We start from the raw sequence: 107,613 nt of genomic DNA, 5'->3' as shown, positions 1-107,613 counted from the left end.
CAGATCGCGATGCGCCTGCTAGGGCGCGGCTGGTAACAGAGCCTTATAGGCGCACATGAAAAACCTCCGGCTATGCCGGAGGATATTTATTGTCTTAAGCCGCTTATTTAATTGCGCGAATTATTTGGCCAAAATGTGAGGGTAGTCATAAGCCGAGGTCAATGAGAGACAATTTAGGTTCACCAGGAATTATCTTGCCGCTTTCCGATGCCGTATACTCACCTCATAAACACAAAGTAACAATTCGTTACCGCCATTACGCCCCCGGTGAGAAAAAGGATGACACTCCTCACGGCGGGCAGAAAATGCACATTGAGGAAGCGATTATGGAAAAGAAACATATCTATCTGTTCTGTTCTGCGGGCATGTCCACATCACTGCTGGTGACCAAAATGCGCGCGCAGGCTGAGAAATACGAAGTGCCGGTGGTTATTGAAGCCTTCCCTGAAACCCTCGCGGGAGAAAAAGGCGAACAGGCTGACGTGATATTACTCGGACCACAAATTGCGTATATGCTGCCGGAAATTCAGCGTCTGCTGCCCAATAAGCCGGTAGAAGTTATTGATTCAACGTTGTATGGCAAGATCGATGGTTTAGGTGTACTTAAAGCCGCTGTTGCAGCAATTAAGAAAGCATCAGCGCAGTAACTTTTGATTTATTTTAATTTTCCCGTCAAAGAGTAATTTCACACACAATCGCCGCAATATTTGATTGCGGCCTTTAAGGGTATTTTCTATGAGTAAAGTTATTAGCTCTCTTGAAAAGGTACTCCTTCCTTTTGCTGTCAAAATAGGAAAGCAGCCGCACATTAATGCGATTAAAAACGGTTTTATTAAACTGATGCCGTTGACCCTCGCAGGGGCCATGTTTGTTTTAATAAATAACGTTTTTCTGAGTTTTGGCGAAGGCTCGTTTTTCTATTCTATGGGCATTCGGTTAGACGCTTCCACCATTGAGACCCTGAATGGTTTTAAAGCCATCGGCGGCAACGTGTACAACGGTACGTTGGGCATTATGTCGCTGATGGCGCCTTTTTTCATTGGTATGGCGCTGGCTGAAGAACGCAAAGTTGACCCACTGGCGGCGGGCTTATTATCCGTTGCCGCCTTTATGACCGTCACCCCTTACAGCGTCGGCGAAGCTTACGCGGTAGGTGCCAACTGGTTAGGCGGGCAAAATATCATATCGGGCATGGTGATTGGCCTGATCGTGGCGGAAATGTTTACCTTCGTCATTCGTCGTAACTGGGTGATTACCCTGCCGGATAGCGTGCCGACCTCGGTGTCACGCTCCTTCTCGGCGCTGATCCCCGGCTTCCTGATCCTGACCGTATTTGGCGTTATCTCCTGGGTTCTGGCGAATCATGGCAGCAACTTCCACCAGATTATCCTCGACTCTATCTCCAAGCCGCTGGCATCCATGGGCAGCGTGGTGGGCTGGGCGTACGTCATCTTTAACTCACTGCTGTGGTTCTTCGGGGTACACGGTTCACTGGCACTTACCGCGCTGGACAACGGCATCATGACCCCGTGGGCGCTGGAAAACATCGCCCTGTACCAGCAGTACGGCTCTGTCGACGCGGCGATCGCTGCCGGGAAAGAGTTCCACTTCTGGGCCAAGCCGATGCTGGACTCCTACATCCTGTTGGGCGGTTCCGGTGCAACGTTAGGTCTGATTATCGCTATCTTTATCGGTTCACGCCGCGCTGACCATCGTCAGGTTGCGAAACTGGCACTGCCATCAGGCATCTTCCAGATTAACGAACCGATTCTGTTTGGTCTGCCGATCATCATGAACCCGGTGATGTTCATCCCGTTCGTGCTTATCCAACCGATTCTGGCCGCTATCACGCTGCTGGCGTACTCGATGGGCATTATCCCACCGGTCACCAACCTGGCTCCGTGGACCATGCCGACCGGTCTGGGCGCATTCTTCAACAGTAACGGTAGCGTGGCGGCGCTGTGTGTCGCGCTGTTCAACCTCGGGGTCTCGGTGCTGGTCTACCTGCCATTCGTGGCGGTCTCCAACAAAGCACAGGCTGTTATCGAGCAGGAAGAGAGCGAAGAAGATATCGCTAACGCACTGAAATTCTGATGTAACGCGGTGCGGGAGGCGACTCCCGTACCGCCAGACGTAAAGAGGGAAAGAGTATGTTCGATCTGGAAAATATCGTGGCAGATGAGGTTGCAGAAAACGACCTCGAAGAAGTGGTGATGGGGCTGATTATTAACTCCGGACAGGCGCGTAGCCTGGCGTACACCGCGCTGAAACAGGCGAAGCAGGGTGACTTCGTCACTGCCAAAGCCACCATGGAACAATCCCGCGTGGCGCTGAGCGAAGCGCATCGCGTGCAGACGCAGCTCATCGAAAGCGATGAGGGTGAAGGCAAAATGAAGGTCAGCCTGGTGCTGGTTCATGCTCAGGATCATCTTATGACCTCAATGCTGGCCCGCGAACTGGTTGCCGAATTGATTGAGCTTCACGAGAAGGTACAATAACGGGCAGATACCACCATGAGGCAACCAAAGATGACGACCCTGGAAATCAGTACCGCGCTTGAACAACAGCTGTTTAACGGGAAAAATTTTCACGTCTTCATCTACAACAAAACGGAAAGCATCAGCGGATTACATCAGCATGACTACTACGAGTTTACCCTCGTACTGACCGGGCGCTATTACCAGGAAATCAATGGCAAACGGGTGATGCTGGAGCGCGGGGATTTTGTCTTTATCCCGATGGGGTCGTACCACCAGAGCTTTTATGAGTTTGGCGCGACCCGAATCCTGAACGTAGGCATCAGTAAGCGCTTTTTTGAGCAACACTATCAGCCGCTGCTGCCGACCTGTCTGGTGGCCTCACAGGTCTACTCGGTTAAAAGTACCTTTCTCAGCTATATAGAGTCGGTGATTGCGTCACTCAATTTCCGCGAAAATGAATTTGATGAGTTTATTGAAGTCGTCTCTTTCTATGTGATTAACCGCCTGCGTCATTTCCGTGAAGAGCAGACGCAGGATGTTATTCCGCAGTGGTTAAAAAGCACCGTCGAAGAGATGCACGATAAACATAAATTTGGTGAAGGCGCGCTGGAAAATATGGTGGCGTTATCCGGCAAATCTCAGGAATATTTGACCCGGGCAACCCAACGCTTTTACAGCAAGACGCCGATGCAGATAATTAATGACATCCGCATTAACTTCGCCATGAAACAGCTAGAAATTACCAATTATTCGGTGACCGATATTGCGTATGAATCAGGTTACAGCAGTCCGAGTCTGTTTATTAAGACCTTCAAAAAGCTGACTTCATTCACACCAAGCAATTATCGCAAACAGCTCACCGTGATTAATTAACGCTGTGCGGTTTGCCGCACGCACCCAATTCGATTAGCTATCCGCGCATAATGTGGAGCATCACTCACACGTTGTTCGCGGGTCACGAGGGAGAAAGTTATGAGCCAGAAATTAAAAGTCGTTACCATCGGCGGCGGCAGCAGCTATACCCCGGAATTACTGGAAGGCTTTATTAAGCGTTACCACGAACTGCCGGTCACCGAACTGTGGCTGGTAGACGTAGAGGGCGGTCAGGAAAAACTCGATATTATCCACGCCCTGTGCGAGCGCATGGTGCAGAAAGCGGGCGTGCCGATGACGGTGCATAAAACCCTGAACCGCCGTGAAGCGCTGAAAGATGCCAACTTCGTGACCACCCAGCTGCGTGTAGGCCAGCTGCAGGCGCGTGAAAAAGATGAACGTATTCCGCTGAGCCACGGCTATCTCGGCCAGGAAACCAACGGCGCAGGCGGCCTGTTCAAAGGCTTGCGCACCATTCCGGTTATCTTTGACATCATCAAAGACGTGGAGGAAATCTGCCCGGACGCGTGGGTGATTAACTTCACCAACCCGGCCGGGATGGTGACCGAAGCGGTGTACCGTCACACCAACTTCAAACGTTTCATCGGCGTGTGCAACATCCCAATCGGCATGAAAATGTTCATTACCGATGTGCTGAAGCTCACCGAAAAAGACGACCTGTCGATTGACCTGTTCGGCCTGAACCACATGGTCTTCATTCGCGACGTTATCGTCAACGGCGAGTCGCGCTTTGCCGAACTGCTGGACGGCGTGGCCTCCGGCAAGCTGACCGCCAACACGGTGAAAAACATCTTCGACATGCCGTTTAGCGAAGGCCTGATCCGCTCCCTGAACCTGCTGCCATGCTCGTATCTGCTGTACTACTTCAAGCAGAAAGAGATGCTGGCGATTGAAATGGGCGAGTACTACAAAGGTGGGGCTCGTGCTCAGGTGGTGCAGAAAGTTGAGAAGCAGCTGTTCGAGCTGTACAAAGACCCGGACCTCAACATCAAGCCGAAAGAGCTGGAGCAGCGCGGCGGGGCGTATTATTCAGACGCTGCCTGTGAAGTGATTAACGCTATCTACAATGACAAGCAGGCTGAGCATTACGTCAACGTGCCGCATCATGGTCACGTGGATAACATCCCGGCGGACTGGGCGGTCGAAATGACCTGTATCCTGGGTCGCGACGGCGCGAAGCCGCACCCACGCCTGACGCATTTCGATGATAAAGTGCTGGGACTGATTCATACCATCAAAGGCTTTGAAGTGGCGGCCAGCCATGCTGCGCTGAGCGGCGAGTTCAATGACGTGCTGCTGGCGCTGAACCTCAGCCCACTGATTCATTCCGACAAAGACGCAGAAGTGCTGGCCCGTGAGCTGATCCTCGCCCACGAGAAATGGCTGCCTAACTTTGCCGAAACGGTGAAAACCCTCAAGCAGTAAAAGGAGTTGCAGATGGAACGTGTGCTTATCGTGAATGCCGATGATTTTGGTCTGAGCAAAGGTCAGAACTACGGCATTATCGACGCCTGCAAAAACGGACTGGTGACCTCCACAACCGCGCTGGTGAACGGCGCGGCTATCGAACACGCGGCGCAGATGAGCCGCTGTTTGCCGGAGCTGGCGGTGGGGATGCATTTTGTCCTCACGCTCGGGATGCCGCTGTCGGCAATGCCGGGCCTGACCCGCGAAGGTAAGTTCGGAAAATGGATCTGGCAGATGGCGGAAGACGACACGCTGCCGCTGGAGGAAATTGCCCGCGAGCTGGACTGCCAGTATCACCGCTTTGTTGACCTGTTCGGCTGCGAACCGACGCACATCGACAGTCATCATCATGTGCATATGATCCCGCAGATTTTCCCGATTGTGGCGGCATTTGCCAAAGCGAAAGGGGTGCCGATGCGAATCGACCGCCAGCAGCAAAAGCTGCACGGGCTGGACGATTTGGGCGTGCGCAGCAGCGCCGGTTTTGCAGTGGAGTTTTACGGCGAGGCCATCAGTGAAGCGCTGTTCCTGCAAACCCTGGAAACCTCCGCTCAGGCAGGGGAGTCCTCGCTGGAAGTAATGTGTCACCCGGCGTTTGTCGATAATACGATTATGGGCAGCGCCTACTGTTATCCACGCCTGAAGGAACTGGATGTGCTCACATCGCCGTCGCTGAAGTATGCGGTGGCCGAGCGGGGATATCGTCTCGGGACGTTCCGCGACATATAACCGATTGAAACGTGATTTATTGGTGCCCGGCGTTCTCCCTGGGCACCGTGTTAGGGGTTAGGCCGGGCGGATGTCCCGGCATTTTTTTTCCAACGGATTAAGCCGGAATGGTCGCGATTTTCGCCTCGCGGGACCAGACGCGGTGCCCGGCCAGCAGAGTCAGGAAATCGTCCACCGATTTCTTGGTGACAGTGTCACTTTCGGCCACGCCTTCCTCACCTTTATCGCCAACGTTAATAACCGCTTTCAGCTTACGCGCATCGCCCGCCAGCAGGAGTGGTTTCAGATGCTTATAGGCTTCCAGCAGGTAGTAACGCGCATCGCCGCTTTTCTCCAGGCTGGCAATCTCCCCGCCCGGCACCGCCACGGCATCCACCGTTAACGACGGCGCCCCGGCAAAGGTGGCGCTGATGGTCAGGACCGACCCATCATCGGCGGTGAGTTCACCCATCCGGCTGTAAAGCAATTTGGCGTGAACGCCTTTGTCCTTCAGGCCTTGCAGCAGCGTCAGCAGCTGTTTCGCATCCGGTTTATCGCTCAGCAACACGCCGACCACCCGGCCTTTAACCCCGCCGTCTGGAATGGCGTACAGGCTTAGGGTTGGATCTTTTTTCAGGCCGTTCACATCGCCCGGCGCAGGCCGTTTAGCCTGTTCATCGCTCAGCGTAATACCGAGGTTTTCCCCGACCTTCTGTGCCAGCTGAATGTCGATATAGGTCAACTGATCGACCACGCGTTCGCGAATGTATGCCCTGGCGACCTTGCCGAGTTCAAAGCTGAACGCATCGACAATGTGCTGTTGTTCCACCGGGGTTTGACTCAGCCAGAACAGGCGCGGGTGGGCGTAATATTCGCCGAATGAGGGGCTACGTTCGCGAATTTTGCCGCCATCCACTCGCTCCTGATAGGACTCAAATCCGCCGTGTTTTGGCGCAGGTGGCGTTTCGCGTGGCCAGTTGTCGTTGATCGAGTTCGGCTCATAGTTGGCAGGGTTGGTATCGATATCCATCCGGTGCATGCCGTCGCGCTGGAAATTATGATACGGGCAAGTTGGACGGTTAATCGGGATCTCGTGGAAGTTCGGCCCACCGAGGCGGCTGATTTGAGTATCGGTATAGGAGAATAACCGTCCCTGCAACAGCGGATCGTTACTGAAATCGATCCCCGGCACGATATGCCCCGGATGGAACGCCACCTGTTCGTTCTCGGCAAAGAAGTTATCCGGGTTACGATTGAGCACCATTTTACCGACGCGCTGCACCGGCACCAACGCCTCCGGGATAAGCTTCGTCGGGTCGAGCAGGTCGAAATCGAACTTGAATTCATCCTCTTCCGGGATCAGCTGGAAGCCCAATTCATACTCAGGGAAGTCGCCCGCCTCGATGGCTTCCCACAGCTCACGGCGGTGGAAATCCGGATCGCGCCCGGTCAGCTTCTGCGATTCATCCCACACCATTGACGCTTTACCCGCCAGTGGCTTCCAGTGGAAACGGACAAACGTGGCTTTACCCTCGGCGTTGATCAGGCGGAAGGTGTGAATACCAAAGCCTTCCATCGTGCGGTAGCTGCGCGGCAGCCCGCGATCGGACATCGCCCACATCACGTTATGCAGCGTTTCCGGTTGCAGAGAGACATAATCCCAGAAGGTGTCATGCGCGCTGCCGCCCTGCGGAATGGCCCAGTGCGGTTCCGGTTTTACCGCATGGACGAAATCGGGGAACTTCATCGCATCCTGCAGGAAAAACACCGGGGTGTTGTTGCCGACTAAATCGAACACCCCTTCATCGGTATAAAATTTGGTGGCGAAACCGCGAATGTCACGCACGGTATCCGCCGACCCTGCGCCGCCCTGTACCGTGGAAAAACGCACGAAAACCGGGGTCGGTTTATCAGGGTGGGTCAAGAAGCTGGCTTTGGTGATATCGCTCAGATCGCTGTAAGGCTGGAAATAGCCGTGGGCGGCAGAGCCACGGGCATGCACGATACGTTCAGGAATACGCTCGTGGTCGAAATGGGTGATTTTTTCGCGCAGGATAAAGTCTTCCAGTAGCGTTGGGCCACGGCTGCCTGCGCGCAGGGAGTTCTGGTCATCGGCGATGCGCGTACCCTGATTGGTGGTGAGCGAGGCGTTTTCGCCACCTTTACGAAACGATTCCAGCGCGTCCAGTTTTTCGCTTTGGGTTTTCGGGGCTTTCAGACTACCGGGAGCAGTCGGTTCTTCCCCCGGAGCAGTAGGGTGAGGAGAGGCAAGGTGCGAGTTATCGGCGGGAGCAAGTGAGCCCAGCCCTGGCTTCGCTTCGGCCTCATCATGGACCGGTGAGTTATGATTCTTTTTAGGTTCTTGCTTCTTCGACATTGCTTTCGTCTCCTGTGGTCAGGGGTAATAAAAGGGTCGTTTTTGCGTCAAAACCCCTTAACTATAGAACATACCCCGGCAGGTCCTGACCAAACTGGGACAAATGCCTAATGCGCGTTGCCATTCCAGCGGTGATAGCACAGAGGGCGCGACGGTAGCGGTCACAATCGGCTATCATAGGAGTTTCATGACTTTTTTCCCGTTTTGGTGCTTTTCCGCTTATGAAACCGCTGCGTCAACACAACAATCGTCCCGTTATCAGCTATGTGCCACGTGTCGAACCGGCTCCGCCCGATCATGCTTCGAAAGTCGATGGCTTTCGTGACGTCTGGCTGCTGCGCGGAAAATACGTGGCGTTTGTGCTGATGGGCGATCGTTTTCAGCGTTCGCAGCCGTTTACCGGGCCAGAGTCTGCCCAGCGCTGGGCGGCACAAATGCGTCAGGAAGGGGAAGTGGAAGAGTAAAAGCGGAAGAGTAAAAGCGCTCCCTTCTGCGGTGAGAAGGGAGCCGGTCAGGCGTGCGGGATCAGCTCCACAGCGCCAGGATTGGCCAGCCGACCAGCAGCAACAGCGAGATGTAAATCACCCCGAAGATAGCCCCCAGACGCCAGTAATCTTTCGATTTCACGTAGCCACAGCCGTAGATGATCACCCCCGGCCCGGTGGCGTATGGCGTCAGGCAGCCCATGATCCCGATGGACAACACCAGCAGAATACACAGATGCTCCATCGGCACGCCCGGAATGCCTTTGCCTACCGCAAGGATAACCGGCAGCATGGTGGCCGTGTGGGCCGACAGGCTGGCAAACAGGTAGTGGGCGAAGTAGAACACCAGCACCAGCACGATAACCGTGGTGTTGGCTGAGAAGCCTTCCAGGTGCGAGCTCATGGTGTTGGCGAACCAGTCGATAAAGCCGGAGCGGGTCAGGCCGCTGGCCATCACTACCAGCGTCGCCAGGTTGACTAAGGTGTTCCACGCGCTGTTGTATTTGGTGATGTCTTTCCACGGCACCACGTGCAGCGCCAGCATCAAGGATACCGCCAGCAGGCCCACCGCCGTGGCGTCAATATACTCCCCGCCAAACACCCACAGACCGAGGCTTAACAGCACCAGGCCAATCAGGGTTTTCTCTTTCCCCGTCAGTTTGCCCATCTCTTTCAGCGCATCGCTGGCCCAGCCAGACACTTCTTCGCTGTGGGTAATTTCAGGTTTGTACAGCACGTAAGACAGCCACGGGGCGACGATCAGCAGGATAATGCCCACCGGCAGGAAGCTCAGGAACCACTGCAGCCAGCTTATCTGAATGCCCGCAATCTTGTTCACGAACTCCAGGCCAAGTACGTTGGGTGCCGCGCCGGTGACGAACATCGAGGAACTCAGGCTGGTACTGATCACCATCATCCACATCAGATACCCGCCGATGCGTTTTGACGACGGATCGTTAGGATATGATTTGAACAGCGCTGGCAGGTTTTTGATAACCGGGAATACGGTGCCGCCGGTACGCGCGGTGTTGGACGGCGTAAAGGGTGCCAGCAGGATATCAATAATCACAATGGCGTAGCCGAGCGTCAGCGTGCGCTTGCCCATGAACTTGACCATAAACAGCGCAATACGCCGACCGAGGCCGGTGACTTCATAGCCCAGGGCGAAGATAAAGGCACCAAACACCAGCCAGACAGTGGTACTGGAAAATCCTGCCAGCCCCCATTTCAGCGCCTGTTTGCCAGCATTGAAGGTGGGGTCAGCCAGTTCCTTGGCGTCGAACAGCAGATAGTCGCTACCGATGACGCAAATCGTGACTGCAATAAAGCTAATGGCGGTGGCGGGGATGGGTTCGAGGATCATCCCGACAATCATCGCCACGAACACCGCAAAGTAGTGCCAGGCCTGCGGCGGCATACCGTCCGGCACCGGGATAATCAGCATTACCGCCATCACCAACAGCGGGGCGATCAACTTCCATATATTACCTTTTGACACAGACATAACTGAAACTCCTGCAAGGATTTTTTATACGTTTCTGAGGTAAGGTGCAGCGCTAACTTCATGTAAAAAATGGGTCACGATCAGTAGGTCAGCGCTGCCGCCCGGGCTGAGATTGCGGGCAATGCAACGCTGGTCGAAGGCATGTAACTGAAACAGGTCGGCCGGGCGGCGGATGCCTCCCTGAGCGAGCAGCGTTTTAGCCTGTCGTTGTAGCCAGTTCAGGCCCTGCACGCCGCCCCGGGACGCCACGTTGGTATCGCCGTTGTGAGCCATCAGTAACAGCAGGGTGTCGAGCAGCGCCAGTTCAGGATCGATGCCCTCTGCCCGGAGTGTCTGGTAATGCGGCAGGGCGAGGTTGATAACCAACGGATAACCCGCCTCGGCCTCGCCCCGCGCCCCGGTCAGGCCCAGTTGCTGATACAACCGCTGGCCTGCGGTTTGTTTTGGGTTGTTACGTTGCAGCTCCCGGGCGGTCAGCCCCTGACAAAATGCGCTCACGGTGGAGCAGAGGGCTTCCGGAGTTACAGGCTGCTGGCGTTCGCGCAGGCGTCCCACGGCGGCGCAGAGTAACCCCAGCGAAAAAATGCTGCCTTTATGGGTGTTTACGCCCGCGGTGGCGCGGAACATATCGGCCTCGCAGCCAAGACCCAGCGGGCGCAGGCCGGGTAAAACCTCTGGCGCTGATAGCCCGGCCCGGCTCGCGCCATAGCGGATAAAACGCGGCAGCCACGGGCGGATTGCGTCGGCGCTATGGTAAAAGTCGACCAGGGCCATGTCCCGGTGTGCGCCGCTGTTAACCCGGTCAACCAGGCCCGGTTTAGGCGACAGATTTACCTCGGCGACCATTGCGCGCCAGGCGAGCCAACTGACCTGTTCAACCACCATCGGATCAGGCGTGGAGATGATCGGCTTCATGCAGCATTGCCTCCATGCGAGACAGCAGTTCGGCCAGCGGATGCGCGCGTTCTCTGGCGCAAATTCGGGCGTCGTTGTCACACAGCAGGCAACCCCGGGCCGGAAGGGCGAGTGCGGTGCGGGAAAGAATTTCCCCCTGCGGCGTAAGCACGTCGATATCCCACAAACGTCCCAGCGGGTGTTGTTGCTCCAGAGCGATAGCGGCCTGCTTCAGCGCCTGGGCCGGGGCCGCGACCGCCAGCAAACCTTCTGCCCCGGTCGCCAGACCCAGACAGGACTGACGTTGGATTTCCCACGCCGATGCCGCAAGCATCTCCCGCAGCGCCCGCAGGCCGTGATTAAAAATCCGCCGGGTCAGTTCGCTGTCTTTTACCGGGCCGGGGGCGAGAGTGGTGAACGAAATCAGCGGCAGTCCGTACTGCGCCAGCCACGTCTGCTGTCGTATCTGACGGGCATCACGGCTGGCAAGCAGTTCAGGCAGGGTAATAACGCGGTGGCTGGCACAGGTCAGATACAGCGGCATCGGTTTACTCCTTCACCTGGTGAACCACGTCAATCACCGAGCCGTCGCGATAGCGCACCACGGCAATGACCCGATCGGTAAATTCGATGGCGCGAGGTTTACCGGTCAGCGTTTCGGCTCGCTGGCGTAACCACTCTACCGACACCACGTTTAGCCCGGCCTCTTTCAGGCGATCGGCCAGTTCCGGACGCGCCGGGTTAACGGCTATCCCATGGTCGGTGACCAGAATATCGACGCTGGAGCCCGGTGTGACGCAGGTGGTGACCTGGTCAACCAGGGTCGGAATGCGGCCGCGAACCAACGGGGCGACGATTATCGACAGCGCGGCGGCGACCGCCGTATCGCAGTGGCCGCCGGATGCGCCGCGCAGCACGCCGTCGGACCCGGTGAGTACGTTGACGTTAAACCGGGTATCGATTTCCAGGGCGCTGAGCACCACCACATCGAGCCGGTCGACGGACGCCCCTTTGGAGCCCCAGTTGGCGTACTCGTTGGCGCTGATCTCAATATGATTCGGGTTCCGGGCCAGCGATCCTGCCGCCGCGCGGTCAAAACTTTGCACATCCAGCAGCTTGTGGATCAGGCCTTTTTCATGCAGGTCGACCATGGTGGAGGTAATGCCGCCCAGCGCAAACGCGGCATGGATATCGCGATGGCGCATTTTGTCTTCCAGGAAGCGGGTCACAGCCAGCGACGCGCCGCCGGTGCCGGTTTGCAGGGAAAATCCTTCTTTGAAGTAACCGGAATTAACCACCACATCGGCGGCGCTGCGGGCAATCAGCAGTTCACGCGGATTAGAGGTCATGCGGGTAGCGTCGGCCCCAATTTTGTCGGCATCGCCGACCTGGTCAATCTGCACAATCAGGTCAACCTGATCCTGCCCCAGACTGGCGGGGCTGTGCGGATAGGGCAGCAGCGCTTCGGTGAGTAGCACCACCTGGCGGGCGTGTTCGGCATCGACTTTGGCATAACCCAGCGAGCCGCAGCAGGCTTTGCCGGTATAGCCGTTGGCATTGCCGAACGGATCGCATGCTGGCACCCCGAGAAACGCCACATCGATGTTCAGCTCGCCGCTTTTCACCAACTGCACGCGCCCGCCGTGGGAGTGGATTTGTACCGGTTCGGCCAGCAGGCCGCGGGAGATTTCTTCCGCCAGCGGACCGCGCAGGCCGGAGGTATAGATTCGGCTGACCACGTTATTACGGATGTGCTCGATAAGCGGCGCATGACAGTCGCTCAGCGAACTGGAGGCCAGCGTCAGGTTTTTAAAGCCCATTCGGGCGATCACGTCCATCACCCGATTGAGCGTAAGGTCGCCGTTGCGAAACGCATGGTGGAATGAAATGGTCATCCCGTCGTGCAGCCCGGAGCGACGGATAGCCTCTTCGAGGCTGGCGCAAAGCTTTTTGTCGCGCGGCTTCTGCGTTTGCAGGTTGAGCTTGGAAACCGCGTTAAACGCCGGGCTGTGGTTTTCTGTGCGACGGTTCCAGGCGGCAACGCGTTCCTGTCGTAGAGTCTGAGTCATGATGAGTCCTTATTCTTCACGGATGCCGGAAAGGGCGGCACGGGAAAGCACCAGTCGTGCGCGTTCAATCACCGGGCTGTCGACCATTTTGCCGTTCAACGACACCACGCCCCGGCCTTCACGCGCCGAGGCTTCAGCGGCTTCAACTACCCTTTGCGCGTGATCCACTTCTTTCTGCGTCGGGGCGTAGAGGTTGTGCAGCAGGTCAATCTGGCGCGGGTTGATCAGCGATTTGCCGTCGAAACCGAGCTGTTTGATGTGCGCCGCTTCGTGCAGGAAGCCTGCGTCGTTGTTGGCATCGGAATAGACGGTATCGAACGCCTGGATCCCGGCGGAACGCGCAGCCTGTAAAAGAGAACAGCGGGCAAACAGCAGTTCGACCCCGTCGGGTGAGCGTTCGGTGCGCAGGTTGCGGACGTAGTCTTCCGCGCCCAAGGCGATACCGATTAACCGCGGGGAGGCGTGCGCAATCGCCACCGCCTGGGTGATGCCCTGTGCCGACTCGATCGCCGCCAGCAGGCCGGTACTGCCTGGCTCGCGGCCACACTCGGCTTCAATGCGTGCGATTTCGGTTTCGATGTCGATAACGTCCTGGGCGGTGTCGGTTTTTGGCAGGCGGACAATGTCCACCCCGCCGCGCACCACCGCCTCAAGATCCTGAAGTCCATACTCAGAGTCGAGGGCGTTGACCCGGACGATGGTTTCCCGGTCCTGATACAGTGGGTGTTGCAGGGCGTGATACACCAGACGCCGGGCCGAATCTTTCTCGCGCAGAATGACCGAATCTTCGAGGTCGAACATCAGCGCATCGGCAGGATAGATAAAGGCGTTGCTGACCATGGCGGCGTTTGCGCCCGGCACGAACAACATGCTGCGGCGGGTGCGGGATTTCCGTTGTTCGGCGACGGACGACATCATGAGCGTTCCTCCCACGGCAGGACCGCCACGTCACTGGCGCGTACCAGCAGCGTTTCGAGGCGGGCGCGCAGCACGCAGTCGAGCGCACCTTTATCATCAACAATCAGCTGTACGCCGTGGATCTCATGGCGGGAGAGCACCTCCAGAAGGGTGGCGCGGATGGCGTCACCAAACTGCTTCTCAACGCTGCTGTTGAGCTGCAGGTCGATGTCAGGGGTATCAATCGGTGCGATTCGCACCATCACGTCGCCCGACTCCAGAGTGCCGGCGACGGCTGCATGGGTAATTTTCATTTTTCACCTGTTACTAATGCGGATGTCTGTTGCGTGCTCGGGGTGAGCATCTGCTGCAAATAAGCCCGGGTGGCGTCGGGCACCAAAAGCGCTATCGTCGCCAGATCATTTTTCACCAGCAGTTGACGCACCCAGGAGGCGGAAATCGCCTTCCCCTGGTACTGCAGGCGCTCAATTTCCACCAACTGGACCGGCGGGGCTGAACTTGAGGTATCGGCCAGGATCTGGCGCATATCGTGGTTGTAGCCAGCGGTCACGGTGCAGAAGGGTTCGGTGCCGACGAAGCGATGGGTGATACCTAAGGCCGGGGCCAGATGCTGGCGGAAGATTTGCAGGTCGATTTCGGTGTAGCAGTGGTTAATCACGCTCTGCTCTTTAATGAAGTAGCAGGGGAAGGTGGCGCGGGAAATCAGGTATTCTGAACCACGATGCACGGTCACCCTGGGAATATCCTGTGTCCCGGCGCGGACCAGCCCAAGGCGGTCTTCGTACGGGAAACGCGAGGTGTCTTCTTTCACCAAAAAAACATGCAGCCAGTCGCACTGAGCGGCCGCCTGCTGAATCAGATACCGATGCCCACGGGTAAACGGATTGGCGTTCATCACGATGCAGCCGATTTTGTTGCCGTCCTGGCGCAGGGTGGTGAGATAACTTGCATAGCGTTGCAGACGGGTGGCGCTGTTTTCCATCAACACCATTACCCCCGGCACGCTTGCCAGGGTGTAAAAACCACACTGTTTAAACAGGGCTTCGTTCTGACTCTTGGTATAGATAAATAACTGTGTACATTGCCTTTCATAGGCGAGGTTTATTAATTCAGTGGCCAGGGTCAGCGCCAGACCTTCTCCGCGCGCGGATTCACTGATGGCGACGCACTTAATAATATTTCCGGCGATACCGCCGCAGGCGATAAGCCGGTCGTCACGGCTTACCGTAATAAAGACTTCTACCGTGGTATCAATACTCAGGTCGTTTTCGCGCAGAAATTGCGTAATGGCGGCTATTTTTTTATTTTCAGCACGCTTAACCTGAGCAAATACGGTTTGAGAAAACATGGTTCAGAACTTCCTGTTATTCACGCCGCCGGAAAGGCAACGCAACTGATGATAATTCTTTGCAAATTAATAACATTTTGGCAGTGGGTCTTCGTTATCCCTGAACCACGCGGCGAGTGTACGGGCTATTTATGCCTGCTTTTTTGACTTGTTTCACAAAGGGTTGTCTGATTTAAATAGACTTAATGGTTTTTATTTTCTTAATTAAACTTATGGGTGTTAATTGCGTGGTTTTTATTTGCTTAATTCTTTTTATTTGTGCAATTGGTAACGAATTTGGCGGTGATAACTGGACGCGGGGAAAACAAAACCATTACATTGATAGGGTGATTGTGCCAGGGAAAATGTCGACCTATGGAAGTTCCGGTATTGCATCAACAGGGGAAAGGATTCGGTTTTTTCCGCCGCCTTGCTTTCCCGCTGCGTATTTTCCTGCTGCTGTTATTGATCTCCACTTTATTGGTCGCCGCGCTCGGCCAATATCTCTCCGCCAGCTTTGAAGACTATCTCACCCGGCACGTACGCGATATGGCGATGAATCAGGCCAAAATTATCGCCTCCAATGATAGCGTGGTGGAGGGCGTTAAAAACCGCGACAGCGCCCGGCTGGCGGGGATCGCCCACAAGCTGGCCGACGGGTCTGACTTTGACTACGTGGTGATCGGCGACCGGCATTCGATTCGGCTTTATCACCCTAATCCCGCAAAAATTGGCTATCCGATGCAGTGGACCAAGCTAGGCGCGATGGAAAAAGGGGAAAGCTACTTCATCACCGGGAAAGGCTCGATTGGCATGGCGATGCGCGCCAAAACCCCGGTTTTTGACGAGCATGGCCAGGTTATCGGCGTCGTGTCGCTGGGGTATCTGGTCAGCAAAATCGACAGCTGGCGGCTTGATTTTCTGCTGCCGATGGCCGGCGTGTTCGTGCTTATCCTGATTATTTTGCTGCTGCTGTCATGGCTGTTTGCCGCGCACATCCGCCGTCAGATGATGGGCATGGAGCCGCGTCAGATTGCGCGGGTAGTCCGCCAACAGGAGGCGCTGTTCGGTTCGGTGTTTGAGGGGCTGATTGCGGTCGATCCCGAAGGGCATATCACTGCCATTAACCGCAATGCCCGCCGGATGCTCGGGCTGGCTTCGCCGGGGCGGCAGTGGCTGGGCCAACCGATTTGCGACGTGGTACAGCCTTGCACCTTTTTCACCGATAAAATTGCCGAAAAACGCCAGGATGTGATCTGCACCTTTAACGGGCTGAGCGTCATCGCCAACCGGGGCGCTATCCGTTCCGGCAATGAGATGCTCGGGGCAATCATCAGTTTTCGCAGCAAGGACGAGATAAGCACCCTGAACGCGCAACTGACGCAGATTAAACAGTATGTCGAAAGCCTCAGAGCACTGCGTCACGAACATCTGAACTGGATGTCGACCCTCAGCGGTCTGTTGCAAATGAAAGAGTACGACCGCGTGCTGGAAATGGTGAAAGGCGAGTCTCAGGCGCAACAGGAACTGATCGACAGTCTGCGCGCGTCCTTTGATGACCGCCAGGTTGCCGGGCTGCTGTTTGGCAAAGTACAACGCGCCCGCGAGCTGGGCTTAAACCTGAAAATAGTGGAGGGCAGCCAGCTGAAACAGCTTCCCGTCGGGCTGGACAGCACCGAATTTGCGGCCATTGTCGGCAACCTGCTGGATAACGCCTTTGAGGCCAGCCTGTACAATCCGCAGGGCGATAAAAACATCGAGCTGTACCTGAGCGACGAAGGGCCCGAGGTGATTATTGAAGTCGGTGACCACGGCTGCGGCGTCCCGGTCGGCCTGGGTGACGCTATTTTTGACCAGGGCGTGAGCACTAAGCGCGATGAAGCCAGTGAACACGGGATTGGTCTGTATCTGATTTCGAGCTACGTCGGGCGTTGCGGCGGGGTAATTACCCTCGAAAACAATTCCCCGTGTGGCGCTTTATTTTCCGTTTTTATTCCCAAAGTGAAATTGACCGATGCTACAACCTCTCACGATTTTGATAGTTGAAGATGAAACCCCGCTGGCCGAAATGCACGCGGAGTTTATCCGCCATTTCCACGGCTGTGGGCAGGTCTGGCTGGCCGGGAATTTAGCCCAGGCCCGCTTGATGATTGCGCGTTTCAGGCCGTCACTTATCCTGCTCGACAATTATTTGCCGGACGGGAAGGGCATCACTCTGCTGCATGAGCTAACCCAGGCGCACAATCCCTGTGGGGTGGTCTTTACCACCGCGGCAAGCGATATGGACACCGTGTCCGAGGCCGTGCGTGGCGGGGTGTTTGATTATCTGGTTAAACCGGTTTCTTACGAAAGGCTGGAGCAAACCCTGGAGCGCTATCAGCAGCGGAGGCTGATGCTGGAGACCTGCGCCAGTGCCAGCCAGCGTCAAATCGATCAGATGTTCAATGCATACGCGCGCGGGGAGCCCAAAGCTGAATTGCCCGCCGGGATTGATGCGTTGACGCTGGGGAAAGTGTTGGGCCTGTTTGCCGATAGCGCGGCGCGGCATACGGCGGAGACGGTGGCGCAGGAACTGAAGTTAAGCCGCACCACCGCAAGGCGCTATCTGGAGTTCGCCGCCGGGCAGCAGCAGATTCTGGCGGAGATTATTTACGGTAAAGTGGGTCGGCCACAGCGCATATATCGCGCCTGTAAGCTAAAAAAAAAACGGTGAGCCAGATGGCTCACCGTTGTGATGTATGGCGCAGAGGGCTGGCTTAGCGATGCGCCAGCTCGACTTCATCTTCGCTTTCCATCACCGCTTTGTCGGTTTGACGCAGCCACTGGCTGGTCAGGGTCCCGGCGGTCATTGAGCCGTTGACGTTCAGGGCGGTACGGCCCATGTCGATCAGCGGTTCAATGGAAATCAGCAGCGCAACCAGGGTCACCGGCAGGCCCATCGCAGGCAGAACGATCAGCGCTGCGAAGGTTGCACCACCGCCCACGCCCGCCACGCCTGCGGAACTCACCGTCACGATACCGACCAGAGTCGCAATCCACAGCGGATCCAGCGGGTTAATCCCAACGGTGGGAGCAACCATCACCGCCAGCATCGCCGGGTACAGACCCGCACAACCGTTTTGACCAATGGTGGCACCAAACGAAGCAGAGAAGCTGGCGATGGATTCTGGCACGCCCAGGCGACGGGTCTGCGCTTCAATATTCAGCGGAATCGACGCGGCGCTGGAACGGCTGGTGAACGCGAAGGTCAGCACTGGCCATACTTTACGGAAGTATTTCAGCGGGTTGATGCCGTTGGCGCCCAACAACAGACCGTGAACCACGAACATGATCGCCAGGCCCAGGTAAGAGGCAACCACGAACCCGCCAAGTTTGATGATGTCATGCAGGTTAGAACCCGCCACGACTTTGGTCATCAGCGCCAGTACGCCGTAAGGCGTCAACTGCATGACCAGACGAACCAGCTTCATCACCCAGCTTTGCAGGGTATCGATGGCGGTCAGCACGCGTTTGCCTTTCGGCTCGTCGTCTTTCAGCAGTTTCAGGGCAGCCACCCCGAGGAAGGCCGCGAAAATCACGATGCTGATAATTGACGTCGGGCTAGCGCCGGTCAGGTCAGCAAACGGGTTTTTCGGCACGAAGGAGAGCAGCAGCTGCGGCACGCTCAGGTCAGCCACTTTCCCGGCGTAGGTGCTCTGAATGGCATTCAGACGCGCGGTTTCGGCGGTTCCCTGAACCAGACCTTCAGCGGTAAGACCGAACAGGTTGGTAACCAGCACACCGACCAGCGCAGAAATCAGCGTGGCAAACAGCAGGGTGCCGATGGTCAGGAAGCTGATTTTACCCAGCTGTGACGCATTGTGCAGACGCGCTACCGCGCTGAGAATAGAGGCAAACACCAGCGGCATGACGATCATTTGCAGCAGCTGAACATAGCCATTGCCCACCACGTTGAACCACTGGATAGAGTCTTTCAGGACCGTACTGTCAGCACCGTAAATCAACTGCAGTGCCAGACCGAACGCCACGCCCATCGCCAGGCCGACCAGGACTTTCTTGGCCAGGCTCCAGTTTTTATGGCGAGTTTGCGCCAGAGCAAACAACAATATCGCGAACACCAGCACGTTCGCTATTAATGGAAAATTCATCCCCGTTCTCCTGATCTCTTTATTCTGTCTAAAAATAGACTGCTTTTAATGACGCAAGATTATCAGAAGTGTGAAGTGGCGCTTATATCCAAATGGAATGGTTTATGACAAAACCGCTGATACTGCTGGTTTACTGTCCGCTTTGATGATTAATAAAGCGGTCGAAGCGAAATTGCAGGGCGCTGATCAGGCTAGACGACCAACGCACCGCGCTGTTATCCGGCATCGACTGCGGCATCCACACGGCATACACGAACAGCGCCATACATAATACGCGTTCCAGTTGGTTGCCTTTACGTGGCGCGAGAATGGGCAAACGAAAGCGCCAGCGACACGGCCACAGCAGCGGCACTCCGGCGGGGGTCAACATATCGGCGAGGATATGGCTGAGATAGCCCAGCACCATGCCCTGCAATACATCGGCGGGGATAATCCAGCTCTCGGGCACTTTCAGGTAGAACAGCGTCAGACCGCCAAAAACGGCCAGAAGACTGTGGGTAAAACCGCGATGGCCGAACATCCTCGCCACGGGCTTGGCTATCCAGCTTAATCGTTGCCCGAGGAAGGATTTGGGGTGATCGATATCGGGCAGCAGGCAGGTCAATACCGCAGCGGGAACAATATGCCACCAGTCACCCTGTGCAAGAACCGGGGTCAGTTCTGCATTTTTAGCAAACACCGCACAGGCGATAGAAAAGAGCAGGTGTCCTTCCGCCGTCATGATAATACCCGTCAAACTGTCAATTCATACAGTATAGGGTTTTTATACAGTAGGCGGAAGAGGTGACGGTGTAACTGTTTGTCACTATTTTAGGTTAACAAACAGCGCACCGTGTTAACCGCGCAAATGTTCAGCGGTGAGCTGTTCCAGAGAAGAAAGCTTCACGTTTGCCAGGACGTAGCGCGGGTCGGCGAAGTTGGCGTGCTCCGGGACAACAATCGAGCGCATTCGCGCCGCTTTGCTGGCAATCATGCCGTTAACGGAATCTTCCAGCGCCACGCAGGCCAGCGGGCTAACGCCGAGTTTCGCCGCACAGTCGAGATACACCTGCGGGTGCGGTTTGCTGTACTGCAGTTTTTCCGCGGAGGCGAGGGCGTCAAACCGGTCGCGCAGGTCGAACATATCCAGCACTTTTTCCAGCATATGTAACGGGGAGGCAGAGGCCAGACCGACTTTCAGCCCCTGAGATTTGCACAGCGCAATCGCTTCGCGCACACCCGGCAGCAGAGGACGTTGTTCTTCAACCAGGGTTATCGCGCGGCTGATGATACGGGCAGTGACCTCCTCGCGGCTTGGGCCGTTCCATGGTTGCTGGGCAAACCACAGCTTTACCACCATATCAATACGCAGACCAAGCGTGTCCGGCAGCTCATTACGGCGCGAAATGTCTACGCCCAGACCGGCAACGACATCCAGTTCGGCACGATCCCACAACGGTTCGGAATCAATCAGTAAACCATCCATATCAAAGATAGCGGCAACAATTTGACGCTCGGCTGTCATAAGGCAACTCCTGTAGGGAAAAAGACCTGAGATTCGACCTCATCGTACACCATATCGCTTTTAAAGCGCAGGCGAAAAGGCGCAACTAAAGGTAGACTTACTGCGAAACAGAAAGCGCGTCTGAACAAGGGGAACCCATGACGTATCAACAAGCTGGACGCATCGCCGTACTGAAACGCATTTTGGGCTGGGTCATCTTTATCCCGGCCGTCATTTCCACCCTCATATCGGTGTTCAAATTCATGTTTGAGCACAGTGAGAAGCAGCCAGGGATCGATGCGGTTTTGCTCGACTTCTCCCATGTAATGATTGAGATGATCCGCTTCAATACGCCGTTCCTGAACTTTTTCTGGTACAACTCGCCGCAGCCAGATTTTCACCACAGCCTGAATATTGGCTTCTGGATTATCTTTGCCCTGATTTTCATCGGGCTGGCGTTGCAGGCCTCCGGGGCGCGAATGAGTCGTCAGGCTAAGTTTCTGCGCGAAGGCGTGGAGGATCAGCTGATTCTGGAGAAAGCGAAAGGGCCGGAAGGATTAAGTAAGGAACAAATCGACGCGAAAATTGTGGTTCCGCGCCACACCCTCTTTTTGCAGATTTTCAACCTGTATGTCCTGCCGGTGATTGTGATTGTGGCGGGATACTTCTTCTTTAAACTGCTCGGTTTTCTGTAATAAAAAAGCCCGGTCAAATGCATTGACCGGGCTTTTTTTACGCTTGTGGGAAGGGCCGAGGCTTTCCTTCGCTATCCACCGCCACATAGATAAACAGGGCTTCGGTCGCTTTATAACGCTGACCAATTGGCTCAGAAGAGACCTTCTTCACCCATACCTCAATGTTCACCGTGATTGAAGTGGTGCCGCGTTTGGTACAGCGGGCATAGCAACACACCACGTCACCCACCGCGACGGGACGTAAAAACGTCATGCCATCAACGCGCACCGTGACCACACGGCCCTGCGCAATTTCTTTGGCCATGATGGCACCACCGAGGTCCATCTGCGACATGATCCAGCCGCCGAAGATATCGCCATTGGCGTTGGTATCCGCTGGCATCGCCAGGGTACGCAGAACTAAATCGCCCTGCGGAACGTTACTGCTCTCGGTCATTTACTTGTCGTCCTGCGGCATGTGGCGGTAGATGTACACCCCGCTCAGCAGCGTGAAAATCAGGGTCAGGGCGGTTAAGCCGAACACTTTAAAGTTAATCCAGATGTTTTCCGGCAGCCAGAAGGCGATATAGATGTTCGCCAGGCCACAAATGATAAAGAACAGCGCCCAGGCGATATTCAGTCGCGACCATACGAACTGTGGCAAGGTCAGCTCTTTACCAAGCATCCGCTGGATCAGCGGCTTTTTCATTACCCACTGGCTGAACAGCAGTGCCCCGGCAAACAGGACATAAATAACCGTCACTTTCCATTTAATAAATTCGGAGTTATGGAAGAACAGGGTCATGCCGCCAAATACCGCGACCAGCACAAAGGTAATCAGTGCCATTTTTTCGACTTTGCGATAGCGCACCCAGCAGTAAACCAGGACGATGGCGGTGGCGATTATCAGGGCCGCGGTAGCGGTAAAGATGTCATACAGTTTGTAGAAAACAAAGAACACCACCAACGGTAAAAAATCCAAAAACTGCTTCATACATCGGTTCCGTATTTCAATAGTGGCCCGGGATCGCCGGGCCTGGGGATCAGCTACGAATAAGCATATACAGGCGGAATAAATAGATCAGCAATAAAGCGGAAATCAAATTGCTGATGCAGTTTACCACCACCGCGCCGACGTTCGGCGTGAGTACCGCGAAGTTCGGCGCGAACATCAGCAGCAGCGTTTTCGCCAGCAGCCAGCCAATCACCGCCGGTGCGACCAGACGCATGTTGCCCCACGCCAGACGCATACTGTTGCGCATTGAGGAGAAGAGCCCCATTTTGTCCTGCACCAACATGATAGGCGCGAAAGAGAGCACGATAGCCAGCAAGACGCCCGGGACCACGACCAGCATGACCCCCATCTGCACCAGGAAGGTGGTGATGAGGATCAGCAGCAGCAGTTTCGGCAGCACCGGCGCGCTGGCCCCAATCGCACGCAGAGCGCTCACGCGCTGTCCGGCGGAAATCATCTGAATCATCAGCAGTACGCCGCCCGCGAGAATGGCGTTACCAATCAGCCCGGAAAATGTCGACGCCGCCGACGCCCGCAGCAGAATTTGCTGTTGCTCCGGGGTCATGTTTTGCACCAGTTCAAACAGGCCCACGCTGCCTGCGAGGTGATCACCTTCGCTTAACAGGGCGAGCTGTTCATCGCTCGGTGAGAACGCATGGCCAAGCACCACCGTGATAAACGCACACAACAACGCAATCAACAGAACCGTAACGAACTGATTGCGAAAAAAATTACCCGTGTCACGGTAAACCGACTTAGCCGTGATAGACATGCACTCTCCTTGAGTCTGACTGGTAGTAATAAGCCGGCAATTGTAACCCACCCGACGCCAAAGTGGCAGCATCAACACCTGTATGGAAAAGCATATCTTTGTAAAGAGGCGGTAAGCCGCAGGGGCCTGTGGCGATTTTTTCGCCGTCGATCCCCCTTTTTTTGTAACAGAGAAAAGAAAGAGAATTGATGTGGATGGGGTTTATCTCTGTGGATTTGGTAACGAAAAATTAATCCAGATCAATGAATGTTAAATCTCAAGATTGAATGTGATCTGAGTTGGATCGTTTTTACTTATTTGTGGGTATATTCAGCGCGCTTATAAAACCATAACGAAGGAGTGGAAATGAAAAAGTTAGCAGTGGCAGCGCTGGTTTTGAGCAGTCTCTCTGGTGGAGCCTGGGCGCATGAAGCGGGCGAGTTCTTTATCCGTGCCGGATCGGCGACTATCCGTCCCACCGAAGGCTCTGATAACGTACTTGGGCTGGGCAGCTTTACCGTCGATAACAATACCCAGCTCGGTTTGACCTTTACCTATATGGCCACCGATAACATTGGGATCGAGTTGTTGGCTGCGTCACCGTTCCGCAGCAAAGTGGGCACGGGCCCAACAGGAACGATAGCCACGGTGAATCTGTTACCGCCGACGCTGATGGCACAGTGGTATTTCTTTGATGCCAGCAGCAAAGTGCGGCCGTACATCGGGGCCGGGATCAACTACACCACCTTCTTTAACGCCGACTTCAACGATACCGGAAAAGACGCGGGGTTATCTGACCTCAGCGCCAGCGATTCCTGGGGTGCAGCGGGGCAGGTTGGGGTGGATTACCTGATCAACCGTGACTGGCTGATTAACGCCTCGGTCTGGTATATGGACGTCGACACCGATATCAAATTTAAGGCCGGTGGCGAAAACCACACCATTAATACGCGTCTTGACCCGTGGGTGTTTATGTTCTCCGCAGGTTATCGCTTCTGATGGGATTAAGAGTGGCTGCCGGGCGGCCACTCTAATCGATTAAAAACTCTCCAATTATCTGTAATTTAAAAATAAATTCCTTACATCTGTAGCCTGTGCATTTCTCGCATCTGTTTGTGTTGTCACTAAAATGGCGCTCTCAATAAGTAGAGACAGATGCAAATCATGAAATTTAAATCCCTTTTGATTGTTTCCGCCCTGGTGATTGCCGGTTGTAGCGCCAAAGGCGATACCGCCAGCCAGCAACGTGCCACCATTCAAAAAATGCGCACCGATACCTTAACGCAGCTCTATAAGCTGCATCCGGAAGCGCGGAGCGATATTCAGCATTCAACCGGTTATGCGGTCTTCGCCAGCAACAGCAGCAAAATTTTCGTCTTTGGTTTCGGCAGCGGCTACGGCGTGGTGAAAGACCTGCGCAGCGGCAAAGATACCTACATGAAGATGGCGCAGGGCGGGGCAGGCGTCGGGGTCGGAATCAAACAGTTGAGCACGGTGATGGTGTTCCATGACAGGAATACGCTGAACAAATTCATCACTGACGGCTACGTCGTTGGCGCAGATGCCAATGCGGCGGCGAAGTATGATGATACCGGCGCAGGCACGGGGGCTTCTGCCACCGGCGTAGCAACGGATACTCAATCGCTACCGTCTAAAGTTAGCGTGTACGAGATGACCGAAAAAGGCCTCGCGGCGCAGGCGATGATCAACGGCTCTAAATACTGGCCGGATGAAGATCTGAACAAGAAATAAAAAAAGCCCGCGCAAGGCGGGCAAATAATACTGGAAGCAATGTGAGCAATGTCGTACCGAATACCTGAGTGATTTGCTCAATTATTCGGTAATGAGAAAGATAATGCTTCTCATTAAGAACTTCAACCCCTTCTTTATTGGGGAATCAACATTACCCGTAGGTGGCGGCCTTCATGTTCTGCACGAAGGCTTTTAGCTCTGCCAGCATCGCCGGGTGATCATCCAGATTCTTCTCGATAATTTTGACGATCGCCGAGCCAGATATCGCCCCCGCAGCACCGGCCCCGATGGCGGCACTTACCTGCTCCGGAGCGGAAATCCCAAAGCCCTGCAATGGTGGCGCGGCATGGTACTCGTTGAGTTTCTCAATCAGATGATGCAGCGGCAGTGCGGCGCGGTTTTCCGCCCCGGTGACACCCGCCCGCGACAGCAGATAGGTATATCCGCGGCCGTGGGACGCAATCTGGCGCAGCAGGTCGTCATCGGCATTCGGCGGGCAGATGAAAATCGGTGCGACGTTATGACGCATCGCAGCCTGACGGAACTCAGCTGATTCCTCCACCGGCACGTCAGCGACCAGCACCGAATCGACACCGACGCGCGCGCATTCCGCGTAAAACGCATCAATCCCGCGGTTGAAGACCAGGTTGGCATACATCAGCAGGCCAATCGGAATGGTCGGGTGTTTCTGACGGATCGTCGCCAGCATTTCGAAGCACTGGGTCGGCGTCACGCCAGACGCAAATGCCCGCAGGGTGGCGTTCTGAATGGTCGGGCCATCTGCCAGCGGATCGGAGAACGGAATACCCAGTTCCAGCGCGTCGGCACCGGCTTCAATCAGGGTGTCGATAATCTGCAGTGATTGTTCCGGGCCGGGATCGCCCAGCGTAACGAAGGGAACAAACGCGCCTTCCTTGCGGTTTTTCAGCTCAGCAAACAGGTTGTCATAGCGTTCCATCAGATTTCCCCTCGCGCTTTCAGAATGTCATGAACAGTGAAAATATCTTTGTCGCCGCGACCGGAGAGGTTCACCACCAGCAGCTGCTCTTTTTCCGGATTTTCGCGCATCATTTTCAGCGCGTGGGCCAGGGCGTGTGAGGATTCCAGCGCCGGGATAATCCCTTCGTGGCGGCTCAGCGCTTTGAATGCATCCAGCGCTTCGTTATCGGTGATCGACACATATTCCGCACGGCCAATGCTGTTCAGGAACGCGTGCTGTGGCCCAACGGACGGGAAGTCCAGCCCGGCGGAAATGGAATACGACTCTTCAATCTGGCCCTCATCGGTCTGCATCATCGGCGATTTCATGCCGAAGTAGATGCCTACGCGACCGTGTTTCAGCGGCGCGCCGTGCTCTCCGGTTTCAATCCCGTGTCCGGCAGGCTCCACGCCAATCAGGCCGACGGTGGTGTCATCGATGAAATCAGCAAACATACCAATGGCGTTCGAACCGCCGCCGACGCAGGCAATCACCGCGTCCGGCAGGCGTCCTTCACGTGCCTGGATTTGCACTTTGGTTTCTTCCCCGATCATGCGCTGGAATTCACGCACAATGGTCGGGAACGGATGCGGGCCTGCTGCGGTGCCGAGCATGTAGTGCGCGGTTTCATAGCTGCCAGACCAGTCGCGCAGCGCTTCGTTACAGGCATCTTTCAGGGTGGCGGATCCGCTGTGAACTGCGATCACTTCTGCCCCCATCAGACGCATACGGAATACGTTCGGCGACTGACGCTCAATATCTTTCGCACCCATGTAGATACGACATTTCAGCCCGAGCAGGGCGCACGCCAGCGCGGAGGCCACCCCGTGCTGTCCGGCACCGGTTTCAGCAATGATTTCGGTTTTGCCCATCCGTTTGGCGAGCAGCGCCTGGCCCAGCACCTGGTTAGTTTTGTGTGCCCCGCCGTGGAGTAAATCTTCACGCTTGAGGTACAGCGTGGTTTTGGTGCCTTCGGTCAGGTTTTGACACTTGGTCAGCGCCGTCGGGCGGCCAGCGTAGTTTTTGAGCAGGTCGGTAAACTGGGCCTGAAATTCAGGATCCTTCTGCGCGCTGACAAAAGCTTCTTCCAGCTGGCGCAGGGCAGGCATCAGGATTTGCGGCACGTACATGCCGCCAAATTCGCCAAAATAGGGGTTCAGTAATGTGTTCATGTCCATGTCCTTAATATGCGCGCAGCGTCTGGAAAACCGAGGCCAGTTTGCTGGCATCTTTGATACCCGGTTCAGACTCTACGCCGGAATTGAAATCGAGCCCCGCGCAGCCGCTTTTTGCCGCTTCCACGCAGTTATCAGGGGCCAGGCCGCCTGCCAGCAGGACGTTGCTTACGTCCTGACCGTGGAGCAGTGACCAGTCGAAACGTTGTCCGCTGCCGCCCTGGCCGTTATCCAGCACGTATTTGTCTACGTGGTTCAGGTTGCGGGCGGGCAGGGAATCTTTGACGCTCAGCGCCTTCCAGATTTGTACTTTCTCAGGCAGTGCCGCGCGCAGGGTGTCGATGTAGGCCTGATCTTCGCTGCCGTGCAGTTGCACCGCCGCCAGCGCCAGGCTATTAACTTTTGCCGCCACGTCGCTCACCGGGGCATCACGGAACACGCCGACATAGCTCAGGGGGGCGCTGTGGATAACGTCCTGCGCCTGCTCGTCAGTCACGAAACGCGGGGAGGAAGGCACAAAAATCAGCCCGCCATAGACGGCACCGGCTTCGAAGGCGGCCAGCGCGTCCTGGGCTCGGGTCAGCCCACAGACTTTATTTTCGCCCATCAGCACCCGGCGGACGGCGGCATTTAAATCATCGTGCGACATCAGGGCTGAACCAATCAGGAAGCCGTTGGCGAAGTGGCTCAGTTCACGCACCTGGCCGTAGGTGTTGATCCCCGACTCGCTGATCACCGTCACACCGGCGCCTAAACGCGGGGCCAGTTCGCGGGTGCGGTTGAGGTCGATGGAGAGGTCACGCAGGTCGCGGTTATTGATGCCAACGACTTTGGCTTCCAGCGCAATGGCGCGCTCCAGTTCTTCCTCATTGCTCACTTCGGTCAGCACGCCCATGCTCAGACTGTGCGCCACCGCCGAAAGCTGACGATATTCGTCATCGTCCAGTACCGACAGCATGAGCAGACAGGCATCCGCCTGATAGTGACGCGCCAGGTAAAGCTGATACGGGTCGACAATAAAGTCTTTGCACAGAATCGGCTGCGGCGCGATTTGGCTGACAATCGGCAGAAAATCAAAGCTGCCCTGGAAATACTTTTCGTCGGTCAGAACCGAAATCGCCGACGCATAGTGTTTGTAGACACCGGCAATACGCGCCGGGTCAAAATCATCGCGGATAACCCCTTTAGACGGTGACGCTTTTTTGCATTCCAGAATGAACGCGGTGCGCGCGCCTTGCAGAGCATCATAAAAATGACGGGTGCTCGGCTGAACCTCATTCTGGAAACTGGCTAACGGTTGCTGCTCTTTACGGGCTTCGACCCAGATGCGTTTATCGGCAACGATTTTGGCTAAAACGGTCTGCATTTCTTATCCTCTTGCCGCTAATGCGGTCACGCGATCGTAAGCTGCACCACTGTGCAGAACGTCAAGAACCTGCTGCACGTTGGCTTTCAAATCTTCATGCCCGTGAAGGCGCATCAGCATGGCGACGTTGGCGGAAACAGCGGCCTCGTGGGCGGCTTCACCTTTACCTTGTAGCAAGCGTGAAAGAATGTCACGGTTTTCTTCCGGGGTGCCGCCCGCCAGCTGTTCCTGATGATACGGGGTTAATCCGAAGTCCTCGGCGGTCAACTGATAGCTCTGGATCTCGCCGTCTTTAAGTTCTGCCACCACCGTTGGCGCATGCAGAGAAACTTCGTCCATTCCGCCGCTGTGAACCACTGCTGCACGCTGGTAGCCCAACACCCGCAGGGTTTCCGCAATCGGTAACACCAGCTCCGGGCTGTAGACGCCAATCAGCGCAATCGGCGGATGCGCCGGGTTGATCAACGGACCCAGGACGTTGAACAGAGTACGGGTTTTCAACTGCTGGCGTACCGGCATAGCATGACGGAAACCGGTGTGGTATTTCGGCGCGAACAGGAAGCACACGCCGAGATCGTCTAACGCTTCGCGCGATTTATCGGCGTTCATTTCCAGATTAATGCCAAAGGCGGCCAGTAAATCGGAGGAGCCGGATTTGCTTGAGACGCTGCGGTTGCCGTGCTTCGCCACTTTCAGCCCACATGCCGCCGCCACAAAGGCGCTGGCGGTGGAAATGTTGATGCTGTTGCTGCCGTCGCCACCGGTGCCAACGATATCGGCAAACGGATAGTCAGGGCGTGGGAACGGGGCAGCATTTTCCAGCAGGGCAGTAGCGGCCCCGGCAATTTCCTGCGGCTGCTCGCCTCGCACTTTCATGCTGACCAGGGCGGCAGCCAGCTGTTCCGGCTTCACTTCCCCGCGCACCACCGCGGAAAACAGCTGGTGGCTTTCCGGCTGGCTCAGGGTTTGTGCCTGATACAGTTTTTCCAGAATCGGTTGAAGGGTATTGGCTGGCTCCAGTTTCTTCTGCGCCCATTCCAGGGTTTGTTCCAGCAGGCGCGCGCCCTGGCTTGTCAGAATCGATTCCGGATGGAACTGGAAGCCCACCACGCGATCCGCGTCGTGACGCACCGCCATCACCATCCCATTGAAGCTGGCGTTGATGGTCAGCCCGGCCGGAACGTTACTCCCGACCAGGGAGTGATAGCGTGCCACCGGCAGCGGGTTACTCAGCCCGGCAAACATCGCCTGACCATCATGTTCAATACTTGATGCTTTCCCGTGCAGGATTTCGCCCGCCTGGCCGACGTAACCGCCGTAGGCTTCCACAATTGCCTGATGACCGAGGCAGATGCCGATGATCGGCAGCTTGCCGCGCATCCGGGTCAGCAGTTCCGGCATACAGCCCGCTTCGGACGGTGCACCCGGGCCGGGAGAGAGCATCAGCACCGGGTTGTCCATGGTGGCCAGACGCTCAATCAGGGTTTGCGCCGGAACATGGTTGCGGTAAATAACCACGTTATGCCCGCTGGCGCGCAGCTGGTCTGCCAGGTTGTAGGTAAAGGAGTCGATATTATCGAGCAGCAGAATGTCAGCCATCAGAAAATCTCCTTAGCGTGGTGGGCCTGAGCAATGGCGCGCAGCACCGCGCGAGCTTTATTTCGGGTTTCATCGGCTTCGGACTGCGGCACGGAGTCGAGCACCACGCCAGCACCTGCCTGGACGGTAGCAATGCCGTTTTCAACAAAAGCAGAACGGATAACAATGCAGGTATCAAGGTCGCCGTGGGCGGTGAAATAGCCCACCGCACCGCCGTAGCTGCCGCGGCGTTTGCCCTCAGCGGCGGCAATCAGCTGCATGGCCCGGACTTTCGGCGCACCGCTCAGGGTGCCCATGTTCATGCAGGCGCGGTAGGCGTGCAGCACGTCCAGATCCTGACGCAGTTCGCCGACCACGCGGGAGACCAGGTGCATCACGAACGAGTAACGGTCAACTTTAGTCAGGTCAGCCACGTAGCGGCTGCCGGGGGTGCAAATGCGGGCCAGATCGTTACGCGCTAAATCGACCAGCATCAGATGCTCGGACAGCTCTTTATGGTCGGTACGCATTTCCAGTTCGATGCGGCTGTCGAGGTCGCGGTCCAGGGAACCATCGGCACGACGACCGCGAGGGCGGGTTCCGGCGATCGGATAAATTTCAATCTGACGGTTGCTGGCATCGTATTTCAGCGAGCTTTCCGGTGAGGCACCGAACAGGCTGAAATCGTTATCCTGCATGAAGAACATGTACGGACTTGGGTTGCTCTTCTTCAGCACGTCATAGGCCGCCAGCGGCGACGGGCAGGGCAGCGAGAAGCGACGGGATGGCACCACCTGGAAGATTTCTCCGGCACGAATGGCGCGTTGCATTTTACGCACGACCGCGCCGTACTCATCGTCGCTCTGATTGATCTCGGTCTGCATCTGTTCGATTTTAGTCACCGGCAGCGGCATTGGCGGCTCGTTCAGCTGCTGGCGAACCTGCGCCACGCGCTGAGTCAGGCGCTGCTTTTCCGCTTCCAGCGGCGTAAACAGGCTGGCCTGAATCCGGGTGGTTTTGGTCTGGTGATCGATAACTAACAGCGTTTCGGCCAGATAAAAGCAGTAGTCCGGGCAGGCGGTGTCGCTTTCCAGGGCCGGTAAATCTTCGAAGCCCGCGACCAGGTCATAGGCGAACAATCCGCCGAAGAACATCGCTTCGCGCTCATCGACCGGCACGGTCACCAGCGACTGCAACAGGCGGAAGGCGTCGAATACTGACAGGGAACACAGGCGGGCGTCTTCATCGAGCAGGTTGCTCACCGCCGGGAAATGCAGAATGCGGCCATTGGGCTGACGCTGATTGTCGATGCCTGCGGGCAGGGCGCCGTCGAGTAAATCCAGCAGGGCTGCGCCGTTGTCGGACAATGCCTGAAGGGTGACGGTGTCACCTAAAGCGGTAATGCGCAGGGCGCTGTCAACCAACAGCAGGCTTTTTAAATCATCTTTACTGTCGATATCTGCCGATTCCAGCAGCAGGGTCGCCGGACGGGCACCGCACAGCTGGTGAAACAGCGCCGTCGGGTTTTCCCGATAGATGGCGTCACTGGTCAGAAGTTCGAGCGCGGGTTTCTGTGTTTGCATTTTTCGTTCTCGTTGTCTGGTATGTCGTGTTCAATAAAAAGCCCGCGCATGGCGGGCCTGGTATCTGTTTGTCTTGTGCAGACGCGTAGTTACAGCCCGGATTCAGGTTGTACGCCACCAGCCATGCAGAGTAACGGAATAATGTGTCATCGCAGATACCTCGTTGTGTGAACTTGCGTACTAGTTAACTAGTCCAGGAGGATAAAGTCAACCCCTGATTTCAGAAAATGATGCACAACGGCTATGATGGGCGCCGTCAAACCCAAATCTGATAGTGATAACTGAACACCGGAGCAATTTTGAGCGACCATCCCTACGCCGTGATTTACGACCTGCACAGCCACACCACTGCCTCTGATGGCCGTCTGACGCCGGAAGAGTTGGTGCATCGTGCGCTGGAAATGCGCGTGGGTACGTTGGCCATTACCGATCATGATACCGTCGCAGCGATCCCCGCCGCCCGGGCTGAGATCGCCCGTGCCGGATTGCCGCTCGACCTGATTACCGGGGTGGAAATCTCCACCGTCTGGGAAAATCACGATATCCACATCGTCGGCCTGAATATTGATATCGACCATCCGGCAATGACCGAATTTTTGGCCGCGCAAACCGAGCGTCGCCAGCAGCGCGCCAAACTGATTGCCGAGCGTCTGGAAAAAGCGCAGATCCCGGGGGCGTGGGAAGGTGCGCTGGCACTGGCCGACGGCGCGGCGGTGACCCGAGGACACTTCGCCCGTTTTCTGGTGGAATCAGGCAGAGCGAGCAACTTTAACGATGTCTTTAAAAAGTATCTCGCTCGCGGTAAAACCGGTTACGTTCCGCCACAGTGGTGTACAATAGATCAAGCTATTGATGTGATTCATCATTCTGGCGGTAAGGCGGTAATTGCCCATCCGGGGCGTTACAACCTGTCTGCCAAGTGGCTGAAAAGATTGTTGGCCTTCTTCAGTGAATGTGGCGGCGATGCAATGGAAGTCGCCCAGTGCCAACAGGCTCCCCACGAGCGTGCGCAGCTTGCCGCTTATGCGAACCAGTACGGACTACTGGCGTCCCAGGGCTCTGATTTTCATCAGCCCTGTCCGTGGATTGAACTCGGACGTAAGCTGTGGCTCCCTGCGGGGGTGGAGGGCGTGTGGCAAAGCTGGGAACAGCCCCAAGATAAACGAGAGGAAGTATGAGTCAGTTTTTTTATGTTCACCCGGAAAACCCGCAGCAGCGTCTGATTAATCAGGCGGTAGAAATCGTGCGTAAGGGCGGCGTTATCGTCTATCCCACCGATTCCGGTTATGCACTCGGCTGCAAAATTGAAGACAAGGGCGCGATGGAGCGAATTTGCCGCATTCGCCATCTGCCAGACGGGCATAACTTTACCCTGATGTGCCGCGACCTGTCGGAACTGTCGACCTACGCCTATGTTGATAACGTGGCGTTTCGTCTGATCAAGAACAACACCCCTGGCAACTACACTTTTATCCTGAAAGGGACCAAAGAAGTGCCGCGCCGTCTGTTGCAGGAAAAGCGTAAAACCATCGGGATGCGCGTGCCGTCGAACCCGATTGCGCAGATGCTGCTCGAAGCGCTGGGCGAGCCGATGCTGTCGACCTCATTGATGCTGCCGGGCAGTGACTTTACCGAGTCCGATCCGGAAGAGATCAAAGACCGTCTGGAGAAGCAGGTGGACCTGATCATCCACGGCGGCTATCTCGGTCAGCAGCCGACCACGGTGATTGATATCACCGAAGATGCACCGGTCGTGCTGCGTGAAGGCGTTGGTGATGTGAAGCCGTTCCTGTAAATCGCCGGGAATGGCGGCTCTCGCCATTCCCCACGTCTTCACTCAGGGATGCAGTTTCAGCCCCTTGATCACCTTATCGACCGCCTTTTTAGGGCCGCGAATCGCCAGCCCGACCAGGTTCAGGTTATTGGCATCTTCTGCCAGAAACACCTCCCGATTGGCCGCATCGTGGCCCGTGGCAAACATCGCTTCCACATAAGGCGTCAGCGTCAATTCACGCTCCAGCCCTTTGCCATGCGCTTTTTGCAGCGCCGCCAGGTCAGCTTCAAATATCAGCATTGGCTCTCCGGCCAGTTTGCCATACTGGCGACCCAGGCTATCGACGTAGGGCTTACCTATAATTTCAGGCGCACCCGACGTTATGCCAGTGGCGAGAAAGGCCACCACGTTCAGACGCTGCCACGGGGCTAAATCATTGCGCACGATCAGTGCGTTTTTAGTATCAAAAATCACAGGTGTTCTCCAGTCATGTTGCAGGGGAACAGCATCGGAGAGTGGCGTTTTTTAATATAGAACGTTTGTGCACTGGCGCTGATAGGCCGCCGGAGAGAGGCGATAGGCGCGTTGGAACCAGCGTCCCATATGGCTTTGGTCAGAAAATCCAACCAGCAGAGCAACCTGCGCCGGATCCTGACCTTTGGCCAGTAGCATCCGCGCGGTACGTAAGCGCAGGCGCACCAGCCAGGCATGAGGGCTCAGGCCGAACGTCTTCTTGAACTGACGGCTGAGGCGAAAGCGATCGAGTCCTGCCCAGGCGGCAAGTTCGTCCAGCCCAATGTCGCTCCCCATCCGGTCATGCAGATAATCCCGCACCTGATACATCTGACGCTGAGAGTCACTCAGGGTGGACGTCGGCGCAGGGCGGATATGTCGGGAAAGTAGCGACAGCAGATGGTCGAGACTCTGATCCCGGGCGAGCTTGCCTTCCTGATGATGGATAGCAAAGACGCTTTGCCCAATGGCATGGGTGAGTCGGTCATCGTCCGTCAGCGTAGTGCGAAAGGCTGATTCCAGGCCCGAAATATCGCCCAACCCACGCGCGTCCATCATTACGGAAAGCCAGCGCTGCGGGATGTACAGCATCGAATAAGTAAAGCCCTGTGCATCCGGAGCATGCCCGTCATGGACCGCACCTGGCTCAATCAAAATCGCGCGGCCCGGGGTGCTGGTGTGCAGCGCCCGGTGGCAGTGAAAGCGCTGTAAGCCCTGATGCGTGACACCTATCAGCACTTCGTCATGATCATGCGGATCGTAGGCATGGCCTTTAAAGTGGGCGCAGACGCTCTCTATTCCGGTTTCGGCATCGTGTTGAAGGGTCAGCCAGCTGTCAGGATGCGGTCTTTCATCGGCGTCTTTCATTGAGCAGTTCCGAAAAAAACGAGACAAACATTATTAGCATGAATATTTACCAGGTAAAGTTCCTCTCGTTTAAGGTGGGTTGAAGCTTAACGAGATGAATCATTTACCCTAAAATTCATGTAAGATGTGCGGTCACATGGCGCTGCATTGGTTGAAAAGTGTTCAATTGCAGCCGGGAATGAGTTCTGTCAATGCGTTAAGAGTTGTCTAACGAGTTGATTTTGCATGTATACCAGACGCCTGGGAAGGCGACACCTAAAGGATGCTCGATGAGCGAGAAATTACAGAAAGTGCTGGCCCGCGCCGGCCACGGCTCCCGCCGTGAAATCGAAACTATGATTCAGGCAGGTCGCGTCAGCGTTGATGGCAAAGTCGCCACGCTGGGCGATCGTGTTGAAGTTATCCCCGGGCTTAAAATTCGTATCGACGGACACCTGATTTCCGTTAAAGAGTCCGTGGAACAGATTTGTCGCGTGCTGGCGTATTACAAGCCAGAAGGCGAATTGTGTACCCGCAGCGACCCGGAAGGGCGTCCGACGGTATTTGACCGTCTGCCTAAACTGCGCGGGGCGCGCTGGATTGCCGTAGGGCGTCTGGACGTGAACACCTGCGGTCTGTTGCTGTTTACCACCGACGGTGAGCTGGCGAATCGTCTGATGCACCCGAGCCGTGAAGTTGAGCGTGAATACGCCGTGCGCGTGTTTGGTGAAGTCGACGACAACAAAGTCCGTCAGCTGTCGCGTGGCGTGCAGCTGGAAGATGGCCCGGCGGCGTTCAAAACCATCAAATTTACCGGTGGGGAAGGCATTAACCAGTGGTACAACGTGACCCTGACCGAAGGGCGTAACCGCGAAGTGCGTCGTCTGTGGGAAGCGGTTGGCGTGCAGGTGAGCCGTCTGATCCGTGTCCGCTACGGCGATATCCCCCTGCCGAAAGGCCTGCCACGCGGCGGTTACACCGAACTGGATTTGGCCCAGACCAACTACCTGCGTGAACTGGTAGAGCTGAAGCCGGAAACCGAATCAAAAGTGGCGGTGGAGAAAGATCGTCGTCGCATGAAGGCGAACCAGATCCGCCGCGCGGTGAAACGCCACACTCAGGTGGGCGCTAAACCCGCCAAGCCGAAGGGCGGTGGCAGCGCGCGCCGCTCCAGCAGCCGTAACAACGGCAGCGGTTCGTAATACGAAAAGGCCCCTCGGGGCCTTTTTTAATAGTCGATACCCAGTTGGGCTTTAATGCCCGCATCAAAGGCGTGCTTCACCGGGCGCAGTTCGCTCACCGTATCCGCCATCTCCAGAATATCCCGATGACAGCCGCGACCAGTGATGATCACCGTCTGGTGTGCCGGGCGCGCACGCAGCGCGGTTAGCACCACTTCCAGCGGTAAATAGTCGTAGGCCACCATATAGGTCAGCTCGTCGAGGATAACCATATCCAGCGTGTCGTCCGCCATCATGCGCTTCGCATGTTGCCAGACCGACAGACAGGCGGCGGTATCGCCTTCTTTATCCTGCGTATTCCATGTAAATCCGGTGGCCATCACCTGAAATTCGACGCCGTGCGGCTCCAGCAGGTTGCGCTCGCCGTTAGGCCATTCGCCTTTGATAAACTGGATGACCCCGACTTTCTTACCGTGACCGACGGCGCGCGTGGCTGTGCCAAACGCCGCGGTGGTTTTTCCTTTACCGTTTCCGGTGAGCACCAGCAGAATGCCGCGCTCCTCCTGGGCCTCGGCCACGCGGGCGTCTACTTTCTCTTTCAGTCGCTGCTGGCGTTCCTGATGACGGGAGTCACTCATTGCGAAATTCCTGGTTTACGGCCCGGCTGGGCATCAAAGGTGGTCCCGGTTTTGCGACGGCTGTCGTCGCCCATCAGCCACAGATACAGCGGCATGATATCGGCAGGGGTTTTCAGTTTCTGCGGATCTTCCGTCGGGAACGCGCTGGCGCGCATCCCGGTGCGGGTGCCGCCTGGGTTAATGCAGTTGACCCGCAGCTGGCCCTGATACTCTTCCGCCAGTACCTGCATCATGCCCTCGGTGGCGAATTTTGACACCGCATAGGCGCCCCAGTTGGCACGCCCTTGCTGTCCCACGCTGGAGGAGGTGAAGACCAGCGAGCCGGAATCAGACTTGAGTAATAAAGGAAGAAGTGCCTGGGTGAGCATGAACGTCCCGTTGACGTTGACCTGCATCACATCCTGCCAGACATCAATTTTTTGCTGATCCATTGGCACAACATCCCCTAACAGCCCGGCGTTATGCAGCACGCCATCGAGACGTGGATAATGAATGCTGATTTTCTGCGCCAACTGCTGACATGCCTCTGGCGTACAGGTGAGTAAATCGAGAATAAACCACTGCGACGCAATGCCGCCTTCCTGTTGGATCTGCTGGGCGACGGCCCGCAGTTTGTCTTCGTTGCGGCCGACAAGGATGACGCTCGCGCCATAGCGGGCGTAGGTCAGGGCGGCTTCGCGTCCGATACCATCACTTGCCCCTGTGACCAGAATGATGCGGTTTTGTAGCAAATCACGCTGTGGTTGATAATGCACGGCCTGTCTCCTGTAGCGCTTCGTTGCGCCACGTTACTGTTCTGTTTCTGTTTGTTCGCTTTTCGGCTTTATGCCCTAAACGGCGAGGTATTTCAATCAGCCAGGCGGAAAGCCTGTTCAGAATTAACATTTTGCAATCATTTCATTGACGGAGAAAATACGGGAAGCGTGCTCGCAGCGTACAATTCAGGCGGGAGACGCACCGTTTGGGCTGTTGTACACTGTGTGCGATAACCGAGTGATTCTTTTCAAGGTGGAAGCGTGGAACTACTTTCTCAATATGGGTTGTTTTTGGCGAAAATCGCCACGATTGTGGTCGCGATTGCGGTGGTTGCTACGCTTATCGTGAATCTTACCCGACGTAAGCGGCAGCGCGGAGAGCTGCGGATCACCAATCTCAGTGAACAATATAAAGAGATGCAGGACGACATGAGCGTGGCGCTGCTGGATGGCCCGCAACAAAAACTCTGGCACAAAGCGCAGAAGAAAAAGCACAAGCTTGAAGCAAAAAATGCCAAAGCCAATGCGAAGAAGGGGGTGACAGCGCCAGGTGATAAACCGAAAGTCTGGGTGCTGGATTTCAAAGGCAGTATGGACGCCCATGAGGTGACTGCGCTGCGTGAAGAAGTGACGGCGGTGCTGGCGGTGATTAAGCCGCAGGATCAGGTGGTGCTGCGTCTGGAAAGCCCTGGCGGCGTGGTACACGGCTACGGTCTGGCGGCGTCGCAGCTCCAGCGCCTGCGCGATAAAAATATCCCGCTGACCATCGCGGTCGATAAAGTCGCGGCCAGCGGCGGCTACATGATGGCCTGCGTCGGCAATCGAATTGTCTCCGCACCCTTTGCGATTATCGGTTCGATAGGCGTAGTGGCGCAAATCCCAAACTTTAACCGATTCCTGAAAAACAAGGACATCGACATCGAGCTGCACACTGCGGGGCAATATAAGCGCACCTTGACGCTGCTCGGTGAGAATACCGAAGAAGGGCGGCAGAAATTCCGCGAAGACCTCAACGAGACGCATCATCTGTTTAAGGACTTTGTGCATCAAATGCGTCCGCAACTGGACATTGAACAGGTGGCGACCGGCGAACATTGGTACGGACAGCAGGCGCAGGAAAAAGGACTGGTCGATGAGATCGGCACCAGTGACGATCTGCTGCTGGGGCTGATGGATGGTCACGAGGTGCTGAACGTACGTTATCTGCAACGCAAGAAACTGATGGACCGTTTTACCGGTAGCGCCGCCGAAAGCGCTGACCATTTGCTGATGCGCTGGTGGCAGCGTGGGCAAAAACCAATGATGTAAACGAAATGCGAGGCCGAAGCCTCGCATTTTTTTAATCTACCAGGTGGTATTTTTCTGACAGCTGGTGAGCGAGATATTTGAACATATTGAATACCGCCGTGCTTTTTGCCGTCGGTAAACCTTGCTCATCGAGATAGAATTCGCCGCTGAAGACCAGCACGCCGTTACGCTGTGTGACGTCGGTGGCCTCGATACCTTTCATGGTGTCGTCGTGGTCACGAATCAGGCGGTTGGCTTCTGCCAGTAGGGACTGCTTGTCAATTGGTTGGGATGGTTCTTGCATCTCTGACTCCTCTAAAACACTGCCAATAGTCTACGCCGCGTGTGCCGTACGGGCAAATTTTCCCTGTGAAAGACAAGGACATCGCGCAGGGCCGTCTGCTGGCAGGAATTGCTTTTGCATGCTAATAAAGTTGCGTAACGGATTTTATCAGGTACAGTGTGACGCTTTCGCAATCTGGCAACAGATTTGCTTGACATTCGACCGAAAATTCTTCGTGCTATACCACCTGGCAGGAAAAGGCCAGCAAACTCAATCCTCTGACTCAGGCTTCTGGGGCCAGGCCAGAGAAGGGGTTGATATCCATTGACGCCGCCACAAGATTTAGGCACGTCGCCAGTGGAAGGTGAATTCAAGTGCGATATATGCGCCGCATCCTTTTGGGATGGGTGTGTATTCCTGGAAGAATCAAATTAGGTAAAGGTGAATATGGGTAAAGCTCTCGTTATCGTTGAGTCCCCGGCAAAAGCCAAAACGATCAATAAGTATCTGGGTAATGACTACGTGGTTAAATCCAGCGTGGGTCATATCCGCGATCTGCCGACAAGTGGCTCAGCAAGCAAAAAGAGCGCTGACTCTACCGCCGCCAAACCGGCCAAAAAGCCGAAAAAAGATGAGCGCGGCGCGCTGGTCAACCGCATGGGCGTGGATCCGTGGCACGACTGGGCTGCCCAGTATGAAGTGCTGCCAGGAAAAGAAAAGGTTGTCGCTGAACTCAAACAGTTAGCCGAAAAAGCTGACCACATCTATCTCGCAACCGACCTTGACCGCGAAGGGGAAGCCATTGCATGGCACCTGCGGGAAGTGATAGGCGGTGATGACTCGCGCTATAGCCGCGTGGTGTTTAACGAGATAACCAAGAATGCGATTCGTCAGGCGTTTGACACGCCGGGCGAACTGAACATTGACCGTGTTAACGCTCAGCAGGCGCGTCGCTTTGTCGATCGCGTGGTGGGTTACATGGTTTCTCCGCTGCTGTGGAAAAAAATCGCCCGTGGCCTGTCTGCGGGACGCGTGCAGTCGGTTGCGGTGCGTCTGGTGGTCGAGCGTGAGCGTGAAATTAAAGCGTTCGTCCCGGAAGAGTTCTGGGAAATTGACGCCAATACCTCCACGCCGTCAGGTGAGGCGCTGCCGCTCGAAGTCAGCCATCATAATGACAAGCCGTTCCGTCCGGTTACCCGCGACGAAACCATGGCGGCCGTTAGCCTGCTTGAAAAAGCACGCTACACCGTGCTTGAGCGTGAAGATAAGCCAACCAGCAGCAAGCCCGGCGCGCCGTTCATTACCTCCACGCTGCAACAGGCGGCAAGTACCCGTCTCGGTTACGGCGTGAAGAAAACCATGATGATGGCTCAGCGTCTGTATGAAGCGGGTTACATCACCTATATGCGTACTGACTCTACCAACCTGAGTCAGGACGCGGTGAACATGGTTCGCGACTACATTGGCGATAACTTCGGCAAGAAATATCTGCCGGAAAACGCCAATCAGTACACCAGCAAAGAGAACTCTCAGGAAGCGCACGAAGCGATTCGTCCTTCTGATGTCGCGGTGCTGGCGGAGTCGCTGAAAGATATGGAAGCCGACGCGCAGAAGCTGTATCAGCTGATTTGGCGTCAGTTTGTGGCCTGTCAGATGACACCTGCGCAGTACGATTCCACCACGCTGACCGTTGGCGCGGGTGATTTCAAACTGAAAGCGCGTGGCCGTACCCTGCGTTTCGACGGCTGGACGAAAGTCATGCCTGCGTTGCGCAAAGGGGATGAAGACCGCACCCTGCCACCGGTGAAAAAAGGCGAAGAGCTGTCACTGGTTGAGCTGCTTCCGGCGCAACACTTTACCAAGCCGCCAGCGCGTTTCAGCGAAGCGTCATTGGTTAAAGAACTGGAAAAACGTGGTATTGGTCGTCCGTCTACTTATGCGTCGATCATTTCGACCATTCAGGATCGCGGCTATGTTCGTTCGGAAAACCGTCGTTTCTACGCCGAGAAAATGGGCGAAATCGTTACCGATCGTCTGGAAGCCAACTTCCGCGAGCTGATGAACTACGACTTCACCGCGCAGATGGAGAGCAGCCTTGACCAGGTCGCGAATCATCAGGCCGAGTGGAAACAGGTACTGAACGATTTCTTCGGCGACTTTACCCGTCAGCTGGAAACCGCTGAGAAGGATCCGGAAGAAGGCGGGATGCAGCCTAACTCGATGATCCTCACCAGCATCGACTGCCCGACCTGTGGTCGTAAGATGGGCATTCGTACTGCCAGCACCGGCGTATTCCTGGGCTGTTCCGGCTATGCGTTACCGCCGAAAGAGCGTTGCAAAACCACCATTAACCTGGTGCCGGAAAACGAAGTGCTGAACGTGCTCGAAGGCGATGATGCGGAAACCAACGCGCTGCGTGCTAAGCGCCGTTGTGCCAAGTGTGGCACCGCGATGGACAGCTATCTTATCGATCCGAAGCGCAAGCTGCATGTCTGCGGTAATAACCCGACCTGCGACGGCTACGAAATCGAAGAAGGTGAGTTCCGTATCAAGGGGTATGACGGCCCTATCGTTGAGTGTGAGAAGTGTGGTTCTGAAATGCACCTGAAAATGGGGCGTTTTGGTAAGTACATGGCGTGCACCAACGACGACTGTAAAAATACCCGTAAGATCCTGCGTAACGGTGAAGTCGCGCCGCCGAAAGAAGATCCGGTTCCGCTGCCAGAACTGCCGTGTGAGAAATCAGACGCGTACTTCGTTCTGCGTGACGGGGCGGCAGGGGTGTTCCTCGCCGCCAATACCTTCCCGAAATCGCGTGAGACCCGAGCGCCGCTGGTGGAAGAGTTGTACCGCTTCCGCGATCGCCTGCCGGAAAAACTGCGCTATTTGGCGGATGCCCCGCAGGAAGACCCGCAGGGCAACAAGACCATGGTGCGTTTCAGCCGTAAAACCAAGCAGCAGTACGTGGCTTCGGAAAAAGACGGTAAAGCGACCGGCTGGTCTGCCTTCTTCATCGACGGTAAGTGGCAAGAAGTCGCAAAAAAATAACGTTTTTTTGCACCACTGAATCATCCTCTAAGGGCCGCTCTGCGGCCCTTTTGTTTAGGGGAAATCACCTGCGTTATTATTTTTTCATCCCATCTATACACATCCGGTATAAATGATATAGTGGTTATAGTTAACCTATTTCTTATTATTAAATCGTATTAGGCATCAGTGCCATACGCATATCGGATACCGGTCATGAAACTACAGCAACTCCGTTATATCGTTGAGGTTGTGAACCATAACCTCAATGTCTCCTCGACTGCTGAAGGGCTATATACCTCTCAGCCGGGCATCAGTAAACAGGTTCGCATGCTCGAGGATGAGTTGGGTATTCAGATCTTCGCCCGCAGCGGAAAACACCTGACGCAGGTTACGCCCGCCGGACAGGAAATTATCCGTATTGCGCGGGAAGTGCTGTCCAAAGTGGATGCGATTAAGTCGGTAGCAGGGGAGCACACCTGGCCTGACAAAGGTTCGCTGTACGTTGCCACCACTCACACGCAGGCCCGATACGCGCTGCCAGGCGTTATCAAAGGGTTTATCGAGCGTTATCCGCGCGTCTCACTGCATATGCACCAGGGTTCGCCGACGCAAATCGCAGAGGCGGTCTCCAAAGGGAATGCGGATTTTGCTATCGCCACCGAAGCGCTGCATCTTTACGATGACCTGGTGATGCTGCCGTGCTACCACTGGAACCGCTCGATTGTGGTGACGCCGGATCACCCTCTGGCAGGGAAAGGATCAGTCACTATTGAAGAACTGGCACAGTATCCGCTGGTAACGTATACCTTTGGCTTTACCGGCCGCTCCGAACTGGATACCGCCTTCAACCGTGCAGGGCTGACGCCGCGGATCGTATTCACCGCCACTGATGCCGACGTGATTAAAACCTACGTCCGGCTGGGCTTAGGCGTGGGTGTGATTGCCAGCATGGCGGTTGATCCCATTTCCGACCCGGACCTGATTAAGCTCGAAGCAGGGGATATCTTCAGCCACAGTACCACCAAAATCGGGTTCCGCCGTAGCACCTTCCTGCGCAGCTATATGTATGATTTCATTCAGCGCTTTGCCCCGCATCTGACCCGTGATGTGGTGGATACCGCCGTGGCGTTGCGTTCTAATGAAGATATCGAAGAGATGTTTAAAGATATCAAATTGCCCGAGAAATAGTTTCCTGGGTCATTAATAGTGATATCCCCCAGCCGGGGGATATCGTGAAATAGATCACTTAACGTAAATTAAAATCTCCCTCATTTGCATTTACTGCCTTTCTGGTCGCCACTCCCCACGTTCTTTTTCGCCTGACTATCCTGTTAAATGCCGACAAAAGTAGAAACTATTTTGCTGCTACGCAAATTTTACTCGTCAATTATTTATTTGCCGTCAAAGATTGAAGATTCAACGGGTCAGGATTCGTAAAATCGCTGGATTTTTGGCGCTTTTTTAATTAGGATTTATCTCAATGGTGATTAATCGTACCGATTGTTCGGTGCAATACTGATAAGTGATACCGATTGTATGAGGTTAGCAATGCCTTCAGGACGTGAAGAACCGCAGAAGGAAGCTGAGCTGAAACGTAAAGCCTGGCTGGCGGTATTCCTGGGCTCCGCGCTGTTTTGGGTAGTGGTTGCAGTGCTCATCTGGAAATATTGGGGTTAAAAATGGTTGTTTCTGGTCAAAGTGTGTCCGTGAAGCCTACATGTCAGTCAAATGACAAACCACAGAGCCGCAAAAAGCCGACGGCGACCGTTCCCGCATCCTGGAAACTGACAACGCAGCAGCAGGATTTTATTGATTCCTTTGCTGATGCTGATAATAAAAAACGTTAATTCATCCCTTTGATTGTTTCTGTGAGTTGTTGGTACTTTCCGTTTTGTACTCGTTAATAAATACACCACAGCAATAAGAGCGCTGCCTGAATGGGCAGTAAAAATGAGTAACTATTTGGTGTTATATTATGAATACGAACCGTAGCACGAAATACTGGGCCTGGATGGGGGCGTTTTCACTCTCAGTCCTTTTCTGGTGCCAGCTGGTCTTGATGCTCATCAAATAATCCTCTGACAAACCCGACGCTTACGTCGGGTTTTCCTTTTTTACCTGCCCCGTTTATCGTCCATTTAGCAATTCGGGTTGTTATCAAAGCGTTACGTTGAGGTTGTGTTATCTTTATAGACAGACCCTGAGGAGTTTCAGGGCTCGCAATCCCTGTCATAAAGGAGGAGCTATGTCGTCAACCCTACGAGAAGCCAGTAAGGACACGCTACAGGCCAAGGCCAAAACGTATCACTATTATAGCCTGCCGCTGGCCGCCAAAACCCTTGGCGATCTTACCCGTTTGCCTAAATCACTCAAAGTCCTGCTCGAAAACCTGCTGCGCTGGCAGGACGGTGATTCCGTTACTGAAGAAGATATTCACGCCCTGGCCGGGTGGCTGAAAAATGCCCATGCTGACCGTGAAATAGCCTATCGTCCGGCCCGTGTGCTGATGCAGGATTTCACCGGCGTGCCCGCAGTGGTTGATCTCGCGGCGATGCGTGAGGCGGTGAAACGCCTCGGCGGCGATACCGCAAAGGTCAATCCGCTCTCGCCCGTGGACCTGGTGATTGACCACTCGGTGACCGTCGATCACTTTGGTGATGACGACGCGTTTGGTGAAAACGTGCGCCTTGAAATGGAGCGTAACCACGAACGCTATGCATTTTTGCGCTGGGGGCAACAGGCGTTCAGCCGCTTTAGCGTCGTGCCGCCGGGTACCGGTATTTGCCACCAGGTCAACCTGGAATATCTTGGTAAAGCGGTGTGGAGTGAACTGCAAAATGGCGAATGGATTGCCTATCCGGACACCTTAGTCGGCACCGACTCCCATACCACGATGATCAACGGCCTCGGGGTGCTCGGTTGGGGCGTCGGCGGGATTGAAGCGGAAGCGGCGATGCTCGGCCAGCCAGTTTCAATGCTTATCCCGGACGTGGTCGGTTTTAAACTGACCGGCAAACTACGCGAAGGGATCACCGCCACTGACCTGGTATTGACCGTCACCCAGATGTTGCGAAAGCACGGCGTGGTCGGAAAATTTGTCGAATTCTACGGCGACGGACTCGACACGCTGCCGCTGGCAGACCGGGCCACCATCGCCAATATGGCACCGGAATACGGTGCAACCTGCGGCTTCTTCCCGATCGATGGCGTGACGCTGGAATACATGCGCCTCAGTGGACGCAGTGAAGATCAAATCGAGCTGGTGGAGACCTACGCCAAAGCCCAGGGGATGTGGCGCAATACCGGCGATGAACCGGTGTTTACCAGCACCCTTGAACTGGACATGGACGAGGTTGAGGCCAGTCTGGCCGGGCCAAAACGTCCGCAGGACCGCGTGGCGCTGGGCGATGTGCCGAAAGCCTTTGCCCAGAGTTCCGAACTGGAACTCAATACCGCGCAAAAAGACCGTAATCCAGTCGACTATACGTTGAACGGGCATCAGTATCAGTTGCCCGACGGGGCCGTGGTTATCGCGGCGATCACCTCCTGTACCAACACTTCAAACCCAAGCGTATTGATGGCCGCCGGTTTGCTGGCGAAAAAAGCCGTTAAGCTGGGGCTGGTTCGCCAACCGTGGGTAAAAGCCTCGCTAGCGCCAGGATCGAAAGTGGTGTCGGATTATCTGGCTCACGCTAAGCTGACGCCGTATCTCGATGAACTGGGGTTTAATCTGGTGGGGTACGGCTGTACCACCTGTATCGGTAACTCGGGTCCACTGCCAGACCCGATTGAAACGGCGATTAAAAAAGGCGACTTGACCGTAGGGGCGGTGCTCTCCGGCAACCGTAACTTCGAAGGTCGTATTCATCCGCTGGTAAAAACCAACTGGCTGGCCTCGCCGCCGCTGGTGGTGGCCTACGCGCTGGCGGGCAATATGAATATTAATCTGCTCACCGATCCACTGGGACACGACCAAAAGGGCGACCCGGTGTATTTGAAAGATATCTGGCCGAGCGGGAAAGAGATTGCTCGCGCGGTAGAAGAAGTCTCTACCGAAATGTTCCGCAAAGAGTATGCCGAAGTATTTGAAGGCACGCCGGAGTGGAAAGCCATTAAGGTCGACAAATCAGATACCTACGGTTGGCAGCAGGATTCCACTTACATCCGTCTGTCACCGTTCTTCGACGACATGGGCGTAGAGCCGGATCCGGTGGAAGATATTCGCGGGGCGCGTATTCTGGCGATGCTTGGGGATTCAGTTACCACCGACCATATCTCTCCGGCGGGCAATATCAAAGCAGACAGCCCGGCGGGGCGCTATTTGCAAAACCACGGCGTTGAGCGTCGCGATTTCAACTCCTACGGTTCACGACGCGGTAACCATGAAGTCATGATGCGCGGGACTTTTGCCAACATCCGTATCCGCAATGAAATGGTGCCGGGCGTGGAAGGCGGCATGACGCGCCATCTGCCGGGATCAGAGGTCATTTCGATTTACGATGCGGCCATGCGTTACCAGGAGCAGGGCACGCCGCTGGCGGTGATCGCCGGGAAAGAGTACGGTTCCGGCTCGAGCCGTGACTGGGCCGCGAAAGGCCCACGTCTGTTGGGCGTGCGGGTGGTTATTTCCGAATCGTTCGAGCGTATTCACCGTTCGAACCTGATCGGAATGGGCATTTTACCGCTGGAGTTCCCGCAGGGCACCACGCGTAACACGCTGGGGCTGACGGGCGAAGAGCAGATAGACATTACCGATTTGCAAAGCCTGAAACCAGGGGCTAGCGTGCCGGTGACCCTGACGCGCGCTGACGGTAAAAAGGTCGTGATTGAGTGTCGTTGCCGTATTGATACCGCCACCGAACTGACTTACTACCAGAATGACGGCATCCTGCACTATGTGATTCGCAATATGCTTCGTTAATGCAAAAATCCGGGCCTACAGACCTAACTGTAGGCCCGGTAAACACAGTGCCACCGGGCACCATCGCTCAGAACATCACCGGTAATCCCAACCCGCGTTTGACTGCCACGAGCGTTTCCTGCGTGCGCTGATGCGCCTTTTCACTGCCTTGCTTCAGCAATCCCATCAGCATCTCTTTATCGGCGATATACCGCTGACGACGTTCGCGCACAGGGGCCAGCAGAGTTTGCAGGCAATCCTCCAGCTCGTTTTTGCACTGTCGGTCGCCGAGGCCGCCTTGCTGATAGTGCGCTTTCATCTCCGCGACTTTATCGCTGTCGGGATGGAACGCATCGAGATACGTGAATACGACGTTGCCTTCAATCTTACCTGGGTCGCTAATCCGCAGATGGTCCGGATCGGTGTACATCGCGCTGACCGCCCGATGAATGTCCTCTTCACTGGCGGAAAGCGTTAACGTATTGCCCAGTGATTTCGACATTTTGGCCGCACCGTCAATGCCCGGCAGGCGGCTGGTGGCGCTCAGCAGCGCTTTGCAATGGCGCAGCACCGGCGCATCCAGCAGGCTGTTCATCTTATGCACAATCTCATTGGTTTGCTCAATCATGGGTAGCTGATCGTCGCCGACCGGCACCAGATCGGCTCCAAACGCGGTAATGTCTGCCGCCTGACTGATCGGATAGACCAGGAAACCGGTGGGCAGCGAGCGGGAGAAGCCTTTCTGCTGGATCTCATTTTTTACCGTGGGATTACGTTCCACCCGCGAGACGGTAACGATGTTCATATACAGCATGGTCAATTCCGCCAGCGCGGGCAGGGCCGATTGCAGGCAGATAGTGGTACGCAGCGGATCAATTCCCACCGCCAGATAATCGGCCATCACTTCTAGCACGTTACGGGCGATTTTTTCCGGCTGCGAGCCGTTATCGGTCAGGCCCTGTAAATCGGCGATCAGAATGTACTGTGGGTGTATGGCCTGTAGTTCGACGCGCTGGCGCAAAGAGCCCGCGTAATGGCCAAGATGCAGCTGCCCGGTAGGACGGTCGCCGGTCAAAATAACGTGCTGTGTAGAGAGTGAGTGTGTCATCAGAAGCTCCTGTATGTGGCCCCGGAGACGGTTCTGTTGACAGAGTGGACGCCTTCCGGCGGCCTGAGAGTAAAAAAGAGTAGGGGATATCAGGCTGCCTTGATTAAGGCTGCCACCAACGCAAAGTGAGGGAGACGTGAATGCTGTTCATGGTTTGACAATAACGTAAATTAGCATCAGACACAATGCAGTGCGGCGCCCGCAGGCACCGCGCCGGATTTAGTTGCCGAGCAGATGACCCATCTTCGCGGCTTTGGTATCAAGATAGTGTTCGTTTTTCGGGTTGCGGCCAACAATCAGCGGCACGCGTTCAACGATGTTGATCCCGGCTTCGGTCAGGATCTCGACTTTTTTCGGGTTGTTGGTCAGCAGACGCACTTCATCAACGCCCAGCAGCTTGAACATATCTGCACACAGGGTGAAATCACGCTCGTCCGCCGCGAAGCCCAGTTGATGGTTCGCTTCGACGGTGTCGTACCCTTGATCCTGCAGCGCATAGGCGCGGATTTTATTCAGCAGGCCAATATTACGACCCTCCTGACGGTGATACATCAGGATCCCGCGACCCTCTTCGGCGATGTGTGTCAGCGCCGCTTCCAGCTGGAAACCGCAGTCACAGCGTAAGCTGAACAGGGCATCACCGGTCAAACATTCAGAATGCACGCGCGCCAGGACGGGCGTTTTTCCGGATATATCGCCGAACACCAGGGCGACGTGATCCTGCCCGGTTGCCAGTTCTTCAAAGCCCACCATCAGGAAGTCGCCCCAGGGGGTTGGCAGTTTGGCTTCTGCCACACGTTTAAGCTGCATGTGATTCTCCAGATTATATCGGCATATTCGTGCCTTCTGTTTCCGACTATTTTGCCACAACGCTCAGGCTTCACCTAATGGCTGACGGCTGTCTGCTGCTTAAGCGCACAATTCGACCTCTTTTCACGAAGTTTCGTTTTTCAGTTATGATTGTGATGTTTAAGGAAAAAGGAGAGACCATGCTTTCTATCGCCAGACGAACCACGGCAGGGGCCGCGGCGTTACTCATCATGCCGGTTGCGGTATGGATTTCCGGCTGGACGTGGCAGCCGGGGAACAACGCCTGGTGGCTGAAAGTGTTGTACTGGGTAACCGAAACCGTGACCCAGCCTTGGGGCATCATTACGCATGTCATTCTCTGCGCGTGGTTTTTGTGGTGCCTTCGTTTCCGCCTGCGTGCAGCGTTAACCCTGTTTGCAATCCTCGCTGGGGCCATCCTCATCGGCCAGGGGGCGAAATCCTGGGTTAAAGACCGGGTGCAGGAGCCAAGACCGTTTGTCATCTGGCTGGAAAAAACGCAACAGGTGCCGGTGGAGGAGTTCTACACTTTAAAGCGTAAGGACCGTGCGCATTTGGTGAAACACCAACTGGCGGACCGGAATGATTTACCGCTGTTTTTACGTCAACACTGGCAAAAAGAGACCGGATTCGCGTTTCCGTCGGGCCACACCATGTTTGCAGCAAGTTGGGCGCTGCTGGGAGTAGGTCTATTGTGGCCGCGCCGTCGCACCGTCACCATTGTTGTGCTGTTGGTTTGGGCGACGGCGGTGATGGGCAGTCGACTGCTCCTGGGGATGCACTGGCCGCGCGATCTGGTGGTCGCTACCCTGATGTCCTGGCTGTTAGTCACGCTCGCAACCTGGCTTGCCCAGAAGCTTTGTGGTCCATTGACGCCTCCGGGTGAAGAAGCAAGGGAAATCCGAAACCGCGAGTCAGAAGAGTGACGAAGGTTGATTTAGGGCATTTCTGCCCACAAATCCTTAGCTGGCAGCACGCTTGCCAGTTTCGCCGTTGCGGCGAAGATGGTACTTTATAGGGCTGGAAGCGAAAGACTGTACACGATTTATTCACATAAACCACATAACGGGAAGTAATGTGAAATATTTACTCATTTTCCTACTGGTGCTGGCGATTTTCGTTATCTCCGTCACCCTTGGCGCGCAAAACGATCAGCAGGTCACCTTCAACTATTTGCTGGCGCAAGGGGAGTTTCGGATCTCCACCCTGTTAGCGGTGCTGTTTGCTGCGGGCTTTGCCATCGGCTGGCTGATTTGCGGCATGTTCTGGCTGCGTAACCGCGTTTCGTTGATGCGTGCTGAACGCAAAATTAAACGCCTTGAGCAACAGCTTGCTCCGGCGACACCTGCCTCGTCTGCGCCGGTCGTTCCGGCTGTGAAGGAATAACTTTCTATGCTGGAGTTGTTGTTTCTGCTTTTACCTGTTGCCGCCGCTTACGGCTGGTATATGGGCCGCAGAAGTGCACAACAGTCCAAACAGGACGATGCGAACCGCCTCTCCCGTGACTATGTCGCGGGCGTTAACTTTCTGCTTAGCAATCAGCAAGACAAAGCGGTCGACTTGTTCCTCGACATGCTTAAAGAGGACACTGGCACCGTCGAAGCGCACCTGACACTCGGCAACCTGTTCCGCTCTCGGGGTGAAGTTGATCGCGCTATCCGCATTCACCAGACCTTAATGGAAAGCGCATCGTTAACCTACGATCAACGCCTGCTGGCCGTGCAGCAACTGGGCCGTGACTACATGGCCGCGGGCTTGTATGACCGAGCGGAAGACATGTTCAACCAGTTGGTGGATGAAACCGAATTCCGCGTTAGCGCCCTCCAGCAGCTGTTGCAGATTTATCAGGCGACCAGTGACTGGCAGAAAGCCATCGAGGTGGCAGAACGCCTTGTGAAACTCGGCAAAGAAAAACACCGTCCTGAAATAGCCCATTTCTGGTGCGAACTGGCCCTGCAGCAGATGGGCAACGATGACATGGATAAAGCCATGTCGTTCCTGAAAAAGGGCGCGGCTGCCGATCGTAACAGCGCGCGAGTGTCGATAATGATTGGCCGGGTGCTGATGGCCAAAGGCGAATATGCCAAAGCGGTAGAATCGCTGCAAAAAGTCATCGATCAGGACCGGGAGCTGGTCAGCGAAACCCTGGAAATGCTGCAAACCTGTTACCAGCAGCTCGGTAAAGATGAGGAGTGGGAACACTTCCTGCGCCGCGCGGTGGAAGAAAACACCGGAGCAAGCGCCGAGCTGATGCTGGCTCAAATTATGGAACAGCGTGAAGGCGCCGATACCGCACAAACCTACGTCACGCGCCAGCTACAACGTCACCCGACCATGCGCGTGTTCCACAAACTGATGGACTACCACCTCAATGAAGCGGAAGCCGGGCGCGCGAAAGATAGCCTGATGGTACTGCGTGACATGGTTGGTGAGCAGGTCCGCAGCAAACCGCGCTACCGTTGCCAGAAATGTGGCTTCACGGCGTACACCCTCTACTGGCACTGCCCATCCTGCCGGGCCTGGTCCACGGTCAAGCCTATCCGCGGCCTCGACGGCCAGTAATTTTTAAAAAACGCCTTCATTAGTTACAACATACTTATCATTTTTTACACCTCATCTGTGGCATCGTGCCCGTCTATGTCTGGCAGGTGATAACGGGCTAATCCAGCCTGTCAATTTCAGCACTTCACAGGTAGAATGCACGCCGTTTACCGCTTTTTCGCCGGTTGCGGCCCACAACAAGAAGGTCTGGTCATGACGTCTGAATCCCGTATTGTTACTTCCTCTCCCGTAGTCGTTGCCCTTGATTATGATAATCGCGATAAAGCCTTAGCCTTTGTCGACAGAATCGACCCGCGCGACTGCCGTCTGAAAGTCGGGAAAGAGATGTTCACCCTTTTTGGGCCGCAGTTGGTTCGTGATCTGCAACAGCGCGGGTTCGATATCTTCCTTGATCTGAAATTCCACGACATTCCGAACACCACGGCACATGCGGTCGCCGCTGCGGCCGATTTGGGCGTGTGGATGGTCAACGTTCATGCCTCTGGTGGGGCACGGATGATGACGGCGGCCCGTGAAGCGCTGCTGCCCTTTGGCAAAGATGCACCGCTGCTGATTGCGGTCACCGTGCTGACCAGCATGGAAGCCAGTGATTTACAGGATTTAGGCATTACCCTTTCTCCGGCCGATCACGCGGCGAAACTGGCAGCGTTAACCCAGCGTTGCGGTCTGGACGGGGTAGTCTGTTCCGCACAGGAAGCGGTGCGCTTCAAGCAGGAACTGGGGCAGGCGTTTAAACTGGTTACACCAGGCATTCGACCGGCGGGAAGTGATGCTGGCGATCAGCGCCGGATTATGACCCCGGAACAGGCGCAGGCGGCGGGCGTTGATTACATGGTTATTGGGCGTCCGGTGACCCAATCTGCCGATCCGGCACACACCCTGCGTCAGATTAACGCGTCTCTCACGAAGGAGGCCTAATGAACGATTCTAACAGCCGTCTGGTGTATTCCACCGACAGCGGCCGTATTGACGAGCCGAAAGCCGCCGTTGAGCGCCCTAAAGGCGACGGCATTGTGCGTATTCAGCGTCAGACCAGTGGCCGTAAAGGTAAGGGTGTGTGTCTGGTGACTGGCATTGATTTGGATGATACCGAACTGGCCAAAATTGCTGCCGAACTGAAGAAAAAATGTGGCTGTGGTGGGGCAGTGAAAGATGGCGTGATTGAAATTCAGGGAGATAAACGCGACCTGATTAAATCGCTGCTGGAAGCTAAAGGTATGAAGGTCAAACTGGCCGGTGGTTAACCGTTGAGAAATAGACCTCAATAAAAGGGCCACGCAATTGCGTGGCCCTGTTTTTTTATCGTGCGTAAGTCAGACCTGAATATTATTTTCTTTATCGTTTCCCGTCAGGGAATTATTTACCAACCTGGTGGCCAATAATACCACCGACTGCTGCACCGCCGAGAGTACCTAAGGTACTACCGTCCGTCAGCACTGCACCGCCAATCGCACCTGCACCGGCCCCGAGAGCGGTATTACGGTCGCGTTTAGACCAGTTTGAACATGCGCTAAGGGACATGATCAGGGTTGCAGCCAATACGGCGGCAGTCATTTTTTTGCTCATTGAAGTCATACAGTTCTCTCCTGAATAATATCTCCACGAAAGTGCCTACATTCAGTTTAGTCCCTAATGGGAAACAGTGTGGCATTCATGGAACAGGTTGCGCAGGGGTTACTTAAATCACGCAAGTGATAGTCACTTCCTGTTATATCGCTAACATTAATTTTACGTTGTTGGGGGAGAACAGGGAGGTAAAAAGTCTTAATTGGCGCGTCAGAACAGTCTTAGATGTGACGGGATGTTGAAGAGTGAAACAGATTAACGCGTGATAAAAGGTGTTAAAAAAATCACCCCCGCAGGCGGGGGCAACGTTTAAGGACGTTTGACGATGTTTACTGTGAGGCCAGAACGCTCCAGCTGTTGCTGCTGTTCGGCTGCCAGCCCGTCATCGGTGATGACCCGATTAAACTTGCTCGTCAGGCCCAGCGGATAAGGATGAACCGCGCCAAATTTCGAGCTATCGCTCAGGACGATGGCTTCACAGCCTTTGTCCAGCACCGCGCTCACGACATCAGCACGCATCATATCGCGCCCGGTAAACCCGGTGTCGCTCTGCCATCCATCCACACCGATAAATGCTTTACTGAAATGCACCTGCTGGATGTACTGGCGGGTTAACGGCCCGACCATACTTTCGCTTTTCTTCTGATAGATGCCGCCCAGCAGAATGACTTCCCCCGGCGTCTCTTTCAGCAAATGGGCGATGTAGCTGCTGACGGTAATAATGGTTATGCCTGGCTGTTCCGAGAGCGCCCGCGCGAGAAGGGCGTTGCTGCTGCCGTTTTCGATAAACACCGTTTCGCCAGGGCTAACCAGACCGGCCGCATAGGCAGCAAGTTCACGCTTGAGCGAGAAATTGTTCATCATGCGCGTTTCGACGTCTTCGCTGTCCAGCGGCACGGCGAAACCGTGGGTGCGGCGCAGATAGCTTTGTTTTTCCAGCAGATTCAGATCCTGACGAATTGTCACTTCTGAAACCCCGGTCATCAGGGCGAGATCGGCAACGCTCATGCGGCCTTTGTCGATCACCATTTGTAAAATAGATTGTTGTCGGGCGTTCATATCACGATCGCTGCTTTATTAAATTTCCCAGGGAGATTTCGGCTGAGCAGAATTCTGTTCCTGCTCGCCGGACGCCTGAGCCAACAGCTCTGCCTTCAGAATTTCCAGATTGTTAATCGCAGAGTGATAGTCACCCGCTACCAGAATATCCAGCACGGTATCAACACGTTGAGCTAACTGGCGCGCATCGAGGTTTGACATAGGCCTTCCTGAGAGAAAAGTAAGAAAAATCAATGATGCAAAAAATGGCGGCAAAAGAGAAGCGGAAAATGGTTTGCTGGAAAAACACATAACATAAAATTATTAATTGCCGTTACTACATTTCCGCGACAAATGGGCTGGATTAGTCTGAGGAGGCGCGCAACGCGCTTTTTTCTATGAGGAATAGATTATGACTGTGATTAATCAGCCTACCTGTAAACTGTTTACCGATCCTGAACGATTCTCGCAGCTCTCTGCTTTCTACGAGGAGGAGCGACGCACCGTCTGGATGATGCTGCGTGCCCAGCCGCGCCCGTGCTTCAACCATGTGCTGATTGAAGAAATCATGAACCTGTCTTGGCTGGTAAAGCAGCAGGGGTTTGTCGTGGATTTCTGGGTCACCGGATCGCTGGTCACGGGGATCTACAACACGGGCGGCGATCTGGGCTTTTTTGTGGAATGCATTCGCAACGGGCGGCGGGAAGCGCTTCGCGCCTATGCTCGTGCCTGCGTTGATTGCGTCCATGCGGCGTCGAGGGCGTTTGACACCGGGGCTATCAGCATAGCGATGGTTGAGGGCAGTGCGCTGGGCGGCGGCTTTGAGGCGGCGCTGGCACACCACTTCATCCTTGCCCAGCGCGATGCGAGAATGGGATTCCCGGAAATAGCGTTCAATCTCTTCCCCGGAATGGGGGCCTACTCGCTGGTCAGTCGTCGATCGGGCATGAAACTTGCCGAACAGCTGATTTACCGGGGCGAGGCACACACCGCGGAATGGCACGAGCAGCGTGGCCTGGTGGACGTGTTGTTTGAACCGGGCGACAGCTACGTGGCAACGCGTACCTTTATTGACACGTTGCAGCCGAAGCTCAACGGCGTGCGTGCCATGCTGCGGGCGCGTCAGCGGGTGTTAACCCTGCCGAGAAGCGAGCTGATGGACATCACCGAGGATTGGGTGGATGCCGCATTCTGCCTACAGGAGAAAGACATTGCCTATATGGAACGTCTGGTCATGTTACAGAATCGGCATACGCAGGTTGCGCTGCGTAAAGCCAGTTAACGCAGCTTGCGGGACTGACGCCGTTTAAGCCAGCGCTCGAAAACGGCAGCGGGCATCGGCTTGGCAAATAAAAATCCCTGCCGTTCGTTGACGCCATTCTTAGTAAGAAAGGCGTCTTCTTTTGCGCTCTCCACCCCTTCGGCAATCACCTGCAAGTTCAACGCCTGCGCCACCGCCACAATCGCGCGGACCAGCGATTGCGAGACCGACTGTTTATGTACGTCGCGGACGAACACCTGATCGAGCTTGATAGCATCAATCGGGAAACGCGCCAGTTGTGAAAGGGAAGAGTAGCCGGTGCCGAAATCGTCCAGATGCACCTGGGCGCCGAGGGCGCTGAACTGCTGAATCACCGAATGCGCCAGCTCTTCATTCTCAATCAGACAGCTTTCCGTCAGCTCCACATCGATAGGGCAATACTCAAACTTGAGGTCCCGCAGCGCCTGCTTAAGGTCACTGAAGATGGTTTGATCTGCTAACTGGCGGGCCGAGACGTTCACCGCCACACGCAGGTTAATCCCTTTGTCGCGCCACAACGCCACCTGACGCACCACGTCGAGCATTACCCAGCGACCGAGCGGTACAATCAACCCGGATTCTTCGGCGTAGGAGATAAAATCACCCGGCGGGATCAGGCCGCGCTCGGGCGATTCCCAACGCACCAGGGCTTCCAGGCTGCGCACTTCCCCGCGCCAGGTGATTTTCGGCTGGTAATGGATAACTAACTGATTGTTATCCAGCGCCTTACGTAGGTTGGTGTCGAGCCACAGATATTCAAACACCCGCTGGTTCATCTCTGGCGAGAACACGCAGAATTTGCCGCGACCGCCTTCTTTAGCGGTATACATCGCGGTGTCAGCATTACGGATCAGGCTTTCGCGATCGTTGCCGTGCTGAGGTGCGAGGGAAATGCCGAGGGAACAGCCGCTGTAGACCTCAATCAGCCCAATACGGAACGGGTCACGCAAACGGGTCAGGATCCGGGATGACATCGCCTCCAGGCTACCCTGGGAGGTATCGGTTGCCAAAACGATGAACTCATCGCCACCGAGGCGCGCCAGGGTCTGGCCTTCTTCCAGACAGCTTAAAATCGATAAGGCGACCGATTGCAGCAGCTGATCGCCAAACATATGCCCGTAGGCATCGTTCACTTTTTTGAAGTTATCTAGGTCGAGGTACACGATGCCGACCTGATTATCCTCGCGGGTGGTAATCGCGTCGCTGATCATGTCGTTGATGGCGTTGCGATTGGGCAGACCCGTGATGGTGTCGGTATTCGCCAGCACCCGCAGGCGTTCCTGCGCGCGGCGCTCCTCGGTAATATCCGTCCCGGAGCAGATTAAATAGATTTCATTTTTGCCGCTGCCGCTGTGCACGAACTTATTGCGGAACAAAAACAGGCGCTGGCCTTTGCGGGTTTTAACCCAGCGTTCGACTTCATACGAACTGCCATTTTTAAAAAAACCGCTGATATTGCGCCGGGAAGCGGCGGCTTCGGCCGGGCTCATGAATAACTTAAAAACGTTCTGCCCGATGACCTCTTGCTCTTTCATCCCGGTATATTCTTCGCTCAGACGATTAAAGCGCTGAATATTGCCGTGACGGTCGAGAATAACGATGACTGAATTGGCTTCGGAAACCACCTGCTCGGCGAAGGATAGACCCTGGACTAAATCCCGGGCAACGGACCCGGTGTCATCCCAGGCGGAGGCGCTGCCAGCCCATTGCGACTTATTGATTTTACGGCCCACCAGATGCACCGGCACGGTGTTACCGTAAAGATTCAGACTCAGCGTCAGGCTGGAGGTGATCACCGTCATATCGCGAATGCTGTCTGCCTGTTCTGCGCTTAGCGCCACAACCTGGCTCGTTTCGGTCTCCTCGCTGGCAGCCAGATGCAGCGCGTTGCTGTCACCCGATAGTCGCCAATAGGGACTGGTGGTCCCCAGATACCGAAAAAGCAGGTTCTGCTCCATTTCCTCAGCCATGTCTTCTCCCAAACACCTTCAGCGCAAACATTGATAAAAGTCGGCACAGCCAGATTATTGTTTTAAGCGGTAATCCACCACTTTATTGTGATCGCTTTTGTTGGAATGTGGGGGGAAACAGGAAAAAAATTGTGGGGGATATCGCAAGTAGGGAGAAGAAAAGGGCGGCCAGCTAATGGTTAGCCGCCCTTAAGTGTTATGCCTGGAACGGACGCGCGATAACGCTGCGGGTTTCCATGCGCACTTCGGCGATAGTAACGTCAATCACCTCAGTGACTTTGTACACGGTTTCGCCTTTGATTTGCACGGTGCCATTTTCCTGGCTGCAGACCATTTCATCACGTACGGCGTGCAGGAACGGCGCCGGAATAAACGCCACCGCACCATTTTCAACCAGCCGCACGCGCATACCGCCCCGGCTAATATCAATGATTTCTGCCGCGAAACGGGTATCGGTGCCCGCTTTGTCGCTCAGGAAGCGCGCATACAACCAGTCGGCGACGTCGCGTTCTGCCATGCGGTTCAGACGACGGCGCTCTGCCATCTGGATCGTGGCATCATCCTGCGGACGTGCCGGGGTTTCACCTTTGATGATCGCTTTCAGCAGACGGTGGTTCACCATGTCGCCGTATTTACGAATAGGCGAGGTCCAGGTGGCGTACGCGTCAAGACCCAGGCCGAAGTGCGGGCCCGGTTCGGTGCTGATTTCAGCGAAGGACTGGAAGCGACGAATACGGCTATCGAGGAAGCCGGTTGGCATCGCATCGAGCTCGCGGCGCAGCTTGCAGAAGCCTTCCAGAGTCAGCACTTCCTGAGGATCGACGTGCACATCGTGGGTCTTCATCAGTTCGGAGAGCTGTTCGGTTTTCGCCGGATCAAAGCCGGTATGCACGTTATAGATGCCGAAGCCGAGCTTATCGCGCAGCACGCGGGCCGCACAGATGTTAGCGGCGATCATCGACTCTTCAACGATGCGGTTGGCGATACGGCGAGGTTCAGCGACGATATTCAGCACTTCGCCTTTCTCACCCAGCACGAAGCGGTAGTCAGGGCGATCTTTGAACACCAGGGCGTGGTTGTGACGCCACTCTCCGCGCAGACCGCAAATGCGTTCCAGCAGCTTAATTTGGCCAGCAATCGCGTCATTCTGCGGCTGCCAGTTGCCGTTGCCTTCCAGCCAGTCGGATACATCGTCGTAGGCCAGTTTGGCTTTCGATTCGATGGTTGCAGCGAAAAATTCGATATTGTCTTCGATGGTGCCATCGGCGGCGATGACCATGCGACAGGCGAGCACTGGACGCACTTCATTGGCGCGCAGCGAGCACAGGTCGTCAGACAGTTCACGCGGCAGCATTGGAATGTTGAAGCCCGGCAGATAGTTGGTGAACGCGCGGATTTTTGCGGCGTTATCCAGCTTGCTGCCTTCGCTGATCCACGCGGTCGGGTCAGCGATAGCGACGGTCAGTTGCAGTTTGCCGTCTTCGGCTTCCTCGGCAAAAAGCGCATCGTCCATATCTTCGGTGCTGGCACTGTCGATGGTGACGAAGTTCAGCGCGGTCAGGTCGCGACGTTCCAGACCTTCATCCAGCATCTCGGTTGCGGCGCCATCCGGGGCCACTTTTTCGAGATTATGGCGCGCCAGCGTCACCCACCACGGCACGAAATGATCGTCGCCGAAGGTAATGAAGTGGGTGAGTTCGGCGTAGAAACTGCGGTCGCCTTTCAGCGGATGACGGCGCATTTCTGCCACAGCCCAGTCACCCTCTTTAAAATCGTGTTCCAGACTGCGCACAGGGCGGCACTGGATGGCATCCCTGAGCAGGGGATGATCCGGCACAATCGACAGACGATCGTCCTTCTTCTGCACACGGCCAACAAAACGCGTCAGGAACGGCTCGACCAGTTCTTCTGGCTCGGCGCTTTCTTTTCCTTTGTCGCTATGGATGGTGGCGACGATACGATCGCCATGCATCACTTTTTTCATCTGAGGAGGGGAGATGAAATAGCTTTTCTGGGCATCGACTTCGAGAAAACCAAAGCCTTTTTCGGTGCCTTTGACTACCCCTTCAGCGCGAGGGGTCTGGGAATGAAGTTGCTGTTTAAGCTGCGCAAGCAGCGGGTTGTCCTGAAGCATAATTATGTATTTTCGTGGCCTAAAGAGCGGCTGACAGTTTTACGCGAATATGCCTGTCGCAGCAAGCGAACTTTAAGGCATTTACGCATCAGCACAGACCGCGCCAAGGCCGATTTTCAGGCGGTTGAGCCAGCCACAAATGCCACTCCATGCCAGCAGCGCAAAGGCCTGTTCGCCTGAAAGTCCCTGCTCTGTTAGGGGGGTAAATTGCGCGGCGCTGAAGCGGTCCGGGGCGCGGGTCATTAACTGAGTTGCCTGTATCAGTGCCGAGAGGCGCGGCTTATCGGTACTCCAGCGCTGTAACGCGCGCTCGCCCTCAAGGGCCGCCGCTTTCAGTTCGGCATCAGAAATGTTCTGCTGAAAACAGCTCACGCTACCGTTGATGCGGGCGGTGAGGAGCGAGACGAATGATGCGAGGGTTGAGTCGACCGGCAAGGAGTACAGCAGTGCGTGTTGCCGCTCCAGCAACGCATCATCCCACACCAGCAGCGGGGCAAGACTGTCTAACGGTGGCTGAGCCAGACATCGGGCGAGGGCGTCCGTCTGCTCCACGCTGGCATGACGGATGTCCACCGCGTCCAGACCGGGCTGCCATTCCCCGGCGGGTGCGGTGAACAATGCGGGTGGCGCATCGTCCTGCATCGGCATTCCGGGGATCCATCGCACCGGGAACCCTTGCAGCGCTTGTCCGGCGGCAATCACCCGTGCCTGATAGCTGATGAAACCGACGATTTGGGTGATCAGCACAATATCGGGCGTGGTCAGGCCCACGGCATCCAGCTGCTGACGCGACTGGGCGCAAATAACCGATGGCGAACTCGCCAGCTGACGGGCGTACTGCGTGATTTGCGCTAACCGATGATTGCTCTCGCGGGACGAATCCGGACCGGGCAGCGGGGCCAGGCGAGCTGCGTAGTGATTACATAACCGCTGCACGCCAAAAACCTGCGCCACGGTGAGGGCGGAGCTCAGGCGTTCGTAAGCGCTGAAGGTATTCAGGCGCGTGACGGCGACGTTATCGGGGAAAAGGTGTTCAGCAATCTGGCGGGAAACCTCAAGCCAGGGCTGACTTTGAGTTGCGACGTGCGTGGGCAGCGTCAGATCCAGTAAAAATCGGTCTGTATGGTGGGCCGCTTCCGGAACCAGCGGCAATACATCAGCAGTCTGGTTTCTCGCTTGCGTTTCATGATACCAATGGCTTTTGCCGTGAGCGCGGCTTTGCTCCATGGGAGTTCCTTCAGGACGTCGTATCGTTTATGGATAGCTATCCTGACGTAAGGCGGGAGCAGGTAAAAATATTGAAGCGTGATAACAAATAACAGAGTGGAATAACGGCGGGATTTCCGCCCCGCGAGCGCAGGGCGGAAAAAGAACTTATTTCAGTTCCAGTTCGTTCATTGCGGCGATGCTGAAACCACCGTCAACGTGAACGACTTCACCGGAGATACCGGCAGACAGGTCAGAACACAGGAACGCTGCGCTGTTACCGACGTCTTCGATAGTCACGGTACGACGAATCGGGGTTACCGCTTCGCAGTGAGCCAGCATCTTACGGAAATCTTTGATGCCAGACGCGGCCAGGGTGCGGATAGGACCTGCGGAGATACCGTTGACACGCACGCCTTCTGGACCCATTGCGTTCGCCATGTAGCGCACGTTAGCTTCCAGGGACGCTTTCGCCAGACCCATGACGTTGTAGTTTGGAATCGCACGCTCAGCGCCCAGGTAGGACAGGGTCAGCAGCGCAGAACCCGGGTTCAGCATTTCACGGCAGGCTTTCGCCATTGCCACGAAGCTGTAGGAACTGATGTCGTGCGCGATTTTGAAGCCTTCACGGGTTACCGCGTTAACGTAGTCGCCGTCCAGCTGATCGCCAGGTGCGAAGCCGATGGAGTGTACGAAGCCGTCAAATTTCGGCCATACTTTTCCCAGTTCGGTGAACAGGGCATCGATGCTTTCGTCCTGAGCAACGTCACATTCCAGAACAATGCTGGAACCCAGGTTCGCGGCAAACTCTTCAACACGGCCTTTCAGCTTGTCGTTCTGGTAGGTGAAGGCCAGCTCAGCGCCTTCACGGTGCATAGCTTGTGCGATACCGTAGGCGATGGACAGTTTGCTGGCAACGCCAGTTACCAGAATGCGCTTACCGGAAAGAAAACCCATAGCTTTTAATCCTTATGTCATTGTTGTAGCGGCTGCATCAATTATAGGCAGGCCGTCGTTAAACGTCGCGATTCTAGCATAGAGTCGCGCAGAGCGTTAATCCGACCACTTAGGTCAGCTTCTAGCGGTCTTTGCGCCACGCATCGGCGGTCAAGGCTTCGCCAAAATGCCCGGCGATTAAGCGTCGGGTCAGCTCGTGGAGCGGGGAGGAGAGCACGTCGGCGGTGCTACCGCGTTCGACGACTTCTCCCTGATGCATCACCAGCAGCTGATCGCTAATGTGCTTCATCATCCCCAAATGTTGGGTTACGTAGATATACGAAATTCCCTGTTTTTCCTGCAATTCAAGCATCAGGTTAATCAGCTGCGAACGCATCGACATATCCAGCGAGGCCAGCGCTTCGTCACAGATAATCACCTTTGGGCGCAGGATCAGCGCGCGGGCGAGGCCCAGACGCTGCTTCTGACCCGGTGCCAGCATGTGCGGATAATAGCTGACGTGATTCGGTAGCAAACCGACCAAGCGCAGGGTGTCGATAATCTGTTTTCGCCGCGACTCTGCATCCAAATCGGTGTTCAGTCGCAGCGGGAAATCGAGGATTTGCGAGATACGCTGACGCGGATTAAGCGAGGTTGACGGATCCTGGAAAATCATGCGAATACGCTGGCTGCGGAACGAATAGTCGCCGAACTCCAGCGGATGATCGTCAATCAGTAGTTCCCCGGTCGTCGGTTCAATCATCCCCGCCAGCATTTTGGCCAGCGTCGATTTACCGGAGCCGTTCTCGCCGATAATCGCCAGGGTCTGACGTTCACGTAGAGTGAAACTCAACGGCTTCACTGCCTCTACCGTCTGACGATGGAACAATCCGGTACGATAGCGAAAGGTCTTACTCAGATTGCGAACTTCGAGCAGGGTCTCGACCATTTCACTCTTTCTCCATGTTCAGCGGGAAATGACAGGCAAACAAATGGTTCTTCGGCCCTGTCAGCCGCGGTCTTTCAATGCATTTACGCTGGGCATAAGGACAGCGCGGACCAAGACGGCAGCCAATCGGCAGCGACTCCAGCAGCGGGATGGCCCCAGGCATGGTGTTCAGACGGCTTTTATGCGGCATCGAGCGGCCAAAGTCCGGCATCGCGCGGATCAGCGCCTGGGTATACGGATGATGCGGAGTACTTACCAGATCTTCGCTCGGGGCGCTTTCTACCGTCTGCCCGCAGTACATCACGTTTATTTTGTCGGCCCAATGACTGAGCATTTGCAGGTCATGGCTGATCAACAAAATGGTGGTGTTGTTGTTCTGATTCAGACGCGTCAACAGGCGGAATATCTGCGCTTGCGTCGTTGGTTCCATGGCGTTGGTCGGTTCATCGGCGATCAGCAAACGGGGCTGGTTCGCCAGCGCGATAGCAATCATCACCTTCTGACACTCGCCGTCGGTCAGCTCATACGGGAAGCTGCGCATTGCGTCTTTATGATCTTTAATGCCCACGCGGTGCAGCAGTTCGATTGCGCGGCGTTTGCGCCAACCCATCCGCTGCCACCAGCGGCCCTTGAAGGTCCAGCCGGGGATGTTCTGCATCAGTTGACGACCCACGCGTTCGGACGGATCGAGACACGACTGCGGTTCCTGGAAAATCATCGACACGTTGTGGCCGACCAGTTTACGGCGTTCCCGGTTAGAAAGGCGCAGCAGGTCGATATCGTCAAAGCGCATACGGTCTGCGGTGACGCGCCAGTTGTCTTTGGTCACGCCGCAAATCGCTTTGGCAATCAGGCTTTTACCCGAGCCGGATTCTCCGACCAGACCACGGATTTCCCCTTCGGCGAGGGTCATGCTGACCCGGTCAACCGCTTTCACCCAGCCTTCGCTGGTAAGAAACTCGATGGTCAAATTACGGATATCAAGTAACGGCATTATTGCACCCCCGCATTAATGGCTCGGCGGATGCCGTCGCCCAGCAGGTTAACCAGCAGCACGCTTATCATGATCGCCGCACCCGGCAGCATTACGGTCCACGGCGCCACATAAATAAGTTCCAGCGCATCACCCAGCATCGCGCCCCATTCCGGGGAAGGGAGCTGTGCGCCAAGGTCGAGGAAACCGAGGGCGGCGATATCCAGGATAGCCATCGACAGCGCGCGGGTGATTTCCGTCACCAGCCCGGCGGCGATATTCGGCAGCACCGCATACCACAAAATATTGAGGGTGGTTGCGCCATCGAGACGCGCCGCGACCACGTAATCTTTTTCCAGTTCGTCATGCACCATGCTGTAGACCGAACGTACCATGCGCGGCAGCAGCGCCAGCCAGACCGCGAACATGGCGTGCAGCAGGTGCGGGCCGGAAAAGGCGACCACGATAATCGCCAGCAGCAGGGACGGGATCGACAACAGGGTATCGAGGATATGGTTCAGCACCGCCGAACGCAGGCCACGGGTCGAGCCGGCAAACGCGCCGAGCACCAGGCCAAAAAGTGTGGCACCCAGAGTGACGACAAACGCGCCCCCGACGGTCGGGGCCGCGCCGCTGAGCAGACGGCTCAATACGTCACGCCCGAGGTCATCGGTGCCGAGGAAGAACGACACCTCGCCATAGCGCGACCATGAAGGCGGCAGCAGCTGGTAACCCAGGAACTGCTGATCGAGACCATAAGGCGCAAACCATGCGCCGAAAATGCACAGCAGCGCCAGCCCGGCACAGCCGTACAGGCCAATCATGGCGGTGGTATCACCATAGAATTTGCGCCACACGGTGCGCAGCACACCGGGCGGGCGCTTTTCCAGATAGACGCTATCGTAAGGCATACCATTCCTTATGTTTCAGCGGGTTAGCCATAGCACCCAAAATGTCAGAAAGCACGTTCACAATAATCACTAACGCGCCAATCACCATGACGCCGGCTGAAATGGCCGCGTAGTCCTGCTGGCGAATGGCGTTGATCATCCAGCGCCCGAGGCCCGGCCAGCTAAATACCATTTCGGTGATCATCGCCAGAGTCAGCATGGTGGAGAACTGCAGGCCGAGGCGCGGGATTACCGGCGGCAGGGCGTTATGCAGCACATGGCGACGTAAAATCGTCAGCCGCGACACCCCACGGGTGGCTGCCGCTTTCACATAGTTGGTGTCGTATACGTCAATGGTGCTGAGACGCATCAGACGGATCACTTCGGTGGTGGGGGCGACAGCCAGGGTCAGCACCGGCAACACCATATGGCGCAGGGCACTCATGATCATCTCATCGCGCCACGGCGAATCGGACAACCAGGCGTCGATCAGCGCAAAACCGGTGACGTTTTTCACTTCATACAGCAGGTCAAAGCGCCCCGAAACCGGCAGCCAGCCGAGCGTCAGCGAGAAGAACAGCGTCAGGAGCAGCGCCAGCCAGAACACCGGAATCGAGAAGCCCAGCAGGGCGAGGGCGCTGATGACATTATCCTGCCATTTGTTGCGCATAATGCCCGCCAGCATCCCGACCGGGATCCCCACCAGCAGTGCAAAACCAAACGCCAGAACGCACAGTTCCATGGTTGCCGGGAACACCTCTTTCAGCTGATCGGAAATCAGCTGACCATTGATGCTCGACACGCCGAAATCCCAGTGCAGGAAGCCTTCAAACCAGAACAGCCAGGCGTTCCAAAGGGACGCGCCTTGGAGCGGGGCGTGTGGCGTAAAATAGCTCAGGCTAAAGCTGACAAAGGTCAGCAGGAACAGGGTCACCAGCAGCAGGAGCAGGCGGCGAAGGGTAAAAATGATCATGGTTTTTTCACCTCTTCTTCTTTTTCACGCGACACCCCGGCAAAGGAGGCATTCCCGAACGGGCTCAGGACCAGTCCCTTGATATCGTACCGATAGGCCTGCAAACGTAGCGACGACGCCAGTGGCAGCACCGGCAGTTCTTTCGCCAGAATTTGCTGCGCTTCATCATAAGCATCAATGCGCGACGCCAGCTGTTGTGAAGCCAATGCTTTTTGCAGCACCGTATCGAATTCACGGTTACACCAGTGGGCAAAGTTGGTTTGCGAACCGATCGCCGCACAGCTCAGCAGCGGACGGAAGAAACTGTCCGGATCGTTACTGTCCGTCGCCCAGCCGGTTAAGGTCAGGTCGTGATTCATGTCCATCAATCGCGCTTCCTGGAAACGACCTTCCACCGGGACGATTATCACTTTCACACCGACCTGCGCCATATCGGCCTGAATCAGCTCGGCGGTTTTCAGTGGGCTCGGGTTCCATGCCTGAGAAGTGGTCGGCACCCACAGCCGCAGGGTCATATTTTCCAGACCAAGCGCTTTCAACTGTTCGCGGGCTTTTGCCGGATTGTATTCGGTAATTTTAGCTTCATTATCGTAGGCCCACGACGCGCGCGGCAGAATTGATGCGGCGGTTTCAGCGGTGCCGTAATAAATGGACTGCATCAGACGCTGGTTATTTATTGCCAGCGCCAGCGCGTGACGCACCGCCGGGTTATTCATCGGCGGTTTATCGGTATTAAACGCCAGATAGGCGATGTTCATGCCTGGACGTAGCGTCAGGCGTAAACGCGGATCGTCACGCAGAATGGTGAGCTGGCTGGCAGCAGGCCAGGCAAGCACGTCACACTCCCCGGTGAGCAGTTTAGACAGTCGCCCGGTGCCACCGGAACCCAAATCCACCACCACCTGCGGCATCATCGGCTCGCCGCGCCAGAATAACGGATGGCGTTGCAGGCGGATGTACTGCCCGGCCCGGTATTCATCAAGCTGATACGGTCCGGTGCCGACCGGCTGGCGGTCAATCAGTTCCTGGCGATCGATTTTTGCCAGATTTGCCGCGTATTCTGCGGACATCACTGACGCATAATGCGTGGCTAAATGCCAAAGGAAAGAGGCGTCGGGGCGTTTAAGGCGAAACTCAACGGTACGGCTGTCGAGCTTGCGCACGCTTTCGACGCTATCGGCAAACTGCAGACTATCGAAATAGGGGAAGTTCGGACCATTGACGTTATGCCAAGGATGATTGCGGTTAAAAATGCGCGCAAAGGTAAACACCACGTCGTCAGCATTCAGGGTCCGGGTCGGTTTGAACCACGCCGTTTTCTGGAACTGCACGCCGCTGCGTAGGTGGAAGCGGTAAGTCGCCCCGTTATCCAGCACTTCCCAGCTCTCTGCCAGTTCCGGCACCAGCCGATAGGTGTAAGGATCGACGTCCAGCAGGCGGTCGTAAATCTGTGCCGCGAGGGTATCGACAATCAGGCCGCTGCCCGCTTTTTGCGGGTTAAAGGTATTCACCTGGCCGCTGACGCAGTAGACGAAGCCGCTGTCGCGAATGTCGGCATTCGGCGCCAGCGCGGGAGGCGTCGCCGCCATTGCGTTGCCGCACAGTAACCCCATCACTGCCAGTAAGGATGATAATTTCAGGCGCATAATTTCTTCATAATTCAGACCGATCTGCAAAGTGTATCGCACTTGAGGCAGCCAGGTACAAAACTCTGCGACCAACCGCTGTAAAAGTCGCCAGTTTAGTGGGGGTAAGGGGAATAACCTGTGAGTGGGGTATTCATGAGCAGGAGATGCTCCCGCTTCGTATAGCTTATTTAGTGAGCACTTCTATACTGGTATACTGGTTACACAGCATTTCGCTGCTTACCTACTGGAGTAACCCATGAAAAATTACGCGACACATGCCAGCAAAGACGCACCGAAAAAGCCAGACAACACGCCGAAAGACAACGTCAAAAGCCCGCAGAAAAGTAAAAAGTAGTTGTTTTGGCAGTGAATAAGCATTAACCGCCCACGGGCGGTTTTTTGTTGTTATGACCCTCACATCCCGCTTTCAACGAATCGGCGTCAATTCATACAGCACCAGCGCGTTACTTTCCAGGGAGTCGGCAATTTGCCAGCTGTCGTGCAGATGTTCATCGCGTACTGCGAGCGTAGGGCGGGCTTTATGCCGCACCCAACGCCAGATTTCTTCGTCGGGTCCGCTGGCGACGGTGAAGGCGTCGAGCAGCGGATAGAGTGCGCCGTTATGCTGATCGTAGAGATGCGATTTGATACGCCATGCGCCGCTTAAGCCCCGAAGCTGCACCCGGTACTGCTGGCGGAAACGCTGAATAAACGCCTCTTCACTGGAAAGCCACGGATTGAACACCACGGTGTTGCGGAGCAGTAACAGATAGCGGTCTTCGTGGCGCAACAGCAGCAGGTTTTTGTCGTTCACCAGAACGTCGCCGCGCAGGCGTTGCCACAGCCATAGCACCCAATAAATCGGTCGCGGCAGGCCGTGATTGTACTGTAGCGCCAGGCTTGAGGTGTCGAGCGTGTCATTGGCACGGGCTTCCCCTTGTAAACCCGAATTGAGCCAGAATCCCGCCAGCCAGACCTGGTCCGATAATCCCAACAGATTGTGCATCAGCAGTGCGCCGCGGAAAAACCAGCCGTTGGTGGCGCGGGTGTTGCCGGTGAGTGTGTTCCAGGAGAGCAGCCACAGCGGCAGGGAAATTTGCTGCTGACGCAGTGCGCTCTGGATTTGGCGGATCTTTTGCACCGGATAATTTTCCGTGAAGGCCAGACGGGGGGGGTCTAACTCAGTCAGATTAAGCAGCTCATTAGCATCCGCGGGGCAGGCGAGGAAGTCGGCTTCGCGCAGCAGGCGTGACTGAAATATCGCCTCGTCGGCCAGCGGCAACGGGCTGACGGCAAAGCGGTGCCACAGGCCAAATTTGGCTTTCGGCAGAAACTCACGCAGCGCGGCACGCTGTGTTTTCCACACGTTTTCCCGCGTTTCATCGCTGGCCTGCGCCGACCAGTGCCAGACGAACTGCCAGCCTGCGGTGACCTCCGGCGGGAAATGGTTGATCGACTGTTTCAGGAATTGGCGCAGCAAATCGCTGCGGGTGGTCAGGCCGGTGTGCAGCAGTACGGTCCATTTCTTTTCCGCCAGCCAGCTGAAAATCTGATGCAGGTTATACCAGCAGGCGTAGCCCGCCATCAGCGGGTCATCCCAGCCGCTGGCAAATAAACGGCTACTGAGAAACGGCTCGCTGATGTCGATCCCATGTACTGGAATTTGGGCGTCGAGGCTTTCCAGTTCCCGACGCACGTCTTCCCGCAGCAAATCATCCAGTTCGCGCAGGGTAATCATCACCCGAGTATGGCGTAGCGGGGCGGCACGCGGCGTGAGTTCGCGCAAGTCGACAACCCGTTCCTGCTGCTGATGCAGCGTCAACGGCGACGGCTCCCAGCCGCGCGTTTCGGGCTCATTCAGCAGACTGAATAGCTTGTCTACCGCCACCGGGAACAGGCTGTCGTTGATGGTCGGGCGGATACGCGCCCCACTGGATGCGCTTTGCCGGAGGCGGCGAAACTCGCGCGGCGTCATCTGATGATAGCGGCGAAACAGGTCGCTCATCATGCGGGTGCTGGCGAAACCCTGCTCGAGCGCAATCTGGTGCAGGGGGCGATTGGTCAGGCGCAGCGCATCGGCGGCTTTTTCCAGCCTTAAGGTGGTGATGTATTGCATAAAGCTCACCCCGACTTCCTTACGAAACAGCCGGGAGAGCCACGCTTCTGACACAAACTCGGCTTCGGCAATTTCCGCCAACGTGATACGCCGGGTAAAGCTTGCATCAATGCGTTCCACCACCTGGGTAATGCGCTTACTCCAGCCGGGGTTGTCAGAACGCTGGCTGATCCGTGCCGGTTGCTGAAAGCGGGTAGTGAGCAACAACAGGATCTCGCTGAGCCAGCGCTGGGCCTCCAGCCGGTAGCGGCTCGGGTGATTAATCAGCGTCACCACCAGTAGCTGGCGCAGCAGATGACGGAGTTCATCGCACTGCGGCCAACTGCCACTGGACTCATCGGGAATGTGGTACTCGTGGCTGAAAATGTCGTTATACAGCCGCGTCAGCCACGGACCGGAAAGCGTGACCTGCAGGGTGGCATTGGGGCTGGAACTGGTCAGTTGAAAGCGTTGGTTGCGGTTTATCACGGTCAGGCTATTGGCGCCCAGGGTTTGACGCTGATCCAGAGTTTCCAGCTCGGCGCTGCCTTCCAGTAGCCACAGCAGCGTCAGGGCGTTGCTCTCCTCCTGGCTGAGCTGGCGCACGTCCATGACTGTAACTGCAAACTCGCTGCCGCTTTGATCCATGATTCACCTCACAGTAAGACAATTATTCTCCTGCTGTTTTTTGTCATAACTGAATTGTATGAAAAACAGTCTTCAGGAATGCGTTACTTCACAACAAAAAAATGCACTTTTCCGTCAAAGCGGCGGCATAAACTCGACATTATCACTGTGAAGCAATAAAGGGATAACAAAAATGACACATCCAATTGTTGAAGCATTGCAGGGCACTGAAGAGCAGTTCACCGAGCTACGTCGTCACTTTCATCAGCACCCGGAAATTGGCTTTGAGGAACATCAAACCAGCGAGCAGGTGGCGCGTTTGCTGACCAAATGGGGTTATGAAGTGCATCGTGGGCTGGGAGGTACCGGGGTCGTCGGCACGCTGAAAGTGGGGAACGGCAGTAAGCGGTTAGGGATCCGCGCCGATATGGATGCCTTACCGATGCAGGAGAACAGCGGCAAAGAGTGGGCCAGTAAAACCGACGGTAAATTCCACGGCTGTGGACATGACGGTCACACCACCACGCTGCTGTACGCCGCGGAATATCTGTCCCGCACGCGCAATTTTAGCGGCACGCTGAATCTGATTTTCCAGCCAGCCGAGGAACTGTTATACGGTGGCCGGGTGATGGTGGAAGACGGCCTGTTCGACCAATTCCCCTGCGACCACATCTTCGGCCTGCACAATATGCCCTCACAGAAACTGGGCAAAATCGGCCTCCACGATGGCGCGATGATGGCTTCGTCCGACACGCTGCACATTGAGGTCAACGGCGTCGGTGGTCATGGTGCGGTGCCGGAACATACCGTGGATGCCACGTTGGTGGCTTGTCATATCACGATTGCGCTGCAGTCGATTGTCTCGCGTAATATCACCCCGTTCGAGCCTGCGGTCGTCACCGTGGGCAGCATTCAGGCGGGTCACGCCCCGAACATCATCAATGAAAAAGTGCTGATGAAACTCACCGTGCGCACGCTCAGCGAAAAGGTGCGCCAGACGGTTCTGCAACGCATTCATGATATCGCCATTGCCCAGGCTGAAAGCTTTAACGCTACCGCATCCATCACTCACGTCAATGGTAGCCCGGTACTGAAAAATGACCCGGCGGCGAATGAGATGGTGCGCAGCGTGGCGTGCGATTTATTTGGTCAGGATCAGGTGGTGACCATCGGTTCGTTTATGGGCAGCGAAGATTTCGCCTTCATGCTCGAAAAGAACCCGAACGGCTGTTATTTCACTATCGGCGCGGGCGACGAGCCGGATCGCTGTATGGTGCATAACCCCGGTTACGACTTCAACGACAAGATCCTTATCACCGGCGCGGCATTGTGGAGCGGGCTGACCGAACACTATCTGCGTTGATGATTCACCACGAAGGAGGGCCGCCCGATGAGTACCGTTCCCCTGACAGAAACCCGTCCGTTTGCCGGTAATGACCGACTGCTGGCGGGCATTGTTCTTAGCGTTTTAACCTTTTGGCTGTTTGCACAGTCGGTTATCAACGTGGTTCCGGCGATGAAAAACAGCCTTGATATTTCGCTGGAGACGCTGACCCTGGCGGTCAGCCTCAGCGCTTTATTTAGCGGCTGTTTTGTGGTGGCGAGCGGCGGGTTGGCGGATAAATTTGGCCGCGTGCGCCTGACGCTGATTGGCCTGGTGCTGAGTATTATCGGCAGCGCGCTGCTGGTGCTGTCGCACGGCCCGGTGTTGTTCCTGGCGGGCAGGGTGATTCAGGGACTGTCGGCGGCATGCATCATGCCCGCGACGCTGGCGCTGATCAAAACCTGGTACGAAGGGAAGGCGCGTCAGCGGGCGATCAGCTTCTGGGTGATTGGTTCCTGGGGCGGCAGCGGCCTGTGCTCTTTCGTCGGTGGGGCGATCGCCACCGGTCTGGGCTGGCGCTGGATTTTCGTTTTCTCGATGCTGGCCGCGCTGGTGTCATTGCTGTTGATTCGCGGCACGCCGGAAAGCCGCAGTGAAAGCGCCCAGAATAGAAAACTGGATCTCAGCGGCTTATTCAGCTTCGTGAGCGCGCTGGTGATGCTCAATCTGTTTATCAGCAAAGGGCACAGCTGGGGCTGGAGCAGTGGTTTGTCACTCACGATGTTATGCGGTGCGGTACTGGCGACACTGTGGTTTATTCGTTCGGGATTACGCAAAGGCGACGAGGCGCTGATTGATTTCGCATTGTTCAAAAATCGCGCCTACAGCGGGGCAGTGCTGTCGAATTTTATGCTCAATGGTTGTATCGGCACGCTGATGATCACCAGTATCTGGCTCCAGCAGGGCCATCATCTCTCCGCGCTGCAAACCGGGATGATGACGATGGGGTATCTGGTGACGGTGCTGGTGATGATTCGCGTGGGTGAAAAACTGCTCCAGCGCTACGGGGCGCGTTTGCCAATGATGACCGGGCCGATTATCGCCGGGATTGGCGTGGCGCTGATCTCCTGTACCTTCCTTGAGAAAGACATTTATATCGGGGTCGTATTCTTCAGCAATATCCTGTTGGGACTTGGGCTGGGCTGCTACGCCACGCCGTCCACCGACACCGCCGTGGTTAACGCGCCAGAGGAGAAAGTGGGCGTGGCATCCGGTATCTACAAAATGGGCAGTTCGCTGGGTGGGGCGATGGGCATTGCGGTCACCGCATCACTGTATGCCATGTTTTTACCCTTCGGCATGGCGAGTGCGGCCCAGTACGCACTGTTGTTTAACAGCGCGTTGTGCGTCGGGTCAATGCTGGCGAGTGCAGTGCTTTTAAGTAGGCCCGCGCAAGCGTAGCGCCGCTGGCGATGGCGGGATCAGAGCTGATGCTTTTTTAGCAGTGCGACGCAGACATCAAAGTGCCAGTACTTGTTTCGTTTTGATGGCTAATAAGGTTCGTAACCACCGGGTCTTGCTTCAGCAGATCGCGCTCCACAGGATGAGCCGTCAGCGGCGGTATCACTGGAGTATTCGCAATTCCCTGTGTAAGTATTCTGCGTTGCACCTGCTCCATTTGAACCTGCTATGGCTTCACCGACTACGAAAGCTGCCACAGCGGCTCCTGTTATTACTTTTGTGCCAATATCGCCCCAATCTGTATGTGTCTCAGATGATGAGTCATATGTAGATATGCGAGCGTTGCATTCTTCAACTGACGCTCCCCCCTCTCTGCAATTCTTATACATGAGGTCATTCGTTGATGACGCACATCCCGTTAATAAAGTGACGATTATTGTCGCAGAGATAGGTTTCATTCTTATGCCTTTGTGTATTGCAAAAACTTACTTGAATCCGAACTGGATTCTACTAAAGGCATTCTCTTGATGTATTGACCTGAGTTATGTATAGGCGCTGGACTATTGGGAAACGACTTTTATAGAGCGCAATGTTGATGCAATATTGTAGGTCCGCGCAAGCGTAGCGCCGCCGGGCAACGGTGTGATCAGAACGGATGCTATTTCAATAAAGCCAGGAATGGGTCATAAGTTAAACCCAACAGTTGCGGTTGATGAAACATTTGAAAATTACATCCTCGTGATTGCAGATGCTGTAAGTAGTGCTTTTTTTCTGGTGACTTTTATGGGGTTGATTAATGTTAGTGCAATGTTATACATACATGGATTAACAAAAGGTACGTTTGCAATGTTCGTTATTAGTATGTTTATAATAATAGGAGTGGTAATTAGAAATAGTATTGTTAAAAAAATAAAAATGGCAACCACCTTAAAATTAATTAAGCTAAGGGCGAAAATGTTTTTTTACATGATTACCCCACCCTAGCTTGTAAACAACAGATAAAAACTTCTCAACTTTGCTTAATTGATATCTTTATTCTATATGTCGACTATTCGCTTTCATCGAATTTATAACCGTCATCATAAAATGTAGCTTTGAATTTTTAATGGATGACCCAGCCTGAAATATCTTCATAATAGTATTCTTATGCTCCCATTTGGTAATGTTATCTTGCCTGATGTAGTGAAATAATTTGCCGGTTCCAGGTTTTTCGAACAGCCCTCTGCTTGCTATGCGTAGAGGGTTTTCCTTTATAATAAGTCCTTTATAAGCTGAATATGCTGTAATTGAAAAATCCACCACGCTATATGCAAAGTCACCATTATATTTTTCATAACCCAACTGGCTGGGGTAATGCCCCTGCTTAACCAGAGGCAATAATGAAATCACGATAGAAATAAGCGTCAGAGCTGATGCTTTTTCAACAAAGCTCGCAGTTGGTGATAAGTTAAACCTAATAGTTCAGCCGCTTTTTTCTGATTAAATCTGGCCTGCTGCAGCGCCTGTTGTAGCAGGTCTTTTTCTTGCTGTTGCTGGAACTCACGTAAGTCCAGCGGCAGGGAGAGGGGACTTTTTTCTGCTAATTCTTGCACCGGGACCGGGCGCTGGAACGGGTCGAGGATGATCGTATCCAGTGGCTCGTCGATACTGGCATGCCGATACACCGAGCGTTCCACCACGTTTTTCAGCTCACGAATATTACCTGGCCAGCCGTAGCCGAGTAGGGTGTGGCGGGCGTTATCAGTGAAGCCCGGGAACAGTGGCAGATTCAGTTCGCGGCACATCTGAATGGCGAAGTGTTCCGCCATCAACATGATGTCACTCTGGCGTTCACGCAGCGGCGGAAGCTGCACCACGTCAAACGCCAGACGGTCGAGAAGATCGGCGCGGAAAGTACCGTCGCTGACCATTTGCGGTAAATCGGCATTAGTGGCGCACACCAGACGCACGTTGACCTGCAACGGCTGGCTGCCGCCGACGCGTTCCAGCTCGCCATATTCAATCACCCGCAGCAGTTTTTCCTGTACCAGCATTGGCGCGGTGGCCAGCTCGTCAAGAAACAGCGTCCCCCCATCTGCGCGTTCGAAGCGTCCCGGATGGCGCTTTTGCGCCCCGGTAAATGCGCCCGCTTCGTGACCGAACAGTTCGGAATCGAGCAGGTTTTCATTCAGCGCCGCACAGTTCAGTGAAATAAACGGCCCTTGCCAGCGCGAGGAGAGAAAGTGCAGGCGGTTGGCGATAAGCTCTTTGCCGGTGCCGCGTTCGCCGATCACCAGCACCGGTTTATCGAGCGGTGCGAGTCGTGAAACCTGTTCCAGTACCTCGATGAAGCTGTTGGCTTCCCCGAGCAAATTGTCCTTGTATTCCGCCATGATGAAATTCGCCACTAGTTGGTGTAATTCGCCATCTCACTGTAGCTGTCAGGCGGACGCAATTCAACCAGTATGAGTAAAATCAATAAGATAAAAAGTTGGCACGCCATTTGTATTATCTCATCAGCAGGGCAATGCCCGACAACAGAACTGACCGTATGAGGATTTGAATTATGGGTATTTTTTCTCGTTTTGCCGATATCGTGAACGCCAACATCAACACACTGCTGGAGAAGGCTGAAGATCCGCAAAAACTGGTCCGCCTGATGATTCAGGAAATGGAAGACACCCTGGTGGAAGTGCGTTCTACCTCCGCTCGTGCGTTGGCAGAAAAGAAACAGCTGACCCGTCGCATTGAACAGGCTAACGCGCAACAGACCGAATGGCAGGACAAAGCCGAGCTGGCGCTGCGTAAAGAGAAAGAAGATCTGGCGCGTGCCGCGCTGATTGAAAAACAGAAGCTGACTGAGATGATCGGTACGCTGGAACACGAAGTGACCCTGGTCGATGAAACCCTGACCCGGATGAAAAAAGAGATCGGCGAGCTGGAAAATAAACTCAGCGAAACCCGCGCTCGTCAGCAGGCGTTGACCCTGCGTCATCAGGCGGCGAACTCGTCCCGTGATGTGCGTCGCCAACTCGACAGCGGTAAAATTGATGAAGCGATGGCGCGTTTTGAATCTTTTGAGCGCCGTATCGATCAGATGGAGGCCGAGGCGGAGAGCCACGGTTTCGGTAAACAGAAATCGCTGGATCAGCAGTTTGCTGAACTGAAAGCGGATGACGATATCAGCGCGCAAATCGCTGAACTGCGCGCCAAAATGAAACAGGATAATCAATAATAACGTTCAGGCGGTGCTGTAGGCACCGCCGCTCATCATCTGTAAGGAGACCCTATGAGCGCGCTTTTTCTTGCCATCCCGCTGACGCTGTTTGTGTTGTTTGTCCTGCCGGTCTGGTTGTGGCTGCACTACAGTAACCGCTCCGGCGCAGAGCTGTCGTCGAGCGAGCAGCAGCGGCTTGCGCAACTGACGGACGAGGCGAAACGGATGCGTGAACGCCTTCAGGCGCTGGAAGATATTCTCGACGCGGAACATCCGAACTGGAGAGAACGATAATGGCAGCATTGGATTTTAGTAAGAAGCTGTGGCGTATTCCGCAGCAGGGTATGGTCAAGGGCGTATGCGCCGGTATTGCGCACTGGCTCGACGTTCCGGTGAAACTGGTGCGTCTTATTACCGTGCTGGCAATGATTTTTGGCCTGTTTTTCATCGTGGTGGTGGCGTACATCATTTTGACCTTCGCCCTTGACCCGATCCCAGATAACGAAATGTACGGCGAAAAAATGCCGTCCAGCGGCGAGCTGCTGAACGCGGTCGACGCCGAACTGGCCGCCGGTGAGAAGCGTCTGCGGGAGATGGAACGTTATGTCACCTCCGACACCTTTTCTCTGCGCAGCCGTTTCCGCCAACTGTAACTCTGAGAGGCATTTGATGAACTCAAAATGGCAACGCACCGGGCAGAAAGTGAAACCCGGCCTGAAAATCGCCGGTAAGCTGGTATTGCTGACCGCACTGCGTTACGGCCCGGCGGGCGTTGCCGGTTGGGCTATCAAATCCGTCGCCCGTCGCCCACTGAAAATGCTGCTGGCGGTCGCGCTCGAACCGGTACTGGCCCGCCTGGCCAGCCGGATGTCACGCAAGTATTTCTCCTGACCGGCGGGGAGGGCGCTCCCCCTGACTGCACGCTCCTGCGTTCTTTGCATCCTACACCTCCATTTATTTGCGGCAGCTCACATTTAATGAATTAGAGCCGCCGCAGATCCTCATTTTGCGTTTTTTCCCCTATCCGTCGCGTTGACATCGCATTTTGCGGAGAGTAGATTCCAATCCGTGGGACCGCTACCATGGAAAATTAACGTGAACCCGAAAATAAAAAATCTGATTGACAATGTTTATGGCGAGTCATTTTTAACGCACCAGTTAACCCGGCTTTATTCCGATATTGAAAAAGCCAGGTCACGTATTAGTGAGCGGCGTAAAATGAACTGGGATCAGCAGGATGTGGTATTAATTACCTATGCCGATCAATTTCGTCTCGAGGGTGAGAAAAGCCTGCCGGTATTTACGCGTTTTTATAATTGCTGGCTAAAAGAGAGTTTCTCCCACGTTCATCTTCTGCCCTTTTATCCCTGGTCTTCTGACGACGGCTTCTCGGTGGTGGATTATCACCAGGTAGCACCGGAGTCGGGCGACTGGCATGACGTTGCTGACCTGAAGCGCTCCTCAAAGCTGATGTTTGACTTTGTCTGCAATCATATGTCGGCGAAAAGCGAGTGGTTTGCCCGCTATCTGCGCCTGGAACCAGGTTTCGAAAACTTCTTTATCGCCGTTGATCCTGACACCGACCTTTCTGCGGTGACCCGTCCACGAGCTTTGCCCTTGCTGACGCCGTTCACCTTAAGTGACGACTCGGTGCGCCATTTGTGGACCACCTTCAGCGAAGATCAAATCGACCTCAACTTTGCCGAGCCAGAAGTATTGATAGCGATGGTCAACGTACTGCTGCATTACCTGGAGCAGGGCGCGGATTACGTGCGTCTGGATGCCGTTGGCTTTATGTGGAAAGTGCCGGGGACCTCGTGCATACATCTGCCACAGACTCACGATTTGATTAAGCTGTTCCGCGCCATTGCTGAAGAGGTTGCCCCGGGCACGGTTATCATCACCGAAACCAACGTCCCGCATAAAGACAATATTGCCTATTTTGGCGACGGTCACGACGAAGCGCAGATGGTGTACCAGTTCTCACTCCCGCCGCTGGTACTGCATGCGATGCACAGTGCGAATGTGGAAACGCTGTGCCGCTGGGCGCAGAGTCTGGCGCTGCCGTCGACGGATACGACCTGGTTTAACTTCCTTGCCTCGCATGACGGCGTTGGCCTCAACCCGCTGCGTGGCATTCTGCCCGAAGAGGACATCCTGCAACTGGTTGAAAAACTGCAGCAGCAGGGCGCGTTGGTTAACTGGAAAAATAACCCGGACGGCAGCCGTAGCCCGTACGAAATCAACGTCACCTACATGGATGCACTCAGCCCGAAAGCCAGCAGTGATGACGACAGGCTCGCCCGTTTTGTGCTGGCGCATGCGGTGTTGCTCAGTTTTCCTGGCGTACCAGCGATATACATCCAAAGCATTCTTGGCTCGCGTAATGATTATGAGGGCGTTGAAAAGGCTGGCTACAACCGGGCAATTAATCGCCAGAAATACACCCCGGATGAAATCGAAACGGCGCTGTCGCAAACCGGCAGTCTGCGTCAGCGCGTCTATCGTCGTCTGGCACACCTGATTGCCTTGCGTCGAGAGCATCACGCTTTTCATCCGAATGCGAAAGCCGAATTTACCGCGCTCAATGATAGCGTATTGCAAATTATCCGTACCGCGGAAAATAACCAGCGAATAACCTGTTTATTTAATTTCAGCGATCGGCCTCAGCGTATTCATCATGAATATTGTCCTGCCCGGGAAGTAATAAGCGGTTGCGATATAACTGATAGCGAATTGAATCTCGCACCATGGCAGGTTATGTGGATAGATTCTAAATAAAAGGAAGAATAAATGAAAATGGTAAAAACTGTGCTGGTCTCAGCACTGGTTTCCTGCGCCTTAATTTCAGGCTGTCGGGATGATAATAAAACCGTGACGATCGAATTTATGCATTCGTCGGTCGAGCAAGAACGTCAGGCGGTGATTACCCAACTGATTGCTCGCTTTGAAAAAGAGAACCCGGGCATTGTGGTGAAACCGGTGCCGGTTGAGGAGGACGCATTTAACACCAAAGTCATCACCCTGGCGCGGACCGGGGCGTTGCCTGCGGTAATGGAAGTCAGTCACGACTACGCCAAAGTGCTGGATAAAGAGCAACTGCTTGACCGTAACGCCATTGCCAAATCGATTGCCGATTCCGGGGAAGATAATTTCTACGATGGCGTATTGCGTATTGTGCGCACCGAAGATGGCAAAGCGTGGACCGGCGCGCCAATCAGCGCGTGGCTTTCGGGCGTCTGGTATCACAAAGATGTGCTGGCGGCGGCGGGGATTGCTGAGCCAAAAAACTGGCAGGAATTGTTAGCCGCCAGCAAGGCGTTGAGCAATCCGGCGATGAAAAAGTATGGCATCGCGTTGCCTACCGCTGAAAGCGTAATGACCGAACAGGCATTCTCGCAGTTTGCGCTATCGAATAACGCCAACGTCTTTAACAGCGAGGGGCGCATCTCGTTGGATACGCCAGAAATGCGTGACACGCTGGCGTTTTATCGTGATTTAGCCACTACCACCATGCCCGGCTCCAATGACGTGATGGAAATCAAAGACGCCTTCATGAACGGCTCTGCGCCGATGGCGATGTACTCCACCTATATTCTTCCGGCGGTGTACAAAGAGGGCAAACCCGAGAATCTGGGTTTTATGGTGCCGACGCAGGCCACGCCAGCGGTGTACGGCATGGTGACGTCGCTGACCATTACCTCCGGGCAGGAGAAAGCGCAGACGGAAGCCGCAGAGAAATTTGTCGCCTGGATGGAGAAACCCCAAAACTCCGCCGACTGGGTGATGATGTCGCCGGGTGCGGCATTGCCGATGACCAAAGGTGTGGTTGAAACCGCCACCTGGAAAGACAACGCGGTGATCAAAGCTTTCGGTCAGTTGCCGTATGAGCTGATCGCTCAATACCCGAACGTGAAGGTATTCGGCGCCGTTGGCGATAAAAACTTCACCCGCATGGGCGATGTCACCGGTTCAGGCACTATCAGCGCGATGGTGAATGCAGCAACGGTAGGGAATAAACCGATTGAACCGCTGTTGGCTGACGGTCAGAAACGACTCGACGCGCTGCTTCAACAGCCATGATACAGGCGGGAAATCGGATGATTAAGAAGTTGATGTCGGGCCGTTCCGACCTGCCGTTCGCCATGCTGTTACTCGGTCCCAGCTTATTGCTGCTGGCCGGGTTGGTCGCCTGGCCGATGATTTCCAATATTGAAATCAGTTTTCTGCGCCTGCCGTTGAACCCGCGCATCGAGTCGACGTTTGTTGGGCTGGATAACTACACCCGTATTCTGAGCGACCCGGAATTCTGGCACTCACTGTGGATGACCTTCTGGTACACCGCGCTGGTGGTGCTGGGCAGCACCGGGTTAGGGCTGGGCGTCGCCATATTTTTTAATCGCGAGTTTCGCCTGCGTAAAACGGCGCGTTCGCTGGTGTTGTTGTCCTACGTTACGCCGTCGATCTCGCTGGTGTTCGCGTGGAAATACATGTTCAACAACGGCTACGGGATTGTGAACTATCTCGGGGTCGACCTGCTCGGGCTGTATAAACAGGCGCCACTCTGGTTCGACAATCCGAGCAGTAGCTTCGTTCTGGTGGTGTTGTTCGCTATCTGGCGCTATTTCCCATACGCCTTTATCTCGTTTCTCGCCATTTTGCAGACCGTTGATAAGTCACTGTACGAGGCCGCAGAGATGGACGGCGCTAATGCCTGGCAGCGTTTTCGTATCGTAACGCTCCCGGCGATCATGCCAGTGCTGGCAACGGTGGTGACGCTGCGCACCATCTGGATGTTCTACATGTTCGCCGACGTCTATCTGCTGACCACTAAGGTCAATATTCTTGGTGTCTATTTGTATAAAACAGCGTTTGCCTTCAACGATTTGGGTAAGGCTGCGGCGATTTCCGTGGTGCTGTTTGTGATCATTTTCGCAGTGATTCTGCTGACCAGAAAACGGGTGAATTTAAATGGCAACAAATAAACAACGTCGCTGGAATAGCGTGCTGTTTTACGTCGGGCTGGCGCTGTTCCTCGGCTTCACGCTGTTTCCGTTCTTCGTGATGTTGATGACCTCATTCAAGAGCGCGAAAGAGGCCATCTCGCTGCATCCGACGCTGATGCCGCAGCAGTGGACCTTCGAGCACTACATCGACATTTTTAATCCGCTGATTTTCCCGTTCGTCAGCTATTTCCGTAACAGTCTGGTGGTGTCGATGGTCTCATCGGCTATCTCGCTGTTCCTCGGGACGCTTGGGGCATGGGCGCTGTCGAAACTGCGCTTTCGCGGCCGGGAAACCATCAACGCCAGCTTTTATACCGTCTACATGTTCTCCGGGATATTGCTGGTGGTGCCGCTGTTCAAAATCATCACCGCGTTGGGGATATACGACACCGAGCTGGCGCTGATTGTCACCATGGTGACGCAAACGCTGCCGACCGCCATTTTCATGCTGAAAAGCTACTTCGACACCATCCCGGATGAAATCGAGGAGGCGGCAATGATGGACGGTCTGAACCGGCTGCAGATCATCTTCCGTATCACGGTGCCGTTGGCAATGTCGGGTCTGATTTCGGTGTTTGTGTACTGCTTTATGGTGGCGTGGAACGACTATCTGTTTGCGTCGATTTTCCTCTCCAGCGCAGAAAACTTCACCTTGCCGGTAGGCCTGAACACGCTGTTCAGTACGCCGGATTATATCTGGGGACGCATGATGGCCGCATCGCTGGTGACCGCGCTGCCCGTCATCATCATGTACGCGCTTTCCGAGCGCTTTATTAAAAGTGGTTTGACAGCCGGCGGCGTTAAGGGCTGAGGCTTTCAGTTTGACAAGGAATCTGTAATGAAAAAATTAGTGGCAACAGCCCCGCGTGTCGCGGCTCTGGTGGAATATCAGGACGCGCCGGTGGCGGCAAATGAAGTGAAAATTCGTGTGCGTTACGGCGCGCCGAAGCACGGCACTGAAGTGGTCGATTTCCGCGCGGCAAGCCCATTTATTGACGAACAGTTCGACGCAGAGTGGCAACTGTTTACCGCCCGTGATGCGAACGCGCCGCGTGGCATTGAGTTTGGCACATTCCAGCTCGGCAATATGGTGGTGGGCGACATTATCCAGTGCGGCGCAGACGTCACGGACTACCGCGAAGGCGACAGCGTCTGCTGTTACGGCCCGCTGGCAGAAACCGTCATTGTTAACGCGGTCGATAATTACAAACTGCGCAAAATGCCTGAGGGCGCGTCGTGGAAAAACGCCGTCTGCTATGACCCGGCGCAGTTCGCGATGAGCGGTGTACGCGATGCCAACGTTCGCGTCGGTGATTTTGTGGTGGTGATTGGCCTGGGTGCGATTGGTCAGATTGCAGTTCAGCTGGCGAAGAAAGCGGGGGCATCAGTCGTGATTGGCGTCGATCCGATCAGTCATCGCTGCGAGATAGCCCGTCGCCATGGGGCGGATGCGTGTCTGAACCCTATCGGCACCGACGTCGGGTTGGAAATCAAAAAGCTGACCGGTAAGCAGGGCGCGGATGTGATCATCGAAACCAGCGGCTATGCGGACGCGCTGCAATCCGCGCTGCGCGGCCTGGCTTACGGTGGCACGATTTCATACGTTGCGTTTGCCAAACCGTTTGCCGAGGGCTTCAACCTCGGACGGGAAGCCCATTTCAACAATGCCAAAATCGTCTTCTCCCGCGCCTGCAGTGAACCAAACCCGGACTATCCGCGCTGGAGTCGTAAGCGTATCGAAGAAACCTGCTGGCAACTGCTGATGAACGGTTATCTGAACTGCGACGACCTGATTGACCCGGTGGTGCCGTTCAGCGAGAGCCCGGAAAGCTACATGAAGTTTGTCGATAAACAGCCTGAACTGAGCATCAAAATGGGCGTCACTTTTTAAGCGCAAGGAGAGCAAACAATGAAAATCGCAACGCAGAATCAGGCTTTCTTCCCGGAAAATATTCTGGAAAAATTCCGTTACATCAAAGCGATGGGCTTTGACGGCTACGAAATTGACGGTCGGTTGTTGGTGAACAATCTGGACGAGGTGAAAGCGGCCATTAAAGAAACCGGCCTACCGGTGACCACCGCCTGCGGCGGCTATGATGGCTGGATTGGGGATTTTATCGAAGAGCGTCGTCTTAACGGTTTACAGCAAATCGCTCGTATTCTCGAAGCGCTGGCGGAAGTCGGGGGGAAAGGCATCGTGGTGCCCGCCGCATGGGGGATGTTCACGTTCCGCCTGCCGCCGATGACCTCGCCGCGCAGCCTCGACGGCGATCGCAAAGCGGTCAGCGACTCCCTGCGTTTCCTTGATGACGTCGCCGCTCGCACTGGGACCACCGTGCTGTTGGAGCCGCTGAATCGCTATCAGGATCACATGATCAACACCCTGGCGGATGCCCGTCGTTATATCAGCGAAAATCAGCTGAATCACACGCAAATCATCGGCGATTTCTATCACATGAACATCGAAGAGGATGATATTGCGGGGGCGCTGCACGCCAATCGTGATTTGCTCGGCCATGTGCACATTGCGGATAACCACCGGTATCAGCCGGGCAGCGGGAGCCTGAATTTCGCCGCCTTGTTTGATCAACTGCGCGAAGACCAGTATCCGGGTTATGTGGTGTACGAATGCCGGGTTCGCGCCGACGATCCGGCGAAAGCGTACCAGGATTCCCTCGTTTATCTGCGTGAGTGCTGAGAGGTTTCGCGTGAACAATGCTACAGCGGTCGCCCCGTTACGCGTCGCCATCATCGGCGCGGGGCAGGTGGCGGACAAAGTCCATGCTTCATACTATGCCACGCGAAATGACCTCCAGATGGTGGCTGTCTGTGACAGCCGCCTGGAGCAGGCGCAGGCGTTTGCGGCGAAGTTCGACATTTCGGACTGCTATGACGACGTACGCCTGATGTTGCAAGAAGCGCAGCCGGATATCGTCAGCGTCTGCTCGCCGAACCGCTTTCATTTTGAGCACGTGTTAGCCGCTCTGGAAGCCGGTTGCCACGTGATGTGCGAGAAGCCGCCGGCAATGACACCGCCGCAGGCCGATCGGATGCGCGCCATGGCGCATAAGCAGGGCAAGGTGCTGGCCTATGATTTCCACCATCGCTTCTCCCTCGACGCTCAGCTATTGCGCGAGCAGGTACAGAGTGGCGTGTTGGGCGACGTCTATCTCACCACCGCCACCGCTTTGCGCCGCAGCGGCGTACCGGGCTGGGGCGTGTTTACCAATAAAGCAATGCAGGGCGGCGGACCCCTGATCGACATCGGTATTCATATGCTGGATGCCGCGATGTATGTGTTGGGTTTTCCGCCGGTGCGCCGCGTCATGGCGCACAGCTTCCAGAAGCTCGGTACGGTGAAAAGCTGCGGTCAGTTTGGCGAGTGGGACCCGACCCAGTACACCGTAGAAGATGCGCTGTTTGGCACCATTGAGTTTCAAAACGGTAGCCTGCTACGACTCGAGACCTCATTTGTGCTGAACATCGCCGAAACGTCACGGTTAAACGTAACCTTTTGCGGAGACAAAGCCGGGGCCACGTTATTCCCGGCGCATGTCTACAACGATGTGAACGGTACTCTCAACTCGATTATCCAGCGCGAACAGGCCGACGATAATCGCCATTTCCACAGCATGGAGGCCTTTGTGCGCCATGTGCAGGGCGAGGCGGTCACTATCGCTGACGCTGACCAGGGCTTTGTTGTTCAACAGCTGGTCTCGGCGCTGTATGAGTCCGCGGAGAAGGGAGAATGGGTGACGTTATGCTGAACATCACTACCCTGAACGATCCGGCTTTCAGCCCGCACACCCTGAATAAATACGCCTCGTTAATGACCTGCGCGAATGGCTATATGGGCGTGCGGGCGACACATGAAGAAGACTACACCCAGCAGGTGCGTGGTCTATACCTTGCCGGGCTGTATCACTGCGCCGGACGGGGTGAAACCAATGAACTGATTAATCTGCCGGACGTGGTGGGGATCCAGCTTGAGGTGAACGGCGCACCGTTTACGCTGTTGAGCGGGGAGACCGAAAGCTGGCAGCGTGAACTGGATTTCAGCGACGGGGAACTGCGCCGGGAACTGATATGGCGCTCACCGTCGGGTGCTCGGGTGCGCATTACCAGCCGTCGTTTCTGCTCAATGGCGCAGCTGCCGTTGTTGGCGATGCAGTTTACCGTCACCGCGCTGGACGAAGACGTCAACCTGACACTTTCCACCGGCATTGATGGCACCCAAACCAACAGCGGACGTCAGCATCTGGATGAGCTTTCCCTGCGGGTCTTCGGTCAGCAGGTGTTACAGGGCGCATGGGCGACACAGTCTGGCGATGCAGAAGTGGTGATCACCAGCAGCATTCAGGTGAGCCAGCAGGCGGAGATCTGTTTTACGGCCAAGAACCGCCGCGTCATGCAGAACAGCACGCTTTGTCTGAGGGAAGGTGACAGTGTCACGTTAGAAAAGATCAGCTGGATAGTCCAGCGCGGACGCGAAACCCTATTGCTGGAAAGCTTTAGCCGCCGTTGTCTGAATGATTTGCAGACCTGCGCTGCGATGGGCTACGAAGCGCTGCGCAATGCCTCACGGTCGGAGTGGCTAAAAGGCTGGCAGGCGCGTCGGGTGGTGGTTGAGTCTATAAACCCGGCCGATCAGGTCGCGCTTGATTTTGCCCATTATCATCTGGCCGCCATGACGCCGTTGCATGATGAACGCATCAGCAGCGGGGCGAAGGGGCTGACCGGCGAAGGCTATAAAGGGCATGTATTCTGGGATACCGAAGTCTTTTTGCTGCCTTATCATCTGTTGACCGCGCCCTCGACCGCGCGATCGTTGCTGCGTTACCGCTATCTGAATTTGCCCGGCGCGCGGGCAAAAGCCCGGCGTAACGGCTGGCATGGGGCGCTGTTCCCGTGGGAAAGTGCGCGCAGCGGTGAAGAAGAAACGCCGGAGTTTGCCGCCATCAACATCCGGACCGGACTGCGGCAGAAAATCGCCTCAGCGCAGGCCGAGCATCATCTGGTCGCGGATATCGCCTGGGCGGTGGTGAACTACTGGCACGCCACCCATGACGAGGCGTTCATGCGTACCGAAGGCGTCAGCTTGCTGACGGAAACCGCGATGTTCTGGGTGAGCCGCGCGGTGGAGGCTAACGGAAGGCTGGAGCTGCACGACGTTATCGGCCCGGATGAATACACCGAGCACGTTAACAACAATGCCTTCACCAACTACATGGCATGGCACAACGTGGCGCAGGCGCTGTATTTCGTGCCGCAGTTCGGCGAACTTCAACCCGGATTCGCCGCCAGAGCCGATGATTTCCTGCAACGTTTGTGGCTGCCTGAACCTGATGCACTGGGGGTGTTGGCACAGGACGATACGTTCATGGGTAAGCCGACTATCGACCTCACAAAATACAAAGCGAAAGCCGGAAAACAGACGATTCTACTCGACTATTCGCGGGCCGAAGTCAACGAAATGCAGATCCTCAAGCAGGCCGATGTGGTGATGCTGACCTACATGCTGCCGGAACGTTTTTCAACGGCAGCTTGCCTGGCGAATCTGGCGTATTACGAACCGCGAACGATCCACGACTCCTCGCTCAGTAAAGCGATTCACGGCATTGTCAGCGCCCGCTGTGGTCAGTTGGCGGACGGATATCGCCAATGGCGCGACGGGACGTTGATTGATCTGGGTGACGAGCCGCACAGCAGCGACGATGGCATTCATGCCGCCGCCACGGGCGCTATCTGGCTGGGTGCGGTAGAGGGTTTTGCCGGGTTGAGCATCCGTAACGGTGAACTGCATCTGGCCCCGGCATTACCGGCGCAATGGCAGCGACTGTGCGTACCGATTTGCTGGCAGGGCGTGAGCCTGACGCTGGACATCACCCCTGAGGCCATGACTCTGCACAGCCCGGCGGAAGTTCGCCTGTGGCTGTGGGGAACTGAGATTGATGTACAGGGGCAGCAGCGTTATCTCAGGGCGGATTTTTTAAACGCTCAAATTGGGACCGCTACCAGTGAGGGGGCGAAATGAAACTGGAAGCCGTTATATTCGATCTCGATGGGGTAGTGACCGACACGGCGCATCTGCATTTCATCGCCTGGCGCGATGTGGCGCAGGAGATCGGTATCACCATCGACCCGGTGTTCAACGAACAGCTAAAAGGCATCAGCCGGATGGCGTCGTTGCAACGCATTTTGCAATACGGTGGCAAAGCGGCGCACTTTACCCAGGCCGAATGCGAGGTGCTGTGTACGCGGAAAAACAATCGCTATGTGGCGACGCTTGCGTCGCTCACGCCTGCGTCGATTCTGCCGGGTATCACCGACCTGCTGCACGATCTTCGTGGCCGCGGAATCCGTATCGGGCTGGCTTCGGTGTCGCTCAACGCGCCGATCATTTTGAATGCGCTCGGGATTGCCCATCTGTTCGACTATTGCGCTGACGCCTCGCGTATCAAGCATTCCAAACCCGACCCGGAAATTTTCCTGCTGGCCTGCCATGGCTTGGGGGTGACCGCGCAGCACGCCATCGGTATTGAGGATGCGCAGGCCGGTATCCAGGCAATTAACGCCAGCGGTATGGCTGCGGTCGGGATTGGCGACGATTTGACAGGGGCGGGGCTGTTATTACCGTCCACACGGGAACTGAACTGGCATCGGTTGGATGCGTACTGGCAACGCCTTCATTCGGCCTCTGCACCTGCAAAGGAATAAATCTATGGCTCAACTATCACTGCAACATATTCAGAAAATTTATGACAACCACGTGCACGTGGTGAAAGATTTCAATCTCGAGATTGAAGACAAAGAGTTCATCGTGCTGGTCGGGCCGTCAGGCTGTGGGAAATCCACCACCCTGAGAATGATTGCCGGGTTGGAAGCAATCAGCCACGGCGAGTTAATGATTGATGGTGTGCGGATGAACGACGTTCCGGCGAAATCGCGCAATATTGCGATGGTTTTCCAGAACTATGCGCTGTATCCGCACATGACGGTATACGACAACATGGCCTTTGGCCTGAAAATGCAAAAGATTGCGCCGGAAGTCATTGAAGAACGCGTCAGTTGGGCGGCACAAATTTTGGGGTTACGCGAGTACCTGAAACGCAAACCGGGCGCACTCTCCGGCGGGCAGCGTCAGCGTGTGGCACTCGGGCGGGCAATTGTGCGGGAGGCGGGGGTGTTTTTGATGGATGAACCGCTGTCCAACCTCGATGCCAAGCTACGCGTGCAGATGCGGGCTGAAATCTGCAAGCTGCATCAAAAGCTCAATACCACCATGATTTACGTCACGCATGATCAAACCGAAGCCATGACCATGGCGACGCGGATCGTTATCATGAAAGACGGGATCGTACAGCAGGTGGGGGCGCCGAAGCAGGTCTATAACCAACCGGCAAATATGTTTGTTGCCGGGTTTATTGGCTCACCGGCAATGAATTTTATTCGAGGGGCTATCGATGGCAGCGATTTTGTCACCGAAACCCTACGGTTGCCGATCCCGGCGGACAAGATGGCGGTGCTCAACGCCGCGGGATACCAGCGCAAAGCTATTGTGTTAGGTATTCGTCCAGAAGATCTGTTAACCAGCACCGAATCGAATTTACCTGTCGCGGCGCGCATTACCGTGGCGGAATTAACCGGGGCAGAATTTATGCTGTATATCACCATCGGCGGTCATGAACTGGTGGTTCGCGCCCCGTCTACCTGTGATTATTCTGCTGGCGACACGATAGCGCTGTCATTCGATATGGCGAAAAGTCATTTCTTTGATATTGAAAGTGAGTTCGCTATTCACGGATAAAAGAAAATAAAAAATCAGGGAGGATGTCATTCCTCCCATTCTTAACTTAGGGTGAAAATTATGAACACACTACCTCGGTGTGCAGCACTGCTATTGGGTGCCTGCACTCTCACTGCTTATGCAGAAAATAACGACGGCTGGAAATTTAATATTGGCGCGATGTATGAAAGCGAAAATATTGAAGGGCAAGCCGATGATCTGGACGGCTTATACGAGCCGTCAGTGTGGTTTAATGCCTCTACGGGGCCGTGGAAGATATCGCTGGCAATGTATCAGGAAGGTCCGGTTGATTACAGTTCCGGCACACGGGGAACCTATTTTAATCGGCCTGAACTGGAAATTCGTTATCAGGTGCTGGATAGCGATGATTTCACGCTTGGCCTGACCGGCGGTATTCGTAATTATGGTTATCATTTTAAAGATGAACATAATAAAGAGGCGGGAACCGCTAACATGCAGCGTTATAAATTCCAGCCAGACTGGAACCTACGTATAACGGATGACGTGCATTTTAACGGTTGGCTGGCGGCCTACCAGTTTGTGAATGACCTCGATCAAACCGGTTATGCTGACAGCCGGGTCGAAACCGAAACCGGGTTTACCTGGAAGCTGTCGGAGTCAGTATCGCTCCAGACCAATTATTATCTGGAGCGCGGTTTTAATCTCGATAAGAGTCGTAATAACGGGGAGTTTTCTACCCAGGAAATGCGCATCTATATGCCTGTTTCATTCGGCTCGACCACGCTAACCCCGTATACCCGGCTCGGTCTCGACCGATGGACAAACTGGGACTGGCAGGACGATCCGACCCGAGAAGGTCATAACTTCAACCGTCTGGGTTTACAATACGCCCACGATTTCGATAATGGCATTTCCGTTTCGCTCGAATACGCTTATGAGTGGGAAAACCACGATGAAGGCGATGATGACCGCTTCCATTACGCTGGCGTGGGTATTAATTACGCATTCTGAAGCCAATAAAGCCGGAGGCAAACCTCCGGCTTTTATGCCAGTGAATCGGTCAATGACACACGGGTGGAAACAATCACCCGTCGTGGACCGGGCTTACCGGAAATACACTGGAAAAGCCGATCGCAGCTTTTCATCCCCAGCTCGTAGGTCGGCACATCAATCCCGCCCGGCGCCGGAGATAAAATAAACGACAGCGTTTCGTTGCTGTATCCGACCACCGCCAACTGCTGTGGGATCTGAATACCTGATTCATATGCCGCCCGGTACAGGCTCACCAGTTTCATGCTGTCGGTGGCGAAAACCGCATCTGGACGCGGTTCCATCGCGAGCAGTTTCTTCGCCGCCACCAGCGCGGTTTCATGGGTATAACCGCTGTCGATTATCCACTCTTCGCGCAGCGGAATGTGGTGCTGGTTGAGGCTCTCTTTATATCCCGCCAGCCGATCAACGGAAACGTGATAATCCAGCGGGGCATGCAGACAGGCGATATTATTATGCCCGCGAGAAATCAGGGCGTTGGTCAGGGCAATGCTGTCCTGATAATTATCGGTATCGACGGAATAGACGTTTTGATAATCCCCTTCAACTTTACCAATCACCACCACCGGAATTTGATAGTCATCGATCCGCGTGAAAAAGGATTCATCGGCCGGAGAACTCAGCATAATGATCCCTTTGATCATCTTTTGCCGTATTTTGCTCTCGCATTTAAGCAAGTCATCTTCCGTACTGCGCGAGGTCTGTAATATCACATCAAAGCCTTCTTCCTCGGCACGGGAAGTAATGGCATGCAGCACTTCGGCAAAGAAAGGATTACCGGCCGTGGTTTTGGTTGAGCGCGTGGAAATGACCATAATGGCGTCAAAGCCGGAGGACGTTAACGCCCGGGCAAGCTTATTCGGCTGATAATTAAGATCCTTAATCGCTTTCTGCACTTTTTCCAGCGCCTCGGGCGAAATATTGGTTTGATTATTCAGTACGCGCGAGACGGTAGATTTTGAAACGCCAGCAACCCTGGCAATATCATATATGGTCGGTGACATACACCTGTCGAGCTCCATCGTAGAGTCAATCAGATGCATCTTACTGGAGAAAAAGCCTGAAATACAGCGAAGTGCGGTTGATAATTCTCTTAACGGACCTCATGTCATGTATCCTGAAGGACAGGCGAGACACGGACAAACGGGATGGCGATGAAGCGACTCAAAAGCGAATTCAATGCACTGGTCAACCGCGGCGTAGACAGACATCTGCGCCTGGCGGTGACCGGGCTTAGCCGGAGCGGGAAAACAGCGTTTATTACCGCGATGGTCAATCAACTGCTGAACCTACACGCAGGTGCGCGTTTGCCGCTGCTGAGCGCGGTGCGTGAAGAGCGCCTGCTCGGCGTCAAACGGGTGCCGCAGCGTGATTACGGCATCCCGCGTTTTACCTACGATGAAGGACTGGCGCAGCTATACGGCACGCCGCCGACGTGGCCGACGCCGACCCGCGGGGTGAGTGAAATCCGCCTGGCGCTGCGTTTCCGCTCCAATGACTCCTTACTGCGTCATTTCAAAGATACCTCCACGCTATATCTGGAAATCGTCGATTACCCGGGCGAATGGCTGCTGGATTTGCCGATGCTGGCGCAGGACTACCTGAGCTGGTCGCGACAGATGACTGGACTCCTGACCGGGCAACGCGCCGAATGGTCGACGCGCTGGCGTCAACTGTGCGAGGGGCTTGATCCGCTGGCCCCGGCAGATGAAAACCGTCTGGCGGAAATCAGCCAGGCGTGGACCGAATACCTGCACATCTGCAAACAGGAAGGGCTGCACTTTATCCAGCCGGGGCGTTTCGTGCTGCCGGGTGAGATGGCGGGGGCGCCTGCACTCCAGTTCTTCCCGTGGCCGGATGTCGATGCGGTGGGTGAGGCCCGGCTGGCACAGGCGGATAAACACACCAACGCCGGCATGTTACGCGCGCGTTTTGACTACTATTGCGAACATGTGGTTAAAGGGTTCTATAAAAATCACTTCCTGCGATTTGACCGCCAAATTGTGCTGGTCGACTGCCTGCAACCGCTGAACAGCGGGCCGCAGGCGTTCAACGATATGCGCCTGGCGTTGACGCAGCTGATGCAAAGTTTCCATTACGGGCAGCGGACCCTGTTCCGCCGCCTGTTTTCCCCGGTTATCGACAAACTGTTGTTTGCCGCCACCAAAGCCGATCACGTCACCGTCGATCAGCATGCGAACATGGTTTCGCTCCTGCAGCAGTTAATTCAGGACGCATGGCAAAATGCGGCCTTTGAAGGCATCAGCATGGACTGTCTGGGGCTGGCGTCAGTGCAGGCGACGCAAAGCGGGCTGATTGACGTCAACGGTGAGAAAATCCCTGCGCTACGCGGCAACCGCCTGAGCGATGGCGAACCCTTGACCGTCTATCCCGGCGAGGTTCCGGCACGTTTACCGGGCCAGGCGTTTTGGGAAAAGCAGGGCTTTCAGTTTGAAGCGTTCCGCCCACAGGCGATGGACGTCGACAAACCGCTGCCGCACATCCGTCTGGACGCGGCGCTGGAGTTTTTGATTGGAGATAAATTGCGATGAGCGAACCGTTAAAACCGCGTATCGATTTCGCCGGACCGCTGGAAGCGGACAAAATGGAGCACCTGCGTGGCGCGCAAACTTTTGAACAGATCCAGGCTGAGAGCTTTGCGCCGGCGGTGGTTGATGACGGGCTGGAAGACGACGGCCAGGCTGAGGCCGTCATTGAAGCGGCGCTGCGCCCGAAACGCAGCCTGTGGCGACGGATGGTCACCGCCGGGCTGGCGATATTTGGCGTCAGCGTGGTGGCCCAGGGCGTACAGTGGACGATGCACGCCTGGCAAACCCAGGACTGGGTGGCGCTCGGCGGTTGTGCCGCCGGGGCGTTGATCGTCGGGGCGGGCGTGGGTTCAGTGGCGACGGAATGGCGGCGCTTATGGCGCTTGCGCCAGCGGGCGGAAGAGCGCGATGAAGCCCGTGATCTGCTGCACAGCCATGGCACCGGCAAAGGTCGGGCGTTCTGCGAACAGCTCGCGGCACAGGCTGGCATCGACCAGTCCCATCCAGCGCTCCAGCGCTGGTATGCGGCAATCCACGAAACCCAGAATGACCGGGAAGTGGTGACGCTATACGCCCATCTGGTCCAGCCGGTGCTGGACGCGCAGGCGCGACGTGAGATCAGCCGTTCCGCTGCCGAATCGACCTTAATGATTGCCGTCAGCCCATTGGCGCTGGTGGACATGGCATTTATCGCCTGGCGCAATCTGCGCTTAATCAACCGCATCGCCACGCTGTACGGCATCGAACTGGGTTACTACAGCCGCTTGCGCCTGTTCCGTCTGGTGCTGCTGAATATCGCCTTTGCCGGGGCGAGCGAGCTGGTACGCGAAGTCGGAATGGACTGGATGTCGCAGGATTTAGCCGCACGTCTGTCGGCCCGTGCCGCGCAGGGGATTGGTGCTGGATTGCTGACCGCCCGTCTGGGCATTAAAGCGATGGAAGTGTGTCGCCCACTGCCGTGGATCGACAACGACAAACCGAAGCTCGGCGATTTCCGTCGCGAACTGATTGGGCAACTGAAAGACACCATTAACAAACGGCCTTCTTAAAGGGAGGCTGTACCCGATTTCCCTTGTCCCTTTGTGCGTTACTCCGGCAACTTTACGGCAAGGTGCTTGATTTTCCGCCATACTGTCAATAATTGTTGACAGCTATCTTCCCGCAGGCCGAGAAGTGGCTTATCATCCATTCGTTATTGGCTATGAGGGTGAACCTTCCCATGCGTCTTGAAGTTTTTTGTGAGGACCGCCTTGGTCTGACCCGTGAATTGCTCGATCTCCTGGTGCTGCGTGGTATTGACCTGCGCGGGATCGACATTGACCCCATTGGCCGAATTTACCTGAATTTTGCGGAACTGGAATTCGACAATTTCCGCACGCTGATGGCGGAAATCCGCCGGATCGCCGGTGTGACCGACGTGCGCACGGTGCCGTGGATGCCGTCCGAGCGTGAACATCTGGCGCTGAGTGCGCTGCTGGAAGCAATGCCAGAACCGGTGCTGTCGCTGGATACCAAGAGCAAAGTGGAGCTGGCCAACCCGGCGAGCTGCCAGTTGTTTGGTCAGTCTCAGGACAAACTGCGCAACCACAACGCCGCCCAGCTGATCAACGGTTTTAACTTCCAGCGCTGGCTGGAAGGCTCTCCGGTGGAGTCTCACGCCGAACACGTTGTTATCAACGGCCAAAATTTCCTGCTTGAAATCACCCCGGTGACGCTGGAAGGCGAAAATGCCACCCGCGTGCTGATGGGGGCGGTGGTGATGCTGCGTTCGACATTACGCATGGGTCGCCAGCTGCAAAACATGACCACTCAGGACGTGAGTGCATTCAGCCAGATAATTGCCGCCAGCCCGAAAATGCGCCATGTGGTTGAACAGGCACGCAAACTGGCGCTGCTGAGTGCGCCGCTGCTGATCGTCGGCGATACCGGCACCGGGAAAGATTTGCTGGCCAACGCCTGTCATCTTGCCAGCCCACGCGCGCAGAAGCCGTATCTGGCGCTGAACTGTGCGTCTATCCCCGAAGATGCGGTAGAAAGCGAGCTGTTCGGCCACGCGCCGGAAGGCAAAAAAGGCTTCTTCGAGCAGGCGAACGGCGGGTCGGTGCTGCTGGACGAAATCGGTGAAATGTCACCGGGAATGCAGGTCAAACTGCTGCGCTTCCTGAATGACGGCACTTTCCGTCGGGTCGGGGAAGATCATGAGATCCATGTCGATGTGCGCGTCATTTGCGCCACCCAGAAGAACCTCGTTGAACTGGTGCAGAAAGGGCTGTTCCGCGAAGATCTCTACTATCGTCTCAACGTGCTGACCCTGAATCTGCCGCCGTTGCGCGACCGTCCGCAGGACATCATGCCGCTGACCGAGCTGTTCGTTGCCCGTTTTGCCGATGAGCAGGGCATTGCCCGTCCTAAACTGGCGGCTGACCTGAACACCGTCCTGACCCGTTACGGCTGGCCCGGTAACGTGCGTCAGCTGAAAAATGCCGTTTATCGCGCCCTGACACAGCTGGATGGTTATGAGCTACGTCCGCAGGACATCCTGTTGCCGGATTACGACACCACCACGGTGGCCGTGGGTGAAGATGCGATGGAAGGTTCGCTGGATGATATCACCAGCCGTTTTGAACGGTCGGTGCTGACACAGCTTTATCGTAGCTATCCAAGCACGCGGAAGCTCGCCAAACGCCTGGGCGTTTCACACACGGCGATTGCGAATAAGCTGCGGGAATATGGATTAAGTCAGAAGAAAAGCGAAGAGTAAGTGAGATGCCGCCTTCAGCGATGAAGGCGGCATTTTTTTATCAGGCTTTCAGCGCGTCCAGCGCAGCAGCGTAGTCTGGCTCGTTGGTGATTTCGTTCACCAGTTCGCTCAGCACCACGTTGTCATTTTCATCCAGAACGATGACCGCACGAGCAGACAGACCTTTCAGCGCGCCTTCTGCGATACCTACGCCATACTGCTGCAGGAATTCTGGCGCACGCAGGGTGGACAGGGTAACAACGTTGCTCAGGCCTTCTGCGCCGCAGAAGCGAGACTGGGCGAACGGCAGGTCAGCAGAAATGCACAGCACCACGGTGTTGTTCAGTTCGGTTGCCAACTGGTTGAATTTACGCACGGATGCAGCGCACACGCCGGTATCAATGCTCGGGAAAATGTTAAGCACTTTACGTTTACCAGCGAACTGGCTGAGTGCGACGTCGGAGAGATCCTTGGCAACCAGTGTGAATGCTGGTGCTTTGGCGCCCGCCTGCGGAATGGAGCCCTGAACGGAAACGGGGTTGCCCTGGAAATGCACAGTTTGTGACATGATTATCTTCCTGTTTACATATAGTTAACGTCGCCGCTAGTGTATGACATCCACTGTTAACACGGCAAATCCTTTTAGTGCGGGTAAATCGCGCTGGTAAATCGAGGTGCAGGGAATGAGAAGTTTGAGAGTGTACGAAGAAGCCTGGCCGCTGCACACGCCGTTCGTCATCTCGCGCGGGAGCCGCAGCGAGGCGAAAGTGGTGGTGGTCGAAATTGAAGAAAATGGCGTCAAAGGCGTGGGGGAATGCACGCCGTATCCCCGCTATGGCGAAAGCATTGCTTCGGTGATGGCGGAGATTGTCAGCATTGGCGAACAGCTGGAGTCAGGCCTGACGCGTGAGGCGCTGCAACAGCTGCTTCCGGCTGGGGCTGCGCGTAATGCGGTGGACTGCGCGCTGTGGGATCTGCAAATGCGTCAGTCGGGCCGCTCACTGGCGCAGCTGGTGGGCAGCGAACTGGCCTCCAGCGTAACGACGGCGCAAACCGTGGTGATTGGCACGCCGGACCAAATGGCGAACAGCGCAAAAGCCCTGTGGGATAAAGGCGCGCGCCTGCTGAAGGTGAAACTGGATGACCATCTGATCAGCGAAAGAATGTTCGCCATTCGTGCCGCGGTGCCCGAGGCAACGCTGATCGTCGATGCCAATGAGGCCTGGCATAGCGATGGGCTGGCGGCACGCTGTCAGCTATTGGCGGATCTTAACGTGGCGATGCTCGAACAGCCTTTACCAGCTTCAGAGGATGGAGCCTTGGCGAACTTTATCCATCCACTGCCGATTTGCGCCGATGAAAGCTGCCACTCGCGTGAAAACCTCGCCCGACTGAGCGGTCTCTACGAGATGGTTAACATCAAGCTCGACAAAGCCGGGGGCTTAACCGAGGCGCTGGCGCTGGCGGCGGAAGCGAAAGCGCAGGGGTTCGGGCTAATGCTGGGCTGTATGCTGTGTACGTCGCGCGCGATTAGCGCCGTGTTGCCGCTGACGCCGCTGGTGCGCTTTGCCGATCTGGATGGCCCGACCTGGCTGGCGGTGGATGCCGAACCCGCATTGCATTTTGACGCCGGTACGCTATACCTGTGAGGGTGACCATTTATTTTTAAACGAAATCAGGCACAAAACGATTATCCATCATTTGAGCTGCGCGTTTAGCATACGGCTGTCACGACTTTGAAGGTGTAGAAAAGATGATTGACTGGGAAGACGATAGCGTCGCAACGCAAGACGTATTAATCAAGCAACTGATTGATACTGTAGGTGTTGTTGTGGTTGTTGCTGTAGTAATAGCGGTTTTTTGCCTCATCTAAAGCACCAACACTGCGAAGAAAAACCCGCACTGCGTGAGCCGTGCGGGTTTTTTTGTCGCTATTTGGGCGTCCTGGACGTCACCTTAGATTCAGGATGCCAGTGCAGGAGTGCGGTCATCGCCGCCAGGTATTTCTCGCTGGCCTCGTCGGAGGAAATCGGCGGGAACTCGGCGGTGATACAGTGCAAACCAATATCCGCGCACCAGCTGCCAAACGAGCCCGGCGTGGCATAGCCGACGCTGGTCACCAGCGGCAGTTCGAAGGCGTCCGCCAGCCATTTGCCGAGCGCGGTTTGCTGCGGATCTTCAATACAGGCCAACGGGTCGTGGAACGACACTACCCACGCCGGATGAATTTTATGGATCAGCTGACACAGCGCATCGGTTTCGGGTTCTGAACCCGGTTTATCGCCGGTCAACAGCACCACGTCACGGCTCTCGGCGGAGCTGTTCCAACGGTAGACCGTTTCCCCGGCTTTCCAGTTCGCTGCCGGAAAATTGCGGTTGAGATCGACCCCGTTGGCGTTAGCGCGCAGGCCTAACTGGCAGCCGTCCGGATTGACCGTCAGCACCACATGATGACGGCGCAGGTCGGAGGCGAGGGTGCGCAGCGCACAGGATAGGGTGACGATCGATGAGTTTTCATCGCCGTGGGTACCCGCAATGATTAATCCGCTGTTATGGTCGGCAATTGGCGCGGGAAACCAGATCAGTGGCGCACCCAGCAAGGAACGGCCATAGTGTTGAGTTCCAGGCGGAAACGCGCCGCGCTGTTGGCGTGGTCGGGTGGAAGACATGCTTGATCCTGCTTTATTGTGTTGTTTCTGGCAGTGTTGTTTAAAAACCATCGATAATCAAACAGTTTCCTTTAGGCAGTTTCTGAAACCTTTTCGCTATATCCTTCAACATTTCGCCACAAGTCGTTTGCAATTCTTCCTGCTGAAACAAATAATTACCGACTACGTTGGTTGGGTTATTTGAATCAAGGGGATCCCATGAAGTTTCCTGTATCGTCTATCTGTTTTGCGCTGGCGCTGAGTGGCGTGTCTTCTCTTTCTTTTGCGGCCGATGTTCCGCAGGGAACCGTTCTGGCGCAGCAGCAGACGCTGGTTCGCCACATCAAGGATGAACCGGCCTCGCTGGATCCCGCGAAAGCGGTCGGGTTACCCGAGATTCAGGTGATCCGCGACCTGTTCGAAGGTCTGGTCAATCAGGACGCTAAAGGCAACATCGTGCCTGGCGTAGCGACCAAATGGCAGACCAATGACAACCGTACCTGGACCTTTACTCTGCGCGATGACGCGAAATGGTCAGACGGGACGCCGGTGACCGCCCAGGATTTCGTTTATAGCTGGCAGCGTCTGGTTGACCCAAAAACCACCTCGCCGTTTGCCTGGTTTGCCGCGCTGGCAGGCATTACCAACGCACAAAATATCATCGACGGCAAAGCGACTGCTGATAAGCTCGGCGTGACGGCGATTGATGCCAAAACCCTGCGTGTTCAGCTCGACAAACCGCTGCCGTGGTTCGTTAACCTGACGGCCAACTTCTCGCTGTATCCGGTGCAAAAAGCCAACGTTGACAGCTCTCCAAACTGGACACGGCCTGGTCAGTTGGTCGGCAATGGGGCCTACGTGCTGAAAGAGCGGGTGGTCAACGAGAAGCTGGTTGTAGTGCCGAATGCCCACTACTGGGATAACGCGAAAACGGTCATCAAGCAGGTGACGTTTGTGCCGATCAACCAGGAATCGAATGCCACCAAACGCTATCTGGCAGGTGACATTGATATCACCGAATCTTTCCCAAAAAATCAGTATCAGCAGTTGCTGAAAGACATTCCGGGCCAGGTGTATACCCCGCCACAGCTTGGCACCTATTATTACGCGTTCAACACCCAGAAAGGGCCAACCGCCGATTCCCGCGTGCGTCTGGCGCTGAGCATGACGATTGACCGCCGCATCATGGCTGAAAAAGTGTTAGGCACCGGTGAGAAACCGGCCTGGCGTTTCACCCCGGACGTGACTGCGGGCTTCAAGCCACAACCGTCAGCGGCAGAAAAGATGAGTCAGGAAGAGCTTAATGCACAGGCGAAGACCCTGCTGCAGGCGGCAGGCTATGGCCCGAACCGTCCGTTGAAGCTGACGCTGTTGTACAACACTTCAGAAAACCACCAGAAAATTGCGATTGCGGTGGCGTCAATGTGGAAGAAAAATCTTGGCGTGGATGTGAAGTTGCAGAACCAGGAGTGGAAAACCTATATCGACAGCCGAAACACCGGTAATTTCGATGTGATCCGTGCCTCCTGGGTCGGAGATTACAACGAACCGTCGACCTTCCTGTCACTGCTGACCTCTGCGCACAGCGGCAACATCTCACGCTTCAACGATCCGGCGTATGACAAAGTGCTCAACCAGGCGACGCTGGAATCTACCGAACAGGCGCGTAATGCAGACTATAACGAAGCCGAAAAAATCATCGCCGCGCAGGCTCCGATTGCGCCGATTTACCAGTACACCAACGGTCGGCTGATTAAGCCATGGCTGAAGGGTTATCCTATCGAAAACCCGGAAGACGTGGCCTATAGCCGCACGATGTACATCATCAAGCATTAATCTCCATCGTAAAAACAGCAGGCGCGGTCTACTCCGCGCCTGCTGCCTTTCTGATACTGCTTAACGTTTGCGATTAACGCAGATTCTGCGGGAAATCAGCCGGGAGTTCGCTGGCGGCGCAGGCGATGACGCTGTCGTCATCCGGGCCACAGTCGCGGACAAAGGTGATGGTGGCGAACTCATCAATCACTTCTGTCGGATAGGCAGGGCCTGCATCACGATAGGATTCCATCAGCGGAATATGATCGTTCTGGAAACAAACCGTTTTTTCCGGATTATTCATCACCCAACGTGGGAAGAAGATAGTGCCGTGGAACAGTTTATCGCCGAGATTCACAATCAGGCTGACGTCGGTCCCGGTCGGTTCGGTCCATGAGATTTTGTAGGTGCTTTCACCGACGCGGACAATCCATGCATGCTGATCTTTAACCCAACGATTGCCGACCAGACCGCTGTGAATGCGGTAATCAAGGGTGGTGCCGTTTTTGACGTAAATCTCGTAATTCCAGCCATTATCATAGGTATACACCAGATGTTTGCCGATAAAGCCGCTTAAATCATGTTTGTCGAAGTTGCTCATAATGTGTCTCCTTGTTTTGATGAAGTTATCTTAGTCCTTTAAAATTCAGATGAATAACGCTAATTTATGATGAAATTGATTCAATAATCAGATTGTTTATGCAAAAGACAACCCTCGAACAATGGGCGATCCTTGAAAAAGTGATTGATTTGGGCAGCTTTGCCAAAGCGGCAGAGGCTTTACACCGAAGCCAGTCCTCGGTCAGCTACAACCTGTCACTGTTGCAGGAGAGACTCGGCGTGACGTTGCTCATCCCACAAGGACGCCGGGCGGTATTAACCCCGGCGGGTGAACTGCTGCTGAGCCGCGTCAGGCCGCTACTGAACGCTTTTTCACACGTCGAAATGCGGGCCGCTGATTTGCAAGATGGCATGCGTAGCCGTTTGAGTCTGGTCGTCGACAGTATTTTCCCTCGCGGGCGACTGTTCGCCATTCTGCGTAAGTTTCAGCAGGCCTACCCACGCATTCAGGTGCAGCTCACCGAGGTGTTGGAGAGCACCCAGCCGGATGCGGAGGCGTTTGCCGAGGCGGATATCATGATTGTCACCCGCCGTCAGGATGTGAACGGGCGCGGGGAGTGGCTGATGAACATTGATTTCATCGCCGTCGCCCATGCCGATCATCCGCTGTTTACCACGCCAGAACCGTTAACGGAGGAAATTCTGAACCTGTATCCGCTGGTCAGGATTGCCGACAGCCGGGATGTGTCGTTGCCCGCGGGCGATGCGTGGACGTTTTCCACCGTAGATGCGGCTATTGAGGCGGTGACGTCCGGGGTGGGTTACGGCTGGTTACCGCAGGCGCACATTCAGGCCCAACTAGAAAAGGGCATTCTCAAACCCTTACCGCTAAGCCACGGGTCGCGCCGGGCCACGCCGTTACACCTGATTATCCGAGAAGAGCGGGTGTCACCCGATGAGGCAATGAATCATTTTTTGGACCTGCTTAAGGAATAATCAAAAACCCTTCTGTGGATGTGGATAATCGCGCAACTGCCGTCTACGCTTAGTAAAGTATCCTGTATCAGGAGGGGATATGTTGACGCATTCTGAAGCCAAACGATGGGCCGCTATCATGCTTAAATCCGCGCTTTGCGATGGTATGAAGGCAGAAGAGATATTCAGGCAAGTACATCTGGTCTGCGATAAGCATGGGAAGGAGTGCCTTGAGGAGTTGATTGAGGAAATTCTGGTGGAAGCGGGGCGCATTGGTCCTCAGCACAGTTCTGGGGAGTACAAGCAACATTAACGCCACCTGTACATGAAAACCGCCTGCGTTGTGCGAGGCGGTTTTTTTTGTGCTTGTCACTAGGCGGCGAGTACCTTATTGCGCCCGTCATTTTTTGCCTGGTACAACGCGTTATCCACCCGTTTAAATAATGCATCAATGGTTTCGTCCGCCTGATGCCGGGCAACGCCGATGCTGATGGTGAATTCGGGCAGGTCATCGCCATTCAGTTTGGTCACGCCGTCACGTAGGCTTTCCGCCACCGTCAGCGCGGTATCCAGCGCCGTGCGCGGGAGCAGCAGAACAAATTCATCACCCCCCCAGCGGAAAATGAAGTCGCCAGCGCGGCTGCAGGTTTCGAGGACTCGCGCCAGCTGCACCAGCACTTCATCACCTTTCAAGTGGCCGAAATGGTCATTAATGGTTTTAAAATTATCGGTGTCGACCAGCAGCAGACAATAATCACTTTTCAACGGAAGATGCCGCGCGGCCTGGCCTTCGGTGAGGGCATAAAACTGTCGGCGGTTTAGCAACCCGGTCAGCGCATCGTGCTGTGCGGCGAATTCCAGTTCCTGTTCCAGACGCTTTTGCTCGGTAATGTCGTGAATGATGCACAGCATCAATCGGTCGCCGCCTATCATGATTGGCCCGGCATAGGTTTGCACGTGGCGGGTTGAGCCGTCAGCCATCTTGTGAACGAAATACAGCGGTTTATGGCCGCCGGGCAGCCGAGCAATCTCAGCCATCACCGGCAAAACCTGACGACCCAAAGTATTGATTTCCCAGGTGTGCTTTTGACACATTTCTTCCCGGCGATAGCCGTAGAAACGCAGGGCGGCGAGATTGGCATCAACGATCAACCCATCCCGAACCGTATCGATAAGCAGCATCGGTGCGGTGGTGGTCATGAAAAAACGCTGGTAGAAATTCTGCCGACGCGATTGGTAACCGGGGGCGCGGACGGCATTTTCCAGTGTTGCAGGCGGAATGTTTGCGCCTTCAAACAGGATAGCGGGGGGCCTGCCGGGTAAGTTGAGCAATGATAATCTGCAGCGCAGGGGGATATCGCCGTTGTCGCTCGTGACAGTCCAGATCTCAACGATTTCATGCAGGTGCCGAAGATCGTTCAGATAGAGCGAGAGCCGGTTCTGCGCGCAGGCTGAGAGGGCGCCAAAGCGCAGTGACGCTAATGCACTTTCGCCCATCAGCGCCTGTGCGGCATGGTTGGAAAAAATTAAATGCTCATTAAATGGGTCAACCACCCAAACCGGTGTGGTCAGGAAATGGTACGCGGATAATTCGGCTGGCATCATGCATTATCTCCCCGGGCGCACTTTTCTCCGCCACCGGCACGTATTAAACATAATGCAATATTATGTGTTCACGCCTGCTTTTTTTGTGCGGCGACAAGCACTGTTGTGACACTGATATTTTTACTGCTCTCAATTTGCGCCAGAAGTTGCGGGATCTCCTTTGCGGGCAGCGCTTTGGCAAACAGGAAACCCTGTAAGTAGCCGCAGCCGAGACTGGTTAACAACTGCTGCTGATCCTGCGTTTCAATCCCTTCCGCCACCACGTTCATGTTCATGGAATGGGCGATATCAATAATCGTGGCCACGATTTTGACGTTTTTACTGTTATCGCGAATATCACGCACAAAACTTTTGTCTATTTTCAGTTCGCGGGCGGGCAAGTTTTTCAGGGTCAGCATGTTCGAATATCCGGTGCCGAAATCGTCGATAGAGACGGTGATACCCATGCGATTAAAATCGTTAAGGATAGTGATGCTGCGATCGAGATTGCGCAGGGCAGTGCTTTCCGTCAGCTCAATGGTCAGGCGCGACGGCGGCACAGCGTGGCGAGCCAGCGCGCCACAAATGGTGTCGTAAATGTCATGTTGCTCAAATTGCGCAGCGGATAGGTTAATCGACAGGCCCCAGTCGGTATGACCCTGGTCACCCCAGTGGCGCAGCTGCAAACAGGCCTGGTCGATAACCCAATAGCCGACAGATATCATCAGCCCCGTTTTTTCCAGAGTGGCGAGAAACACCTCGGGCAACAGAACGCCCTTCGCCGGATGACGCCAGCGGAGCAGAGCTTCAAAACCGAAAATGGTTTTGCTACTGGCGTGATACTTGGGCTGATACCACAGTTCAAACTGATCCCGCTCCAGCGCCTGGGTTAAATCCTGAAGGAACTCGGCACCTTCCCAGGCTTTTTGTACCATTTCAGGATGATAAATCGCCCAGCCGTTACGACCTTGCTGCTTGATGTTGTACATTGCCGTATCCGCGCGAAGCTTGAGTTCCTGTAACGTTCTGCCGTGTTCCGGGAACAGGCTGATGCCCGCGCTGAGCGAGACCTGGAGGATTTGCCCGGCCTCATAAAACGGGCGACGAATGCACTCCACCATGCGGGTGGCTAAATCTTCTATGTCGCCATGATCGGCGTCCGGCACCAGCAAAATAAACTCATCGCCGCCCAGTCGGGCGAGGGTCATTTTCGGTGTCAGGCAGGCGCTGATACGGTTGGCGACGGAAACCAGCAGATGGTCACCGACGTGATGGCCCCAGGCATCGTTCACCAGCTTGAAACGATCGAGATCCATGAAGAACAGTGCAAATGGCGTTTGGGTGAGCTGAGATTGTTGCAGGCAGGCTTCAAGGCGCATATCAATCTGGCTACGGTTTGCCAGCCCCGTGAGCCCATCAAATCGTGCCTGTTGCTCGAGCTGCCGGTTGAGCTGTTGCAGGTTTTCGGTCAGGCGATTAGTACGCAGCTGTGAATCAATCATCGAAATAATCAGCATCACCCCGAGGATCGCCAACGTCGTCGCTGAGACCCAGATCGAGAGCCCGAGTTCACTCACTCCGCCGTTCATGTAATGCCCGCTGTCTTCAAATTCAGCCGCGCTCATACCGGTGTAGTGCATGGCGGCGATAGCAATGCCCATCACTACGGCGGCCGTCATGCGATTAATTAGCACACCTTTGCTGTTAAGCCGCAGGCTGAATGCCAGCCACAGGCCTACCCCGGAGGCAACGATCGCAATAACGACAGACAGCATCACCAGCCCATAATTCCAGCGAATAGTGTCTTCCATCATCAGCGCCGCCATGCCGACATAGTGCATTGTCACCACGCCGCTGCTGAGGATAGCGGTGGCGAGGCACAGACGCTGTGGCGATAAGACATTGCCGTTGACGGCAATATTAATCGATAGCGTGGCGGCAACGATGGCCACCAGCAGGGAAATGGCGGTGATGATAAAATCGTATTGCATCATCATTGGCATTTTCATCGCCAGCATGCCAATAAAATGCATCGACCAAATACCAATACCTAAGGTGGCTCCCCCGGCGAGGCGCCAGAAAAGTGCGGCATTTTTATTGCAGGCGGCAATTTTCGCCGCACTGTCCAGCGCAACAAATGATGAAATAAAAGCGACTAAAAATGAAATACCGACCAGAACCGGGTCCCACGAAACGTACAGCATCATGCAATCCACGTATTTTCAAGGTTGTTAACGTAATGTAACAGTAAATTCCAAAGCGATGCCATGAAATAAAACGGAAGAAAGGGGGTATTTCCTTCGATTGATTCTACATCAGTGGTTTTTTCTCAAGCCTGTTACCTGAACGTGCAAAAAACAATCTGAGATTTAAGTGTGGCTGCAACACACCTGTAGCACCAATAAAATCTCGTGCTTTTTGTGGGTGTTTCCCTGTGATAATCTCCCGGCTTATGGTCTGAATACAGTAGGTTTCAGAACATTCCACCTATCGTAGGCGGTTTATATAGATAAATACTTTGCCAAAGCCAAACTCGCCATTTTTAACCGTGAAGATTAATTTCTCACGGCAATCATATTGAATTAGCGAAGGCAGGTGCTATAAACATATAACCCCTCCGAGTATCTCTGTGAGTCTGATTATGTTAAGAAACATTAGTGTCAGAACCTTCATATTGATGTTTTTACTGGCAACTTTCTTAATCATTGATGTTTTAGCGATCTTGTTATCCGCCAGCATAGCAATAATGGTGATGTTTAATATCGGCTGGCTGGTGGCAATATCATTATTATGGCTTTATATGACCAAATATTTGGTGACGCCCATTAATGCAGTGAAAAGGAGCATTGATGAAGTGACATCAGGTAATTTATCCGTGCATATCCCTGAATTTGGAAATAACTGCGCCGGGCGTTTAATTCCCGGCATTAATAGTTTATCGAGCAATATCTCAACCCTGGTGTCAGAAATTCGCACGTCGTCTCAAACGGCAATGACGCTGTCTGAGCAACTGGCTAACCGCAGCGCGGAGTTATCGGTGAAAACCGAGCAGCAATCTGCCACCCTGATGCAGACGGCGTCCAGCATGGAAGAGATTGCCGCCAGTACCAAAAACAATGCCGAAAATACCCGCCTTGCCAGCGGCCGTGCGGGCGATGCTACGCTGTGCGCGCGCAGAGGCGGCGAACTGATGGGTGATGTGGCCACTAATATGCAGTCCATTACCGACTGCGCACGTCAAATGACGGAAATCATCGGCATGATTGATGGTATTGCATTCCAGACGAATATCCTGGCGCTGAACGCGGCGGTGGAAGCGGCGCGGGCGGGCGATCATGGGAAAGGTTTCTCTGTGGTGGCAGGGGAAGTTCGTAATCTGGCGCACCGTAGCGCGGAAGCAGCAAAAAGTATTAAAACCCTGATTAGCGTCACCAGCGATAACGTGACCCAGGGAGCCAACATAGTGGCCGAGGCTGAGAAAAATATGCAGGAGATTGTGTCGGGTTCTGGCCTGCTGAGCAATCTGATGGAACAAATTTCCTGCTCAACGTTGCAACAGGAAAAAGGCATTGAACAAATTACCCTGGCGCTGTCGGAACTGGAAAAAGTAACCCAGAGTAACGTTGCGGTGGTGGAAGAACTGGCCGGTTCGTCGGATGTGTTAAAACATCAGGTGGTGGAATTGCAGACCCGGACGCGTAATTTCCGGCTTGGTAATGAAGCTCCGGCGACAATCGCCCCCGCCGCGTCATCAAAATCAGTGCCGGTGGCTGCCGCTAGCGGTGACCAAAACTACTGGCACTCATTTTAATATTACCCGTTAGTCATTCAGCGGGTCTGCATATAGCAGGCCCGTTTTAATTTGTTCACTCGCCCATTTCACCTCCGCTAACGATTTGCACATTGCGCAATAGACCCTCGTGCCAGATAATTCTGCTTTCATGAATAAATTCAGAGCGATGCCCGGGCAGTGTTTTGCGTATTAGTCTCACGGGGCTAGAATTCATTGCATAAGCAAATGATTAATGGAGGCGTTGTGGAAGCCATTATGGGAGCCGATGTGAACGTACCAGATGCCGTATTTGCCTGGATGCTGGACGGGAAAGGTGGGGTGTTACCGGTGCACGACGACAGGGTTATCGATAAAGACAACCCATGCTGGTTACATCTCAACTATACCCAGCCTGAAAGCGCAAAATGGCTGGCCAGTACGCCGTTGCTGCCGAACAGCGTGCGCGATGCGCTGGCGGGAGACAGTCTGCGCCCACGCGTGACCCGGGTCGGGGAAGGCACGCTGATTACGCTGCGCTGCATTAATGGCAGCACCGATGAACGGCCCGATCAGCTTGTCGCCATGCGTGTGTACATGGATGAGCGCTTGATTATCTCTACGCGTCAGCGAAAAGTGCTGGCGCTGGACGACGTGGTGAAAGATCTGGAAGAGGGCACCGGCCCCACGGATTGCGGCGGCTGGCTGGTGGATGTGTGTGATGCACTGACCGATCACGCCAGTGAATTTATCGAAGAGCTGCACGATAAAATTATCGACCTTGAAGATAATCTGCTCGATCAGCAAATCCCGCCACGCGGTTTTCTGGCGCTGCTGCGTAAACAGCTGATTGTCATGCGCCGCTATATGTCTCCGCAGCGCGATGTGTATGCGCGTTTATCCAGTGAGCGTTTCCCGTGGATGACGGACGATCATCGCCGCAGAATGCAGGACATTGCCGACCGTCTCGGTCGCGGGCTGGATGAGATTGACGCCTGTATCGCCCGAACGGGCATCATGGCCGATGAGATTGCGCAGGTGATGCAGGAATCGCTATCACGCAGAACCTACACCATGTCATTGATGGCGATGGTCTTTCTACCCAGCACCTTCCTCACCGGTTTGTTCGGCGTTAACCTCGGAGGTATCCCCGGTGGTGGCTGGCAGTTTGGCTTCTCGCTGTTCTGTATTGGGTTAGTGGTGCTGATTGGCGGTGTTACGTGGTGGTTACATCGCAGTAAATGGTTGTAAAAAATCAGCTTTATGCTTGTCGGCAGACCTAAAAACGCCGCTAACTTTGAGCGAGGTCAATAAACACGCTACCCATTCAGGGCAATATCTTTCTCGCAGGTGAATGCAACGTCAAGCGATGGGCGTTGCGCTCCATATTGTCTTACTTCCTTTTTTGAATTACTGCATAGCACAATTGATTCGTACGACGCCGACTTAGATAAGTCGGCTTTTTTTGTGCACAGAAAACCCCCAGCTAGGCTGGGGGTTCCGTAAAGCTTTCAGCTTTGAGCCAGTTATCAAAACCCCTTTTGATTTGT

At 55.2% G+C, this 107,613-nt stretch carries 101 protein-coding genes, 1 pseudogene and 1 other annotated feature; of the genes and pseudogenes, 54 read left to right on the top strand and 48 right to left on the bottom strand.

What is annotated here, in order from left to right; genetic code table 11:
• Positions 1-326: 326 nt before the first annotated feature.
• The 6 genes from ACG0Z5_RS14120 to chbG all read left to right on the top strand — a co-directional run bounded on the left by ACG0Z5_RS14120 (position 327) and on the right by chbG (position 5,570).
• Positions 327-647: a PTS sugar transporter subunit IIB gene (locus ACG0Z5_RS14120; protein WP_394448256.1), complete on the top strand. Its 321-nt coding sequence runs from the start codon at positions 327-329 to the stop codon at positions 645-647.
• 88 nt (positions 648-735) lie between these two features.
• The gene (gene chbC / locus ACG0Z5_RS14115; protein WP_319630085.1) at positions 736-2,094 is read left to right on the top strand and encodes a PTS N,N'-diacetylchitobiose transporter subunit IIC; all 1,359 of its coding nucleotides are present in this window, start codon (positions 736-738) and stop codon (positions 2,092-2,094) included.
• 56 nt (positions 2,095-2,150) lie between these two features.
• Positions 2,151-2,498, top strand: coding sequence for a PTS N,N'-diacetylchitobiose transporter subunit IIA (gene chbA, locus ACG0Z5_RS14110; protein WP_319630086.1), 348 nt, complete (start codon positions 2,151-2,153; stop codon positions 2,496-2,498).
• A gap of 30 nt (positions 2,499-2,528) precedes the next feature.
• Complete coding sequence (chbR, locus tag ACG0Z5_RS14105; RefSeq protein WP_394448243.1) at positions 2,529-3,353, top strand: transcriptional regulator ChbR; 825 nt, start codon at positions 2,529-2,531, stop codon at positions 3,351-3,353.
• 99 nt (positions 3,354-3,452) lie between these two features.
• Entirely contained in the window at positions 3,453-4,799 is a 1,347-nt protein-coding gene (locus tag ACG0Z5_RS14100; protein WP_394448241.1) for a 6-phospho-beta-glucosidase, read from the top strand.
• A gap of 12 nt (positions 4,800-4,811) precedes the next feature.
• Positions 4,812-5,570 carry a chitin disaccharide deacetylase gene (chbG, locus tag ACG0Z5_RS14095; protein ID WP_394448239.1) on the top strand — a complete coding sequence of 253 codons (759 nt, stop codon included), beginning with the start codon at positions 4,812-4,814 and terminating at the stop codon, positions 5,568-5,570.
• Between the two features lie 97 nt (positions 5,571-5,667).
• Here chbG and katE read toward each other — a convergent pair whose 3' ends face one another.
• Positions 5,668-7,926: a catalase HPII gene (gene katE, locus ACG0Z5_RS14090; RefSeq protein ID WP_394448237.1), complete on the bottom strand. Its 2,259-nt coding sequence runs from the start codon at positions 7,924-7,926 to the stop codon at positions 5,668-5,670.
• Between the two features lie 221 nt (positions 7,927-8,147).
• Between katE and cedA the strand changes: the two genes are divergently transcribed.
• Positions 8,148-8,390 (top strand): cell division activator CedA, encoded by a 243-nt coding sequence (gene cedA, locus ACG0Z5_RS14085; protein ID WP_319630091.1) that lies wholly within the window; start codon positions 8,148-8,150, stop codon positions 8,388-8,390.
• A 61-nt stretch (positions 8,391-8,451) separates the two neighbouring features.
• Here cedA and ACG0Z5_RS14080 read toward each other — a convergent pair whose 3' ends face one another.
• From ACG0Z5_RS14080 to citC, 7 genes are read right to left on the bottom strand one after another with little or no spacing between them, the layout of a single operon-like run.
• Positions 8,452-9,915, bottom strand: a complete 1,464-nt coding sequence (locus tag ACG0Z5_RS14080; protein ID WP_394448235.1) for an anion permease — start codon at positions 9,913-9,915, stop codon at positions 8,452-8,454.
• 24 nt (positions 9,916-9,939) lie between these two features.
• Entirely contained in the window at positions 9,940-10,830 is an 891-nt protein-coding gene (citG, locus tag ACG0Z5_RS14075; RefSeq protein ID WP_394448233.1) for a triphosphoribosyl-dephospho-CoA synthase CitG, read from the bottom strand.
• Positions 10,805-11,353, bottom strand: coding sequence for a citrate lyase holo-[acyl-carrier protein] synthase (gene citX / locus ACG0Z5_RS14070; protein ID WP_394448231.1), 549 nt, complete (start codon positions 11,351-11,353; stop codon positions 10,805-10,807). Before citX ends, citG begins: the two co-directional genes overlap by 26 nt.
• Positions 11,354-11,357: 4 nt before the next feature.
• Entirely contained in the window at positions 11,358-12,878 is a 1,521-nt protein-coding gene (citF, locus tag ACG0Z5_RS14065; RefSeq protein ID WP_394448229.1) for a citrate lyase subunit alpha, read from the bottom strand.
• Between the two features lie 9 nt (positions 12,879-12,887).
• On the bottom strand, positions 12,888-13,796 hold the full coding sequence (gene citE / locus ACG0Z5_RS14060) for a citrate (pro-3S)-lyase subunit beta (RefSeq protein ID WP_394448227.1): 909 nt from the start codon (positions 13,794-13,796) through the stop codon (positions 12,888-12,890).
• On the bottom strand, positions 13,793-14,089 hold the full coding sequence (gene citD / locus ACG0Z5_RS14055; protein ID WP_394448225.1) for a citrate lyase acyl carrier protein: 297 nt from the start codon (positions 14,087-14,089) through the stop codon (positions 13,793-13,795). Before citD ends, citE begins: the two co-directional genes overlap by 4 nt.
• Complete coding sequence (citC, locus tag ACG0Z5_RS14050; RefSeq protein ID WP_394448223.1) at positions 14,086-15,144, bottom strand: [citrate (pro-3S)-lyase] ligase; 1,059 nt, start codon at positions 15,142-15,144, stop codon at positions 14,086-14,088. Before citC ends, citD begins: the two co-directional genes overlap by 4 nt.
• 354 nt (positions 15,145-15,498) lie before the next feature.
• Here citC and dpiB point away from each other — a divergent pair, with 354 nt between their 5' ends.
• The gene (gene dpiB, locus ACG0Z5_RS14045) at positions 15,499-17,169 is read left to right on the top strand and encodes a sensor histidine kinase DpiB (RefSeq protein WP_394448221.1); all 1,671 of its coding nucleotides are present in this window, start codon (positions 15,499-15,501) and stop codon (positions 17,167-17,169) included.
• Entirely contained in the window at positions 17,138-17,836 is a 699-nt protein-coding gene (dpiA, locus tag ACG0Z5_RS14040; protein ID WP_394448219.1) for a two-component response regulator DpiA, read from the top strand. The genes dpiB and dpiA overlap by 32 nt, the downstream gene beginning before the upstream one ends.
• Before the next feature lie 43 nt (positions 17,837-17,879).
• Here the strand turns inward: dpiA and ACG0Z5_RS14035 are convergent, their stop codons facing one another.
• The 3 genes from ACG0Z5_RS14035 to hxpB all read right to left on the bottom strand — a co-directional run bounded on the left by ACG0Z5_RS14035 (position 17,880) and on the right by hxpB (position 20,775).
• Positions 17,880-19,271 carry an L-cystine transporter gene (locus ACG0Z5_RS14035; RefSeq protein WP_394448217.1) on the bottom strand — a complete coding sequence of 464 codons (1,392 nt, stop codon included), beginning with the start codon at positions 19,269-19,271 and terminating at the stop codon, positions 17,880-17,882.
• Positions 19,272-19,401: 130 nt separating this feature from the next.
• Entirely contained in the window at positions 19,402-19,992 is a 591-nt protein-coding gene (locus ACG0Z5_RS14030) for a metal-dependent hydrolase (protein ID WP_394448215.1), read from the bottom strand.
• Positions 19,993-20,106: 114 nt separating this feature from the next.
• A complete protein-coding gene (hxpB, locus tag ACG0Z5_RS14025) occupies positions 20,107-20,775 on the bottom strand; it encodes a hexitol phosphatase HxpB (protein ID WP_394448213.1) in 669 nt (222 codons plus the stop codon).
• A gap of 137 nt (positions 20,776-20,912) precedes the next feature.
• On the opposite strand from hxpB, the gene ACG0Z5_RS14020 reads away from it, so the two are divergent.
• Positions 20,913-21,449, top strand: coding sequence for a YniB family protein (locus ACG0Z5_RS14020; protein WP_394448211.1), 537 nt, complete (start codon positions 20,913-20,915; stop codon positions 21,447-21,449).
• A gap of 37 nt (positions 21,450-21,486) precedes the next feature.
• On the opposite strand, the gene yciA is transcribed toward ACG0Z5_RS14020, so the two are convergent.
• The 4 genes and pseudogenes from yciA to ACG0Z5_RS14000 all read right to left on the bottom strand — a co-directional run.
• Positions 21,487-21,885 (bottom strand): acyl-CoA thioester hydrolase YciA, encoded by a 399-nt coding sequence (yciA, locus tag ACG0Z5_RS14015; protein WP_394448209.1) that lies wholly within the window; start codon positions 21,883-21,885, stop codon positions 21,487-21,489.
• Positions 21,886-22,422, bottom strand: coding sequence for a septation protein A (locus ACG0Z5_RS14010; protein ID WP_319630106.1), 537 nt, complete (start codon positions 22,420-22,422; stop codon positions 21,886-21,888).
• A gap of 49 nt (positions 22,423-22,471) precedes the next feature.
• Positions 22,472-23,215 carry a YciC family protein gene (locus ACG0Z5_RS14005; RefSeq protein WP_394448207.1) on the bottom strand — a complete coding sequence of 248 codons (744 nt, stop codon included), beginning with the start codon at positions 23,213-23,215 and terminating at the stop codon, positions 22,472-22,474.
• Positions 23,199-23,333 (bottom strand): annotated as a pseudogene (locus ACG0Z5_RS14000) (hypothetical protein); the annotation flags it as partial. The pseudogene ACG0Z5_RS14000 and the gene ACG0Z5_RS14005, both read right to left, overlap by 17 nt.
• Positions 23,334-23,560: 227 nt before the next feature.
• Here ACG0Z5_RS14000 and ompW point away from each other — a divergent pair.
• Both ompW and ACG0Z5_RS13990 read left to right on the top strand, forming a co-directional pair.
• Positions 23,561-24,193 (top strand): outer membrane protein OmpW, encoded by a 633-nt coding sequence (ompW, locus tag ACG0Z5_RS13995; protein ID WP_394448205.1) that lies wholly within the window; start codon positions 23,561-23,563, stop codon positions 24,191-24,193.
• Positions 24,194-24,358: 165 nt separating this feature from the next.
• A complete protein-coding gene (locus ACG0Z5_RS13990) occupies positions 24,359-24,946 on the top strand; it encodes a YSC84-related protein (protein WP_394448203.1) in 588 nt (195 codons plus the stop codon).
• Between the two features lie 151 nt (positions 24,947-25,097).
• Here the strand turns inward: ACG0Z5_RS13990 and trpA are convergent, their stop codons facing one another.
• Genes trpA through ACG0Z5_RS13965 form a run of 5 tightly spaced genes read right to left on the bottom strand, consistent with a single transcriptional unit; the run spans position 25,098 to position 31,627 of the window.
• On the bottom strand, positions 25,098-25,904 hold the full coding sequence (trpA, locus tag ACG0Z5_RS13985) for a tryptophan synthase subunit alpha (protein WP_394448201.1): 807 nt from the start codon (positions 25,902-25,904) through the stop codon (positions 25,098-25,100).
• The gene (trpB, locus tag ACG0Z5_RS13980) at positions 25,904-27,097 is read right to left on the bottom strand and encodes a tryptophan synthase subunit beta (protein WP_394448199.1); all 1,194 of its coding nucleotides are present in this window, start codon (positions 27,095-27,097) and stop codon (positions 25,904-25,906) included. The genes trpA and trpB overlap by 1 nt, the downstream gene beginning before the upstream one ends.
• Before the next feature lie 10 nt (positions 27,098-27,107).
• A complete protein-coding gene (trpCF, locus tag ACG0Z5_RS13975; protein WP_394448197.1) occupies positions 27,108-28,466 on the bottom strand; it encodes a bifunctional indole-3-glycerol-phosphate synthase TrpC/phosphoribosylanthranilate isomerase TrpF in 1,359 nt (452 codons plus the stop codon).
• 3 nt (positions 28,467-28,469) lie between these two features.
• Positions 28,470-30,065: a bifunctional anthranilate synthase glutamate amidotransferase component TrpG/anthranilate phosphoribosyltransferase TrpD gene (trpD, locus tag ACG0Z5_RS13970; RefSeq protein ID WP_394448195.1), complete on the bottom strand. Its 1,596-nt coding sequence runs from the start codon at positions 30,063-30,065 to the stop codon at positions 28,470-28,472.
• Entirely contained in the window at positions 30,065-31,627 is a 1,563-nt protein-coding gene (locus ACG0Z5_RS13965; protein ID WP_394448193.1) for an anthranilate synthase component 1, read from the bottom strand. The genes trpD and ACG0Z5_RS13965 overlap by 1 nt, the downstream gene beginning before the upstream one ends.
• 32 nt (positions 31,628-31,659) lie before the next feature.
• Positions 31,660-31,753, bottom strand: a sequence feature (Trp leader region).
• Between the two features lie 173 nt (positions 31,754-31,926).
• On the opposite strand from ACG0Z5_RS13965, the gene rnm reads away from it, so the two are divergent.
• Complete coding sequence (gene rnm, locus ACG0Z5_RS13960) at positions 31,927-32,805, top strand: RNase RNM (protein WP_394448191.1); 879 nt, start codon at positions 31,927-31,929, stop codon at positions 32,803-32,805.
• A complete protein-coding gene (locus ACG0Z5_RS13955) occupies positions 32,802-33,422 on the top strand; it encodes an L-threonylcarbamoyladenylate synthase (protein ID WP_319630116.1) in 621 nt (206 codons plus the stop codon). Before rnm ends, ACG0Z5_RS13955 begins: the two co-directional genes overlap by 4 nt.
• A gap of 42 nt (positions 33,423-33,464) precedes the next feature.
• On the opposite strand, the gene ACG0Z5_RS13950 is transcribed toward ACG0Z5_RS13955, so the two are convergent.
• Positions 33,465-33,872 carry a DUF2000 family protein gene (locus ACG0Z5_RS13950; RefSeq protein WP_394448254.1) on the bottom strand — a complete coding sequence of 136 codons (408 nt, stop codon included), beginning with the start codon at positions 33,870-33,872 and terminating at the stop codon, positions 33,465-33,467.
• A gap of 54 nt (positions 33,873-33,926) precedes the next feature.
• Positions 33,927-34,781 carry a helix-turn-helix domain-containing protein gene (locus tag ACG0Z5_RS13945; RefSeq protein ID WP_394448189.1) on the bottom strand — a complete coding sequence of 285 codons (855 nt, stop codon included), beginning with the start codon at positions 34,779-34,781 and terminating at the stop codon, positions 33,927-33,929.
• A gap of 269 nt (positions 34,782-35,050) precedes the next feature.
• On the opposite strand from ACG0Z5_RS13945, the gene rluB reads away from it, so the two are divergent.
• Complete coding sequence (rluB, locus tag ACG0Z5_RS13940; RefSeq protein WP_319630118.1) at positions 35,051-35,962, top strand: 23S rRNA pseudouridine(2605) synthase RluB; 912 nt, start codon at positions 35,051-35,053, stop codon at positions 35,960-35,962.
• A 26-nt stretch (positions 35,963-35,988) separates the two neighbouring features.
• On the opposite strand, the gene cobO is transcribed toward rluB, so the two are convergent.
• On the bottom strand, positions 35,989-36,579 hold the full coding sequence (gene cobO / locus ACG0Z5_RS13935) for a cob(I)yrinic acid a,c-diamide adenosyltransferase (RefSeq protein WP_394448187.1): 591 nt from the start codon (positions 36,577-36,579) through the stop codon (positions 35,989-35,991).
• Positions 36,576-37,334, bottom strand: coding sequence for a YciK family oxidoreductase (locus ACG0Z5_RS13930; RefSeq protein ID WP_394448185.1), 759 nt, complete (start codon positions 37,332-37,334; stop codon positions 36,576-36,578). The genes cobO and ACG0Z5_RS13930 overlap by 4 nt, the downstream gene beginning before the upstream one ends.
• Positions 37,335-37,595: 261 nt before the next feature.
• Between ACG0Z5_RS13930 and sohB the strand changes: the two genes are divergently transcribed.
• Positions 37,596-38,642 (top strand): protease SohB, encoded by a 1,047-nt coding sequence (gene sohB, locus ACG0Z5_RS13925; RefSeq protein WP_394448183.1) that lies wholly within the window; start codon positions 37,596-37,598, stop codon positions 38,640-38,642.
• A gap of 31 nt (positions 38,643-38,673) precedes the next feature.
• Here sohB and ACG0Z5_RS13920 read toward each other — a convergent pair whose 3' ends face one another.
• Positions 38,674-38,925: a YciN family protein gene (locus ACG0Z5_RS13920; protein ID WP_319630122.1), complete on the bottom strand. Its 252-nt coding sequence runs from the start codon at positions 38,923-38,925 to the stop codon at positions 38,674-38,676.
• Positions 38,926-39,351: 426 nt separating this feature from the next.
• Between ACG0Z5_RS13920 and topA the strand changes: the two genes are divergently transcribed.
• From topA to acnA, 5 genes are all read left to right on the top strand, one after another.
• Positions 39,352-41,952, top strand: coding sequence for a type I DNA topoisomerase (gene topA / locus ACG0Z5_RS13915; protein ID WP_394448181.1), 2,601 nt, complete (start codon positions 39,352-39,354; stop codon positions 41,950-41,952).
• A gap of 195 nt (positions 41,953-42,147) precedes the next feature.
• Positions 42,148-43,122, top strand: a complete 975-nt coding sequence (gene cysB, locus ACG0Z5_RS13910; RefSeq protein WP_394448179.1) for an HTH-type transcriptional regulator CysB — start codon at positions 42,148-42,150, stop codon at positions 43,120-43,122.
• Positions 43,123-43,470: 348 nt separating this feature from the next.
• Positions 43,471-43,611, top strand: a complete 141-nt coding sequence (locus ACG0Z5_RS13905; RefSeq protein ID WP_394448177.1) for a YmiA family putative membrane protein — start codon at positions 43,471-43,473, stop codon at positions 43,609-43,611.
• A gap of 298 nt (positions 43,612-43,909) precedes the next feature.
• On the top strand, positions 43,910-44,008 hold the full coding sequence (gene ymiC, locus ACG0Z5_RS13900) for a small membrane protein YmiC (protein WP_319630125.1): 99 nt from the start codon (positions 43,910-43,912) through the stop codon (positions 44,006-44,008).
• 171 nt (positions 44,009-44,179) lie between these two features.
• Entirely contained in the window at positions 44,180-46,855 is a 2,676-nt protein-coding gene (acnA, locus tag ACG0Z5_RS13895; protein WP_394448175.1) for an aconitate hydratase AcnA, read from the top strand.
• 67 nt (positions 46,856-46,922) lie between these two features.
• Here the strand turns inward: acnA and trpS are convergent, their stop codons facing one another.
• Positions 46,923-47,942, bottom strand: coding sequence for a tryptophan--tRNA ligase (gene trpS / locus ACG0Z5_RS13890; protein ID WP_394448173.1), 1,020 nt, complete (start codon positions 47,940-47,942; stop codon positions 46,923-46,925).
• A gap of 219 nt (positions 47,943-48,161) precedes the next feature.
• Positions 48,162-48,752 (bottom strand): GTP cyclohydrolase II, encoded by a 591-nt coding sequence (gene ribA, locus ACG0Z5_RS13885; RefSeq protein ID WP_319786892.1) that lies wholly within the window; start codon positions 48,750-48,752, stop codon positions 48,162-48,164.
• Positions 48,753-48,931: 179 nt separating this feature from the next.
• On the opposite strand from ribA, the gene pgpB reads away from it, so the two are divergent.
• From pgpB to yciH, 5 genes are all read left to right on the top strand, one after another.
• Entirely contained in the window at positions 48,932-49,696 is a 765-nt protein-coding gene (pgpB, locus tag ACG0Z5_RS13880; RefSeq protein ID WP_394448171.1) for a phosphatidylglycerophosphatase B, read from the top strand.
• Between the two features lie 151 nt (positions 49,697-49,847).
• Entirely contained in the window at positions 49,848-50,156 is a 309-nt protein-coding gene (locus ACG0Z5_RS13875; RefSeq protein ID WP_394448169.1) for a LapA family protein, read from the top strand.
• Positions 50,157-50,162: 6 nt separating this feature from the next.
• Positions 50,163-51,332 (top strand): lipopolysaccharide assembly protein LapB, encoded by a 1,170-nt coding sequence (gene lapB / locus ACG0Z5_RS13870; RefSeq protein ID WP_394448167.1) that lies wholly within the window; start codon positions 50,163-50,165, stop codon positions 51,330-51,332.
• 192 nt (positions 51,333-51,524) lie between these two features.
• Positions 51,525-52,250: an orotidine-5'-phosphate decarboxylase gene (pyrF, locus tag ACG0Z5_RS13865; protein ID WP_394448165.1), complete on the top strand. Its 726-nt coding sequence runs from the start codon at positions 51,525-51,527 to the stop codon at positions 52,248-52,250.
• Positions 52,250-52,576, top strand: a complete 327-nt coding sequence (yciH, locus tag ACG0Z5_RS13860) for a stress response translation initiation inhibitor YciH (RefSeq protein ID WP_319630133.1) — start codon at positions 52,250-52,252, stop codon at positions 52,574-52,576. The genes pyrF and yciH overlap by 1 nt, the downstream gene beginning before the upstream one ends.
• A 112-nt stretch (positions 52,577-52,688) precedes the next feature.
• Here the strand turns inward: yciH and osmB are convergent, their stop codons facing one another.
• The 3 genes from osmB to ACG0Z5_RS13845 form a co-directional block, all read right to left on the bottom strand.
• A complete protein-coding gene (gene osmB / locus ACG0Z5_RS13855) occupies positions 52,689-52,907 on the bottom strand; it encodes an osmotically-inducible lipoprotein OsmB (protein ID WP_110507938.1) in 219 nt (72 codons plus the stop codon).
• Positions 52,908-53,207: 300 nt separating this feature from the next.
• Positions 53,208-53,957: a DNA-binding transcriptional regulator YciT gene (locus ACG0Z5_RS13850; protein ID WP_394448163.1), complete on the bottom strand. Its 750-nt coding sequence runs from the start codon at positions 53,955-53,957 to the stop codon at positions 53,208-53,210.
• Between the two features lie 18 nt (positions 53,958-53,975).
• The gene (locus tag ACG0Z5_RS13845) at positions 53,976-54,158 is read right to left on the bottom strand and encodes a hypothetical protein (protein ID WP_319630135.1); all 183 of its coding nucleotides are present in this window, start codon (positions 54,156-54,158) and stop codon (positions 53,976-53,978) included.
• A gap of 190 nt (positions 54,159-54,348) precedes the next feature.
• Here ACG0Z5_RS13845 and ACG0Z5_RS13840 point away from each other — a divergent pair, with 190 nt between their 5' ends.
• Complete coding sequence (locus tag ACG0Z5_RS13840; protein ID WP_394448161.1) at positions 54,349-55,218, top strand: crotonase/enoyl-CoA hydratase family protein; 870 nt, start codon at positions 54,349-54,351, stop codon at positions 55,216-55,218.
• Here ACG0Z5_RS13840 and pdeR read toward each other — a convergent pair.
• The 10 genes from pdeR to ACG0Z5_RS13790 all read right to left on the bottom strand — a co-directional run bounded on the left by pdeR (position 55,215) and on the right by ACG0Z5_RS13790 (position 69,638).
• The gene (gene pdeR, locus ACG0Z5_RS13835; protein WP_394448159.1) at positions 55,215-57,206 is read right to left on the bottom strand and encodes a cyclic di-GMP phosphodiesterase; all 1,992 of its coding nucleotides are present in this window, start codon (positions 57,204-57,206) and stop codon (positions 55,215-55,217) included. The two genes, ACG0Z5_RS13840 and pdeR, sit on opposite strands and share 4 nt — an antisense overlap.
• 196 nt (positions 57,207-57,402) lie before the next feature.
• Positions 57,403-59,340: an exoribonuclease II gene (locus tag ACG0Z5_RS13830; RefSeq protein ID WP_394448157.1), complete on the bottom strand. Its 1,938-nt coding sequence runs from the start codon at positions 59,338-59,340 to the stop codon at positions 57,403-57,405.
• An 81-nt stretch (positions 59,341-59,421) separates the two neighbouring features.
• The gene (locus tag ACG0Z5_RS13825) at positions 59,422-60,567 is read right to left on the bottom strand and encodes a CMD domain-containing protein (protein WP_394448155.1); all 1,146 of its coding nucleotides are present in this window, start codon (positions 60,565-60,567) and stop codon (positions 59,422-59,424) included.
• A 147-nt stretch (positions 60,568-60,714) separates the two neighbouring features.
• Complete coding sequence (fabI, locus tag ACG0Z5_RS13820) at positions 60,715-61,503, bottom strand: enoyl-ACP reductase FabI (RefSeq protein WP_319630140.1); 789 nt, start codon at positions 61,501-61,503, stop codon at positions 60,715-60,717.
• Positions 61,504-61,624: 121 nt separating this feature from the next.
• The gene (sapF, locus tag ACG0Z5_RS13815; protein ID WP_394448152.1) at positions 61,625-62,431 is read right to left on the bottom strand and encodes a putrescine export ABC transporter ATP-binding protein SapF; all 807 of its coding nucleotides are present in this window, start codon (positions 62,429-62,431) and stop codon (positions 61,625-61,627) included.
• A gap of 1 nt (position 62,432) precedes the next feature.
• Complete coding sequence (gene sapD, locus ACG0Z5_RS13810) at positions 62,433-63,425, bottom strand: putrescine export ABC transporter ATP-binding protein SapD (protein ID WP_394448150.1); 993 nt, start codon at positions 63,423-63,425, stop codon at positions 62,433-62,435.
• On the bottom strand, positions 63,425-64,315 hold the full coding sequence (gene sapC, locus ACG0Z5_RS13805) for a putrescine export ABC transporter permease SapC (RefSeq protein WP_394448148.1): 891 nt from the start codon (positions 64,313-64,315) through the stop codon (positions 63,425-63,427). The genes sapD and sapC overlap by 1 nt, the downstream gene beginning before the upstream one ends.
• Positions 64,302-65,267, bottom strand: a complete 966-nt coding sequence (gene sapB / locus ACG0Z5_RS13800; RefSeq protein WP_319630144.1) for a putrescine export ABC transporter permease SapB — start codon at positions 65,265-65,267, stop codon at positions 64,302-64,304. The genes sapC and sapB overlap by 14 nt, the downstream gene beginning before the upstream one ends.
• Positions 65,264-66,913, bottom strand: coding sequence for an ABC transporter substrate-binding protein SapA (gene sapA, locus ACG0Z5_RS13795; protein ID WP_394448146.1), 1,650 nt, complete (start codon positions 66,911-66,913; stop codon positions 65,264-65,266). Before sapA ends, sapB begins: the two co-directional genes overlap by 4 nt.
• Before the next feature lie 409 nt (positions 66,914-67,322).
• A complete protein-coding gene (locus ACG0Z5_RS13790; RefSeq protein ID WP_394448144.1) occupies positions 67,323-69,638 on the bottom strand; it encodes a helix-turn-helix transcriptional regulator in 2,316 nt (771 codons plus the stop codon).
• A gap of 172 nt (positions 69,639-69,810) precedes the next feature.
• Here ACG0Z5_RS13790 and ACG0Z5_RS13785 point away from each other — a divergent pair, with 172 nt between their 5' ends.
• From ACG0Z5_RS13785 to ACG0Z5_RS13775, 3 genes are all read left to right on the top strand, one after another.
• Complete coding sequence (locus ACG0Z5_RS13785) at positions 69,811-70,980, top strand: M20 aminoacylase family protein (protein WP_394448142.1); 1,170 nt, start codon at positions 69,811-69,813, stop codon at positions 70,978-70,980.
• 27 nt (positions 70,981-71,007) lie between these two features.
• Positions 71,008-72,402, top strand: a complete 1,395-nt coding sequence (locus ACG0Z5_RS13780) for an MFS transporter (protein WP_394448140.1) — start codon at positions 71,008-71,010, stop codon at positions 72,400-72,402.
• Between the two features lie 642 nt (positions 72,403-73,044).
• Entirely contained in the window at positions 73,045-73,386 is a 342-nt protein-coding gene (locus tag ACG0Z5_RS13775) for a hypothetical protein (RefSeq protein ID WP_394448138.1), read from the top strand.
• A 48-nt stretch (positions 73,387-73,434) separates the two neighbouring features.
• On the opposite strand, the gene ACG0Z5_RS13770 is transcribed toward ACG0Z5_RS13775, so the two are convergent.
• Together ACG0Z5_RS13770 and pspF are read right to left on the bottom strand one after the other, a co-directional pair.
• Positions 73,435-73,791 carry a DUF4225 domain-containing protein gene (locus tag ACG0Z5_RS13770; RefSeq protein ID WP_394448136.1) on the bottom strand — a complete coding sequence of 119 codons (357 nt, stop codon included), beginning with the start codon at positions 73,789-73,791 and terminating at the stop codon, positions 73,435-73,437.
• Between the two features lie 14 nt (positions 73,792-73,805).
• On the bottom strand, positions 73,806-74,789 hold the full coding sequence (pspF, locus tag ACG0Z5_RS13765; RefSeq protein ID WP_394448134.1) for a phage shock protein operon transcriptional activator: 984 nt from the start codon (positions 74,787-74,789) through the stop codon (positions 73,806-73,808).
• Positions 74,790-74,947: 158 nt separating this feature from the next.
• Between pspF and pspA the strand changes: the two genes are divergently transcribed.
• The 15 genes from pspA (at position 74,948) to ACG0Z5_RS13690 (ending at position 89,383) form a co-directional block, all read left to right on the top strand.
• The gene (pspA, locus tag ACG0Z5_RS13760; protein WP_319630153.1) at positions 74,948-75,616 is read left to right on the top strand and encodes a phage shock protein PspA; all 669 of its coding nucleotides are present in this window, start codon (positions 74,948-74,950) and stop codon (positions 75,614-75,616) included.
• A 54-nt stretch (positions 75,617-75,670) separates the two neighbouring features.
• Entirely contained in the window at positions 75,671-75,892 is a 222-nt protein-coding gene (gene pspB / locus ACG0Z5_RS13755) for an envelope stress response membrane protein PspB (RefSeq protein ID WP_319630154.1), read from the top strand.
• Entirely contained in the window at positions 75,892-76,251 is a 360-nt protein-coding gene (gene pspC / locus ACG0Z5_RS13750; protein ID WP_394448131.1) for an envelope stress response membrane protein PspC, read from the top strand. The genes pspB and pspC overlap by 1 nt, the downstream gene beginning before the upstream one ends.
• Before the next feature lie 16 nt (positions 76,252-76,267).
• On the top strand, positions 76,268-76,489 hold the full coding sequence (gene pspD, locus ACG0Z5_RS13745) for a phage shock protein PspD (protein ID WP_319786883.1): 222 nt from the start codon (positions 76,268-76,270) through the stop codon (positions 76,487-76,489).
• Between the two features lie 204 nt (positions 76,490-76,693).
• Entirely contained in the window at positions 76,694-78,379 is a 1,686-nt protein-coding gene (locus tag ACG0Z5_RS13740) for an alpha-amylase family glycosyl hydrolase (protein WP_394448129.1), read from the top strand.
• Positions 78,380-78,391: 12 nt separating this feature from the next.
• Positions 78,392-79,681, top strand: a complete 1,290-nt coding sequence (locus ACG0Z5_RS13735; RefSeq protein WP_394448127.1) for an ABC transporter substrate-binding protein — start codon at positions 78,392-78,394, stop codon at positions 79,679-79,681.
• Between the two features lie 20 nt (positions 79,682-79,701).
• Complete coding sequence (locus tag ACG0Z5_RS13730) at positions 79,702-80,583, top strand: carbohydrate ABC transporter permease (protein WP_394448252.1); 882 nt, start codon at positions 79,702-79,704, stop codon at positions 80,581-80,583.
• On the top strand, positions 80,570-81,415 hold the full coding sequence (locus tag ACG0Z5_RS13725; protein WP_394448126.1) for a carbohydrate ABC transporter permease: 846 nt from the start codon (positions 80,570-80,572) through the stop codon (positions 81,413-81,415). The genes ACG0Z5_RS13730 and ACG0Z5_RS13725 overlap by 14 nt, the downstream gene beginning before the upstream one ends.
• A gap of 27 nt (positions 81,416-81,442) precedes the next feature.
• Positions 81,443-82,495 (top strand): zinc-dependent alcohol dehydrogenase, encoded by a 1,053-nt coding sequence (locus ACG0Z5_RS13720; protein ID WP_394448125.1) that lies wholly within the window; start codon positions 81,443-81,445, stop codon positions 82,493-82,495.
• 18 nt (positions 82,496-82,513) lie between these two features.
• The gene (locus ACG0Z5_RS13715; protein ID WP_394448124.1) at positions 82,514-83,302 is read left to right on the top strand and encodes a sugar phosphate isomerase/epimerase family protein; all 789 of its coding nucleotides are present in this window, start codon (positions 82,514-82,516) and stop codon (positions 83,300-83,302) included.
• A 10-nt stretch (positions 83,303-83,312) separates the two neighbouring features.
• A complete protein-coding gene (locus tag ACG0Z5_RS13710; RefSeq protein ID WP_394448123.1) occupies positions 83,313-84,371 on the top strand; it encodes a Gfo/Idh/MocA family protein in 1,059 nt (352 codons plus the stop codon).
• Positions 84,365-86,638, top strand: coding sequence for a glycoside hydrolase family 65 protein (locus ACG0Z5_RS13705; protein WP_394448250.1), 2,274 nt, complete (start codon positions 84,365-84,367; stop codon positions 86,636-86,638). The genes ACG0Z5_RS13710 and ACG0Z5_RS13705 overlap by 7 nt, the downstream gene beginning before the upstream one ends.
• The gene (gene pgmB, locus ACG0Z5_RS13700) at positions 86,635-87,321 is read left to right on the top strand and encodes a beta-phosphoglucomutase (protein ID WP_394448122.1); all 687 of its coding nucleotides are present in this window, start codon (positions 86,635-86,637) and stop codon (positions 87,319-87,321) included. Before ACG0Z5_RS13705 ends, pgmB begins: the two co-directional genes overlap by 4 nt.
• 4 nt (positions 87,322-87,325) lie before the next feature.
• Positions 87,326-88,411 carry an ABC transporter ATP-binding protein gene (locus ACG0Z5_RS13695; RefSeq protein ID WP_394448121.1) on the top strand — a complete coding sequence of 362 codons (1,086 nt, stop codon included), beginning with the start codon at positions 87,326-87,328 and terminating at the stop codon, positions 88,409-88,411.
• A gap of 60 nt (positions 88,412-88,471) precedes the next feature.
• Positions 88,472-89,383, top strand: a complete 912-nt coding sequence (locus ACG0Z5_RS13690) for an OmpG family monomeric porin (RefSeq protein WP_394448120.1) — start codon at positions 88,472-88,474, stop codon at positions 89,381-89,383.
• A gap of 32 nt (positions 89,384-89,415) precedes the next feature.
• On the opposite strand, the gene ACG0Z5_RS13685 is transcribed toward ACG0Z5_RS13690, so the two are convergent.
• Positions 89,416-90,426: a LacI family DNA-binding transcriptional regulator gene (locus ACG0Z5_RS13685; RefSeq protein WP_394448119.1), complete on the bottom strand. Its 1,011-nt coding sequence runs from the start codon at positions 90,424-90,426 to the stop codon at positions 89,416-89,418.
• A gap of 150 nt (positions 90,427-90,576) precedes the next feature.
• On the opposite strand from ACG0Z5_RS13685, the gene ACG0Z5_RS13680 reads away from it, so the two are divergent.
• The 3 genes from ACG0Z5_RS13680 to tyrR all read left to right on the top strand — a co-directional run bounded on the left by ACG0Z5_RS13680 (position 90,577) and on the right by tyrR (position 94,732).
• Complete coding sequence (locus tag ACG0Z5_RS13680) at positions 90,577-91,974, top strand: YcjX family protein (RefSeq protein WP_394448118.1); 1,398 nt, start codon at positions 90,577-90,579, stop codon at positions 91,972-91,974.
• Positions 91,971-93,020, top strand: a complete 1,050-nt coding sequence (locus ACG0Z5_RS13675) for a TIGR01620 family protein (protein WP_394448117.1) — start codon at positions 91,971-91,973, stop codon at positions 93,018-93,020. Before ACG0Z5_RS13680 ends, ACG0Z5_RS13675 begins: the two co-directional genes overlap by 4 nt.
• A gap of 170 nt (positions 93,021-93,190) precedes the next feature.
• Positions 93,191-94,732, top strand: coding sequence for a transcriptional regulator TyrR (gene tyrR, locus ACG0Z5_RS13670; protein WP_394448116.1), 1,542 nt, complete (start codon positions 93,191-93,193; stop codon positions 94,730-94,732).
• A gap of 40 nt (positions 94,733-94,772) precedes the next feature.
• Here tyrR and tpx read toward each other — a convergent pair whose 3' ends face one another.
• Positions 94,773-95,279, bottom strand: coding sequence for a thiol peroxidase (gene tpx, locus ACG0Z5_RS13665; protein ID WP_394448115.1), 507 nt, complete (start codon positions 95,277-95,279; stop codon positions 94,773-94,775).
• A gap of 115 nt (positions 95,280-95,394) precedes the next feature.
• Here tpx and ycjG point away from each other — a divergent pair, with 115 nt between their 5' ends.
• Positions 95,395-96,360, top strand: coding sequence for an L-Ala-D/L-Glu epimerase (ycjG, locus tag ACG0Z5_RS13660; RefSeq protein ID WP_394448114.1), 966 nt, complete (start codon positions 95,395-95,397; stop codon positions 96,358-96,360).
• A gap of 282 nt (positions 96,361-96,642) precedes the next feature.
• Here ycjG and mpaA read toward each other — a convergent pair whose 3' ends face one another.
• On the bottom strand, positions 96,643-97,380 hold the full coding sequence (gene mpaA / locus ACG0Z5_RS13655; RefSeq protein WP_394448113.1) for a murein tripeptide amidase MpaA: 738 nt from the start codon (positions 97,378-97,380) through the stop codon (positions 96,643-96,645).
• Positions 97,381-97,578: 198 nt separating this feature from the next.
• Between mpaA and ACG0Z5_RS13650 the strand changes: the two genes are divergently transcribed.
• The gene (locus tag ACG0Z5_RS13650; protein WP_394448112.1) at positions 97,579-99,195 is read left to right on the top strand and encodes an ABC transporter substrate-binding protein; all 1,617 of its coding nucleotides are present in this window, start codon (positions 97,579-97,581) and stop codon (positions 99,193-99,195) included.
• 73 nt (positions 99,196-99,268) lie between these two features.
• Here ACG0Z5_RS13650 and ACG0Z5_RS13645 read toward each other — a convergent pair whose 3' ends face one another.
• Positions 99,269-99,778 (bottom strand): phenolic acid decarboxylase, encoded by a 510-nt coding sequence (locus ACG0Z5_RS13645; protein ID WP_394448248.1) that lies wholly within the window; start codon positions 99,776-99,778, stop codon positions 99,269-99,271.
• 95 nt (positions 99,779-99,873) lie between these two features.
• Between ACG0Z5_RS13645 and ACG0Z5_RS13640 the strand changes: the two genes are divergently transcribed.
• Positions 99,874-100,731, top strand: coding sequence for a LysR family transcriptional regulator (locus ACG0Z5_RS13640; RefSeq protein ID WP_394448111.1), 858 nt, complete (start codon positions 99,874-99,876; stop codon positions 100,729-100,731).
• Between the two features lie 79 nt (positions 100,732-100,810).
• Positions 100,811-101,023, top strand: coding sequence for a hypothetical protein (locus ACG0Z5_RS13635; protein ID WP_394448110.1), 213 nt, complete (start codon positions 100,811-100,813; stop codon positions 101,021-101,023).
• 59 nt (positions 101,024-101,082) lie between these two features.
• Here the strand turns inward: ACG0Z5_RS13635 and ACG0Z5_RS13630 are convergent, their stop codons facing one another.
• Together ACG0Z5_RS13630 and ACG0Z5_RS13625 are read right to left on the bottom strand one after the other, a co-directional pair.
• The gene (locus ACG0Z5_RS13630) at positions 101,083-102,315 is read right to left on the bottom strand and encodes a diguanylate cyclase (protein ID WP_394448109.1); all 1,233 of its coding nucleotides are present in this window, start codon (positions 102,313-102,315) and stop codon (positions 101,083-101,085) included.
• 68 nt (positions 102,316-102,383) lie between these two features.
• Positions 102,384-104,498 (bottom strand): putative bifunctional diguanylate cyclase/phosphodiesterase, encoded by a 2,115-nt coding sequence (locus tag ACG0Z5_RS13625; RefSeq protein ID WP_394448246.1) that lies wholly within the window; start codon positions 104,496-104,498, stop codon positions 102,384-102,386.
• 437 nt (positions 104,499-104,935) lie between these two features.
• Between ACG0Z5_RS13625 and ACG0Z5_RS13620 the strand changes: the two genes are divergently transcribed.
• Together ACG0Z5_RS13620 and zntB are read left to right on the top strand one after the other, a co-directional pair.
• On the top strand, positions 104,936-106,105 hold the full coding sequence (locus tag ACG0Z5_RS13620; protein WP_394448107.1) for a methyl-accepting chemotaxis protein: 1,170 nt from the start codon (positions 104,936-104,938) through the stop codon (positions 106,103-106,105).
• A gap of 225 nt (positions 106,106-106,330) precedes the next feature.
• Positions 106,331-107,314: a zinc transporter ZntB gene (zntB, locus tag ACG0Z5_RS13615; protein ID WP_394448105.1), complete on the top strand. Its 984-nt coding sequence runs from the start codon at positions 106,331-106,333 to the stop codon at positions 107,312-107,314.
• Positions 107,315-107,613 lie beyond the last annotated feature (299 nt).

Origin of the sequence: Scandinavium sp. M-37, assembly GCF_043558715.1 — a bacterium.
GTDB lineage: Bacteria > Pseudomonadota > Gammaproteobacteria > Enterobacterales > Enterobacteriaceae > Scandinavium > Scandinavium vulneris_A.
The sequence above is the reverse complement of the archived record's forward strand: the minus strand, read 5'-3'. Positions and strand labels throughout refer to the sequence as shown.

Bases quoted from the DNA above. Each gene is read 5' to 3' on its own strand.
- ACG0Z5_RS14120 (WP_394448256.1), top strand. From the start codon at position 327: ATGGAAAAGAAACATATCTATCTGTTCTGTTCTGCGGGCATGTCCACA.
- chbC (WP_319630085.1), top strand. From the start codon at position 736: ATGAGTAAAGTTATTAGCTCTCTTGAAAAGGTACTCCTTCCTTTTGCT.
- chbA (WP_319630086.1), top strand. From the start codon at position 2,151: ATGTTCGATCTGGAAAATATCGTGGCAGATGAGGTTGCAGAAAACGAC.
- chbR (WP_394448243.1), top strand. From the start codon at position 2,529: ATGACGACCCTGGAAATCAGTACCGCGCTTGAACAACAGCTGTTTAAC.
- ACG0Z5_RS14100 (WP_394448241.1), top strand. From the start codon at position 3,453: ATGAGCCAGAAATTAAAAGTCGTTACCATCGGCGGCGGCAGCAGCTAT.
- chbG (WP_394448239.1), top strand. From the start codon at position 4,812: ATGGAACGTGTGCTTATCGTGAATGCCGATGATTTTGGTCTGAGCAAA.
- katE (WP_394448237.1), bottom strand. From the start codon at position 7,926: ATGTCGAAGAAGCAAGAACCTAAAAAGAATCATAACTCACCGGTCCAT.
- cedA (WP_319630091.1), top strand. From the start codon at position 8,148: ATGAAACCGCTGCGTCAACACAACAATCGTCCCGTTATCAGCTATGTG.
- ACG0Z5_RS14080 (WP_394448235.1), bottom strand. From the start codon at position 9,915: ATGTCTGTGTCAAAAGGTAATATATGGAAGTTGATCGCCCCGCTGTTG.
- citG (WP_394448233.1), bottom strand. From the start codon at position 10,830: ATGAAGCCGATCATCTCCACGCCTGATCCGATGGTGGTTGAACAGGTC.
- citX (WP_394448231.1), bottom strand. From the start codon at position 11,353: ATGCCGCTGTATCTGACCTGTGCCAGCCACCGCGTTATTACCCTGCCT.
- citF (WP_394448229.1), bottom strand. From the start codon at position 12,878: ATGACTCAGACTCTACGACAGGAACGCGTTGCCGCCTGGAACCGTCGC.
- citE (WP_394448227.1), bottom strand. From the start codon at position 13,796: ATGATGTCGTCCGTCGCCGAACAACGGAAATCCCGCACCCGCCGCAGC.
- citD (WP_394448225.1), bottom strand. From the start codon at position 14,089: ATGAAAATTACCCATGCAGCCGTCGCCGGCACTCTGGAGTCGGGCGAC.
- citC (WP_394448223.1), bottom strand. From the start codon at position 15,144: ATGTTTTCTCAAACCGTATTTGCTCAGGTTAAGCGTGCTGAAAATAAA.
- dpiB (WP_394448221.1), top strand. From the start codon at position 15,499: ATGGAAGTTCCGGTATTGCATCAACAGGGGAAAGGATTCGGTTTTTTC.
- dpiA (WP_394448219.1), top strand. From the start codon at position 17,138: ATGCTACAACCTCTCACGATTTTGATAGTTGAAGATGAAACCCCGCTG.
- ACG0Z5_RS14035 (WP_394448217.1), bottom strand. From the start codon at position 19,271: ATGAATTTTCCATTAATAGCGAACGTGCTGGTGTTCGCGATATTGTTG.
- ACG0Z5_RS14030 (WP_394448215.1), bottom strand. From the start codon at position 19,992: ATGACGGCGGAAGGACACCTGCTCTTTTCTATCGCCTGTGCGGTGTTT.
- hxpB (WP_394448213.1), bottom strand. From the start codon at position 20,775: ATGACAGCCGAGCGTCAAATTGTTGCCGCTATCTTTGATATGGATGGT.
- ACG0Z5_RS14020 (WP_394448211.1), top strand. From the start codon at position 20,913: ATGACGTATCAACAAGCTGGACGCATCGCCGTACTGAAACGCATTTTG.
- yciA (WP_394448209.1), bottom strand. From the start codon at position 21,885: ATGACCGAGAGCAGTAACGTTCCGCAGGGCGATTTAGTTCTGCGTACC.
- ACG0Z5_RS14010 (WP_319630106.1), bottom strand. From the start codon at position 22,422: ATGAAGCAGTTTTTGGATTTTTTACCGTTGGTGGTGTTCTTTGTTTTC.
- ACG0Z5_RS14005 (WP_394448207.1), bottom strand. From the start codon at position 23,215: ATGTCTATCACGGCTAAGTCGGTTTACCGTGACACGGGTAATTTTTTT.
- ompW (WP_394448205.1), top strand. From the start codon at position 23,561: ATGAAAAAGTTAGCAGTGGCAGCGCTGGTTTTGAGCAGTCTCTCTGGT.
- ACG0Z5_RS13990 (WP_394448203.1), top strand. From the start codon at position 24,359: ATGAAATTTAAATCCCTTTTGATTGTTTCCGCCCTGGTGATTGCCGGT.
- trpA (WP_394448201.1), bottom strand. From the start codon at position 25,904: ATGGAACGCTATGACAACCTGTTTGCTGAGCTGAAAAACCGCAAGGAA.
- trpB (WP_394448199.1), bottom strand. From the start codon at position 27,097: ATGAACACATTACTGAACCCCTATTTTGGCGAATTTGGCGGCATGTAC.
- trpCF (WP_394448197.1), bottom strand. From the start codon at position 28,466: ATGCAGACCGTTTTAGCCAAAATCGTTGCCGATAAACGCATCTGGGTC.
- trpD (WP_394448195.1), bottom strand. From the start codon at position 30,065: ATGGCTGACATTCTGCTGCTCGATAATATCGACTCCTTTACCTACAAC.
- ACG0Z5_RS13965 (WP_394448193.1), bottom strand. From the start codon at position 31,627: ATGCAAACACAGAAACCCGCGCTCGAACTTCTGACCAGTGACGCCATC.
- ACG0Z5_RS13955 (WP_319630116.1), top strand. From the start codon at position 32,802: ATGAGTCAGTTTTTTTATGTTCACCCGGAAAACCCGCAGCAGCGTCTG.
- ACG0Z5_RS13945 (WP_394448189.1), bottom strand. From the start codon at position 34,781: ATGAAAGACGCCGATGAAAGACCGCATCCTGACAGCTGGCTGACCCTT.
- rluB (WP_319630118.1), top strand. From the start codon at position 35,051: ATGAGCGAGAAATTACAGAAAGTGCTGGCCCGCGCCGGCCACGGCTCC.
- cobO (WP_394448187.1), bottom strand. From the start codon at position 36,579: ATGAGTGACTCCCGTCATCAGGAACGCCAGCAGCGACTGAAAGAGAAA.
- ACG0Z5_RS13920 (WP_319630122.1), bottom strand. From the start codon at position 38,925: ATGCAAGAACCATCCCAACCAATTGACAAGCAGTCCCTACTGGCAGAA.
- topA (WP_394448181.1), top strand. From the start codon at position 39,352: ATGGGTAAAGCTCTCGTTATCGTTGAGTCCCCGGCAAAAGCCAAAACG.
- cysB (WP_394448179.1), top strand. From the start codon at position 42,148: ATGAAACTACAGCAACTCCGTTATATCGTTGAGGTTGTGAACCATAAC.
- ACG0Z5_RS13905 (WP_394448177.1), top strand. From the start codon at position 43,471: ATGAGGTTAGCAATGCCTTCAGGACGTGAAGAACCGCAGAAGGAAGCT.
- ymiC (WP_319630125.1), top strand. From the start codon at position 43,910: ATGAATACGAACCGTAGCACGAAATACTGGGCCTGGATGGGGGCGTTT.
- acnA (WP_394448175.1), top strand. From the start codon at position 44,180: ATGTCGTCAACCCTACGAGAAGCCAGTAAGGACACGCTACAGGCCAAG.
- trpS (WP_394448173.1), bottom strand. From the start codon at position 47,942: ATGACACACTCACTCTCTACACAGCACGTTATTTTGACCGGCGACCGT.
- ribA (WP_319786892.1), bottom strand. From the start codon at position 48,752: ATGCAGCTTAAACGTGTGGCAGAAGCCAAACTGCCAACCCCCTGGGGC.
- pgpB (WP_394448171.1), top strand. From the start codon at position 48,932: ATGCTTTCTATCGCCAGACGAACCACGGCAGGGGCCGCGGCGTTACTC.
- lapB (WP_394448167.1), top strand. From the start codon at position 50,163: ATGCTGGAGTTGTTGTTTCTGCTTTTACCTGTTGCCGCCGCTTACGGC.
- pyrF (WP_394448165.1), top strand. From the start codon at position 51,525: ATGACGTCTGAATCCCGTATTGTTACTTCCTCTCCCGTAGTCGTTGCC.
- yciH (WP_319630133.1), top strand. From the start codon at position 52,250: ATGAACGATTCTAACAGCCGTCTGGTGTATTCCACCGACAGCGGCCGT.
- osmB (WP_110507938.1), bottom strand. From the start codon at position 52,907: ATGACTTCAATGAGCAAAAAAATGACTGCCGCCGTATTGGCTGCAACC.
- ACG0Z5_RS13850 (WP_394448163.1), bottom strand. From the start codon at position 53,957: ATGAACGCCCGACAACAATCTATTTTACAAATGGTGATCGACAAAGGC.
- ACG0Z5_RS13845 (WP_319630135.1), bottom strand. From the start codon at position 54,158: ATGTCAAACCTCGATGCGCGCCAGTTAGCTCAACGTGTTGATACCGTG.
- ACG0Z5_RS13840 (WP_394448161.1), top strand. From the start codon at position 54,349: ATGACTGTGATTAATCAGCCTACCTGTAAACTGTTTACCGATCCTGAA.
- pdeR (WP_394448159.1), bottom strand. From the start codon at position 57,206: ATGGCTGAGGAAATGGAGCAGAACCTGCTTTTTCGGTATCTGGGGACC.
- ACG0Z5_RS13830 (WP_394448157.1), bottom strand. From the start codon at position 59,340: ATGCTTCAGGACAACCCGCTGCTTGCGCAGCTTAAACAGCAACTTCAT.
- ACG0Z5_RS13825 (WP_394448155.1), bottom strand. From the start codon at position 60,567: ATGGAGCAAAGCCGCGCTCACGGCAAAAGCCATTGGTATCATGAAACG.
- fabI (WP_319630140.1), bottom strand. From the start codon at position 61,503: ATGGGTTTTCTTTCCGGTAAGCGCATTCTGGTAACTGGCGTTGCCAGC.
- sapF (WP_394448152.1), bottom strand. From the start codon at position 62,431: ATGGTCGAGACCCTGCTCGAAGTTCGCAATCTGAGTAAGACCTTTCGC.
- sapD (WP_394448150.1), bottom strand. From the start codon at position 63,425: ATGCCGTTACTTGATATCCGTAATTTGACCATCGAGTTTCTTACCAGC.
- sapC (WP_394448148.1), bottom strand. From the start codon at position 64,315: ATGCCTTACGATAGCGTCTATCTGGAAAAGCGCCCGCCCGGTGTGCTG.
- sapB (WP_319630144.1), bottom strand. From the start codon at position 65,267: ATGATCATTTTTACCCTTCGCCGCCTGCTCCTGCTGCTGGTGACCCTG.
- sapA (WP_394448146.1), bottom strand. From the start codon at position 66,913: ATGCGCCTGAAATTATCATCCTTACTGGCAGTGATGGGGTTACTGTGC.
- ACG0Z5_RS13790 (WP_394448144.1), bottom strand. From the start codon at position 69,638: ATGGATCAAAGCGGCAGCGAGTTTGCAGTTACAGTCATGGACGTGCGC.
- ACG0Z5_RS13785 (WP_394448142.1), top strand. From the start codon at position 69,811: ATGACACATCCAATTGTTGAAGCATTGCAGGGCACTGAAGAGCAGTTC.
- ACG0Z5_RS13780 (WP_394448140.1), top strand. From the start codon at position 71,008: ATGAGTACCGTTCCCCTGACAGAAACCCGTCCGTTTGCCGGTAATGAC.
- pspA (WP_319630153.1), top strand. From the start codon at position 74,948: ATGGGTATTTTTTCTCGTTTTGCCGATATCGTGAACGCCAACATCAAC.
- pspB (WP_319630154.1), top strand. From the start codon at position 75,671: ATGAGCGCGCTTTTTCTTGCCATCCCGCTGACGCTGTTTGTGTTGTTT.
- pspC (WP_394448131.1), top strand. From the start codon at position 75,892: ATGGCAGCATTGGATTTTAGTAAGAAGCTGTGGCGTATTCCGCAGCAG.
- pspD (WP_319786883.1), top strand. From the start codon at position 76,268: ATGAACTCAAAATGGCAACGCACCGGGCAGAAAGTGAAACCCGGCCTG.
- ACG0Z5_RS13735 (WP_394448127.1), top strand. From the start codon at position 78,392: ATGAAAATGGTAAAAACTGTGCTGGTCTCAGCACTGGTTTCCTGCGCC.
- ACG0Z5_RS13725 (WP_394448126.1), top strand. From the start codon at position 80,570: ATGGCAACAAATAAACAACGTCGCTGGAATAGCGTGCTGTTTTACGTC.
- ACG0Z5_RS13720 (WP_394448125.1), top strand. From the start codon at position 81,443: ATGAAAAAATTAGTGGCAACAGCCCCGCGTGTCGCGGCTCTGGTGGAA.
- ACG0Z5_RS13715 (WP_394448124.1), top strand. From the start codon at position 82,514: ATGAAAATCGCAACGCAGAATCAGGCTTTCTTCCCGGAAAATATTCTG.
- ACG0Z5_RS13705 (WP_394448250.1), top strand. From the start codon at position 84,365: ATGCTGAACATCACTACCCTGAACGATCCGGCTTTCAGCCCGCACACC.
- pgmB (WP_394448122.1), top strand. From the start codon at position 86,635: ATGAAACTGGAAGCCGTTATATTCGATCTCGATGGGGTAGTGACCGAC.
- ACG0Z5_RS13695 (WP_394448121.1), top strand. From the start codon at position 87,326: ATGGCTCAACTATCACTGCAACATATTCAGAAAATTTATGACAACCAC.
- ACG0Z5_RS13690 (WP_394448120.1), top strand. From the start codon at position 88,472: ATGAACACACTACCTCGGTGTGCAGCACTGCTATTGGGTGCCTGCACT.
- ACG0Z5_RS13685 (WP_394448119.1), bottom strand. From the start codon at position 90,426: ATGTCACCGACCATATATGATATTGCCAGGGTTGCTGGCGTTTCAAAA.
- ACG0Z5_RS13680 (WP_394448118.1), top strand. From the start codon at position 90,577: ATGAAGCGACTCAAAAGCGAATTCAATGCACTGGTCAACCGCGGCGTA.
- ACG0Z5_RS13675 (WP_394448117.1), top strand. From the start codon at position 91,971: ATGAGCGAACCGTTAAAACCGCGTATCGATTTCGCCGGACCGCTGGAA.
- tyrR (WP_394448116.1), top strand. From the start codon at position 93,191: ATGCGTCTTGAAGTTTTTTGTGAGGACCGCCTTGGTCTGACCCGTGAA.
- tpx (WP_394448115.1), bottom strand. From the start codon at position 95,279: ATGTCACAAACTGTGCATTTCCAGGGCAACCCCGTTTCCGTTCAGGGC.
- ycjG (WP_394448114.1), top strand. From the start codon at position 95,395: ATGAGAAGTTTGAGAGTGTACGAAGAAGCCTGGCCGCTGCACACGCCG.
- mpaA (WP_394448113.1), bottom strand. From the start codon at position 97,380: ATGTCTTCCACCCGACCACGCCAACAGCGCGGCGCGTTTCCGCCTGGA.
- ACG0Z5_RS13650 (WP_394448112.1), top strand. From the start codon at position 97,579: ATGAAGTTTCCTGTATCGTCTATCTGTTTTGCGCTGGCGCTGAGTGGC.
- ACG0Z5_RS13640 (WP_394448111.1), top strand. From the start codon at position 99,874: ATGCAAAAGACAACCCTCGAACAATGGGCGATCCTTGAAAAAGTGATT.
- ACG0Z5_RS13635 (WP_394448110.1), top strand. From the start codon at position 100,811: ATGTTGACGCATTCTGAAGCCAAACGATGGGCCGCTATCATGCTTAAA.
- ACG0Z5_RS13630 (WP_394448109.1), bottom strand. From the start codon at position 102,315: ATGATGCCAGCCGAATTATCCGCGTACCATTTCCTGACCACACCGGTT.
- ACG0Z5_RS13625 (WP_394448246.1), bottom strand. From the start codon at position 104,498: ATGCTGTACGTTTCGTGGGACCCGGTTCTGGTCGGTATTTCATTTTTA.
- ACG0Z5_RS13620 (WP_394448107.1), top strand. From the start codon at position 104,936: ATGTTAAGAAACATTAGTGTCAGAACCTTCATATTGATGTTTTTACTG.